Below are 114,586 nucleotides of genomic sequence, written 5' to 3'. Positions count from 1 at the left end.
GGTCGAGCGGCTCGGCGATGTCTTCGGCGGCGTCTTCGGCTGTGTATGACGACCGGGTCACCTTACCGGCGGGCCGACGACGTCAACGTCCGGACGGGGCCGGGTCGGCGGTGGGTGGGGCCGAGGTCACATCGCGTCGTGCAGCGCCCGCAGGCGCAGGGCAATCAGCCCCACGTCCTCCAGACTTCCGGCCGCCACTTCCATGACCAGCTTGTACGCCTCGTCCTGATCGACGTCCAGCAGCTCGGTGCCGTTCAAGTCGAGGAAGACGACCGTGCACATCCACGCCATCCGTTTGTTGCCGTCCACCAGGGGATGGTGCACGGCCAGCGAATGGAGCAGCGCTGCGGCCTTCTCGAAGAGGTCCGTGTACGCCTCGACCCCGAACATCCGCGACTGGGGACGGTGGACAGCCGAGCTGAGCAGACCCAGGTCACGCACGGCGATCTGGGTCTGCTCCCCGCACGCCAGCTCCGCCAGGTCCAGCACCTCCTGGACCCTGAGGTACTTCATCTACTCCCCCAGCCTCCGCAGCAGGTCGGCGTGGCCCGCCGCATACTTGGCCCCGAGCCGGCGAACCGTGGCCCGGTCGGCCTCCTGCTCCAGATACCGGTCGATCGCCTGAAGCACTATGGCGTGCATGCTGCGCCCCTCTTCCTCGGCACGCAGCTTGAGCGCTTCCTGCTGGTCGTCACGCAGACGAAGGTTCATAGCCATACCACGACGGTACCACTACTGGGGCCACAGTGGTACCGAGGTCAGGCATACGTCCGCACCCGCGTAGTCACCCACGCCCCCACCAACGCCACCCCCGCCATCGGCAGGAACACCACGGCGAACGCGGCCGGATGCGAGCCGGACGCCTCCGTCGCCGTATGGCTCACCGTGCCGCCGCCCAGCGCCGCGAAGGCCGCACCCCCTGCCGCCAGCAGGACGGCGTTGGCGAGGCCGTCGGAGATCTGGAGGGAGGCGGAGTTGGTGCCGGCCTCCTCGGGGGCGGAGAGATGCAGCAGAAGCACACTGGTCGAGGAGATCACCAGCCCCATCCCAAAGCAGCCGAAGCCCCAGGCCACGGCGACGATCCACACGGGCACGGAGTGGATCAGCACACTCGGCGCGGCGGCGATCGCGGCCGCGACCAGCACCATCCCCCCGGTCATCAGCCGTTCCCGGTACGGCTCCACCCGCGCCCGTGACTGCACCCACGACCCCAGCGCCCACGTCCCCCCGCCCGCCGCGAGCGAGAACCCGGCCAGCGTCGGCGACAGCCCCCGCTGGGTGACCAGCATCAACGGCACGAAGGACTCGGCGGCGACGAAGGACCCCGCGGCGACCCCGCGCAACAGCACGACGGAGGGCAGCCCGCGCGCCGCCCGGTACGTCCCGCGCGGGAGCAGCCCGAGCACGGCCGGCACGAGCAGGGCGATGCCCGCGAGGCCGGGAAGCAGGGAGAGGGGACGCAGATCCTGGGCGGCGTACTGCAGGAGCCCGGCGCCCAGCGAGATCCCGAGGGCGAGCCGGATGCGGCGGCGGTCGATGCCGCCGGGGGCTCCTCCGTCCACCGGTCCGGCCGCCCGCCGCCGTATCTGCGGCAGGGCGAGCACCAGCGGAAAGACCACCAGGACCGGAATCCCGACGAACACCCACCGCCACCCGAGGTGCTCGGTTACGGCCCCGGCCGCGAGCGGCCCCACGATCGAGGGCACGACCCAGCCCGCCGCGAACGCCGCCATGATCGCGGGCCGCAGCCGCTCCGGGTAGGCCCGCCCGACGACGACGTACAGCGCCACGATGACCAGCCCGCCCCCGAACCCCTGCACGGCCCGCCCGAGAATGAACAGCCACATCGCGCCGGCGGTCCCGGACAACAACAACCCGGCTCCGAACCCGGCGATCCCGGCCGTCAACGCCCCGAGCGGCCCCCGCCGATCCGCCCACTGCCCGGCCAGCACCATCCCGAACAGGCTGGTGGTGAAGTACCCGGAGAACGCGAACGCGTAGAGCGCGACCCCGTCCAACTCCCGCGCGGCAACCGGCATGGCGGTCCCGACCGCCGTGGCCTCGAAGGCGATGAGCAGCACGACGGACACGATGCCGATACTCAGCGCCCGGTACGAACGCCCCAGCACCCCCTCCGCCACCTCATCGACGGACAGGACCTCAGGGTCATCGGTGACACCGGCGTCACGCGGTTCCAGGACAGCCATGCCCGCCAGAGTAAGGGCCACAGCCCCCGTTGACCCCTGTCGAAAGCCCGCCTCACCCTGAGACCTTGGTCGTACGACCACCGCCCCTTCCGTTCATGAACGGCGTATGGCAGTCGCGTTGCGGCCCCCACGGCTCCCTTGAACCACTCCCCACAGCCCCATACGGTCAAGTCACCGAGTTACCCCGGCCGTGTGCCCGAGTGGTTCAGGGACTCGCCTGCGCTGCATCCATCAGCGAGCTCCGCTCGCGGGGAGTTACGCAGGTTCGATTCCCGTCACGGCAGGGGGACACGATGGAACTCGGTGATGGCCGTGTGCCCGAGTGGTTCAGGGACTCGCCTGCAAAGCGAGTTACGCGGGTTCGATTCCCGCCACGGCCTCCGTGGGAGTAGGGGCGGCATCCTCAAGGTGCCGCCCCTTCCGCTGTTCCGCGGCCTACGCTTGCGGTCGGTAGTGGCCGTCAGTGAGGAGTGCGGGCGTGGTCGAGAGTGTGGCGGAGCCTCCCTTTTCCGATGCCCTGGGGGCGGAGCAGGCGCCTGCTCCTCATCCGTTGCTCGAGCCCGTGCTCGGGTTTCTGGGGGTGTGGCGCGGTCGGGGGCTGGGTGGGTATCCGACGCTCGACGGTGACTTCGTGTACGCGCAGGAAGTCCGCTTCAGTCATGACGGTCGGCCCTTTCTCCGGTACGAGGCCCGGGCCTGGCTGCTCGACGGGGACGGGGCGCCGTTGCGGCCCGCGGCCCGGGAGAGCGGGTGGTGGCGGCTTCAGCCGGAGGGCCGGGTGGAGGCGCTGGTAACCCAGCCCACCGGCATCACCGAGATCCTGGTCGGGCATGGGGGACGGGGCGCGGTCGATCTCTCCACGCACACGGTGGCGCTGACCCCGACCGCCAAGGAAGTGACCGCCACCCGTCGCCGCTACACCCTCGCCGACGCCGGCACTCTTGACTTCGTCCACGACCTCGCCGCGGTCGGGCAGCCCCTGCAGCACCACCTCTCGGCGACCCTGCACCGCGCGGTCGGTCAGAGCACCCCGCCCGCCTCGTCCTGGAACAGCTCCGTCCAGTAGTGCCAGTCCGCGTCCGTCGTCGTGCCCGTGGGGTCGATGGTGGACAGGGCCCGGATCATCGTCTTGGCGACCTGGACGTACAGCGTGTTCGTCAGCTCGTGGGCGAGTGACTCGTCTATACGGCGCTCCCGGTGCAGGAGCCAGAGGGTGAAGGCGAGGGTGGAGATGTCGGTGTTCAGGGGGTGGAGCGTTCCCTCGCGCTCGCTCCAGTTCAGGACTCCGCCCGTCTCGCCGTCGACGACCAGGGTGTTGTCCTCGATCAGGTGACCGAGGACGATCAGGTGGTCGGCGCGGGGCGGGAGGGGGACCAAGTCGTCGGGCCGGTGCTCCGCGAGGGTCGGGAGCGGGGCGTCGGGGTCGGTGTGGAAGAGGACGCCGTCCTCGGGCAGGCCCGTCTCCGCCAGGAAACGGCGGGTCGGGGCGTGCGTGAGCGTGGACGGGAAGTCGATGTCCTCGAAGCGGACGACATGGCTGCGGCCGAACTCCTGGTCCAGGAGCCGCGGCGGGAGGTCCACGGCCAGGCCGGAGCCCGTGCCGGGGCCCGCCACCAGGGCCAGGGGGCGGATCAGGGCCGCGATCTTCCAGAACGTCGGCACATCGCCGCCCGTGCCCTCCTCGAACACCGTCAGCAGCTGGCGCGTCGCGTCCTCCACGGCCGTAGGACCGAAGCGGCCGGCGTAGGCGGCGAACTGGCCGCGCACCTCCGTCAGCTCGTCCGTGGCCGCCGCGAAGCGGACCAGGGTGGGGAGCGAGGGGGCCAGAGGGATGCGGCCCATCAGGTCGGGGCGGGCGTGGAAGAACGCCGTCGTCGAGACCTCGCCCGTGACCCCGTCGAGCAGGACCGACTCCGTCTCCCTGCCGTGCAGGTCCGTGAGTCCGCCTATCACCAGCTGGCCGCGCAGCTCCTCGCTGAGCCGTCCTCCCGCGTCGGCCGTCGCGTCCGCCACCGTCCGCAGGCCCTCCCTGCGCAGCTCCTCGAAGGTGAAAAGGTCGCTGTCGCCCGGGAGTCCGGGGCCGCTGAGCCAGCGGCGGGTCGACACATGTGAGATGTACGGCTGCAGTTCGTCCTCGGTCAGTCTGATCGCCGCTACGGCGGCATCGGTCGTGCTCATGGCTTCCCCCGTGTGCTTCGTACGCAGTCCCCCGGCCGGGCACGGCACGGCGAACCCGTCGGGGCTGCGCTCGTCCCCCACTGCTCGAAACACTACGCGTCACCACTGACAACGCCCCCGTACCAGGGAGACGTCAGAGCACCCGCGCGCGTTCCCGCCCCGCGAGAATCGCGTCCACCGTCTGTGCCGGGGTCAGCCGGGAGGTGTCCAGCCACAGGCCGACCGGCGGCGTCGACGCCCGCAGCGCCTCGTCCAGCGCGGGGATCGTCCAGACCTCGTCGTCGTAGCCCGTCTTGGCCCGGCCCGCCTCCCGAGCGGCCACCGTCCCTGCGTCCGGGGCCAGGACGACGACGTACAGCGGCCGGGTCCGGACCAGACCGGCGTACGCCGTCAGATCCTCGCCCAGCACCACGTCCTGGACGACGGCCGTGAACCCGGCCTCGGCGTACGCGTCCGCCGTCGCGGCCGACAGCCGGTACCGCAGACGGAGTTGAGCGGAGGCCTCGCCGGTGGCGCCGGGCACGTACTCCTCGCGTCCGGACACGATCATCCGCCGGAACACATCCCCGCGCACGTGCGCCGCCCTCGGCAACCGCTCCGCCAGCGCCTGCGCGACCGTCGACTTCCCGGCCGCCATGACACCGGTGACCAGTACGACACCCTTCACGCCGACTCCCCTGCGGCGGGCGCCTCCTCGCTCACGCGAAGTACACGCCACCCACCACGACCACGACCGCCGCCACCACGAACAACAGGATCCACAGCGCCAACTTGCCCAGTCCGGGCGGCGGTTCGTACTCGCGCGGTTCCTGTCCCGGAGCGCTCATCGGTCCGTCACCACCGCGGCCTGCGGGCGGATCGGCAGCCGGTTGACGGGGCGGCCCGTCGCGGCCCGTACGGCCGAGGCGACCGCCGCCGGTGACGTGACCACCGGCACCGCGCTGGCCGCCTTCGCGCCGAACGGGGCGACCACGTCCCGCTCCTCGACGAGCTTGACGATCCGGATCTCCGGTGCGTCCAGGGCCGTCGGCAGGGCGTACCCGGTGAGGTCGGGGTGGCGGATCAGCCCGCGCGCGCTGCGCAGGTTCTCCGTGAGCGCTATCCCGACGCCCTGGGTGACGCCCGCTTCGATACGGGCCTCCAGCTGGGCGGGGTTGAGGATCCGGCCCACGTCCTGGGCGAGCGCCAGCTCGACCACGCGGACCGAGCCGAGCTCGATGTCGACATCGACCACCGCGCGGATCGCGCAGAACGCCATCCCGACGAAGGCGTCGCCCTGGCCGATCTCGTTGAGGGGCTCCGTCGGGTGCGGCCGGCACTGGGCCGTCGCCCACAGTTCCTTGCCGTCCATGGCCTCGGTGACGGTCGTCGACAGGACGCCGTCGTACGAGGTGATCTTGCCGTCGGTGATCTGGAGCAGCTCCGTGGACATGCCGAACTTGTGCGCCAGGGGCTGGAGGAGCTGGGTGCGGACCATCTTGGCCGCGCGCTCCACCGCCCCGCCCGAGACCCAGGTGTGGCGGCCGCGGCAGCCCGGGCCCGCCGGGGGCTGGTCGGTGTCGACGGGGGCCACATGGACCTCGTCGATGCCGAGCGTCTCCTGGACGATCTGGCGGGCCAGGGTGGTGAAGCCCTGGCCGGTCTCGACGGCCGCGCAGAGCACGGTGGCGACGCCGTCCTGGACCCGTACGGTCGCCGTGGAGACCTCGTCCGCACCCTCCGCGCCGAGCATGTGCACCATGCCGAGTCCGTAGCCGACGCCCCGGCGGATCGCGCCCGGCTCGCCCGCGCCCTCGGGGCCGCCGGGCAGCAGCCACTCGTCCTCGGGGGTGTCCTTGGGCAGCTCGGGCAGCGGGAAGTCCCGTACCGCCTGGAGCAGTTCGGCGACCGGGGCCGGGCAGGTCACCGTCTGGCCGGTCGGGAGCACGTCACCGGTGGCGAGGGCGTTGCGCAGGCGCAGTTCCGCCGGGTCGACGCCCAGCTTCTTGGCCAGCTTGTCCATCTGCGCCTCGTAGGCGGCGCACACCTGCATCGCGCCCTCGCCGCGGACATGGCCGGAGGGCGGGTTGTTGGTGCGCACGGCCCAGCCCTCGATGAAGGCGTTCGGGACGACGTACGGCCCGCAGGCGAAGCCCACGGCGGCGGCCAGGGCCTCCGAGGAGGTGTCGGCGTAGGCGCCCGCGTCGAGCAGGATCTGCGCCTCGACCTTGACCAGCTTGCCGTCGGCGTCGGCGTGGTGGCGGTAGCGGAGCAGGGTGGGATGCCGGTGCACGTGGCCCAGGAAGGACTCCTCGCGCGTGGCGGTCAGCTTCACCGGGCACTGCGTCTTGAGCGCGAGCAGGCCGAGCGGGAGCTGGAAGCCCTGGTCCTCGCGGTCGGCGGTGGCGCCGGGGACACCGGTGACGACGACCTTGACGCGCTCGGGTTCGAGGCCGAAGCAGGCCGCGGCCGTGTCGCGGTCGGCGTGCGGGTCGGTGGAGGCGAGGTAGAGCTCGACACCGCCGTCGGGGCGGGGCACGGCGAGGCCGGCCTCGGCGCCGATGGGGGCGGGGTCCTGGCGGCCGATGCGGTACTGGCCCTCGACGACGATCTCGCCGGTCGCGGAGGGGTCCCCGTGCTGGAGCGGGATGTGCCGGAACAGGTTGCCGTCGGGGTGCAGCGGTGCGGCCTCGAAGGACTGCTCCGGGTCGGTGACCGGGTCGAGGATCTCGTACTCGACGATGACGGCGGCCGCGGCCATGCGCGCGGTGTCGGGGTGGTCGGCGGCGACGGCCGCGATGGGCTCGCCGTGGTGGCGTACCACCTCGGAGGCGAAGACCGGGCGGTCGGCCCTGCCGCGGCCGTGCACCGGGCTGCCGGGCACGTCCTCGTGGGTGACGACCGCGCGGACTCCGGGCATCTCACGCGCGTGGGAGGTGTCGATGGACACGATGCGCGCGTGCGCGTGCGGGGAGCGCAGGACGGCCGCCCACAGCAGACCTTCGGCCCACAGGTCGGCCGCGTAGGGGAAGGTGCCCTCGGTCTTGGCGCGCGCGTCGGCGAGCGGCAGGGAGACGCCGATGCCGTGCGGAATCGGCTCGGGGGCGGGTGCTGCCTCCGCGGCGGTGGTCGCGGTGGCGGCTTCGTTGCTCACGCCTGGCCTCCGTCCTGTCCCTGTCCGTATGCCTGCTCGTGCGGTCCGGAGGCGTTCGGGAAGCCCGGGGAGTCGAACGCCGACGGGTGGACGCCTCCGGCCCCGGGGCCCGCCTGGTGGGGAATACGTGCCCCGTCGCCGTCCGTCTCACCGTCGCCCGTCGCGTGGGCATCACGCTCGGCGACGACCTCCTTGACGGCATCGACGACGCCCCTGTAGCCGGAGCAGCGGCAGAGGTTGCCGCACAGCGCCTGGCGGGTCTCCAGCTCGGTGGGCGCCGGGTTGCCCTCCAGCAGGTCGTGCACGGTCATCGCCATGCCGGGCACGCAGAACCCGCACTGCACGGCGCCGCACCGGGCGAGCGCCCGCTGCACGTCGGAGGGCCGGCCGTCCTCGGCGAGGCCCTCGACGGTACGGACCTCGCTGCCGGCGGCGGTCACGGCGGGCACCAGGCAGGAGGCGACGAGCCGTCCGTCGACCTGGACGTTGCACGCCCCGCACTCGCCCTGCGAGCAGCCGTCCTTGGCACCGGCGAGTCCGAGCCGCTCGCGCAGCACGTAGAGCAGCGACTCGCCGATCCAGGCGTCGGTGACGGGGCGGTCGACGCCGTTGACGCGCAGGACGTAGGAGGCGAGGGGGTGTTCCTCACCGGAGGGCGCGGGGGCCGGGTCGTCGGGGTTCTCGTCGGAGTCGCTCGCGTGCTCCTCCGCGGCCTCCGGACCCTGTTCGTCGCCGCCGTCGGCCGGGGCATGCTCCGCACCGGACTCGGCGAGGCCGTCAGCGGCTTCCACGGCCTCTTCGGCGCCCTCGGAGAGGCCTCGGGGGGCCGACGCCTCACCGGGGCCGGGAGAGAGCCGTGAGGCGGTTGCGGAGGGGCTGTCTGCGTAGGACTCGGCGGGGTCGTGGGACTGAGCCGTGCCGTGCGGCTCGGCGAGACCGATGCCGTGGCCGTTGCTGTCGGCATGCGGCTCGGCGAGACCGATGCCGTGGCCGTTGGTGTCGGCATGCGGCTCGGCGAGACCGATGCCGTGGCCGTTGGTGTCGGCATGCGGCTGCGCGGAGTCCTGGGCCGCCTCGTGGGCCGCCTCATCGGACTCGGACCGCCGCGTGACGTCATCCGCCGGGTCGCCGTGACCGGCATCGAAGCCGCCGTGTCCGTCGCCGTGCGGCACGTGCGCGTGCTGTTCCCCGGCCGGCCCGCCGTGCTCGGGTCCCGCTCCGAGGCCGTCCTGGGGCTGGTCCCCCCACGGCTGCGCAGGCTGTGTCGCCCAGGGCGCGGACGCGCCGCCCGGCAGGGTCGCCGGAGGGGTGCCGCCCCACTGCTCGACCAGGGACGACGTGGTGAACTCGCCCGATTCGTCCGGGAGGTCGCCGCCGGCCACGGGGATCGACCACTGGCCGGTGACGTCGTGCCCGGGGGTGGGGGCCGCCGGGGTGTCCTCGACCTGCCACTGCTGGGTGGTCGCGGGGTTGTACGTGAACTGCCCGGTGTGGCCCTGCGGCAGGGTGCTCGGGTCGGGCCACTGCGCGCTCTCGGCCGGCATCGCCCAGCCGCTCGTGCCCGCCGGGTCGGTCCCCTCGCCCTGCGTGGCCGTTATCTGCGGCGGCACATAGCCGTGACCGGGCGCGGCGAGCGGGCTGTCGGCGGAGGCCAGGAGGGCGTCGATGCCCCCTTCGGGGAGTTTCACGAAGGCGGTCGCGCCGTCGTCGTAGTCACCCTGGGGCAGCGGGTCCCAGCGGCCTGCGGCCCGGGGCGTGCCCTCTCCGTGCTGGTCGTCGGTCATGACAGTGCCCTCCCCAGTGCTCGTCGGGCCAGCGCGGCGACGGTGCGCCGCAAGTGCAGTACTGCGGGCGGATGCTGCGGCACGGAGCCGTCCGGGGCCGGTGCCGGGTCGGGGATGCAGGCCGCGGACACGTACTCGCCGAAGGCCTCCAGGGCCTCCGGGACGATCGCGCGGTTGTTGTCCCAGTCGATGAGCCGGGCCACCCACTGCTCGGCGTCCAGGGGCCGCAGCGGCATCGGCGCTATGGCACCGACGGCGCACCTGACCCCGCGCCGGGCCGGGTCCAGGACCAGCGCGACGGAGGCCATCGCGCGGCCCGGGCCGGTACGCCCGGTGACCTTGAGGAAGACCTGCGGGGCGTGCAGCAGCGGCACGCGCACGTAGCCGATGAGTTCGCCGGCGCGCAGCATCTCCATGCCGGCCAGCAGGTGCGAGACCGGCATCTCGCGGCGGGCCCCGTCCGGGCCCGCGATGATCAGCGTGGCTTCGAGGGCGGCGAGGACGGGCAGCGCGTCGCCCGTGGGTGCCGCCGAGGCGATGTTGCCGCCCAGGGTGCCCGCGTTGCGGATATGCGGCGGACCGGCGGCGCGGGCGGCGGCCGCGAGGGCGGGGATAAGGGCGGCGAAGTCGGGGCGGCCCATCCGCGCGTGCGTGAGTCCCGCGCCGAGCAGGGCGTGCCCGTCCTGGTACTGCCAGCCGCGGATCTCGCTGATGCGGCCGAGGCCGACGAGAGCGGCGGGTCTGAGCTGCCCGGAGTTGACGGCGGCCATCAGGTCGGTGCCACCGGCGACGGGCACGGCGGCGGGCATGGCGGTGAGGGCTGCCACGGCCTCGTCCAGCGTCGTGGGCAGCGTGACGGCCTGCGCCGCCTGCGGTGTGTGCGTGGTCAAACCGGCTACCCCTTCCCGCTGCCCCACCTGGCCCTGCCGGCCCTGCCTGTGTTCGCCGTACGGTACGTGCTGACAGGGCGGACGTGGCAACTCTGGCACATCTTCGCAACACCCGAAGACAGGGGTCCGCTAGGAGGCGTTCGGCGGCATTCGCCCACCCCGTCAGGGAGATGGTCCGTTTTCGCACGGGATCAACCGCACATGGTGATTGACACTCTTCGGTGACGCTTGGGGCCTTTTTCCGCTACCTGTTCGGGGGCGTTCCCTCAAGGGGCCGGCCGAGCACACCGGGCCGTTTCTGCCACGGCAGCGGTCCCGTGGGCGGCCGGTAGCCGACGCCCAGGGCGTCGAGCACTCCGTAGTGCTCGGCCATCCGCCGCTCGAAGTCGGCGAAATCCCGTTCCCCGGGGGCGGGAAGAGCACTCCAGGCCACCTCGGCGAGGGCCACGAGCCGCGGGAACGCCTGGTAGTCCACGCGCGCGTGATCCTCCATCACCTCGGTCCACAGGTTGGCCTGCGTGCCCAGGACGTGCGCGGTCTCCTCGGGCGTCAACTCCGGTGGAACGGGCTCGAACCGATAGACGTCCTCCAGGGTGCGGACGTAGGCGATGGGGACCGGCTCGTCCGCGCCCGCGTCCTGCCGGTAGTCCAGATACACGTACTGCTCGGGGCACATGACGACGTCGTGGCCGGAGCGTGCGGCGGCGATCCCGCCCTCGTAACCGCGCCACGAGGAGACGGCCGCCCCCTCGGCGAGCCCGCCCTCCAGGATCTCGTCCCAGCCGATGAGCCTGCGCCCGCGCGCGGAGAGCCACTTGTCGAAGTGTCCGATGAACCAGGACTGCAACTCGTCCTCGTCCGCGAGCCCGAGTTCCTCGATCCGGGCCTGGACGAGGGGCGACTCCCGCCACTGCTCCTTGGCGCATTCGTCGCCGCCGATGTGAAGGAACTCGCCGGGGAACAGCTCCAGCACTTCCTCGAAGACTCCCTCGTAGAAGCGCAGGGTGTTGTCAGTGGGGGCGAGTACGTTCAAGGAGATGCCCCAGCTGTCCCAGACCGTGAGGGAGGACGTGTCGACGACATCGGTGTTGCCGAGTTCCGGGTACGCGGCGATGGCGGCCTGCGAGTGTCCGGGTACGTCGATCTCGGGGACGACGGTGATGTGCCGTTCGGCCGCGTAGGCGACGATCTCCCGGATGTCGTCCTGGGTGTAGAAGCCCCCGTGCGGCTTCTCCTCCCACAACGGCGAGTCCCCGTGGCCGAATTTGGTACGCGCCCGCCATGAGCCCACCTCGGTGAGCCGGGGGTACCTCTTGATCTCGATCCGCCAGCCCTGGTCGTCCGTCAAGTGGAGGTGGAGGACGTTGAGTTTGTGCGCGGCCATCAGATCCAGGTAGCGCAGCGCGCCGTCCTTGGGCATGAAGTGCCTGGCCACGTCGAGCATGAGGCCGCGCCAGCGGAACCGGGGGGCGTCGCTGATGATGACCGGCGGCACTTCCCAGACGCGCCCGGAGGTGACGGGGGCGCGACGGAAGGCGGCGGGGCCGAGCAGCTGACGGAAGGTCTGGGCGCCGTGGAACAGGCCCTGTGGGCTCGCCCCGTCGATGACGACCGCGTGTTCGTCCACGGTGAGGCGGTACGCCTCGGGGCTGCCGAGTTCGTCGGCGAGGGGCGGCGTGATCCGCAGCACGACGCGGCGCCCGCCTGAGACGTACGGCTCCAGCGGCAGGCCCGTCGCCGCGCCGACCGTCGTGCGCAGCCAGTGGGCCACGCGTCCGGCGCCGGGGCCGGCCTCGATCCCGGTGTGCTCGTCGAGGACGAACACCGGCCCGCCGTGGCTGACGACGCTCGACGGCGCCGGAATCACTGAGCTCACATCAGTCCTTGACCGCTCCGCCCGGCCCCGGGGCCGGGCGTCGCTGTACGAGTACCGGCGTCGGCTGCGAAGTGTCGCCGACGAAGAACGACACGCAAAGGCCCCCGGGCCGCACAGAGCGCGCCCCGGGGGCCTCGCGAAGCTCAGCCGAGCGGCGGCCCTGCGGACGTCCTACTTGTCGCCGCCCTTGTCGTCGTCCCCGGAACCCATGGACTCGTAGATCTCCTTGCACATGGGGCACACGGGGTACTTCTTGGGATCGCGGCCGGGTACCCACACCTTGCCGCACAGCGCCACGACGGGAGTCCCGTCGAGGGCGCTCGCCATGATCTTGTCCTTCTGGACGTAATGGGCGAAGCGCTCGTGGTCGCCGTCGCCGTGGGAAGTCTGCGGCGTGGGCTCGACGAGGGTCCCCGTACCAGTCCCGCGCTCGGGCTCGAGAGTGCTCATACGCCCAAGAGTACTGAAGCTCACATGGATCAGTTGAGCGAAGGGTCGTCCGGATATGTGGCCACCATCGCGAGTTCGTTGCGCTGGCGGCGCAGGACCTCGCGCCAGAGTCGCTCCGGGGCCGGGCAGGAGACATCGCCGGGTTCCGACTCGACGACGTACCAGGCGCCCTCGACCAGCTCGTCCTCCAGCTGGCCGGGCCCCCAGCCTGCGTAACCGGCGAAGATGCGCAGGCTGCCGAGGGCCGAGGCGAGCAGCTCGGGCGGGGCCTCCAGGTCGACCAGTCCGATCGCGCCGTGCACTCTGCGCCAGCCCAGCGGTGCCCCGTCGACGGCGCCGCCGCCGGGGATGACGGCGACCCCCAGGGCCGAGTCCAGGGAGACCGGTCCGCCCTGGAAGACGACGCCGGGTTCGCCGGCGAGGTCGGCCCAGCCCTCCAGGATGTCGCCGACGTCCACCGGGGTGGGCCTGTTGAGGACGACACCGAGGGAGCCCTCCTCGTCGTGGTCGAGAAGGAGCACCACCGCACGGTCGAAGTTCGGGTCCGCCAGGGCGGGCGTTGCCACGAGCAACCGCCCTGTGAGCGAGGACACCTCGGTCATGCCAGACATGATCCCGCATCTTCCCGTGAAGTGGGGCGGCAATGCCGTTACCGCAGGGGATGCAGCTCAGAGCACAACCATGCGCCGTAAGCGCACGCCAGGCGCCCGTGACGGCATGTGCCCGCGGGCTAGCGGTTCGTGTTGTGACAGAGCTATGACGTGACTGGGCGGTACTTGGGCTTACAGAAGGGGGGTGGGCGGCGATTACCCTTTCCCTTCTGGCCCCTGCCCGACTCATCGGAACGCGAGATACATGACCGTCAACGGCTCTGACGATGTACTGCTTGTCCACGGCGGAACCCCGCTGGAGGGCGAGATCCGGGTCCGCGGTGCGAAGAACCTCGTACCGAAGGCCATGGTCGCCGCCCTGCTGGGCAGCGAGCCGAGTCGACTGCGCAACGTTCCGGACATCCGTGACGTGCGGGTCGTACGCGGCCTCCTGCAATTGCACGGGGTGACGGTCCGTCCGGGTGAGGAACCGGGCGAGCTGGTGATGGATCCGACGCACGTCGAGAGCGCCAACGTCGCTGACATCGATGCCCATGCGGGTTCCTCGCGGATCCCGATCCTCCTGTGCGGTCCCCTGCTGCACCGCCTGGGACACGCCTTCATCCCCGGTCTCGGCGGCTGCGACATCGGCGGCCGGCCGATCGACTTCCACTTCGAGGTGTTGCGGCAGTTCGGCGCGACGATCGAGAAGCGTGCGGACGGGCAGTACCTGGAGGCGCCGCGGCGGCTCCGGGGTACGAAGATCACGCTGCCGTACCCGTCCGTGGGCGCGACCGAGCAGGTGCTGCTGACGGCGGTCCTCGCCGAGGGTGTCACCGAGCTCTCGAACGCCGCGGTGGAGCCGGAGATCGAGGACCTCATCTGCGTCCTGCAGAAGATGGGCGCCATCATCGCGATGGACACCGACCGGACCATCCGCGTCACGGGTGTGGACCGGCTCGGCGGCTACAACCACCGCGCCCTGCCGGACCGCCTGGAGGCCGCCTCCTGGGCGTCCGCGGCGCTGGCGACCGAGGGCAACATCTACGTCAAGGGCGCCCAGCAGCGCTCGATGATGACGTTCCTGAACACCTACCGGAAGGTGGGCGGTGCCTTCGAGATCGACGACGAGGGCATCCGGTTCTGGCACCCCGGCGGGCAGCTGAAGTCCATCGCGCTGGAGACGGACGTGCACCCGGGCTTCCAGACGGACTGGCAGCAGCCGCTGGTGGTCGCCCTCACGCAGGCCACCGGCCTGTCGATCATCCACGAGACGGTCTACGAGTCCCGCCTCGGCTTCACCTCCGCACTCAACCAGATGGGTGCACACATCCAGCTCTACCGCGAGTGCCTGGGCGGCTCGAACTGCCGCTTCGGCCAGCGCAACTTCCTGCACTCGGCGGTCGTCTCCGGCCCCACCCGGCTGCAGGGCGCCGACCTGGTCATCCCCGACCTCCGCGGCGGCTTCTCGTACCTGATCGCGGCGCTGGCGGCCCAGGGCACGTCCCGGGTGCACGGCATCGACCTCATCAACCGTGGCTACGAGAACTTCATGGAGAAGCTCGTGGAGCTGGGCGCGAAGGTCGAACTCCCGGGCAAAGCCCTCGGCTGACCGCTGCCCCAACACGGCATGGAGAAGCTGGTCGAGCTCGGCCCCGAGGTGGAGTTGCCGGGCAAAGCCCTCGGCTGACCCCGCCGCCTGATTCCGGCCCGGGAGCAGCCGCTTCCGGCCTGGGGTCCGGGGCTGCCCCGGCCAGCCACAGCATGCAGAAACTCGTCGAACCGGGCGCCGAGGCGGAGCCGCCCGGCCCGGCCGGGACCCCGGGGCTGTCCCCGGGGTCGGACACAGCGCGGCAGCGGTCGTACGTACGCCGATGGGGCGGTCACCCGGACTCGGGTGACCGCCCCATCGGCGTTGTGCTGAGCGTCCTCAAGGGGCGCGGGGAACTGCGCGGCCGGCCACGGACGTCCCGACAGCCGAAGGACGGCCCGCAGTCACCCGGCGCTCGAAGCGGAGCGCTTACTTGCCCTTGGCGGCTTCCTTGAGCTTGGAGCCCGCCGAAACCTTGACGCTGTAGCCGGCCGGGATCTGGATCGGGTCACCGGTCTGCGGGTTGCGCGCGGTGCGAGCGGCACGGTGGGTGCGCTCGAAGGTCAGGAAGCCGGGGATGGTGACCTTCTCGTCGCCCTTGGCGACGATCTCGCCGACGGTCTCGGCGAACGCGGCCAGAACGGCGTCGGCGTCCTTGCGGGTCACCTCGGCGCGGTCGGCCAGCGCGGCCACCAGCTCACTGCGGTTCATGTTGTTACTCCCGTGTTCTTCTTGCCGTTGGGGTGTGCCACGCGGCGGGGCCGCACACGAGGCACAGCGAAGCCGATGCGCTCGCGCCCAGAGACGCATCCTGCCCCTACCTGCTGCGGGAAAGCCAATCCGGCACCCGTAGGACTCGTATGACCACCCTAGGGAGTCACACGAACAGAGGCCTGGGCGTGGCGCCACCCTAGAGGGTGGCGCGAAGCGCCCGGTTTCGCGACGCGCCGGGCCGGAGGACCGCCGTGGCAATCCTCACAGCCGAACAAACATACGACGTCCACTGACGTCCACTGTAGACGCGGGGCTGTGAGACCGGACGCGGGCCCTATGCCGTCGCCCCGGCGGCCTTCGCCGCGTCCCGCACCGCACCGGCAACCGCGCCCGCGACCTTGTCGTTGAAGACGCTCGGGATGATGTAGTTCGGGTTCAGCTCGTCCGGGGTGACGACGTCCGCGAGAGCCTTCGCGGCCGCAAGCATCATCTCCGTGTTGACCGTGCGGGACTGGGCGTCCAGCAGGCCGCGGAAGACACCCGGGAAGACCAGCACGTTGTTGATCTGGTTCGGGAAGTCGGAACGGCCGGTGGCCACGACGGCCGCCGTCTGACGGGCGATCGCCGGCTCGACCTCGGGGTCGGGGTTCGCGAGCGCGAACACGATCGCACCCTCGGCCATGGCGGCCACGTCGGTGCCGTCCAGGACGTTGGGGGCCGAGACACCGATGAAGACGTCGGCGCCGCGGACGGCCTCCTTCAGGGTCCCGGTCAGGTTCTCGAGGTTGGTGTTGTCGGCGATCCAGCGCAGCGCCGAGCCCGGAGCGGCGTCCACGAGGTCCTCGCGGCCGGCGTGCACCACGCCGTGGATGTCGGCGACGACGGCGTTCTTGACGCCCGCGGCGATGAGCAGCTTGAGGATGGCCGTACCGGCCGCGCCGGCGCCGGACATGACGACCCGGATGTTCTCGATCGCCTTGCCGGTGACGCGCAGTGCGTTCGTCAGGGCGGCGAGCACGACGATCGCGGTGCCGTGCTGGTCGTCGTGGAAGACGGGGATGTCGAGGGCCTCGCGCAGCCGGGCCTCGATCTCGAAGCAGCGGGGGGCGGAGATGTCCTCGAGGTTGATGCCCGCGAAGCCGGGGGCGATCGCCTTGACGATCGCGACGATCTCGTCGGTGTCCTGGGTGTCCAGGCACAGCGGCCAGGCGTCGATGCCGGCGAACCGCTTGAAGAGGGCCGCCTTGCCCTCCATGACCGGGAGGGCGGCCTTGGGGCCGATGTTGCCCAGGCCCAGCACGGCCGAGCCGTCCGTCACGACCGCAACGGAGTTGCGCTTGATGGTGAGGCGGCGGGCGTCCTCGGGGTTCTCGGCGATCGCCATGCACACGCGGGCGACACCCGGGGTGTAGATCATCGAGAGGTCGTCGCGGTTGCGGATGGGGTGCTTGGACTGCATCTCGATCTTGCCGCCGAGGTGCATCAGGAACGTACGGTCGGAGACCTTGCCGAGCGTGACGCCCTCGATGCCGCGCAGCTGCTGGACGATCTCGTCGGCGTGCGCGGTGGAGGAGGCGGCGATGGTGACGTCGATGCGGAGCTTCTCGTGGCCGGACGCGGTCACGTCGAGGCCGGTCACCGAGCCTCCGTGGGACTCCACGGCCGTGGTGATCTGGGATACCGCGGTTCCGCTCGCGGGCACCTCCAGCCGGACCGTAATCGAGTAGGAGACGCTGGGCGCCGTTGCCATGGCCGACTTCCTCTGCTTTCACCTGTGACGCTGCTGCCGTCCGATGGTCGCACCTACTGATGAGTAGGCGTTAGCCGCGCCGGATTGCGGACTTTGTGTTCACGGAGCCGTCCAGAAGTCGTCCAGGAATCGCCCACGGGCCGTTCACGCGAAAGAGGCCCACGTCACATGGACGTGGGCCTCTCACCAGGTCAGTGACACCGACCCGCCATGCTCGCCTCGCGGCAAGTGGTCGCTCGTAGCGACGAAGGTTGGGCCCGGGGGCTTGGATCGGGCCGGTGTCTCGTCCAGGCTAACAAACGGATCCCGAAAGACCATTCCCCTCCGGAGAGTTCAATCTCTCAGCAGATCCGGCACGCCTTCCGCGTTTGGCTGGTCGCGCTCCGCGGACACGATCGTCAGCTGCTGGGTCGCCCTGGTCAGGGCGACGTAGAGCACCCGCAGTCCGGCGGGAGATTCGTCGGCGATCTCGGCCGGGGAGACGACCACCGTCGCGTCGTACTCCAGACCCTTGGCCTCCAGGCTGCCGAGCGCCACGACCCGGTCACCGAGGCCGGTGAGCCAGCGGGCCGCCTCTTCCCGGCGGTTCATGGCGACGACGACGCCGACGGTGCCGTCGACGAGGCCGAGGAGCCGCGCGGCCTCCTCGCGGACGGTCTCGCCCAGCGACTTGTGTACGACGCTGAAGCGGGGCTGGACGCCGGTGGACCGTACCGCCGACGGGGAGGTGGCGCCGGGCATGGCGAGGGCCAGCACCCGGGCCGCGAGGTCGGCGATCTCGGAGGGGTTGCGGTAGTTGACGGTGAGCTGGAAGCGGCGGCGGGGACGGGTCCCGAGGGCCTCGTCGCGCGCCTCGGCGGCCTCGTCGGGGTCGGACCAGGAGGACTGGGCGGGGTCTCCCACGACCGTCCAGGTGGCGTGCCGGCCGCGGCGGCCGACCATGCGCCACTGCATGGGCGTGAGGTCCTGGGCCTCGTCGACGATGACGTGGGCGTACTCGACCCGCTCCTGGGCGAGCCGCTCGGCCCGCTCGCGCTGGGTCTCCTCGCGGACCGGCATCAGCTCCTCCAGGCCGGTGAGCTGGTCGAGCGCGTCCAGCTCGCGCCGCTTCCTGGGGCGGGCGGGGGCGCCGAGGAGCGCCTGGAGCTCGTCGAGCATGGCGATGTCGTGCACGGACAGGCCGTCCCGTCTCAGCGAGCGGGCGACCCTGCGGACCTCGCCGGGGTTGAGGATGCGGCGGGCCCAGCGTCCCAGGCGCCGCTCGTCGGCCATGGCGGCGAGGACGGTCTTCGGGGTGAGCTCGGGCCACCAGGCGTCGAGGAACTCGATGAAGCTGTCCTCGGAGGTGATGTCCTCGTCGAAGGACGACCGCAGCTCGGCGGCCAGCTGCGGGTCGGTGTGCCGGGCCCCGGAGCCGGACCGCGCCCACAGCGCGTCCAGCAGCAGCTTGCGCGCCCTGGGCCGCAGCAGGTTGACGGGCGCGGTGCCGCCGAGGGCGTTGTGGCGGATACGTTCCAGCTCGCCCGCCTCCAGCTCCAGCCGCCGCCCGAAGGCGACGACGCGCAGGCGGGCGGGGGGTCCGGCGGCGGGCTGCGGGGATACGGCGGTGGCGGCGCCGTTCCCGTCCCCGGCACCGTCGTCGGGGCCGGCGAAGTCCCCGAAGGAGAGCTGCCCGGAGTCGGAGCGGCCGGAACGGGCCGCCCTGCCGTGCGCGGAGCCCTCCCCGGCGGCCGTACCGCCGACGCCGAGTTCCAGCACCCCGCGTGCCGCCTTCCGCAGCACCTTCAGCATCCGGTACGAGCCCTTGGCGCGGGCCACCGCCGGGGAGTCGTACAGGGTGGCCTCGACGCCGTCGACCAGGGAGCCGATCGCGCGGATGGCGACCTGGCCCTCCTCGCCGAGGGAGGGCAGGACGCCCTCGGTGTACGCGACCAGCAGGGGGGTGGGCGAGACGATGAGGATGCCGCCCGAGTAGCGGCGGCGGTCCTGGTAGAGGAGGTAGGCGGCGCGGTGCAGGGCCACGGCGGTCTTGCCGGTGCCGGGCCCGCCCTCGACGTAGGTCACGGACGCGGCGGGGGCGCGGATGACCATGTCCTGCTCGGCCTGGATGGAGGCGACGATGTCCCGCATGGTGTGGCTGCGGGCCTGTCCGAGCGCGGCCATCAGGGCGCCGTCGCCGATGACGGGCAGCTCGTGGCCGTCGAGGAAGGCCTTGAGCTCGGGGCGCATGAGGTCGTCCTCGACGCCGAGGACCTTGCGGCCCTTGGAGCGGATGACCCGGCGGCGTACGACACGCCCGGGATCCACCGGAGTGGACCTGTAGAAGGGCGCGGCGGCCGGGGCCCGCCAGTCGATGACGAGCGGCGCGTAGTCGGAGTCCAGGACCCCGATCCGGCCGATGTGCAGGGTCTCCGCGATGTCGGCGGTGTTGTCCTCGCGGACCGCGCCCTCGGCGGGTTCCACGGCGGTGTAGGCGCCGTCGGGCCCCTTCTTGCCGTCCTTGCCGGGGAGCAGGTCGATGCGGCCGAAGAGGAAGTCCTCGAACTCGTTGTTGAGCCGGTTGAGGTGCACTCCGGCCCTGAAGACCTGGGCGTCCCGCTCGGCGAGTGCGCCGGGCGTGCCGACCTGGCCGCGCTTGGCCGCGTCGTTCATCAGGAACTCCGCCTCGTGGATCTTCTCCTCGAGGCGCCGGTAGACCCGGTCCAGATGTTCCTGTTCGACGCTGATCTCACGGTCCCGGATCGAGTCCTGAACCGAGCCGACCGCAGTTGGTTGAGCCTGAGCGGCCACCGGGCCCCCTTCTGACGTGCTGGGCAGCCGTCAACCGTACGCGAAGGGGGCCCCGGCGGGAAGTTACGCGTTGACCTGGACGAGCTTGTTGCCGTCGGAGTCGACGACCTCGAAGTGGTCGATGTCGTTCTGGGCCGGTGCGACCGCACCGCCGATGTAGAGCGGCTGCTTGGACTCCGCGGTCTTGCCGTCCGGGAGGCCGTAGCCCCACTTGCCGACGGACCAGGTGGAGGCCGTCCAGCGCTCGCCGTTGGTGCCGACCGCGATCAGGGAGCACTTGAGCGGTCCCTTGACGCCCTTGAGCTCCAGGCCGAGCGAGGTGCCCCAGTTCTTCCCCTGCATGGCGACGGTCGCGCTGACGCCGGTCGAGGAGTCGGTGGCGGACACCTTGTCGCTCATGGACTCGAAGAGTTCCTTCGGGGTGGCCGCGAGGACCTGGTTCTGCTTGGCCCCACCGCCCGAGTCGCCGCCGCTCGCCGCCATCGCGACGAACGGACCGCCGATGATCAGCGCGCCCGCGGCCGCCACCATGTAGAAGCTGCGGCGCCGCTTCTGCGCACGGCGCTCGGCGACCTCGTCCACGAGCTTGTTCACGATCCGCGGACTGGGCTTGGCGGACAGCGACTCCCCGATCGCGGGGGTGCCGGAGCCCGGCAGGTCCGCGAGGGCGGCGAGCATCGGCTCCATGCCGGCGAGCTCGTCGAGCTGTTGCGCGCACCATTCGCAGGTCGCGAGGTGGGCCTCGAAGGCGGTCGCCTCGGCGTCGTCGAGGATCCCGAGCGCGTAGGCGCCGACGGTCTCGTGCTCGTTCGGCACCGGAGATCCCATCATGGAGCCAGACATACCCGAACCACCTGTGCCGAATCCCTGGTTACCCCCGTAAACACCCATCACGCTGTCACCCCCCGCTCCTCCAGTGCGAGCTTCATCGACCGCAGGGCGTAGAAGACCCGTGAGCGGACGGTTCCGCTGGGTATGCCCAGTGTCTCGGCCGCCTCGTTGACGGTACGCCCCTTGAAGTACGTCTCGACGAGCACCTCCCGGTGGGCGGGGGTCAGGTCGTCGAGCGCGTCCGACAGCGTCATCAACCACAGCGCCTTGTCGATCTCGTCCTCCGCGGGGATGACCTCCAGCGGCGACGGATCGACCTCCTGCGGCCGGGCCTGCCGGCTGCGGTGGCCGTCGATGACGATGCGCCGGGCGACCGTCACCAGCCAGGGGCGTACCGATCCGGTCGCTCGATTGAGCTGTCCGGCGTTCTTCCAGGCACGGATGAGCGTCTCCTGCACCACGTCCTCGGCTCTCTGGCGGTCACCCGCAACCAACCGGAGGACATACGCAAGGAGAGGCCCGGCGTGCTCCCTGTAAAGGGCACGCATCAGCTCCTCATCAGGTTCCGAGGGCTGGGACATGCGATGTCGGGCCCTCGATCCACGTTCATTGGCCACGACGGAATCCTTGCGCACGCCCACCTCCGATGTCCCGGGTTCCCCCAGTCGGTCGCTCGACCACGGGTACGGACAGGAGGGGTTGGGTGTTCAAAGTGCGACGACAGTTTTCTTCTGAGTGACGTGACGAGACAGGACATGCGCGCACATTCCCACCGCGCGATCTTTACATTTCCACCACACAGGCAAGATCACGACTACCGCCCGTAAGGTTGAGCGAGTAAACGACATGTAATCGAAATCACTTCGACTGCCGCTCCACAGAAGGGACATAACGACCAGTCAGCTCTGTGAGAGGGCCGCGCGGCGACGATGCCGGGCCACCCTTTCGCGGTTTCCGCACACCTCACTGGAGCACCAGCGCCTCCTGCGCCCCCGTGACGTATCGAGGTACACGATGGGGCAGTTGTCCCCTTCGCACTCTCTGATCCCGGCCCGCGCGACCGGGTCCGTCAGCAGCCCTACGGCGTCCCTGGCGATGGCCCCGAGAAGCGCCGCGCAGTCGGGCGGACCGTCCAACTCGCGCACCAGCGCGCCGTTTGTGTCCGGGACGGCGCGCGGGGCGGGAGGCGCGGCGCGGGCGGCCTCGTTGACGTGGGCGAGCGCGAGGTCGTAGCCGTGTCCGGGTGTGCCTCGCACCAAGTGTCCGATGCGGCCACGCAGTTCCCGGAAGCCGACGAGCCAGGAGGGGTCCATGTGCGTCAGGTCCGTCCCCCGCGGCACCAGTCCGGAACCGACGATCCAGGCGCCGAGCACCTCCGTGGAGTCGAGGCGTTCCTCGGGGTGGGTGGTCGCGAGGAGGTCGAGACAGATGCGCCCGGCGTCGAACCGCAGCTCGTACGCGACCGTGGCCGTACCCAGTGCCATGTGCCTGTCACCGCCTAGGGTGCCCCGGCCGTAAGGGGTCGGTGAGGTGCTCGCGGCTGTTCCGGGGCTCCCTCTTACAGTGCCCTCCCGTCCTCGCTGCCGGAACCCCTCGAACCGGGAGCGGTGCCTGGACGCACACGTATGCGGCGGCGCGTCTCGGCCATGTCGGAGCGCCGGGCGGGTCCCTTGACTGGAGACATGACACAGAGCAGCAGGAGCAACAGCCTTGTCCCGGACCGGTTCGTACTGGGCCGGTTCGTACTGGGCGCGGCCACCGTCGCCACGGGCCTGATCGCCGGGGCCTTCTACGTCTTCGCGTGTGCCGTCATGCCGGCCCTGGCGCGCAGCGACGACCGCGTCTACGTCGAGGTGATGCGCGACATCAACGAGGTCATCCAGAACCCGGTGTTCTTCCTCGGCTTCCTGGGCGCCCCGCTGCTCACGGCGGTGGCGGCCTGGCAGGCGCGGGGCACGGGCGGACGGGGGTGGGTGTGGGCGGCCCTGGCCCTCTCCGCCCTGGCCTTCCTGGTGACGGTCGTCGTCAACGTCCCCCTCAACGACGCCCTCGCGCGCGACGGCGATCCCGGCGCCCTGCGCGAGGAGTTCGAGGACCCGTGGGTGGCGTGGAACGTGGTGCGGGCGGTGTTGCTGACGGTGGCGCTGGGGCTGCTGGTGAAGGCGACCGGCAGCCGTGCGACCAGGGTCGACTCCTAGACGTCCGTCCGGGCCGGCTTCGGGACGCCGATGAAGGGCGACAGGCAGACGTGCCGCCCAGGTCGGCCGGGCGGTCGGCTAGGCGTCCGAGTACTTCGCGTCCGCCGCCGGGTCCAGCGCCAGCCGGTACCCCCGCTTCACCACCGTCTGGATCAGCTTGGGCGCGCCGAGGGCCGTACGCAGGCGGGCCATCGCCGTCTCCACCGCGTGCTCATCCCGTCCGGCGCCCGGCAGCGCCCGCAGGAGCTCCGCCCGGGACACCACCCAGCCGGGCCGCCGGGACAGCGTCCGCAGCAGCGACATCCCCGCCGGGGGCACCGGCCGCAGCGTCCCGTCGACCAGGACGGCGTGCCCCCGGATCTCCACCCGGTGGCCGGCGATGGGCAAGGTCCGGGCCCGCCCGGGAAGCTCCTGGCACAGCAACTGCACGAGCGGTCCGAGCCGGAAGCGCTCGGGCGACACCGTGTCCACGCCCCGCGCCTGCAACGGCAGCGCGGTCACCGGCCCGACACACGCCGGCAGCACGTCATGGTTGAGCGCGGCGAGCAGCTCAGGCAGCAGACCGCGGTCCTCGGCCCGGGACAGCAGCGAGGCCGCGGCGGGAGCGCTGGTGAAGGTGAGCGCGTCGAGACCGCGGGAGACCGCCGCGTCCAGCAGCCGGTCCACCGGCCCGATGTCCTCCGGCGGCATCCACCGGTACACCGGCACCCCCACGACCTCCGCTCCCCCGGCCCGCAGCGCCTCCACGAACCCGGGCAACGGCTCCCCGTGCAGCTGAATGGCGACCCGGCGTCCCTCGACGCCCTCCTCCAGCAGCCGGTCCAGCACCTCGGCCATGGACTCCGACGACGGCGACCAGTCCTCCGTCAGCCCGGCGGCCCGTACGGCCCCCTTGACCTTGGGCCCGCGCGCGAGCAGTTCCACCTCGCGCAGCCGGTCGATGAGCGCCTCACCGAGCCCCCACCCGTCTGCGGCCTCGACCCATCCCCGGAAGCCGATGGCGGTGGTGGCCACCACCACGTCCGGTGCCTGGTCGATCAGGTTTTTCGTCGCCGCCAGCAGCTCGCTGTCGTCGGAGAGGGGCACGATCCGCAGGGCGGGCGCGTGCAGGACCGCGGCCCCGCGGCGCTGGAGCAGCGCACCGAGTTCGTCCGCCCGGCGCGCGGCCGTGACTCCCACGGTGAACCCCGCGAGGGGGCCGTGTTGCTCTGCTGCCTGCTGTTCGTCGTACATGGCTGTCGTCCCACAGTCTGTCGTCTGACCTACATGCCGACCGAGCCTGTCAACGGCTCGTGACAGGCTCGGTTCCGGTTCATGTCGCCAGTGTTACGTCACACCTCGGCGTAGTTGAGCTGCGGCTTCGCCTCTGTGGCGGTCGTGGCCGGGCCCTGGGCGGCCGTACGGCGAAGGTATACGGCCCAGGTGACCAGGAAGCAGGCCGCGTAGAAGGCGAGGAAGGCGACGAACGCGCCGGTTCCGGAGCCGTAGGAGAGGAAGGACTGGCGGAAGGCGAGGTTGATGCCGACGCCGCCGAGCGCGCCGACCGCGCCGATCAGACCCATGGAGGCACCGGAGAGGCGACGCCCGTAGGCAGCGGCCGCTTCGCCCTCCAGCCCCTTGGCGAGGGCCTTCGTGTGGAAGATGCCGGGGATCATCTTGAACGTCGAGCCGTTGCCGAGGCCGCTGAGGACGAAGAGCACCACGAAGGCGACGGTGAACAGTCCGAGCGACTTCTGCATGCTGGCGGCGATCAGGACCGCGGTCGCCACGCCCATGCCGACGTAGTTGTACAGCGTGATCTTCGCGCCGCCGTACTTGTCGGCCAGCGCGCCGCCGACCGGACGGATCAGCGAGCCGAGCAGCGGGCCGATGAAGGTGACGTACGCGGCCTCCAGCGGGGTCCGGCCGAACTGGTTGGTCAGCACCTGGCCGAAGGCGAAGCTGTAGCCGATGAACGAGCCGAACGTGCCGATGTAGAGGAAGGACATGATCCAGGTGTGCGCGTCCTTCGCGGCGTCCTTGGCGGCGCCGGTGTCGTTCTTCACGTTCTCGATGTTGTCCATGAAGAGCGCGGAGAGGACGGCGGCGACGAGGATCAGCGGGATGTAGATCCCGAGCAGCACCCGGGGTCCGCCGCTGGCGCCGATGATCGCGAGGGCGATCAGCTGGATGACCGGGACGCCGATGTTGCCGCCGCCGGCGTTGAGCCCGAGGGCCCACCCCTTCTTGCGGAGGGGGAAGAACGCGTTGATGTTCGTCATGGAGGAGGCGAAGTTGCCGCCGCCGATGCCGGCCAGCAGGCCGACCAGCAGGAAGGTGTTGAACGAGGTCCCCGGCTTCATCACGGTGAAGGCGGCGATGGTGGGGACGAGGAGCAGGCTGGCCGAGATGATCGTCCAGTTCCGCCCGCCGAAGATCGCCACGGCGAAGGTGTAGGGGACGCGGACGACGGCACCGACGAGCGTGACCATCGACGTGAGCAGGAACTTGTCGGCCGGAGTGAGCCCGTACTCCGGGCCCATGAAGAGCACCAGCACGGACCACATGGTCCAGACCGAGAACCCGATGTGCTCGGAGAGAACGGAGAAGAGCAGGTTCCGCTTGGCGATCTTCTCGCCGGTCTCCTTCCAGAAGGTCTCGTCCTCCGGATCCCACTGCTGGATCCAGCGACCGCCCCTGCTCGGGGGTGCGGGGGCTGTACTAGGGGCTGTCATGACGCCTCCACGGTGCGACGGGGCTCGGTCCTGCTTCGAGTGGCTGATCCCGAAGGTAGGGACGACGCGTTTCCTGCCTGTGGCACAGGGTGACCGGAAAGGAACGTTGCTCTCACCCCGGCGCAGGGCGGGATGAGAGGTCGTGGGGGCTTTGTGTTACGAACAGCTCCGCGCCGGGAGGCGGCGGCGTGAGAGCCGGCGGACTGCGTCAGCCGTCGGCGTCCTCGGGATCGTCGTAGTCCTCGGCCAGCCGGAGCCCCAGGTCGGACTCCCACTCCAGCACCCATCGTCGCAGCTCAGCGATGCCTTCCGGGCTGAGCCCGTAGGCCGCGAACTCCTCATCACTCACCCATACGACACTTTCCAGACGGTCGCGCAGTTCGCACAGGTCGAACTGACCCAGCTGCTCGAGCTCGATCACGGAGTAGTACGGACAGGCGGCGTGGACGTCGATCAGGTCCTGGGGCAGGCCGCGGTCGATGAGGGCACGCATGGCCATGGAGACCGTGCTCCCACTGCCGTCCGCAGGGAGCGGGGCGGCATCCGTCACCGACCTCGGATCCCTCAATCTCGCCTCCCGCGTGCCCTGTGTTACGGCGATCAGGTCGCCCGCGATCGAACACCGGCGCCCCCTCCCACCTCGAACCACAACAGCTTCCCCGCCCCCCGATCGAGCAGACCGCTCCCGAGGGACCAGCCGCCCCAGGAGTCGGCGAACTCCTGGACGAGGAACAACCCGCGCCCACCGACAGCACCCACCGAGCCGGGCGGAACGCGGTCACCGGGCGGTTCGGCGAAGGGTGCCGGGATGCAGGGATGACTGTCCCAGACCCCGACCCGCAGCCGCCCCTCACCGAGGGCGGTCAGCCTCAACGAGGCCGGCCCCTTGGTGTGCAGGTAGGCGTTGGTGACGAGTTCGGACGTCAACAGCTCCACGGGGTCGAGGACATGGGCCATGCCGTGCCCCTTCAGCGCGGCCCGCACGGTCGTACGTGCGACACGTGCGGCTCTGGGGTCATGCGGCAGGCGAAGGGCGTACACCCAGGTGTCGGGCAGGGCTACGGTGACCATCGGATACCTCCGGCGGAAGAGAAGGGGATCTTCGACGACTACTCGCTCAACGGCCGCGCCGGGCGGTGGCTGTGCCTGGGTGGGTGCGCTTCCGGCTTATGGGCGGGGGGAGTTGGGCGACAAGAAGTACAGTAGGGGCACACGGGAGATACATCTTCCGAATTGGAGAGATGCACCCGTTATTACTTCGTGTGGGTTACACGACCGCCGTGCCACAGCCCGGAAGGACGCGCTTTGCCACCCACCAGCAACCCCACCCTGCGCCAGCGCCGACTCGGGGCCGAACTGCGCAAACTCCGCGAGCAGGCCGGCTTCACCACGACCGGCGCCGCCTCGATGTTCGGCGTCAACCAAGGGCGCATCAGCATGATCGAGACCGGCCGCAGCGCCCTCAGCGCCGACCGCGTCCGAGCCATGGCGTCCGCCTACGCCTGTTCCGACGAAGCTTTGATCGACGCCCTGGCCGACATGACGGGGAGGCGGACCCTCGACTGGTGGGAGACGTATCGCGATCACCTACCGGCGGCGCTGGTCGACCTGGCCGAACTGGAGCACCACGCGACGGGGTTGCGGGTAGCCCTCGTGATTCACATCCCCGCTCTGCTGCAGACGACGGACCACGCCCGATCCCTCTTCCGGGCGGTCGTACCGCCCATGCGGCAGTACGAGATCGAACACCGCCTCACCCACCGCATGAAGCGCCAGGGCATCCTGCACCGGCAAAAGCCGCCCACGTATTCGGCGTTCATCCACGAGACAGCCCTGCGCATGGGCTTCGGCGGCCCCGCTGTCGTACGCGGCCAGCTCAAACATCTGTTGGACATGAGCGAACTGGCCCACGTCACCGTCCGCGTGATCCCCTTCGGCACGGAGTTCTTCCCGAGCACGGGCCAGTCCTTCGACTACGTCGAGGGTGCGGTCCCCCAACTCGCTACGGTCCAACTGGACACACACCACGGGGGCTGCGGCTTCCTCGACACGGAGGCATGGTTGAGCAAGTACCGTGCCGTGCTTGATCACATGGAAACCTGCGCACTCGGCACCGCCGAGTCACGGGACTTCATCCACCGTCTCATCAAGGACACGTGAAAGGGCCGTACTGTGCAGAATCCCCACTGGCAGAAGTCCAGCTACAGCGGTGACAGTTCGAACTGCGTCGAGATAGCCGCCACCCTCACCGCCATCCACGTCCGCGACTCAAAGGACGCAGAAGGCCCCCACCTCGCCTTCCCGGTCGCCGCTTGGACTCAGTTCCTTTCCCAGGCGACCCGCCCCACGTCGCCGGGACCTACCTACTGCTCCACATGACGCTTCCCTCGGCAAAGACGCCTGGATCTGGTTCCGCTTGGCTGGGTGAGCCGATCGACACTCGCCCGCTGTTCGGGCCAGAGCTGACCTCGCTCCTCGATGCGCTGCGCGATCTGCGGCCCGGTGAGTGGGGCAGGATCGCGGTCCCGGGCTGGACTGTGCGCGATCTTGCCGCCCACATCCTCGGTGACTACCACGGCCGTCTCGGTTGGAGTACAGGGAGCCACCACCGCGCCATGGCGGCCGGAGAGACGCTGGAAGCGTTCATCCACCGGATCAACCAGGAGTGGATCGACCTCCACGCCGATCACAGCCCCGCCGAGCTCATCGAGGCCCTGGAACTGGCCGGGCCCCGGGTCGCCAGCCGATTCGAGGGCACTGACCTCGACGCAACGGGCCTGGGAGTGTCCTGGGCAGGTGCAGACCCGGCACCGCAGTGGCTCGATGTCGCGCGGGAGTTCACCGAGTACTGGACCCACCGCCAACAGATCCGCCATGCCATCGGCCAGGACACCGACCCGGAGCCCAACGCTCTGTCCGCGGTCCTGGACACCTTCATGAGGGCCTTGCCCCACACACTGCGTCACACGCCCGCGCCCGCCGGGACACAAGTCCAGGTGGCCACCGACGAGCCGGCCGTCGGCACCTGGACCGCGACCGCAACCGAGGACCACTGGTCACTGGCCGAAGCCCCCACCGGCCGGCCCGCCGCATCAGTCAGGCTGGACCCGGAGACCGCCTGGCGACTCTGCACCCGCGGCATCGATCCTGTTACCGCCTTCGCCCGAGCCCGCATCAGCGGGGAGCGCCGGCTCGCCGAAGCCGTCTGCCGGATTGTGTCCATCGTCTATTGAGGAACCCTGTTGCGTCGGAGGCCATTGCCCCTACCTGGGGGTGAGATCGCCCCGCAGCCCCATCAGACCCCGTGCCCGGCAGGCGTCGTCTGCTTCGCGCGCCCCCGCTTCACCCCGTTCGGCCACAACCTCGGCCTCCGCTTCGCCGCCAGGTCCTCGATCCACCCGAACGCCAGGATCGCGAGCCCGATCAACGGCCACACCAGGAAGAACATCCACAGCATGTCCGTCGCGTCGAGCGCCGCGACCGCGCGGTCGCTCTGCATAAAGGGGAGGCGGTAGGCCAGGTCGATGATCGGGACCGTGGCCATGATCAGCATGTTGTGCCAGAGGTAGATCGTGACGGCACGGTTGTTGGAGAGGGTCACCAGCTTGTCCCAGCGGGCCAGGCGGCCGGGCAGCTCCTGCCAGGACGGTGAGTACTGGAGCAGGATCACCACGAAACCGAAGGACCAGGCCGCCTGGGCGAGGGGGATGTCGTTCAGGTCCCAGCCCTCGGGGCCCAGGTGGCCGGAGGCCCACCACAGGGCGAAGGCCATCACCATGACCGAGCCGGAGACGGCGAGGTAGCGCGGGACCTTCGCGAGTACGCCCTCGTGGTGTGCGAAACCGAGGATCCAGCAGCTGCCGTAGACCGCGAAGTCGGTGACGGCGTTGCCGAGTTCGCCGGGAATGGTCACCAGGCCCGTGCCCACCACGGCCGTCAGGGCCAGCGGTGCCAGGAGGGTCGCCCACGGCACCCTGCGGAACGCCCACAGCAGCAGCGGTGAGGCCAGCACGAACCACAGATAGGCGCGGAGGTACCACAGCGGGCCCACCGCCTGATCGGCCCACGTGCTCTCCAGCAGGTCGGAGGGGAAGCCGACCTCCCAGGGGTACGGCGGCGCCCCGATCGGGACGACGTAGTTGACCAGCTCCAGCAGGCCCCAGGTGCCGCTGTGGTCCGGGTCCTCGGAGAACCTCCAGCCGCCTGCGAACATCAGCGGCAGCACCACCGCGCTGAACGCCCAGAGGGGCGGCAGGAGTCGGCGGATCCGGCCCCTGATCACGCTCAGCGTCGGCCTGTTCAGCGAGCGGGCCATCAGCGAACCCGCCAGCGCGAACATCACGCCCATCGACGGGAACAGGACCGTCAGCCAGGCCCAGCCGAACAGGTGATAGAGGACCACGCGGACCAGCGCCAGGGAGCGCAGCAGGTCCAGATAGCGGTCCCGGCCGGGGGCCTTGGGCGGCGCGGCGACCGTCCCGTGTCGCCCCGCTGTGTACTCCTGCGTCATCCGACCGGCCTCCGCTCGTCACTGCCACTGCGCCGCTGCTGCCGGGGCACCGGTCCGCCCGGTGCCTCGACGACTCCCGTACGGCGCAGCTTCTGCCAGCGCAGGCGGCCTCCGGTGAGGGCCGTGATCCAGGACTGGAGCAGCACGACGTACATGAGCTGGCGGTAGAGGATCTGCTGCAACGGCAGCGAGATCAGGTGGGTCATGCGCTCCCGGTCGAGCCGGAACGCGTAGGCGGCGCACACCAGTTGGATCGCGAGGACGCCCAGCCAGGCCACGATCGTCTTCTCGGTCGGGCCGAACACGACGCCGTAGAGCAGGAATACGTCGATCAGCGGGGCCAGCAGGGGCGCCACCACCATGAACAGCGAGACCAGGGGCAGGCCGACACGACCGAAGCGGCCCGACGGGCCCCGTTCCACCAGTGCCTTCCGGTGCTTCCAGATCGCCTGCATGGTGCCGTACGACCACCGGTAGCGCTGGGACCAGAGCTGCTGGACCGTCTCCGGTGCCTCCGTCCAGGCGCGCGCTTTCTCGGCGTAGACCACGCGCCAGCCGTCCCGGTGCAAGGCCATGGTGATGTCGGTGTCCTCGGCGAGCGTGTCGTCGCTCATGCCGCCGACGCGTTCCAGGGCGGACCGGCGGAAGGCTCCCACCGCGCCCGGAATCGTCGGCATGCAGCGCAGGACGTCGTACATCCGGCGGTCGAGGTTGAAGCCCATCACGTACTCGATGTGCTGCCAGGCGCCGATCATCGAGTCGCGGTTGCCGACCTTCGCGTTGCCGGCGACGGCTCCCACGCGCGGGTCGCCGAAGGGCTGCACCAGCTCGCGGACCGTGGACGGTTCGAAGACGGTGTCGCCGTCCATCATCACGATGATGTCGTGACGGGCGTTCGCCAGACCGCGGTTGAGGGCGGCCGGCTTGCCCGCGTTGAGCTGGCGTACGACCCGGACGTTCGGCAGGCCCATCGCCTCGACGATCCGGGCGGTGCCGTCACTCGAACCGTCGTCGATGACGAGCACCTCGATGGGGTGCTCGCTCGCCATCAGTGAACGGACGGTGTTCTCGATGCACTTGGCCTCGTTGTAGGCCGGGACCAGCACCGACACCGGCTGGGTGACCGGCTCTCCCCAGCGGAAGTCCTTGCGGCGCACGCGGCGGGCGTGGATGCCGGAGAGCAGCAGCATGAGGAGGAAGCGGCCGATGACCAGGGAACCGATGATCGAGAGCCCGACGACGAGGGCGTCGGTGATGTGCTCGGAGGCCTGGACCAGGAAGATCCACGCCTTGCCCTTCCACAGTTCGGGTCCGGCGACGGCGGTGTGCGCGGTGGGCGCGTCGAGGGCCTCGGTGAGGTTGTCGAACTCGTAGCCCTTGTCCTTCATGTCGGGCAGGAAGCGGTCGAGGGCCTGGACCGTCTGGTGGCGGTCGCCGCCGGAGTCGTGCATCAGCACGATCGCGCCCTTGCCGTTCTTCGGCGTGGCGTTGCGGATGATCTGGCGTACGCCGGGCTTCTGCCAGTCCTCGCTGTCGGTGTTGTTGACGACGGTGATGTAGCCGCGGGTGCCGATGTACTCCGTGACCGGCCAGGACTTGTTGTCCATGGCGTCGGCGAAGGAGGAGTACGGCGGGCGGAACAGCGAGGTGCGGATACCGGCCGCGCCGGCGAGGGCGAGCTGGTTCTGGGAGAGCTCCCAGTCGATGCGCTTCTTCGACTGGAAGGACAGGTCGGGGTGGTTGAAGGTGTGCAGCCCGATCTCGTGGCCCTCGTCGACCATGCGCTCGACCAGGTCCGGGTAGCGGGAGGCCATGGTGCCGGTGACGAAGAAGACCGCGTGCGCGTGGTGCTTCTTCAGGACGTCCAGGACCTTGGGGGTCCAGGTCGGGTCGGGTCCGTCGTCGAAGGTGAGGACGAGCCGGCGGTCGGGCATCTTCAGGCTGGTGGCGCGGCCGCTGCGGGTGTCGATCACGGGGCCGCCGTCGAGGATCTTCTCGGGCACCTTGTCGGTGGAGGCCTCGGACCGGATGCGGTGGTCCGCGAGGATCTCGCTGTGGACGTAGCCGCGCAGCATCAGCATCGCCATGAGCGCGACGAGGACGAGCACGGGCAGCAGCAGGCGCATGGGCAGGCGACGGCGCCTGGAGCCGGCGGGGGCTCCAGGCGCGGCCCCCGGGCGGCGGGTGCGGGATGCCATCAGAGGGTGTACTCCGGGGACGGGGAGGGGAGCGGGGCGTCGGAGGGCACGGGAGCGGGAGCGGAGGTGCCGCTGCCGGTGCCCCAGGTCTCCGACGCGATGGGAAGGGCGGCGGAGGTCTCCGGGGCGACAGGCGAGGTACCGGAGGTCGCCGACGCGACAGGCGAGGTACCGGAGGTCGCCAACGCGACAGGCGAGGTACCGGAGGTCGCCAACGCCACGGGCGAGGAAGCGCGGGCCTCCGACGTGACCGACGAGCAGGCGCACGCTCCCCACGCCACGGACGAGGTGCCGTAGACCTCGGACGCGGCGAACGAACAGGCGCACGCCCCCGACGCCACGGACGAAGAAGCGCAGGCCTCCGACGCGCTGTGGGGAGAGGCGGTCGGGCCGGTGGAGGCTGAGGCTCCGGGCGCGAGCCCCCGGCGGCGGGTACGGGATGCCATCAGAGGATGTGCTCCGGGGACGGGGAGGAGACCGGGGCGTCGGCAGGCACGGCGGGAGCCGAGGTGCCGGGTGCCGAGGTCGGGGACGTCTCCGAGGCGATGGGTGAGGGGGCGGCCGGGCCGTCGGCGACCGTGCCGGGGCCGGCGCTGTCGCCGCCCGTGGTCTGGGTCGGGGCGACCGAGGGCTCGGGGCTGGTGGTGACGGGCGGGGTGACCGACGCGCTGGGCGGCGCGGTGACCGACGGCGTCGGCTGCGTCGACGGATCGGCGCTGACCGACGGGTTGCCGCCCGGCTGGGTGGCGGTGGCCGACGGATCGGCGGACGTCCCCGGCCTGCCCGGGCTCACGGTGGCACCGGGCGCGGTCCCGCTGACTCCGGGAACCGGCGTGGCTCCGCCGCTGACCGTCGGGGTGGTCCCCGGGATCACCCCCGCGGCGGCGGAGGGCTCGGCGGACTCGGCCGGCATCGGGCTGGTGTCGACCTTGCCGGCCGGGGCGTCGTCCTTCGGGCCGGTCATGGGGAGCCAGGGCGCGTTGGAGTTGCCGGACAGCAGGGTGGCGACGATGACGACGGCGTAGACCGCGCAGGCCAGGCCGACGGCGATGCCGATCCGGCGAAAGCGTCGGCTGCGCCGGCCCGACTCGTCGACGAAGACCGGGCCGTCGGAGCCCTCGGATCCGCCGTCGCCTCCGGAGCGGCCCTCGATACGGCCGTCGTCGTCCCCGCTGACCGCGTCGAGCTGGACGGTCACCTCGTGCGGGTCGTGGGTGCCGTCGGCACCGCTGCCGGACTCGCCCCAGGGGTCGCGTACGACGGCTCTGCGGCCGGGCGGCTCGGGGAGGTCCCGGCCGCGGTCCGCTCTCGGGGCCCCCGGGAAGTCACCCATCCTCTTCCCGGCGAAGTCACCCTTCCCGGCCTCAACTCGGGCTCCGGTCGCCCCGGTTCCTCCGGCGTCCTCGGTTTCCCTGATTTCTCCGGTTTCCGGAAAAGCCTGGGTGGCTCCCCCGGTCGTCACGGTGCCCTGGGTGCCTGATGCAACCTCGGGCCATTCCGGTTGGGCGTCTTCTCGCCACTTTTTCACGCGCACGCACATCCCCCACGGGCTGATCTGGGCGCGCTGTCGACCTTGAGCACACGTCGGCCGAACCGGGCCCCCACCCGGTCCGAGCGCCCCCTTTACCACACCGTGCTCAGGCCACGAATGTAGCGCACACGGGGGAGGGGTGTTCACCATGTGTCATTTGTGGATGTTCATCTGGGCCTCATCGGTGGCTGGAACCCATCCATCGGAGGGCCGACGAAGCCAGTCAAGTTCGACGGAAAGTTCGATTGCGGCGCGTCGGAGGGCATCGAACGCGGGGTGGTCCAGACCTCTGCGCCACACCAGCGACACGGGCGACAGCGGGACCGGGTCGACCAGCGGACGCAGCACGGTGCCAGGCATGGCCGGAAAATCCAGGACCGCGAGAACCGGGTTCCGGGTCTTCGCCATGATCCGCCGGAACTCCTCGTCGCCGACCGCGAGCGGGGCCGGCGGAGCGAGCTGGATGCCTCGCCCTTCGAACAACCGACGAGCGAGATCGGTCCATTCCGGAGTGCGCGGATTTCCGGCTCCCGCGTAGACCGTCTCGCCCTCCAGGGCGGCGAGCGGCACCCGCTCCAGAGAGGCCAGCCGATGGTCCTCGGGCAGGACGACGGCCATGCGCTCGTACCGCACGGGCTGGTGGTCCAGGCCCACCCGCAGCGCCGGGTCCAGACCGGCGAACCGGCCGAAGGACGCGTCGAGACGCCCGGCCAGCAGTTCCCCCGCCGCGCCCGTCAGGCCGCTCTCGTAGCGGGCCATCAGCTCCTGGTCGGGGGCGAGTTCCCGGGCCCGCAGCAGCACGGCGCGGGCGGTGGCCTGGTCGGGGTAGTTCAGGTCCACGAGCAGGGGGCGGGCCTGCGCGAAGGCGGCGAGCAGCGCGTCCTGGGCGTCCAGGGCCCGGCGGGCGTACGGCACCAGCCGCTCGCCGTCGGCGGTCAGGGTCACCTGGCGGGTGGTGCGCACGAACAGCTCCGCGCCCAACTCACGCTCCAAGCGCCGTACATCACGGCTGAGCGCCTGCTGGGCGACGTAGAGCCGGGCCGCCGCGCGCGTGAAGTGGAGCTCGTCGGCGACGGCGAGGAAGGCGCGCAGGAGACGGGGGTCGAGGTGGTGGGAGCGGGGGCCGGGTCTCGGGCTGGGCACGGACATCGGGCGAACTTACAACACAGGTGCGTGAATCGGTACGGAGAAGGTGTTGGACCCCTTGATCGTCTCCAAGCGACGGTGGGTGCATGCCGCAACCGAACCGACCGATGTTCACCACGACCGCGGACGCGCTCGTCATCGTGGACTTCAGCGCGCGAGGAGCGCGAGACCCACGTGCCCGGCGCGCTACTTGCTCGCGGGGCCCCGGCCCCTACCGCCGCCTCCTCGCCACCCCCGGAGCCCGCGCCTTCACCGTCGGGAACCTTCTCGCCCGGCTTCCCATGGGCATGTTCAGCGTCAGCGCGGTCGTGATGATCGCGGGGACGCGTGGGTCGTACGCCCTCGCCGGTGCCGTCACCGCGACAGGTCTCGCGGCCACCGCGGTGGTCGGCCCGTGGACCGCGCGGCTCGTCGACCGACACGGACAGGCCAGGATCGCTGTACCGGCCACGGCACTCGCCGCACTGGGTTCGCTGGCGCTGCTGCTGTGCGTGCGCCTCGGCGCCCCGGCGTGGACGCTCTTCGTGTCGTACGCCGCCACCGCCACGACGCCCAACCTCGGCGGGATGTCCCGCGCCCGCTGGGCCCACCTCCTGCGCGGCGACGAGAGATCGCTGCATGTCGCGAACTCCTTCGAGCAGGTCGTGGACGAGGCGTGCTTCATGGCGGGCCCGGTCCTCGCGGCCCTCCTGTGCACGAGGCTCTTCCCTGAGGCGGGCACGCTGACCGGGGTGGCGCTGCTGGTGACGGGCGTGCTGGTGTTCACGGCACAGCGGTCGACGGAACCGCCGGTGCGCGGGGGCGGCCTCGCGAAGGCGCCGTTCCGCGCCCGCGGCATCCCGTCCCTGCTCGCCGTCTGCCTCGCCATGGGTGCCGTGTTCGGCTCGATGGAGGTGGTCACCATCGCCTTCGCCGACACGCAGGGACACCGCTCGGCGGCCGGGTTCGTGCTCGCGCTCCAGGCGGCGGGTTCGTGTGCGGCGGGGCTCGTGTACGGGGCGAAGCGGCGGGCCGGGTCCGCGGAGGACCGCTATGTGTGGTGCATAGCCGCCATGACGGCCCTGCTGACGCTCCCGCTGCTGGCCGCCTCGCTCACCGGCTCCCTGCTCGCGCTGGCGGCCGCGCTGCTCGTCGCCGGGATGGCGACCGCCCCGACGATGGTCACCGGGATGACCCTGATCCAGCAACGCACCCCGCCCGGCCGCCTCAACGAGGGCATGACCCTCGCCGTGACCGGCCTGCTCGGCGGCATCGCCTGCGGAACCGCGGCCGGCGGCTGGACAGCGGAACACCTGTCACCGACGGCGGCCTACGGCATCCCGGTCACGGCAGCCGCAGCAGCCCTGACGACCGCCCTCACCCGAACAAGACGCTTCAACGAACGGCTCCGGCGAGCAGGCCAGTGACGGCGGAGCAGGCGCTACGGGATCCCGGTCACGGCAGCCGCGCCGGGACAAGACGCCGGCATGAGCGAACGCCGGCGAGCAGACCGGTGACGGCGGGACCGCGCCCTACGGCATCCCGGTCATTGCAACCTCAGCCACCCTGACGACCAACCACGCCCGGACAAGGCGCTTCCTCGAACGACTCCGGCGAGCAGGCCAGTGACGGTGGGGCCGCGACCTACGGCACCCCCCACCGTCGCCGTCCCGCTCCCTAGCACCGCCCGCAGAAGCCGGGCCGACGGCTGGGCAGCGGAACGCATGTCGCCGGCGGCGCGCTACGGCACCCCCGTCACGGCAGCCACAGCGGCCCCGGCGACCGCCCCACCCAGACAAGACGCTTCCGCGAACGACGCCGACCCGCAGGCCCGTCCCGGTGGGCTGCGCCCGGCACCCCCGCCACAGCCCAAGCAGCCCGATGACCACCCTCACCCAGACAAGAGGCTCCGCGAGCGACGCCGGCGAGCAGACCCGTCCCAGTGGCCGCCACGCCCTACGGCACCCCCGCCACAACAGCCCGACAACCACCCTCACCCCAAACAAGTCCCACCAGGGCCGCCCCCACCCACCGCTCCGACGATCACCCCTCCCCCAACCCCATCGTCGAATCGCTTCACCCGATCCTGCACAACCCATTGACGACCTTCGAAGCCCCCACATACGTTCCTTCGTCGAAGCGCTTCGACAGGGGTCGTCGAATCGAGTCGAATCGACGACCCCTGCCCGGTGCGCGGCCCGAAGCACCATCCGACTCCCCGGAGGTACGGGATGTTGACGGCACGAAGGCGTGTGGTGGGAGCGGCGGTGATCCTGAGCGGATCGCTGCTGCTGACAGCCTGCGGGGGCTCGGACAGCGGGCCCTCCGACGGGAAGACACTGCGGCTGTGGCACTACGAGGGTCCGACCAGCGCGATGGGCATCGCCTGGAAGGAGGCGATCAAGGAGTTCGAGGCCACGCACCCCGGCGTGAAGGTGAAGTTCGAGGAGAAGAGCTTCGACCAGATCCAGAAGACCGCCCCGATGGTCCTCAACTCCTCGGACGCGCCCGATCTCATGGAGTACAACAAGGGCAACGCGACCGCGGGCCTGCTCTCCAAGCAGGGCCTGCTCACCGACCTCACGGAAGAGGCGGCCAAGCGCGGCTGGGACAAGAAGCTCAGCCCGAGCGTCCGCACCACCAGCCTCTACGACACCAACGGCGTGATGGGCTCCGGCAAGTGGTACGGCGTCCCCAACTACGCCGAGTACACGCTGGTCTACTACAACAAGGACCTCTTCAAGAAGTACGGCATCGCCGAGCCGAAGACGTTCGCCGAACTGACCGCCGCGATGGACAAGTTCGTGGACGAGGGAGTCACCCCGCTGGCCAACGGCGGCGCCGCCTACCCCGCCCAGCAGTACCTGTACCAACTGGCGCTGTCGAAGGCCGACCGCTCGTGGGTCGACGCCTACCAGCTCTACAAGGGCAAGACCGACTTCCATGACGCCGCCTGGACCTACGGTGCCGAGACCTTCGCCGAGTGGGTCAAGAAGGGCTACTTCAGCAAGAGTTCCAGCGGCCAGAACGATGAGGCCGCCGGTGTCTCCTTCACCTCCGGCAAGGCACCGATCCTGTTCTCCGGCAGCTGGTGGTACGGCCGCTTCAAGACGGACAACAAGTTCGACTGGGGCACCTTCCGCTGGCCCGACTCGAAGCTCACCCTCGGCTCCGGCGGCAACCTCTGGGTCGTACCGAAGGGTTCGAAGAACAAGGACCTCGCCTACGACTTCATCGACATCACCATGTCGAAGAAGATCCAGAACCTGCTCGGCAACTCCGGCGGCGTGCCCGTCGCGGCCGACGCCTCCGCCATCACCGACCCCCAGTCCAAGACCCTGATCGACGACTTCAACACCCTCTCCAGGAACGACGGCCTGGCGTTCTACCCCGACTGGCCGGTCCCCGGCTTCTACGACGTCCTCGTCTCCGGAACCCAGAAGCTGATCACGGGCAGCGAGAAGCCCGACGACTACCTCGGCGATCTCCAGGACGCCTACGACAAGGGCGCGCCGAAGCAATGACGGCGACCGTCGAGCGGACTGCGCGGACGGCCGGCAAGGGCGCCGCCGTACGGCCCCCGCGCCGGCCCCGCGACTCCTACGCGCTCTTCCTCCTGCCCGGTGCCCTCGCCTTCCTTGCGGTCATCGTCCTGCCGTTCGTGATGAACACGTACGTGAGCTTCACGGACTGGCAGGGCGTGGGCTCCCCCGAGTGGTCGGGACTGGCCAACTACCGGGAGCTGCTGGACGATTCCGAGTTCTGGGCGTCCTTCCGGCACAGCCTGTTCATGGTCGTGGCGATGGCGGCGATCCCGACGGCCCTCGGACTGGTCCTCGCCGCGGCCTTGTTCGACTACGTCGGCAAGCACTTCGGGTCCAGAACAGCCGCCGTTCTCCGGGCCTGCTTCTACCTTCCCCAGGTGCTGCCGATCGCGGTCGCCGGCATCGTCTGGAGCTGGATCCTCGCCCCCGACAACGGCTCCCTGAACGCCCTCCTCAAGGCGATCGGCCTCGGCTCCTGGCAGCAGGACTGGCTCGGCGACCCGGACCTCGCCCTCTACAGCGTCATGGGCGTCATGGTCTGGGTCCAACTGGGCTTCCCGCTGGTCATCTTCATGGCCGGCCTGCAACGCGTCGACCCGCAGCTGCACGAGGCGGCCGAGCTGGACGGCGCCGGCTGGTGGCGCCGCTTCCGGCACATCACGCTGCCGCAGATCCGGCCGGAGATCTACGTCGTCCTCACCTGGTGCTCGATCGCCGCGCTCAAGATGTTCGGCGCGGTGTACGTGCTCACGAAGGGCGGACCCGGCGGCGCCACCGACGTGCCCTCCTACTTCTCCTTCACCACGTTCTTCGAGAAGACGCAGGTCGGCTACGGCGCCGCGATCTCCACCGTGCTCACCGTCATCATCCTCGCGCTCTCCCTGATCGGTCTCAGGCTCCAGGAGAGGACCGACGCATGACCACCGCCCTGCGCCGCTACCCGGTGCTGATCGCCCTGGGCATCGCGGCCCTGTTCATGATCGTGCCGTTCCTCATCGTCACGGTGAACGCCTTCAAGTCCCCCACGGAGTACGCCCAGAACGGCCCCCTCAGCCTCCCCGACGGCCTCTACACCCAGGGCATCAAGGACTTCTGGGAGCGCGTCGACTTCGGGCAGAAGCTGGCCAACTCGGTGCTGATCAGCGGCTCGGTGGCCCTGCTGGCCGTGATCCTCTCGGTCCTGAACGCCTACGCGATCGGCATCGGCCGTATCAAGGGCCGCACCTGGGTCCTCGCCTTCTTCGTCCTGGCGAACATGCTTCCGCAGGAGGCGCTGGTCTACCCGGTCTACTACCTGAGCAAGGAAGCCGGCCTCTACGACACCCGGTTGAGCGTGATCATCGTGTTCACGGTGATCCAGGCGGCCTTCGGCACGTATCTGCTCTCCGCGGTCCTCGGCCAGTTCCCGCGCGAGATCCTGGAGGCGGCCCGGATCGACGGCGCGAACAAGTGGCAGGTCCTGTGGCGGATCGTCGTCCCCGTCAGCCGCCCCACCCTCGGTGTGCTGCTGGTCTTCTTCTTCATCTGGACCTGGAACGAGTTCCTGCTCCCCCTGGTCATGCTGATCTCCAACGACAACCAGACGGTGTCGGTGGCCCTCGGCGTCCTCCAGGGCCAGCGCCTGATGGACGCCACGATGACCAACGCGGCCGCCCTGCTCGGGGTGCTCCCCGCGATCGTGTTCTTCCTCGTCTTCCAGCGAACCCTCACCCGCGGTATCGCCGTGGGTGCCGTGAAGTAAGGACCCCCCACAGATGAAGTTCACCGACGGCTACTGGCTGCTGCGCGAGGGCGTCACCGCCGCCCACCCGGCCCAGGTCCACGAGGTCGCCGCGACGGACGGCCGGCTGGACATCCTCGCGCCGACCCAGCCCATCCGCCGCCGCGGCGACCTGTTGAAGGGACCGGTCGTGACGATCAGCGCCCACGCCCCGATACCCGACGTCATCGGCGTCACCTTCACCCATTTCGAGGGGGAGCAGCCGCAGGGCCCCCAGTTCGAGGTGCGGAAGGAGGACGTCACGGCGCACACGGAGTACGACGAGGAGCACGCCACCCTCACCTCCGGCGCGCTGTCGGTCCGGGTGACCCGCACCGGCACCTGGCAGGTCGACTTCCTCGCGGGCGGCCGGCTGCTGACCGGCAGCGGCCCCAAGGGCATGGGGATCATGCGGGACGCCTCGGGCGCCCACTACCTGCGCGAGCAGCTGGGCCTCGGCGTGGGCACCTCGGTGTACGGTCTCGGCGAACGCTTCGGCCCGCTGGTGAAGAACGGCCAGGTCGTCGACATCTGGAACGCCGACGGCGGCACGGCCACCGAACAGGCCTACAAGAACGTCCCGTTCTACCTCACGGACGCGGGCTACGGCGTCTTCGTCGACCACCCGGGCAAGGTCTCCTTCGAGGTCGGCTCGGAAGCGGTCTCCCGGGTGCAGTTCAGCGCTGAAACGCAGGAGTTGACGTACTACGTCATCTACGGCCCGAGTCCGAAGGAGATCATCCGCAAGTACACGGCCCTCACCGGCCGCCCGGCCCTCCCGCCCGCCTGGTCCTTCGGCCTGTGGCTGTCGACGTCCTTCACGACGTCGTACGACGAGGAGACGGTGACGAGCTTCATCGAGGGCATGCGGGAGCGCGAACTCCCGCTGTCCGTCTTCCACTTCGACTGCTTCTGGATGCGCGAGTTCAACTGGTGCGACTTCCAGTGGGACCCGCGGGTCTTCCCCGACCCGGAGGGCATGCTCGCGCGGCTGCACGAGCGGGGCCTACGGGTCTCCGTGTGGATCAATCCGTACATCGCCCAGAGGTCCCCGCTGTTCGCGGAGGGCAAGGCGCTCGGCCATCTCCTCAGGCGCCCCGACGGGAGCGTCTGGCAGTGGGACCTGTGGCAGCCCGGCATGGCCCTGGTCGACTTCACCAGCCCGGCCGCCCGCGACTGGTACGCGTCCAAGCTGGAGGCGCTCCTCGCGCAGGGCGTGGACTGCTTCAAGACCGACTTCGGCGAGCGGGTCCCGCTGGACGTGGAGTGGTCCGACGGCTCCGACCCGGAGCGGATGCACAACTACTACACCTACCTCTACAACCAGACCGTCTTCGACGTGCTGCGCAAGCACCGCGGCGAGGAGGAGGCGGTGGTCTTCGCCCGCTCGGCGACCGCGGGCAGCCAGCAGTTCCCGGTGCACTGGGGCGGTGACTGCGAGGCGACCTACGAGTCGATGGCCGAGTCGCTGCGCGGCGGCCTGTCGCTGGGCCTGTCCGGCTTCGGCTTCTGGAGCCACGACATCGGCGGCTTCGAGGGCACCCCGACCCCGGCGCTGTTCAAGCGCTGGCTGGCCTTCGGACTCCTCTCCTCCCACAGCCGGCTGCACGGCAGTTCCTCCTACCGGGTGCCGTGGCTGTTCGACGAGGAGTCCGTGGACGTCCTGCGGCACTTCACCCGTCTCAAGCTGCAGCTCATGCCCTACCTCTACGAGGCCGCGCGCACCGCCCATGCCGAGGGCGTGCCGGTGATGCGCGCGATGGTCCTGGAGTTCCCGGACGATCCCGGGTGCGCGCACCTGGAACGGCAGTACATGCTCGGCTCCGACCTGCTGGTCGCGCCGGTGTTCAACGACGCGGGCGAGGTCTCCTACTACGTCCCGGAGGGCACCTGGACCCACTTCGTGACCGGCGAGACGGTGACCGGGCCGCGCTGGGTGCGCGAGAAGCACGACTTCCTCAGCGTGCCGCTGCTGGTCAGGCCGGGTGCAGTGGTCCCGGTCGGCGCGGTGGACGACCGGCCCGACTACGACCACGCCGACGGCGTGACCCTGCGGGCGTACGGCCTCGGGCGGGGCGAGCAGGTCACGGTACGGGTCGGCGGGGTCGCCTTCACCGTCGTACGCGAGGGGGACACGCTGCGGGCGTCGTGCTCCGACCCGTCGGCACCCTGGAGTCTGGCGGCCGCGGACAGGACGGCTCGGGCGCAGGCGGGCACCGGCTTCCTCTCGCTGGAGCTGGGCTGATGGTGAAGATCACGGACGTGGCGCGCCGGGCCGGGGTCTCCCCCAGCACCGTCTCCTACGCCCTCAGCGGCAAGCGCCCGATCTCCGAGGAGACCCGGCAGCGGGTCGAGGACGCCGTCCGCGAACTGGGCTACCGCCCGCACGCGGGCGCCCGCGCCCTGGCCGGCCGACGCTCCAACGTGCTCGCACTGGTCGTGCCCCTAAGGACCGGGATCCACGTCCCGACCGTGATGCAGTTCGCGGTGTCGGTGGTGACGACGGCCCGGCGGCACGACCACGACGTACTGCTGCTGACCCAGGAGGAGGGCGAGGACGGCCTGACCCGGGTCGCGGACACGGGGCTGGTCGACGCGCTGATCGTGATGGACGTCCAACTGGACGATCCCCGGCTGCCGTTGCTGCGGTCGCTGGACCTGCCGTCCGTGCTGATCGGCTTCCCGGCCGCCCCGGAGGGTCTGACCTGCGTCGACCTCGACTTCAGGGCGGCGGGCGAGGCGTGCGTGGAGCATCTGGCGCGGCTGGGTCACCGCTCGGTGGCCCTGGTCGGTTCCCCACCGGAGGTCTATGTCCGCCGCACGGCCTTCGCCCAACAGGTGGTGCAGGGCTTCACTGCTGCCGCGGACCGCAGCGGGATGTCGTCGGCCGTCCACCCCTGCGAACCGGGCGGCGCCCGCGCGGTGGCCGAGCAACTCCTGCGGGAACAGCCCGCGTTGACGGGCGTGGTCATCCACAACGAGGCTCTGCTGGAGCCGCTGCTCGACGCCTTCGAGCACCTCGGCCTACGCGTCCCGGCCGACCTGTCCCTCACCGCGATCTGCCCCGACGAACTCGCCGAGTCGGTCCGCGTCCCGATCACCTCGGTGGCCCTGCCGTCGGCGGAGCTGGGCGCGGGGGCGGTGGAGCTCCTGATGAAGAAACTGGCCGGAACGGCCGTCCCGGAGTCGACGTTGCTGTCGCCGCGGATGACGGAGCGGGCGAGTACGGGGTGGCGGACGGTTGCCTGACGCATCGGGAAGCCACACCTCCTCCTCGTACCGCAGTGCCGATCCCAGGGCCGTCAGTCGCCCGTAGTGCTCCGGCATGAGTGTCGCGCCGGACAGCGGTGGGCTCACTCGGTCAAGGCCTGTGCCACGGACCGTGTCGGCCGGTTCCGCGGTGGGGGGCGCCAGCCGCGGCGCATCTGGCCGGCCATCTGTCGCACAGGCCGGTGAGCGTCTCCATCCACCGCGTTCCCGAGCTGACACCGGTACGTCCTCCGGAGAAGAAGGACGGTCCGGCCTGGAATCCGAAGCGCTGCGAAGTCGTATACGCAGATTCCCGCGCCCCTTCGTCCCGCCCCGTTCGCTCTACAGTTCCCGGTCCCCCTGCCAGGTGACGGAGGTCAGTGCCTCCAGACCGCCATGGGCCACGCCCTTGTACGTCACCTTGCGGGCCGGGCCCAGCTCGTGCGCCACCCGGCGCGCAAGATCCGCCCCGACGTGGAACAGCCGCTGCCATACGGCGTCGTACTTGCCGTCCTCCCGGTCCCGCAGATCCCGGTTCATCGTGTCGTCGATGTCCTTCGCCCAGGTGTACAGAGCGGTGACAAGACCGTCGGACAGCGCCAGGCCGGCGGCGGGATCGTCGGGAAAGAAGTCCCCGAACCCCTCGGAGCGCAGGGGTCCGTACTTGAACTCACCCTCGACCGTGATGTCGACCGGGTGGGGCGGTGCGCCGTGGCGGTCGCGCTCCCAGTGCAGCCGGTCACAGCCCCAGCACAGCCACTTCATCGTGCGCTGGTGGGCGTCCCAGTAACGGACCGCCCAGGACGGGCCCAGGTGGCGGGCCAGTCGCCGGGCGACCCTCAGCCCCCGCCCGACATGCTCGCGCATGTCGAAGGGGGAGGCGGAACCCTCGGAAGGAGAGGACAGCGACCATGAACGCAGGTCCTCGGAGAGGTACGCGGGAAGGGCGAGAGCCGGATCCTCCAGTGGGATGTTGACGGAGAACGACGTGGTGTCCTCCTCCCACCAGCCGCCTACGGGCGGCTCGTACAGCGGGGATGGTTCGTGCCGGGCGTGCACGAGCACGTGTCGCGGTTCTTCCTGGGTCATACGGGGTTGGCTCCTACCACGAATCCGTTGTCGCCCACCGTAACCACCAGTCGCTGGGTCTTGCCCTGGAAGACGACCTCGAAGATCGGCCTGCCCTTGTCGGTACCGACCCTCGTGCCCTCGGTCAGGGTGGTCTTCAGCAGGGCCGGGATGTCCTCCACCCGCACTCCCTTGGTGGCGAACTCGCCCGCGTGCCGGAACACGACGTGGATCAGGCCCTTGTTGACGTCCCCCTTCTCCAGCCAGGCGAGGGGGACGCCAGGCTTGGCGTACTCCGCGACCCAGATCGTGTCCGCCCTGCTGAACTTCACGCCGGCGTCGTTGAGCCGCTCCAGCAGCTTGGGGTCGAGGGTGCCACGGGCGATCTTGGCCCGTTCCGCGACGCCGGCCGCAATACGCAGTCCCATGCCGGCCGCGCTGGTGGCGTCGCCGACCTGGAGGGCACCCTTCTCGCCGTAGAGCTTCTTCAGGTCCGCGAGAATCTGAGCGGCGTTCTCACCGGTCTTGATGGCCAACTCGGCACGGGCGGCGAGCTTGGCCGCCTCCGCCAGCTTCGTGGCGACCGATGTCGGCACGAACATGGCGGCGGCCCAGGCACAGCTGGACTTGTCGCCGTGGTAGCAGCGGGCGACGTCACCGAGAACGATCTCGTACAGGACTGCGCCGGCCTTCTCCCCGAAGAGGTTCTGCCAGCCGAGCCGGGTGATGTCGCCGAAGCTGAAGTGATGGGTCCAGTTCTGCGTCTGGTCCTTGAGCGTGTCCGATCCCAGGTAGAGCGTGTCCAGCTCGGGACAGCCGGACTGGGTGGCGGGGACATCGGGGTTGGTGCAGTAGTAGTAGCTGACCGCGAGATCGAGATGCAGCTCGTAGGTCACCGTGCAGCCCTGGGGCACGTAGTCGCACGTGTTGAGCTGCTTGGCCGGTCCCGCCTCGGTGACCTTGTCGACGACGTAGAAGGCACGGTCGACTCCGGTCACGGCGCCCGTCGTGACCTGGTCGTTCGCCTCCTTGCTCGCGGCTTCCTCGGCCGCCTGCTGCGCCGAATCCGCATACTTCTGCGCGTCCTTCGCCGCCTCTTCCGCCGCCGTCGCCTCGGCGTCCGCGCGGTCGGCCGCCGCGCGGGCGTCCTTCGCGGCCTGTTCGGCCTCGGCTGCCGCCGTGCGGGCGGCCTCCGCGTCCAGGGCCGCCTGGTCGGCGGAGGAGCGGGCGTCCACCGCGTAGGTCTCGGCCTGGTCGGCCGCCCGGTCGGCGGCCTCGGCATCCACGGTGGCCTGGCGGTCGTACTCCTTCGCGCGGGCCAGGGAGGCCTGGGCGTCCGCCGCGTACTGGGCTGCCTCGGCGGCGTAACCCAGCGCCTCCTTCGCCGACCTGCGGGCGTCCGCCGCGAACCCGGCGGCCTCCGCGGCCAGCGTGTACGCCGCCTTCGCATCGCCCGTCGCCGCTGCCGCGAGGCTCGCCGCCTGGGCCGCGTTCTTCTGCGCGTTGACCGCGTGCGCCTCGGCGACCGCCCGCTGCTGCTCGGCGATCGTCTTGGACGACTGGCCCGACAGGACGGCGAGGCCCGCCGCCGAGTCGGTGGTGACGTACGGCGCGCCGAGCTGGATCGCGTCGTTGGCGGGGGCGGCGACCTGCTGGGCCGCGTTGCCGGCGTCCTCCGCCGCCTGGGCGGTGGTGTAGGCGTGACCGGCGGCGTCGGCCGCGCCCGCGACCGCCTTGGCGGCCTCGGCCTTCGCCGCGTCGGCCTGCTTCATGGCGTCGGCGGCGTGCTTCTCGGCCTCGTCGGCCAGTTTCACAGCCGTACGAGCGGTTGCGGCGGACGCCTCGGACGCCTTGATGGCGTCGGCGGCCGCGCTGGTCGCCGTACGGACGGCCGCGTCGGCCCGCAGCTTGGCGGCCTGGGCCGCGTCCGCGTCAGAACGGGCCCGTCGGGCGGCGGCCTCCGCGCGGGTGGCGGCGGCGTCCGCGTCGGCCGCGGCCTGGGTCGCCGCGTCCGCCTCGGAGCGGGCCGAGCGTGCGGCCGACTCCGCGTCGTCGGCGGCCTTGTCCGCCTGGTCGGCGGCGGCGCGGGAGTCCGTGGCGTCCGACTCGGAGTCATGGGCCTCGGCGTAGGCGTCCTTGGCGTCGGCCTTGGCGCGGGCCGCGTTGGCCTGGCTCTCGGCGTCCCAGGCGTCGTCCCGCTTGCCCTTGGCCCGGTCCCGCGCGCCCTCGGCGTCCTGCCGCTTGGCACGGGCGGTGGACTCGGCGGTCTCCGCCCGGCCCTTGGCCTCCTGGGCGGGCTGCGCGTACCCCTGCGCGTTCTGCTTGTGCTGGGCGGCCTCGGCCTGCTTGGCGGCGGCGGTCTCCTTCTCCGCCTTCGCCGTCGCCGCCTCGGCCTCCGCCGCGAGCCGCTTGGCGTGCGCGTCGGCGGCCGCCGCCTTCGCGTCTGCCTCGGCCTTCTGCGTCTCGGCGAGCTTCGCCTTCGCGAAATCCCGGGCGGCCTTGGCGGTCTGCGCCTGCAGGGCGGCCGCGTCGGCGGCTGCCTTCGCCTGGGCCCGGGCCTCGTTCGCGGCCGCGGTACGGAAGGCGGCCTTCGACTGCGCGGCCTGCGTCAGCGCGCGGGCGGCGATGGTCGCACTGTCCCCGGCGGCTGCGCGGGTGGCCGAGTAGGCGGTGTCACCGGCCTTGGCGAGCGCGTCCAGCGCGGCCGCCGACGCCTTGGTGACCTGCGCCTTCTGCTGGCCGACGAGCAGGCCGCGGCCGCGCGGGGCACCCGCCTTGTCGGCGATGCCGTACGCCGCCGTCAGCGCGGTGTCCGACGTGGTGGCTGCCGTCTTCGCCGTCGTGGCCTGGGCCTTGAGCAGGTCGACCTGCTTCTTCGCCTCGGTCTGGGCGTCCGTGACGCCCTTCTTCGCCTTGTCGAACTCCGCCTTGGTCGGGTAGCCGAGGCGGTCGGCGCCCTGGTGCCCGGACGGAACGATGTCGAACTTCTGCGGGTCGGTGCCCTTGCAGTCCCACATCCGCGTGTCGCGCCCCTTGTCGTAGGCGGCGAGATCGAGGCAGTTGGCGGTGACCGGGTTGTACAGGCGTGTGGTCCCGTGGGTGTCGTACTGCCACTGCTGCGCGGGGCTGCCGTTGCACGTCCAGATCCTCAACGCGGTGCCGTTCGCGGAGTCGGCTCTGGGCACGTCCAGGCACTTGCCGGAGTTGTCGTGGACCAGGGCGTTGTCGCTGTCGCTGATCCGCCACTTCTGCCCGGCGCTGCCGTTGCAGGTGTAGATCTGGACCGGCGTGCCGTTGTCCGTCTTGTTGTTCCCGACTTCGAGGCACATGTTGGCCGCGCCATGGGCGTGGATGACCATGGGGCTGGCGCCGATCCAGCCGGGTCCGCCAGCCGACCAGTAGTCCTGCCAGCGGACCAGGTGGTCGGCGCGCCACGAGAGGCCGAGGAGTTCGCCGAGTGCCTTGGAGCCGGCGGCGAGGGCCTTGGTGGCGGCCTTGTTGGCGGTCAGGATCTGGTTGCGTGGGGTGGCCTGCGCGGCGATCTCCTGCTGCCACTCGGCGGAGGCCGCGGCGACCTCCTTGCCGAGCACCTTGTTCGGGTCGACCGGGGAGCTCCAGGCGCAGGAGGCGAACCGGCTCTTCAGGTCCTCGACCGCGATGCGGTACTCGACGCTGCCCGGCTCGGGCGCGGAGCGCGGGAAACCGCCGTACGACAGGAAGAGCCGGGCGTCGTCGGCTGCCATCGGCTCCGGGGACCAGTTCAGCAGGCGGTCGTAGGCCTGGTGCAACTCGTACCATTGATTCCAGTCGGGCGTGTTCGGGTCGAGTTCGCCGCCGTACAGCGGATCGCCCAGGTCCTTGACCGCCTTGACGGTGGCCTCGTCGGCCCTCGGGGTCAGGTCGCGGTAGAAGTCGCCCTCGTCCTTCCAGAACTGCTCCCAGATCCACTTGGAGATGCCGGTCTGCTGGAAGAAGTTGGGGCGGTCGTCATTGCTCGTCCCGGGCGGCCACTCGAAGTCGGCGACCGACTTGAAGCCGCCGGGTGTGGGCAGACCGGAGATCTCGAAATCACGGATGTGGTCGAAGAGCGCCGAGCCCTCCTTGTGGCTGGCGTCCCTGTCCTGCTCGTACGCCGTCGCCAGCGGAGTGTCGTTCCAGTACTCCCGGTTCGCCGCGGCGTGCAGTTTGTCCGGCGTCTGGTTCAGTCCGTCCTGGGCGACGCCGAACATGGCCGGGCCGCCCATCCGCAGCACTTCGCCCAGCCGGCACTGGTCCTCCCGGAGCTGTTCGGCGGCCTTGGCGTCGAAGCCGTCGTAGCTGTCGCCGGCGTCGGCCACGGAAGCCATGTCGTCGGCCGCGTACCGGCTGATCAGTTCGGGCTGTACGGCGACTGAGCCGATGAGGCCCACGGCGACCGCGGACGTCAGCAGCGGTGTCAGGAGCCTGGATCGCGTGCGGGCACGCGTGAAGAGCCGATATCTCGGCATGGTGGTTGTCCTCCCCGTGGCGACGGTGTTCCCCCGGTCGCCGGTGTACGCGCCCCATGGCGGAGTGGTCGGCTCCGTCCGGCGCGGCGCTCACCTTAGACACACGTGTCGGGTGCAGGACAAGAGTTTTGTGGGTTACATGTGGGAAACGTGTGAAGCCCGGGATGATCCGGACAGCCCCGTACAGGGCATGACGAAGGCCCCGCAGCCGTGAAGCTGCGGGGCCTTCGCCACTGTATTCAATTACAAACATGGGGTTGTCCCCGGAGGGACGAGTGGAGATGGCGGGAATCGAACCCGCGTCCAACGGTGCAGAACCAGGGCTTCTCCGTGTGCAGTTCGCTGCGATTTTCTCGGCCCCGGCGATCACGCGAACAAGTCGCCGACGGGCCCAGTCACTGTTTGGTTTCCCATCGAACCCCGTGACCGGGCTCGATGGTTTAGTCCCCTAAATTATGCCAGGATCCGGGTCGGGAACACTCCCGGGCTGACACCCGTTAGGGCCTTCGCTCACTGCTTATTAGGCAGCGAGGGCGAAGACGCGGGAATCGCTCTTGGAATTGGCGATTATTGGTTGCGGCATATGGTTTACGAGATCATTGCCGCTTCCTCGACACGCTTCCCCTGCCTCAACAGCCGCTGTCGAAACCGATCATCCCCATGTTGTGTTGTCAATCAGCACACCGACCGCGGCCGGTGTTGACTCCATCGTACGTGACCAACGCACGTCGATGCCACCGTATTCCCGGCGCCTCGGCGTCCCGGGCGCCCGGCCTACTGGCCCCGCTCCTTGCGCTTCACCGCCGCGATCGCGCGGTCCGACTCCCGCCGGTCCTGCTTCTCCCGCAGGGTCTGCCGCTTGTCGTACTCCTTCTTGCCTCGCGCGAGGGCGATCTCGGCCTTGGCCCTGCCGTTGGTGAAGTACAGGGCGAGGGGCACGATCGTGTGACCCGTCTCCTGGGCCTTCGTCTCCAGCTTGTCGATCTCCTCGCGGTGCAGCAGCAGCTTGCGCTTGCGGCGCGCGGAGTGGTTGGTCCAGCTGCCCTGGCTGTACTCGGGGATGTGGGCGTTGTGCAGCCACGCCTCACCGCCGTCGATCTGGACGAACCCGTCGGCCAGCGAGGTCCGCCCCTGGCGCAGCGACTTCACCTCGGTGCCGGTGAGCACGATCCCGGCCTCGTAGGTGTCGATGATCGCGTAGTCGTGCCGGGCCTTCTTGTTCTGGGCGACCAGCTTGCGCTTGCCCCCCTTCTCCCCGTCCTGCGCCTTGCCGCCCCCGCCACCCTGCTTCGGCTGGGACTCCTTCGGTACGTACATTCCCTTGCTCATAGTGCTGACCATTTTCGCACTAGGGAGGGGGGCCGGGGCCAGCCCTTAATCGAGCGGTGCGCAGACCACCCACACCAGGGGCGACCGCCTAGGCGCCCAGCCCCGCGATCACCGTCTCCGCCTGCTGAAGGGCCTGATCGTCCGTCTCCAGGTCAGGTGTGATCCCGCGCCCGTCGACGCCTCGCCCCGACGGAGTCCTGTAGTGCCCCACCGTCAGCTCGGCCACGGACCCGCCCGGCAGCGCGCTGGGCATCTGCACCGACCCCTTGCCGAACGTCCGCGACCCCACGACCACCGCCCGCCCCCGGTCCTGGAGGGCCCCGGTGAGAAGCTCGGCCGCGCTCATCGTCCCGCCGTCGACCAGCGCGACCAACGCCCGGCTCGTGTCCCCGCCGGGCTCGGCGTGCAGCGCCTGCTGCGATCCGTCGACGTCGTAGGTCGCCACCAGTCCCCCGTCGAGGAAGGCGGACGCCGTGGTGACGGCCTCGGTGACCAGCCCGCCGGAGTTCCCGCGCAGGTCGAGAATGATCCCGCCGCCGGCCGGGGCCTGCCGTACGGCGTCCCGGACCTCGTCCCCGACGCCCTTGGTGAACGAGTCGATCCTGATGACGGTGATCCCGCCGGCGAGTTCCCGAACGGCGACCGAGTCCGTGGACAGACGCGCACGCCGGACGGTCTGCGTCCACGCGCGTGTGCCGCGCTCGAGGCCGAGCCGGACCGCCGTACCGGCGGCCGCGTCCGTGGCGTCGCCGCGCAGTAAGGAGACCACCTCGGTGACCGGATGCCCGTCCACCCGCTCCCCGTCGACACTGCGCAGCCGGTCGCCCTCGCGGATCCCTGCGGCGGCCGCGGGCGAGTGGGAGCTCACCCTGGTGACCTCGATACGGCCGTCCCGCTCGCGCCGCGCCCACAGGCCGACGCCGGTGTACCGGCCGTCGAGGGCCTCCTCGAACTCCTCGTACTCGCCCCGGGAGTAGACGGCTCCCCAGCGGTCCCCGCTGCGGCTGACGGCACGCGCGGCGGCCTCCACGGGGGACGTGCCGTCGGCCATGGCCTCCTCGGCCGCCTCGGTCACGTCCTCGTGGTGACCCGCGGGGGCGGCCGAACGGGCCGCGTCCGACGAGGACTTGGCGTCGCCGCCGTCGGCCTCGGGGAAGGAGCCGGTCGCCGCGCCGGCCACCAGCACGCTCGCGAACACCAATGTCAGGGCGGCCCCCCGGCGGATGCGGCGGGGTTGACAGAACAGATCTCGGCCCGACATGCCGGTGAGTCTAGGACAACGCAAGAGGGCCGCACGGCCGGTTGACCGTACGGCCCTCTTGGCATGTGTCACACCTTCAGGTACTTGCGCAGCGCGAAGAACGCGGCCAACGCGGGCATCAGCACGCTCGCGGCGAGGATGAGCGGCAGCTTCGTCAGAACGGCGTCCCAGCCCACGAAGTTGATCAGATTGAGCTTGGAGGCCAGGGCCATGCCGTGATCGACGGTGAAGTACCGGCCGACGACCAGGAAGACACAGGCGAGCCCGCCGCCGATCGCGCCGGCGACGGCGGCCTCCATGATGAACGGCGCCTGGATGTAGAAGCCGGACGCGCCCACGAGCCGCATGATCCCGGTCTCCCGCCGACGGCTGAACGCCGAGACGCGCACCGTGTTGACGATCAGCAGCAGGGCGACGATCAGCATGAGCGCCATGACACCGAGCGCGGCCCGGTTCATCAGGTTCAGCATCGTGAACAGGTTGTCCAGGATGCCCTTCTGGTCCTGCACGGACTGCACGCCGTCCCGGCCGTTGAAGGCGGTCGCGATGACCTGGTACTTCTCCGGGTCCTTCAGCTTGATCCGGTACGACTCCTGCATCTGGTCCGGGGTGAGGGACGCGGCCAGCGGGGAGTCGCCGAACTGCTCCTTGTAGTGCTTGTACGCCTCGTCCTGCGACTCGTGGATGACCGTCTCGACGACCGACATCTTCTTCAGGTCGGAGAGGACGTCCTTCTTCTGGTCCTCGGTCACCGCGCCCTTGGCGCAGTTGGGGTCCGACTCGGCATCGCTCTTGTTGCAGAGGAAGATCGAGACGTTGACCTTGTCGTACCAGTAGCCCTTCATGGCGCCGACCTGGTCGCTCATCAGGAGCGATCCGCCGAACAGGGCGAGCGACAGGGCGACGGAGACGATGACCGCGAACGTCATCGTCAGGTTGCGACGGAGACCGACACCGATCTCGGAGAGTACGAACTGGGCGCGCATGGCGTCTTCTTCAGGCCTTTCCGGGGACTCTTCGAACGGCGGTCAGTGCTGGTAGCCGTAGACGCCGCGTGCCTGGTCGCGGACGAGACGGCCCTTCTCCAGCTCGATGACGCGCTTGCGCATCTGGTCCACGATGTTCTGGTCGTGGGTGGCCATCAGGACGGTCGTGCCGGTCCGGTTGATCCGGTCCAGCAGCTTCATGATGCCGACGGAGGTCTGCGGGTCGAGGTTGCCGGTGGGCTCGTCGGCGATCAGCAGCTTGGGCCGGTTCACGAAGGCCCGGGCGATCGCCACGCGCTGCTGCTCACCACCGGAGAGCTCACCGGGCATCCGCTCCTCCTTGCCGCCGAGCCCGACGAGGTCGAGCACCTGCGGCACGGACTTGCGGATCTCGCCCTTCGACTTGCCGATGACCTCCTGCGCGAAGGCCACGTTCTCGGCGACCGTCTTGTTGGGCAGGAGCCGGAAGTCCTGGAACACCGTCCCCAACTGGCGCCGCATCTGCGGCACCTTCCAGTTGGACAGACGGGCGAGGTCCTTGCCCAGCACGTGCACCTGTCCCTGGCTGCACCGCTCCTCGCGGAGGATCAGCCGCAGGAAGGTGGACTTTCCGGAGCCGGAGGACCCGACGAGGAACACGAACTCGCCCTTCTCCACTTCCAGGGAGACATCCCTGAGTGCGGGGCGGGTCTGCTTGGGGTAGACCTTGGATACGTTGTCGAATCGGATCACGGATGCACCACGGTAGGCCGGGGGTAGATGAGCGTGACCATACGCGAACCGGGTGCGCGAGCGCAGGCGCCGGTTCGGGTTGCGTATCGCTTGGGCGGTTTTGTGCCCACCTGGGAACCCCGGCTCCGGCAGCGCACAGGCGACCCCCACAGGAACCTGGCACAGTAGGGAGGGGAACGTTCTGGGACCCGGAACCGTTCTCCCCGTGGAACACATTCGCAAGAAGGGTGACGCGCATGACGTACGACCGCCTGGTGTGCGCAAACTGCGCGGCACCCGTGAGCGAGGGCCGGTGCCCGGTGTGCCGCGCGAACCGCGACCGGCTGCAGCAGGACAATCCCTTCGCGGGCCTGAACCCGACGGCCCTGATCGCCCTGCTCGCGGTCCTGATCGCGACGGTGGCACTGCTGGCGCACCAGACCGCGTAGACGGCGGTCGAGGACATACGAGCCGAGGACATACGAAGGGCCCGGAGCGGACTCGCTCCGGGCCCTTCGCCGTTCAGCATGCGCACGCTAGGCACGCGTGCGACTACTTGTGGTCACCGTCAGGCGGCAGCGCCACCACGGCCGCCCGCGAGGCGCGGCAGGATGCGGAAGCCGATGCCACCGGCGATCATCGTCGCGGCACCGATCACCAGGAAGGTGGTCTGCGCGGCACCGGTCTCGGCGAGCTCCTGCCCGTTGCCCTGGGCCGACGTGTTGGACGTGGTGTCCGCGCCGGTGTCGGTGAGGGCCGAGGAGCCCTCTTCCTGGACGGAGGTGTTGGAGCCGCCGTCGGGGTCGGTGTTGCTGTTGCCGCCCCCGGCGTTCCCGTTGCCGTTGCCGTTCCCGTTGCCGTTCCCGTTGCCGTTCCCGTTGCCGTTCCCGTTCCCGTTTCCGTTCCCGTTACCCGGGTCGGTCGGGTCCTCGGTGGGCTCGGTGGGCTCCTCGGTCGGGTCCGTGGGCTCGTCGGTGACCGGCGGCGTCACCGGGTCCGTCGGGAGATCGGTCGCCGGGTCGGTCGGGAGTTCGGTGACCGGGTCGGTCGGAATCTCCGTGACCGGGTCGGTCGGGTCGTCGCCGAGGCCGGCGTCGACGTTCACGCCGACCCCGCTGTCGCCCACGCCCACGTTGATCTCCAGCGCGGAAGCCGCGCCGGCAGCAGTCAGCGAGGCACCGGCCGCGATCACGGCACCGGCGGCTATGCGCGCGATCCGGATCCGCGTCTTCTTCGTCATGTGGTTGCTACCCCCAGTAGCTCATCGTCAATGAGGCGGCGCTCGGGGCCGTGATCGACGGGAGAAGGTAGCGGTTGCTCAAGTCCCCCGGTTCACATGCGCCCCAGAGATACGCATGCCACGCTTCACCCTTCCCATTTTTCAAAGCAACGTCAAGGCCGTTGCGGGCGCGATGTCCCGGTAAGGGCCCAATGCCGGGGAAAGCGGTCTGTGAGTGTGATGTAAAACCCAGACATAAAGCAAACTGCCGCCCGGTGGGCGGCAGTTGCAAAACGGTTGTCAAATCGACAAAGTTACTTCTCCTGCTGCTTGCGCCAGCGAATTCCGGCTTCGAGGAAGCCGTCGATCTCGCCGTTGAACACAGCCTCGGGATTGCCGACCTCGAAGTCGGTGCGCAGGTCCTTGACCATCTGGTACGGGTGCAGGACGTACGAACGCATCTGGTTGCCCCAGGAGTTGCCGCCGTCGCCCTTGAGGGCGTCCATCGCGGCCTGCTCCTCCTGGCGGCGCCGCTCCAGCAGCTTGGCCTGGAGGACGTTCATCGCGCTCGCCTTGTTCTGGATCTGCGAGCGCTCGTTCTGACAGGAGACGACGATGCCGGTGGGCAGGTGGGTCAACCGGACCGCGGAGTCGGTGGTGTTGACGCCCTGTCCGCCGGGACCGGACGACCGGTAGACGTCCACGCGCAGTTCGGACTCGTCGATCTCGATGTGGTCGGTCTTCTCGACCACGGGCAGGATCTCGACACCGGCGAAGGAGGTCTGACGGCGCCCCTGGTTGTCGAAGGGCGAGATGCGCACCAGCCGGTGCGTGCCCTGCTCGACGGAGAGCGTGCCGTAGGCGTACGGGATCTGCACGGCGAAGGTGGTCGACTTGATGCCGGCCTCCTCGGCGTACGAGGTCTCGTAGATCTCGGTCTTGTAGCCGTGCTGCTCCGCCCACCGCAGGTACATCCGCTGGAGCTTCTCCGCGAAGTCGGCGGCGTCGACACCACCGGCCTCGGCGCGGATGTTGACCAGCGCCTCGCGGGAGTCGTACTCACCGCTGAGCAGTGTCCGGACTTCCAGTTCGTCCAGTGCCTTCTTGACGGCGACGAGCTCGGACTCGGCCTCCGCGAGGGTGTCCGGGTCGTCCTCCTCCTCGGCCATCTGGAACAGCACGGAGAGGTCGTCGATGCGGCTGCGCAGCGCGTCCGCCTTCCTGACCTCCGCCTGGAGGTGGGACAGCTTGCTGGTGATCTTCTGCGCCTCGTCCGGGTTGTCCCACAGGGACGGCGCGGCCGCCTGCTCCTCGAGCACGGCGATGTCTGCCCTCAGCTTGTCGAGGTCCAGAACGGCCTCGATCGACTCCATGGTCGAGGAGAGGGACTTGAGCTCTTCGGATACATCGACGACTGCCACGCCCTCCAGCCTAACGGCTGTGGCAACCGACGTCGGTCGTCCCCCGGCCCGCCGCCCCCTCAGGGGGAGGCCGGCGCCGAGTTCTTCGTGTCCTGTGGTGACGCTCCCGCGTCGTCGCCCGATGTGGCCGCCCATATCCCGGCGCCCGCCGCCGCGACCAGCACCAGTCCCGCGATCCCCACGACCAGCCTCCGCCGCCGTGTGGTCGCCCGGTGTCGCGCGGATCCCGGCCGCGGCGCCCCGGCGGGCCTCGGCACCCGGGCCGTCCCCAGCGCGCCGCCGGCCAGCTCGTCAGGACCAGGCACCCTCATCGAGGTGTGCGTGTCCCGGTTGGAGTCGGCGGGCTTGGCGCCGGGCACCAGCGGTACGGCTCCCCGCCGCGCCGACCGCCCGGAGGACACCGGCTCCCCGTCGGAGGCCGCCGTCGGCGTCTCCCCGTCCGGCTCCTCCTCCTGCTCCGCGTCCGGTTCGTCCACGTCCAACGGGGGCATGCCGGCCAGCAACGGCAGCAGCTCCCGCAACCGCGTCCCCAGCTCGGACGCCCGCAGGCGAGAGGCCGGCGCCTTGGCCAGGCACTGCACGATCAGCTGCCACAGCTCGTCGGGGATGCCCGGGAGCGGAACCACCGTCTCCGTCACATGTCGCCGCAGCACCGCCCCGGGATGCCCGCCGCCGAACGGTGTGAACCCGGCCAGCAGCTCGTACAGGACGGTCGCCAGGGCGTAGATGTCCACCGACGCCCGCGGCGGCAGCCCCTCGACGATCTCCGGCGCCAGATAGTCCGGCGTCCCGATGATCTTCGTGGCCCGGGTGCGCCGCGGCGAGTCGATGAGCTTGGCCACACCGAAGTCCGTCAGCAGGGCGGGATGCGCGCCCCCGGGGCCCAACGGACCCTGCATGTCGAGCAGGATGTTCTCCGGCTTCACGTCCCGGTGCACGACCCCCTTGGCGTGCGCGGCGGCCAGCCCGTCCGCGACGTCCGCCACGATCGCAACCGCCGCCTCGGGCGCGAGCCGCTTCTCCCGGTCGAGCCGGGTGCGCAGATCGGTGCCGCGGACCAGGTCCATGACGAGCGCGAGGTCGTTGCCGTCGACCACGAGGTCGCGTACGGAGACCACATGGGGGTGCTCCAGGCCGAGCAGAGCCGTGCGCTCCTGGACGAAGCGGCCGACGAGCTCCTGGTCGGACGCGAGATCCTCGCGCAGCAGCTTGACGGCGACGGGACCCTCGGGGCCCTCGCCCAGCCACACCGTGCCGGCGCTGCCCCGCCCCAGGATCTGGTTGGCGGTGTACCGGCTGCCGATCTTCCGTGCCAAGGCTGCTCCTACAGACGCGTGTTGTCGCTAAAACTACGCGCCGGAAGAGCCAACCTTCACCGCGGAGACGGAAATCACCCGCTGGGTGTCGACAAATCCACAGAGTTACTGCTGACCCGAGGAGTTTCCGCCCAGATCCCCGATCCACTTGCTGACGGTGTCGACGATGTCCCCGATCTGCTGCCAGTAGCCCTTGCCGGTGCCGATCCAGTCCTGCAGCGGGCTCAGCTCCCAGATCAGCCAGCTCGCGACGAACAGGATGATGATCGTGAACAGACAGCCCTTGAGGCAGCCCAGACCCGGGATCCGCATCCTGTTGGCACTGCGCTGACGCGGTTGCCGGGGCTCGCGCACGGGGCGCTCGGGCTGCGGCGGGGGCGCGTACCGCTGCGGCTGCTGCTGCGGGGCGTACTGCTGGGGCTGTTGGGGCTGCGGCTGACGGCCGTAACCGCCCTGCGGCGGCCGCTGCGGGGGCCGCTGCTGCCGCTGGGGCGGCTGCTGTTGCTGCGGCCTGGCGACCTGCCGCTGGGGGCGGCGGCGCAGCGGGTCCTCGTTGGGGTCGAGGTACTGCACCTGGGTCTGTTCGTTGCGGTCACGGGCCGCGCGCAGCTGGTTCTGCCAGGGGTGCGGGTCCTCGGGCCCGCCGGGCTGCTGTCCGTGCTGTCCCTGCTGCCCGTACTGGCCCTGTCCCGGCTGTCCGGGCGGCACCGGCGGCATGACGGCCGTCGGATCGGCCGCGCCGCGGTGCGGGAGTACGGCGGTGGGGTCGGCGGCGCCGACGGGGTTCCCGGCACCGGTGTGCGGCAGGAAGCTGGTCGCGGCGTTCGGGTCGTAGGCGCCCGCGCCGTGCGGCAGCACCTGCGTCGGGTCGGCGGCGCCCGGGGTGTCCGGCACGGCGGCCGGGTCGGGGTCGGGCAGCAGCAGCGCGCCGACGTTCTCCGCCGCGGCGATCTGCGCGGAGTTCGCGTGCACGCCGATGCCCTCGGCGACGACGCGCAGCCCGCGCGCGAGGTTCTCGGCGCTGGGGCGGCGCTCCGGGTTCTTGCTCAGACAGCGCTCTATGACCGTCCACAGCGGGTCGGGGACCGTGGAGGGGCGGCGCGGCTCGGCGCTCAGGTGCTGGTGCAGGACTTCGAGTGCGGAACCGCCGGCGAACGGCGGACGGCCGGTGACCAGCTCGTACAGCAGGATGCCGGCGCCGTAGATGTCGACGGCGGAGGTCTGCGGGCGGCCCTCGGCGGACTCGGGCGCGACGTACGCGGGCGTGCCGACGAATTCCTGGGTCCGGGTCAGGCCCGGGGAGTCCGCGAGGCGCGCGATGCCGAAGTCCGTCAGGAGGGGGTGCATCTGACCGCCGTGCTGCCGCAGCAGGACGTTGGCGGGCTTGAGGTCGCGGTGGACCACGCCGTCGGCGTGGCTGGCGGCGAGCGCGTCGGCGATCTGGGCGGTGATCAGGGCGGCGCCGACGGGGCTGAAGGGGCCGTTCTCGCGCAGATAGCGGTGCAGGTCGGGGCCCTCGACGAGGTCCATGACCAGGGCGAGCAGATCGCCTTCGACGACCAGGTCGCGCACCCGCACGATATTGGGATGGGTCAGCCGCAGCAGGACGGAGCGCTCGCGCAGGAACCGCATCACGATGTCCGGGTCGCTCGCGAGCTCCTCCTTGAGGACCTTGATCGCGACGGTCTCGCCGGGCTGTCCCGGTACGGCGGCCTCGGCGCCCGCGGTCTCCCGCTGGCGGGCACGCCACACGGTCCCCGTGGCACCGCGTCCGAGCGGCTCCTCGAGGAAGTACTTGCTGCCTACCGGCCGCACGTCATGCACTCCCTGCTGCTGGCTGTCGTTCCGACCCACTGTAGTGCCGCTCCTCACAGCACTACGTAAGCGCTGCCAAGCACGTTCGAAGGAAAGACGCTCCGTCCGGGTCCCTGGTTGCCGGACGTGGACGTGACCGATCTCAAGTGATCACCGGCGCAGCAGTGGTCAGGCACTTTTGGGGGCAGAGCTGACCAATCAAGATCACTTGCCCTCGGGCGACGGGCGCGTTGTCAGTGTCAGGTGCGAGGATGCGTGCAGTACTGGCCGATGGTGCTCGTGCGGGGGTGGGGATGTCCGCGTCCGAGCAGAAGGGACCGCTGACGGCGATGCAGATCCGGCTGACCGTCGTAGACCCGCTGGGCCCGCCCGACCGGACCCGGGGCCGCGCCGCGAGCCGCGACGTGCTGGTCACCGCTCCCGTCGGCACGGCACTGGCCACGGTGGCCACGGCACTCGCCTCGGCGGTCCCGGGGGACGGCGCCTCCCGCTCGGGCGAGGCCGAGCGCGGCGGCGGTCCGGTCGTGCTCTACGCGGACGGTGAGCGGCTGGACGCCCAGCGCGCCACCCTGGGCGAGCCCCCCTTGATCGACGGCGCCGTGCTGTCCCTGGGCGCCCCGGCGGCCCCCGAGCCCCACCCGGAGCTCGACGACGCCCCCACCCAGCTCCATGTGGTCGCCGGCCCCGACGCCGGCGGCGTCCATCTGCTGCACGGCGGCCAGATCCACATCGGCCGCTCCGCCGACGCCGACGTGCCCCTGGACGACCCCGACGTCTCCCGCCTGCACTGCGCGGTCACGGTCGCGCCCGACGGCCGCGTCTCGGTGGCCGACCTCGACTCCACCAACGGCACGACCCTGGACGGCTCCCGGGTGGGCACCCGCCCGGTCCGGTTCACCCCGGGCGCGCTCCTGAGGATCGGCGAGTCGGTGCTCCGGCTGTCGCCGAGCGGGGGGCGACGGCTCGGGACGGAACCGGACGGCGAGGGACATGTACGCGTGACCCCGGGCGAGGCCGGGCCGGTACCGGGCGGGAGCCGGGCACACGGACCTTCGGGCACGGCCGGTGAAGCGAACGGCAGTGGTCATGGACCGACCGTGAACGGGGCGCGCCCGCCGGGCCCTGCCCAGGGGAGCGGGACGGCAGGAGCTCACGAGGACGGCACAAGTGCGTCCGGCTCGGTCCCCGCACAGGAGGAGCGGTCGCCCCGCGCGCGGGGCAGGGTGTCGGCAGGCATGGGGGAGGGCCGCGACGGCGGCGACTCCTCACCCCGGCCGCCCATCGACCGGACCCGTCACGCCTACGGCTCCGCGAGCTGGGGCGCGTCCGGCGGGGGTCCCGCAACCCCGGGAGCGCAGGGGCACGGCCCCACCGAGCCGCCGGTCGTCGTGCCGGGCCAGGGCGGCGCACCTCGGATCGAGCACCGGGGCGACACCGACGCCAACCCCGGGGACACCCATGGCGGCCGCTCCGGGCTCGGCTCCTTCGAAGTGACGCGCACCACCGCCGTTCCCCCGCCTCCCCCGGCCGACCAGGCAATGCCCTCGGCTCCCGATCCGGCAGACGCCCCCGCGACCGGCCGCCGCAAGGGCACCCCTCTGCGCGGGACCGACGTACCGCAGGGTGTGCGGCGGCGCGGTGGACTGTCCGCGTGGGCCCGGCGACTGGCCGGGGGACGGGGTGAGCAGGAGACGTCCGAGCAGGACGAGGCGTACGGCGAGACGAGCGCGCCCGTCGCCGCGGTGCCCTCGGCCACCGCGTCCCAGCTGCCCGAGGTCTGGCCCGACCCGGCCGCCCTGCTGCTGACCGCACTGGGTCCCGGCGCGCGTCTGTGGGAGCGCGGGCCCGGGCATCCGGAGGCCCTCACCGTGCGGCTCGGCACCGCCGACCGGGCGGCCCCCGACGGCTCGGGGCTGCTGCCGGCCGTTCCGGTCACCGCGGATCTGCGCGAGGTCGGTGCGCTGGGCCTGGCCGGTCCCCGCGCGCGGCTCGCCGGGCTGGCCCGCGCGGTGGTCGCCCAGCTCGCCGCCCTGCACGCGCCCGAGACCCTGGAGATCGTCCTGATCAGCGCGGACCGTTCCCGGCCCGCGCCGGAGCGCACCGCCGAGTGGTCCTGGCTCGGCTGGCTCCCCCATGTCCGCCCGGGGCACGGCCAGGACTGCCGTCTCCTTCTCGCCCACGACCGCGAACAGGCCGCGGCCCGCACCGACGAACTCCTGCGGCGCCTGGACGACCACCTGGCCGACTCCGAGCTCGCCCCGGCCCGCGGGACCGTGCCGCCCGCCCGCTCCGCCACCTCGCAGGACCACCCCCGGAACACCGCCCGACGGCCCTCCTGGGCCCGGGACGACACGGAGGACGGGACGAGCGGCGGCTTCCCGGGGCCGTACACCGTGGTGGTCGTGGACGGCGATCCCGGCGGCGCGGGTCTGCGCAAGGCGGTGGCGCGGCTGGCGGCGGAGGGCCCCCGTGCCGGTATCCACGTCGTGTGCCTGGCCGAGACGGCCCCGGCCTCGCCCGCCTCTCCGGTGACGGACACCTATGAGGCGGCGTGCGCGGCGGCCCCCACGTTCCGCGAGTGCGGGGCGGTCGGCCTGCTCAGCGGGGACGTGGCGACGGCCCTGCGGCTGATGCGGGTGGCCCGAGCAGGGGTCCCCGCGGAGGCGGGCCGTGAGAGCGACGGCACCGGCGCCACTCCCGGCCGCGCCGAGACCGACCGCACCCGCACGCGCACTGGTGCCGAGATCCCCTCCACCGGCCCAGGTCCGCGGACCGACGCCGACACGGTCCACCTCACCGCAGTCCCGACGGCCGGCCCCACCCCGGTCGGCCACGGCACGGTCGCCGCCGTGGACGCCGTCTCCGCGGCCTGGGCCGAGCGGTTCGCGCGGGCGCTGGCACCGCTGCGGACGGACGGCACCACCGGTGCGGGGCACACGCGCGTGTCCTCGCCGTTGCCCCAGTCGGCGCGCCTGCTGGACGAGTTGGGGCTGGCCCGGGCCACCCCGCCGTCGCTGATGACCCGCTGGGCGGACGCGGCCGACGACCCGGAGTCGCTCGGCGGCCGGGCGTGGGCGGTGCTGGGGGCCGGGCCGCGCGGTCCGGTCTGCGCCGACCTCGTGGCCGAGGGCCCGCACCTGCTGATCGAGGGCCCCGCGGGCAGCGGCCGTACGGAACTGCTGCGGGCGGCCGTCGCCTCGCTGGCCGCGGCCGAGCGCCCCGACCGCCTCAGCATCGTCCTGATGGACGGCCGGGACACCGTGGGCGCCGGCGGCCACGGCGAGGGCCTGCGCGTGTGCACCGACGTACCGCATGTGACCACCCACCTCATCGCCAACGACCCGGTCCGTATGCGGGAGTTCGCCCAGTCCCTGAGCGCCGAGCTGAAGCGGCGCGCGGAGTTGCTGGGCCGCTCCGACTTCGCGGAGTGGCACACCGGCCGGGAGCTGTCGGGCCGTATGGTCGCCCAGCGCACGGCGTCCCCCCGCAGCGCGACAGGCGCCGCGGGTGCGCCCGGCGACCCGGCCGCCGCCGACCTCGACTCGCCGCCCAGCTCCACGATCCGCCTGCGTCCGGCGGCGGCCCGGCGCCGGACGGAGACGGCACCCCCGCTGCCCCGTCTGGTCGTGATCGTGGACGACCTGGACGCCCTGGTCTCCCCGCCCCTCGGCTCCCCGGGCAGGCCGGCCGCCGGCTCGGTCATACGCGCGCTGGAGGCGGTGTCCCGTGAGGGCGAGCGCCTGGGCGTCCACCTGGTGGCCGCGACCGGCCCGGGCGGCCGTACGGCGGAGTCGGAAGCGGCCCGCCGGGCCACCCTCCGCGTCACCCTGGACACCCCGGCCACCGGCCCGGACGAACCGGCCCCCGGCCGTGGCCGGTTGACCCGGTCCGACGGCCGGGTCACGGCGTTCCAGGCCGGCCGGGTCACCGGCCGCATCCCCCGCACGGCGACCCTGCGCCCCACGGTCGTCCCCCTGGAGTGGGAACACATGGGTGACCCTCCGGCCCGCCGCCCGGTCCGGGAACTGGGCAACGGCCCGACGGATCTTGCCCTGCTGGCGAGTGCATTGGAACGCGCGGCGAGGGAAGTGGCAGCAGCAGAGGTCCCGTCACTGCTCTAGGCATCAAGGGGTCCGGGGGCCCCGCCCCGGGTGACGCGTGCCCGGACGCACCGGCACTGGTCACGACGGCATCACGATCACCCGCTTGACAGTGGACGCCCACTTGCCGACCTCGGCGCCCCGGCGTAGACCAGATCGCACGGGACAGCCCTCGAACGTTCGACGAGGAACGAAGAACGGGGTCGTGATGCGCAGCACGAGCAGCACACAGCGGAAGCACAGGTCAGCGAACAGGGCTGCCAAGTCGGCGGCCGCCGCCCTCGCGGCGGCCCTCGCCCTCTCGCTCACCGCATGCAGCGGAGATGACGACAAGAGCAGTGACACGGGCGCGACAGGCGGCAAGGAGACCGGCACGACGGTCACCCTGCCCAAACTGAACGGCCAGAGCCTGGAGGTCGCCGCCGTCTGGAGCGGCGCCGAACAGACGAACTTCAAGAAGGTCCTCGCGGAGTTCGAGAAGCGCACCGGCGCCAAGGTGACCTTCGTGCCCGCCCAGGACCCGATCGTCAACTTCCTGGGTTCGAAGGTCGCGGGCGGCCAGCCGCCGGACATCGCGATGCTCCCGCAGCCGGGTGCCATCAAGCAGGCCGTGGACAAGAAGTGGGCCAAGCCCCTGGGAGCGGAGGCCAAGGCGGAGCTCGCCAAGAACTACTCGCAGGGCTGGCAGGACATCGGCAAGGTCGGCGGCACCCAGTACGGCGTGTACTACAAGGCCGCCAACAAGTCGCTGATCTGGTACAACGCCAAGGTCTTCGAGAACGCGGGCGCCACCGAGCCGAAGACCTGGGACGAGCTCCTCACCACCGCGCAGACGGTCTACGACTCGGGCGTGACCCCGTTCTCCGTGGGCGGCGCCGAGGGCTGGACCCTGACGGACTGGTTCGAGAACATCTACCTCTCCCAGGCGGGCCCGGAGAAGTACGACCAGTTGGCCAAGCACGAGATCAAGTGGACGGACCCGTCCGTGAAGGACGCGCTGACCACGCTGGCCCAGGTCTGGGGCAAGAAGGACTATGTCGCCGGCGGCGCCAAGGGCGCGCTGCAGACCGACTTCCCGGCTTCGGTGACCCAGACCTTCACCGGCGGCGACCAGCCCAAGGCGGCCATGGTCTACGAGGGCGATTTCGCGCAGGTCAACATCCAGACGGCCAAGGCGAAGGTGGGCACGGACGCGAAGGTGTTCCCGTTCCCGAAGGTCGGTGACACCGCCCCCGTGGTCTCCGGCGGCGACGCGGCCGTGATCCTGAAGGACTCCAAGGCGGCGCAGGCGCTGGCGACCTTCCTGGCCTCCCCGGACGCGGCGACGATCCAGGCCAAACTGGGCGGTTATCTCTCGCCGAACAAGAGCGTGGACGTCTCCTCGTATCCGAACCCGGTGCAGCAGAAGATCGCCAAGGCGCTGATCGACTCGGGTGACGACTTCCGCTTCGACATGTCCGACCAGGCCCCGCAGGCCTTCGGCGGAACGCCCGGCAAGGGTGAGTGGAAGGCGCTCCAGGACTTCCTGACGAACCCGAAGAACGTCGCGGGCACCCAGGCCAAGCTGGAGGCCGACGCGGCGGCCGCCTACGGGAACTGACGCGATGACGTCCGTCACCGAGGCAGGGGTCCCACCGGCCCCTGCCTCCCCCAAGTCGCGCAAGAGCGTGACCGGCACGCGCAGGTCCGTGGCAGTGCTGTTCCTGCTGCCCGCCCTGGTGCTGCTGGGCGCGCTCGTGGTCTACCCGATCGGGTACTCGATCGCTCGCAGCTTCTACGACCAGTCCGGTGACGGTTTCGCCGGAATCGACAACTACAAGGCCCTGTTCACCGACGACGGCATCCGCACGGCTCTGAAGAACAACATCATCTGGGTGGTGTTCGCGCCGACGATCTCCACAGCACTCGGTCTGATCTTCGCGGTGCTGACCGAGCGGGTCAGCTGGGGAACGGCGTTCAAGCTGGTCGTCTTCATGCCGATGGCGATCTCGATGCTGGCGGCGGGCATCATCTTCCGGCTCGTCTACGACCAGGACCCGGACAAGGGGTTCGCGAACGCGGTGTGGGTGGGCGTGCACGACACGTTCGCGCAGTCCTCGGCGTTCCCGAAGGCCCATCCGGGCCGCAACTCGCCGCTGGTGGCCCAGGGCGGCGGTTTCATCACCAAGACCGCGGTCCACACCGGCGGGACGGTCACCCTGCCCCTGGTGGGCGTCGCCCCCGACCAGATGCCCGGTGACGCGAAGAAGGCCGTGGCGCCGCAGGCGGACCCGGGCCGGATCACCGGGACCACCTGGCAGGACTTCACGCGCGGCAAGGGCGTCGGCACGCTCGGCGGGGTCGACCCGACCGAACTCGGCTACCCCGGCATGAAGATCGAGGCGGTCAAGGACGGCAAGGTCGTCGAGACGGCGAAGGCCGGCGACGACGGCACGTTCTCCTTCTCGGAGAAGGCCGACGGGGCCCAACTGCGGCTTCCGGCGAGCAACTTCAAGGAGGCCTACAACGGGATCGACTGGCTCGGCCCGTCGCTGGTGACACCGGCGATCATCGGGTCGTACATCTGGATGTGGGCCGGTTTCGCGATGGTGCTGATCGCGGCCGGGCTCGCGGGCATCCCCCGCGAACTCCTGGAGGCGGCCCGGGTCGACGGCGCGAGCGAGTGGCAGGTCTTCCGCAGGGTCACGGTCCCCCTGCTGGCACCCGTGCTCGCGGTCGTCACCGTGACCCTGATGATCAACGTCCTGAAGATCTTCGACCTGGTCTTCATCATCCCCCCGGGCTCCTCGCAGGACGACGCGAACGTCCTCGCGCTGGAGCTGTACCGCAAGGGCTTCGCCGAGGACCAGCCCGGCATCGCGAGCGCCATCTCGGTGTTCCTGCTGCTGCTGGTGATCCCGGTGATGTGGTTCAACATTCGTCGGCTCAGGCGGGAGGTACGGCGATGACCACTCAGGCCGAAAGGCTCCCCGAGACGGCAGCGGCCGACGGGGTGAAGGCGAAGCAGTCGCTCGGCTCACGGCTCGTCGAGCGCGTCAGCGGCGGCCTGATCAGCGTCTTCCTCGTCGTCGTCGGCCTGTTCTGGCTGGTGCCGACGATCGGGCTGCTGATCTCCTCGCTGCGCAGCCCGGCCGACCTGGCGGCGACCGGCTGGTGGAAGGTCTTCACCGAGCCCTCCCAACTCACCCTCGACAGCTACGACAAGCTCCTCCAGAACGGCGACATCACCGGCTCCATCGTCAACACCGTGCTGATCACGGTCCCGGCGACGCTGCTCGTGATCGTCATCGGCGCGCTCGCGGGTTACGCGTTCGCGTGGATGGAGTTCCCGGGCCGCGACTGGTGGTTCATGGGCGTGGTCGGCCTGCTGGTCGTGCCGGTGCAGGTGGCGCTGATCCCGATCGCCGAACTCTTCGGCAAGCTGGGCCTGTTCGGCAACATCTTCGGGGTGATCCTCTTCCACACGGGCTTCGGCCTGCCCTTCGCGGTGTTCCTGCTGCGGAACTTCTTCGCGGAGATCCCCCGCGAACTCCTGGAGGCGGCACGGCTGGACGGCGCGGGCGAACTGCGCCTGTTCACACGGGTGGTGATGCCGCTCGGCGGGCCCGCGATCGCGAGCCTGGGCATCTTCCAGTTCCTGTGGGTGTGGAACGACATGCTGATCGCGCTGGTGTTCACGGACGCCGACAGCCAGCCGATCACCGTCGCCCTCCAGACCCAGATGCGCGCCTTCGCCGACAACGTCGACGTCCTGGCACCGGGAGCGTTCATCTCGATGGTGATCCCGCTGATCGTGTTCTTCGCGTTCCAGCGGCAGTTCGTCTCCGGCGTGATGGCGGGCGCGGTCAAGTAACCCGTACGACAGCGGAGTTGGAGGGGCGGGCCGGAACCGGTCCGCCCCTTCGCGTTAGCCCGAATGCTGTACGGACCGTAACCCCGTGCCGTCGTGGGGCGTTCCCGGGCAGAACTCCCGTGCCGACTCTTGGATGTGCCGTGCCCAGGTTCAGTGTCATCGTCCCCGCGTACAAGGTTCAGGCGTATCTGCCCGCATGCCTGGAATCGGTGCTGTCACAGTCGTACGAGGATCTGGAGCTGATCGCGGTCGACGACCGCTCGCCGGACGCGTGCGGCGAGCTCATCGACGAGTACGCGGCCCGTGACCCCCGGGTCAAGGCGGTCCACCTGGCACGGAACTCGGGGCTCGGGCCGGCCCGCGAGGCCGGGAAGGCCGTGGCGAGCGGCGACTACCTGCTGTTCCTCGACGGCGACGACACCCTCACCCCGCACGCGCTGCGGGCGATCGCCGACCGGCTGAAGGAGACGGGCGAGCCGGACGTCCTGATCCACGGCCACGCGCTCGCCCACTGGTCGGACGGGACGGTCCCCGACGCCTCCGCGGGCCGGCTGACCGAGCGGGGCCCGGCACCCTTCCGTCTGGAGGACCGCCCGGGGCTGCTGCGGGTGCCGCCGGTGGCCTGGAACAAGGCCTACCGCAGGGAGTTCGTCGAGCGCGAGGGCTTCGCCTTCCCGCCCGGTCACCACACGGACCTGCCCTGGACCTACCCCGTCCTGATGGCCGCGGAGTCGATCGCCACCCTGGACCGGGTCTGCGTCCACCACCGCAGGCGCCGCGGAGGCGAACCCCGCGACCCCGCCGACCACTTCGACGTCTTCGAGCAGTACGACAGGGTCTTCGCGTACGTCGACTCGCGCCCCGAACTCGCCCAGTGGCGGGCGGTGTTGTTCCGCCGCATGGTGGACCACCTCTCGGCGGTGTTCACCGACCGGGAGCGCCTCCCGCGCTCCAGCCGCCACGCGTTCCTGCGGCGGGCCCGCGACCACTACCGCGCCCACCGCACCCCGGGCCACCCGGTCCCGGCGCGCTCCCGGCTGCGGCACGCCGTGATCCGCCTGGGCCTGTACCGCAGCCAGCGGTTCGCGGAACTGGCCCGCAGGTCCGGCCGAGGGACCGCCCGCCCGCTCGTACGCCTCGCCACGTCCCTGCACGCGGCGGCCCTGCGGCTCCACTACCGCGTCCAGCTCCGCCTCCCGCTGCGCGCGGACCGTGCCGTCTTCGCCGCCTACGGGGGCCGCGGCCACGGCTGCAACCCGGGCGCCCTCGAGGAGGCGTTCCGCACCTTCGCCCCGCACATCCGCACCGCGTGGATCGCCCGCCCCGAGCACCACCACACGATCCCGACCGCGACCCGCAGGCTGCGCCCCGGCACGGCCGCCTACTGGACGGCGCTGGCCCGCTCCAAGTACCTCGTGAACAACACCGACTTCGACCGCCGTCTGGTCAAGCGCCCCGGCCAGGTCCTCGTCCAGACCCAACACGGCACACCGCTCAAGCACATGGGCCTGGACCTCAAGGAACGCCCGGCGGCGTCAGGGGACTTGGACTTCGACGCGATGCTGCGCGACGTCGACCAGTGGGACTACCTCCTGCCCCCCAACCGCCACACCACCCTGACCTGGGAACGCGTCTACCCCGGGGGCTACACCCCGCTCCCCTACGGCTATCCGCGCAACGACGTGTTCCAGCGGGCGACTTCGGAGGACGTACGGCGGCTGCGCGAGTCCCTCGGCATCCCCGCGGGCTCGGTCGCGATCCTGTACGCGCCGACCTACCGCGACTACCGCCGCACCCAGCACACCACCCTCGACCTGGACCGCCTCCTGCGCCGCCTGGGCCCCCGCTTCGTCGTCCTGGCCCGCGCGCACCACCGCCACGGCGGCCCGCTCGTCTCCCCCGCGGCCGGCCGGGTCATCGACGTCACCGACCACCCGAGCGTGGAGTCCCTGTGCCTCGCCTCGGACGCCCTGGTCACCGACTACTCGTCCCTGATGTTCGACTACGCGGGCCTGGACCGCCCGATCGTGATCCACGCCGACGACCGGGAGGCGTACGAGGCCACCCGCGGCACCTACTTCGACCTGCGGTCCTTCGCTCCGGGCGCGATCGCGCGCAGCGAGGACGAACTGATCGACATCTTCGCCACCGGCCACTGGCGCGGCTCCCGTTCCACCCAGCTGCGCTCGGCGTTCCGCGAGCGCTTCTGCCCGTACGACGACGGCCGCGCCGCCGAACGGGTCGTACGCCATGTCGTCCTGGGCGAGACCGGTTGCCGCCGGTGATCCCGCTCGCCGACCGGCATCCGGTGCCGTCGGCGGCGGCCGCGCTCGACCGCTCCCCGCTGGCCACCGTGTCCGGCCCCGCGACGGACACTCCCGTCGCCGAGACCCGCTAGGAGGGGCCCGTGCCGTCGAGTCCGTCCCGTCCCACCCCGACCCGCCCGTCCACCTGGCGACCGGCGGGGCGGCCGGGGCGCCGGTCGCCGCGTGGCCCGGGCGGGCCGCCGTCGCCCGCCGCTATCCCCGGGCCGCCTGCGGATGCAGCCGCACCCATCCCTCCCACGCCGACGTGATCATGTCCTGGACGTCGTGCTTGGCCTTCCAGCCGAGTTCCGTGGCCGCCAGTTCGGCGGAGGCGACGACCCGCGCGGGGTCTCCGGGGCGGCGGGGGGTGACCGTCGGCGGGCGGTCGTAGCCGGTGATGGCGTTGATGTGGTCGATCATCTCGCGCACGGAGACGCCCTCGCCGCGGCCGATGTTGACGGTGAGGTCGCGCCCGGGGGCCGACTGCAGGGTGCGGGCCGCGGCCACGTGGGCCTCGGCCAGGTCGGCGACGTGGATGTAGTCGCGGACGCAGGTGCCGTCGGGGGTGTCGTAGTCGTCGCCGAAGATGCGCGGGGACGCATCCTCGGTGAGCCTCTCGAAGACCATCGGGACGATGTTGAAGACACCCGTGTCGGCCAGCTCGGGGCTCGCCGCGCCCGCCACGTTGAAGTAGCGCAGACAGGCCGTGGACAGGCCGGTCGCGCGGCCCGTGGCGCGGACCAGCCACTCCCCCGCCAGCTTGGTCTCGCCGTACGGGGACATCGGCGCGCAGGGGGTCTCCTCGGTCACCAGCGGGACGTCCGGCATGCCGTACACCGCCGCTGAGGACGAGAAGACGAAGGAGGGGACCTGGGCCGTCGTCACGGCCTCCAGGAGCACGCGCAGGCCCTCGACGTTCTGCCGGTAGTAGTGCAGCGGCAGGTCCACCGACTCGCCGACCTGCTTCTTCGCCGCGAGGTGGACCACACCGGTGACCTCGTGGTCCGCCAGGGTGTGCGCGACCCGCTCGGCGTCCAGCGTGGAACCCACCACCAGCGGCACGTCGGCCGGCACGCGCTCGGCGACACCGGTGGACAGGTCGTCGTACACGACCGCCTGCTCGCCCGCCTCGGTCATCGCCCTCACGACGTGCGCCCCGATGTAACCGGCGCCGCCGGTGATCAGCCAGGTCATGTACGGCCGTCCCCTCTTCGCTCGACCCGTGTCCGCGTATCAGTGAACCAGGCGGTCGGGGCCGACGGGGGCCACTGCGGTGACTGTCAGTCCTCGTCGGGCAGCTCGGCGTGCACGGCCGCGTCCAGTGACGAGGTGAGCTGGTCGAGGCGGGCTCGCAGGTCGCGGATCTCGTCCACGTCGAAGCTGGTCGCCGCGACGATCCGGCGGGGCACCCGCACCGCGCGCTCGCGCAGGGCGACGCCCTCCTCGGTGAGCCGCACCTCCACCGAGCGCTCGTCACGGGTACTGCGTTCGCGCCGGACCAGGCCGGCCGCCTCGAGGCGCTTGAGGAGCGGGGAGAGCGTGCCCGAGTCGAGCCGCAGGTGCTCGCCGAGCTTCTTGACGGGCAGGTCGCCGTGCTCCCACAGCACGAGCATCACCAGGTATTGCGGGTAGGTGATCCCCAGATCCTTGAGGATCACGCGGTAGACGCTGCCGAAGGCGCGGGAAGCCGCGTTCAGGGAGAAGCAGATCTGTTGGTCGAGGCGGAGCCAGTCGGTGGCGGTCGGTGGCGTGGTCATGCCTCCAGGATAGCGCTTGTGAGCCATTTAGTTGTGCACAACTAAATGGTGTGCTCTACTAACGGTCGTGAGGGCGGCCGCCAGAAGAGCCGCCCGGAACAGACTTCGAGAGGGATGGTCTTTCATGGACGCGCTCTACACCGCTGTCGCCACCGCCACCCACGGCCGTGACGGCCGGGCCTACACGAACGACGGCAAGATCGACGTCGCGCTGGCCCCGCCGGTGGAGCTCGGCGGCAACGGACAGGGCACCAACCCGGAGCAGCTGTTCGCCGCCGGCTACGCCGCCTGCTTCGGCAGCGCCCTCGGTCTCGTCGGCCGCCAGGCCAAGGTGGACGTCAGCGACGCCGCCGTCACCGCCGAGGTCGGCATAGGCAAGCAGGGCGAGGGCTTCGGCCTCAAGGTCGCCCTCCGCGTCGAACTCCCCGACACCGTGGACGCGGAGACCGGCCGCAAGCTCGTCGAGCAGGCCCACCAGGTCTGCCCCTACTCCAACGCCACCCGCGGCAACATCGAGGTGGACCTCGTCATCGAGTAGGTCCGGAAGCGGACTTCGGGGACGGGGGTGCGGGGCCGCGGGGGCGGGGGCGGATGCGCCGGGGTAGGGATTGCCTGGACGGGCCGCGGGCGGCTCCGCGATTGACCCGCGCGGGTTGCCCACGACGCTAAGGCTTACCGGCGCTTGCCGAGGGCGGACACCCCGAGCCTGGCCTGCCCTGACGGGCCACCAACGGCTCGGGGGCGGCCCGCGCGGGTGGCCGTAACCGCCGCGGGTCGGCCCGCCTGGCTGGCCGTAACCGCTCATGGCTAGCCTGCGCTGATGGTCGTCAGCGTGGAGCGCGCCCTGGGCGCTGTCATCGGTTCCGCCGTGGGGGATGCGCTGGGCGCTCCCTTCGAGTTCGGGCCGGAGGGCGCTTTCTCGGACCGCTTTCCGGAGCCGGGGCACGGCGGCGAGATGTGCGGGGGCGGCGGCTGGGACCCGGGTGAGGCGACCGACGACACGCAGATGGCGGTCCTGGTCGCCGAGTCGCTGGTGGAGTGCGGCGGGCTCGAACTCCCGGACGTCTTCCGGCGGTTCCAGCGGTGGGCGGCGGCGCAGCCGAAGGACATCGGCCTCCAGACCGAGGCCGTGCTCAGCAGCGGCGACCCCTGGGACATCGCGGCCGCTCTCCACTTCCAGGTGAACCAACGGGCGGCGGGAAACGGCGCCCTGATGCGGGCGGCCCCCTCCGCCGTGCACTTCGCCCGCCACGGCCGCGAGGCCACCATGGCCGCCGCCCGCCGCCTGGCCGCCCTCACCCACGGCGACCGTGCGGCCTGGGAGGGCACGGCCGTCTTCCACGAACTGATTCGAGTGGCCCTCGCCGGTGACGATCCGCTGGACGCCGTGGCAGCCACCCTCGACACGGTCCACCCGGACCACCGCCGGCGCTACGCCACCGTCCTGGCCCCCGACTGGCACCCGGACCAGGCCACCGAGTTCAACGGCGCCGTATGGCCCTGCCTGGGCTCGGCGGTCTGGGCGCTGCGCACGACGACCTCGTACGAGACTGCCGTACGCGCCGCGATCGACCTGGGCGGCGACACGGACACGGTGGCAGCGGTGACGGGCGGCCTGGCCGGAGCGGTGTACGGCGTCACGGCCGTCCCGGAGCGCTGGACGGCCGCCCTGCACGTGCCGCTGCCGGGCTTCGCCGACCGGGTGCTGAGGACGGCCGACTTGGCGGACCTCACTCATCGCCTCACCAGGTGACAGGAGCGGCCTCTGATACGGATGCGCCTCCAGAATCTCCTTGCGGCGGGCGGGCGGGCGAGCCGGGTGCCGCCACGACACAGCCCGCGAAGAACCGGCGGCCCCGCGGCCACCGCGTCAGAGCGCTTTCAGCGCCTCCGTCGTCACCCTGGCCAGCGCCGCGAGGTACCCCTTCGGCAGCTTGGGGCTGCGGATCACCACGGAACGCCAGTACAGCGGGCCCGAGATCAGATCGAGCGCCAGCTCGTCGTTGAAGCCCCTGCGGAGCTCCCCGCGCTGCTCCGCCGCCGTGACGATCTTGCTGGCGACGCCCTCCTGCCCCTTCTGCAACGCGTTCTGCAGGGCCTCGGCGATCTCCGGGTTGCGAGCCGCCTCGGCCTGGAGGTCCGGGATGATCTGCGAGGCCACCGGGTGCCGCAGCGCCCTGGACGTCACCTCGTACAGCATCCGCAGGTCGTCCTCCAGCGAGCCCGTGTCCGGCACCGGCAGGCCCATCACCGCGATCTCCGACACGACGTCGAGGACCAGGTGCTGCTTGGAACGCCAGCGGCGGTAGACCGCGGTCTTGCCGACGCCCGCGCGGCGCGCGATGCCCTCGATCGACATCCGCGCGTATCCGGCGGCCGCGAGCTCCTCGAAGACGGCTGCCCGAATGGCTTCCGTCACATCCTCACGGAGGACGGCGGCCCCTGCCGGGGCACGGCGGCGCGTACGGGTCTGCGGCGCGTCGGCGTTGGTCGTCATGCGGAACAGCATAGGGCGTAGCGACGAAACGGTCCCGTTCCGACGCGATCCGTCACGACGAAACGGTTGCGTTCCGACGCTCACTCGTCCTACGCTCACGTTGCGACGATACGGTCCCGTCCCGACGTAAGAAAACGTGAAGAGTCACGTAAGGAAACGCCGAATGACGGGCGTGCCGACCGCACGCGCACCACCCCCACCCCCCGAGCGAAAGCAGCGGATGTGAGCCAGGTCCTCGACACACCGCCCCCGACAGCGCCCCCGGCCGGCGACGACCTCTCGGCCCTGGCCGCCCGGTACGGCCTCACGGTCAGCGGCGCCCGTCCGTCCCTGCCCGACTACGTCCGTCAGCTGTGGGCACGGCGTCACTTCATCACCGCGTTCTCGACCGCCAAGCTCACCGCGCAGTACAGCCAGGCCAAGCTCGGCCAGGTCTGGCAGGTGATGACCCCGCTGTTGAACGCGGCGGTCTACTACTTCATCTTCGGCGTGCTGCTGGGCACCAAGAGGAACGTGCCGGACTATGTCCCGTTCCTGGTCACGGGCGTGTTCATCTGGACGTTCACCCAGAGCTCGATCATGGCGGGCACCCGCGCGATCTCCGGCAACCTCGGCCTCGTGCGCGCCCTGCACTTCCCGCGGGCCGCGCTGCCGATCTCGTTCGCCCTGCAGCAGCTGCAGCAGCTGCTCTTCTCGATGGCCGCCCTGGTCGTGATCCTGCTCTGCTTCGGTGTCCCGCTCGCCGCGTCCTGGCTGCTGGCGATCCCGGCGCTGGTCCTGCAGTCCACGTTCAACGCGGGCGTCTCGATGATCATGGCGCGGATGGGCGCCAAGACGCCGGACATCGCGCAGCTGATGCCGTTCGTCCTGCGCACCTGGATGTACGTCTCCGGCGTCATGTGGAGCATCGACAAGCTGGCGAAGGGCCACCACGACTGGCCGTCCTGGGTGGTCCCCGTCCTCCAGGCCAACCCGGCCGCCGTCTACATCGACCTGATGCGCTACGCCCTGATCGACAGTTTCCACGCGAGCCAGCTGCCGCACCACGTGTGGGCGCTCGCGGTGGGCTGGGCGCTGGTCGCCGGCGTCGGCGGCTTCATCTACTTCTGGAAGGCTGAGGAGACGTACGGCCGTGGCTGACATCGAGAACATCGAGAACATCGAGAACGACAAGATCCCCACCGTCGTCGTGGACGGCGTCGACATCGTCTACCGCGTCAACGGCACCGGCGCGGGCAAGGGCTCCGCCACCGCCGCCCTCAACCGCATGCTGCGCCGGGGCCAGGTCGAGAAGGCATCGGGCGTGCGCAAGGTGCACGCCGTCAAGAACGTGTCCTTCGTCGCCTACAAGGGCGAGGCGATCGGGCTGATCGGCACCAACGGTTCCGGCAAGTCGACCCTGCTCAAGGCGGTCGCGGGCCTGCTCCCGGTGGAGAACGGCCGTATCCACACCGACGGCCAGCCCTCCCTCCTCGGCGTCAACGCGGCTCTGATGAACGACCTCACCGGCGAGCGCAACGTCCACCTCGGCGGGCTCGCCATGGGCATGTCCCGCGAGCAGGTCAGGGAGCGCTACCAGGAGATCGTCGACTTCTCCGGCATCAACGAGAAGGGCGACTTCATCACCCTCCCGATGCGCACCTACTCCTCCGGCATGGCGGCCCGTCTGCGCTTCTCCATCGCCGCCGCCAAGGACCACGACGTCCTCCTCATCGACGAGGCCCTCGCCACCGGCGACCGTTCCTTCCAGAAGCGCTCCGAGGCCCGCATCCGCGAGCTTCGCCAGACCGCGGGCACGGTGTTCCTGGTCAGCCACAGCAACAAGTCGATCCGCGACACCTGCGACCGGGTGCTGTGGCTGGAACGCGGCGAACTGCGCATGGACGGCCCCACCGACGAGGTCCTGGCGGCCTACGAGGACTTCACGGGCGGCCCGGACAAGGCGAAGCCGCAGCCGAAGGTCGCGGCCTGACCCACGGCTCTCCCGCCACGACGACGAGGGCGCCCGGAACCGGTGAAGTTCCGGGCGCCCTCGTCGTCGTATCGCTGTCCTGTCGCCGGCGCGTCGCTGCCGTAGCGCCTACGAGTGCTGCCGCAGCAGTGTCCGCATCGTGCGCATCGCCACCGACAGGTTGGCCAGGTCGAACGCGTCCGAGCTCTGGATCTCGTCCAGGGTGGTGCGCGCCCGGCTCAGGATCGGGGCGTTCTTCTCCTCCCAGGCCTTGAAGCGCTCCTCGGGAGTGGACGCGCCGTTGCCCACGGCCAGGACGTCGGCCGTCAGCGCCGAGTGGGCCGCGTAGAGGTCCTCGCGGATGGAGGCGCGGGCCATGGACTGCCAGCGGTCGGCGCGGGGCAGCTCGATGATGCGGTCCATGAGCTGGGTGATGTGGAGACGGTCGGCGAGGTCGTAGTACACCTCGGCGACGTCCATCGGGTCCCGGCCCATCCGGTCGGCCACCGAGACGATGTCCAGCGTCGGGAAGGCCGAGGAGAACCCGGCCACGCGCGTGGCGAGTTCGTCCGGGACTCCGGCGCCGCTCAGCTCGTCGTAGATCTTCTGGTACCACTCCAGGTCGGCGCCCCGCAGCAGCTTCGGCAGCTGCGACCACACCTGTTCGACGCGGTCGCCGAAGAACTCGACGGTCTCGGCGAGCTGGAGCGGCTGCGGCCGGTTGTTGAGCAGCCAGCGTGTGCCGCGCTCGACCAGTCGGCGCGAGTGCAGCCGGATCCGGGTCTGTACGGCGGCCTCGACCTGGTTGTCGAGGGCCTCGACCCCGTCCCACACCACGCCGGAGCGGAAGATCGCGCGGGCCACGGTCTGCGCCCGGACGATCTCCTCGAGCGAGGCGCCGGTCTCCTCGCGCAGTCGGTGCAGGTAGGTCGTACCACCGGTGTTGACCGTGTCGTTGACCAGGACGGTCGTGGTGATCTCGCGGTGCAGCGGGTGGTGGTCGATGTGCTCGGCGAACTTCTCGCGCAGCGCGGCCGGGAAGTACGTGTGCAGCAGGCCGTGCAGATACGGGTCGTCGGGGAGCGAGGTGTGCAGCAGCTCCTCGGCGACCGTGATCTTCGTGTACGCCAGCAGGACGGCCGTCTCCGGGCTGGTCAGGCCCTGTGCGGCGCCGAGGCGTTCGCGGATCTGGCGGTCGGTGGGCAGGAACTCCAGGGCCCGGTCGAGGTGGCCCTCGCGCACCAGGTGGCGCATGAAGCGCTGCTGGGCGTGGAGCATGTCCTTGGACTGGGCGAGCGCGTTGGCGATGGCGGTGTTCTGCGCGTAGTTGTTGCGCAGGACCAGGCGGCCGACCTCGTCGGTCATCTCGGCGAGCAGCTTGTTGCGCTGCTTGACCGTCATGTCTCCCTCGGCGACCAGGCCGTTGAGCAGGATCTTGATGTTCACCTCGTGGTCGGAGGTGTCCACACCCGCGCTGTTGTCGATGGCGTCGGTGTTGATCTTGCCGCCGTGCAGCGCGAACTCGATCCGGCCGAGCTGGGTCAGCCCCAGGTTGCCGCCCTCGCCGACGACCCGCACGCGCAGGTCGGCGCCGTCGACGCGGATCGGGTCGTTGGCCTTGTCGCCGACGTCCGCGTGGGTCTCGGTCGAGGCCTTCACGTACGTGCCGATGCCGCCGTTCCACAGCAGGTCCACCGGCGCCTTGAGGATCGCCTTCATCAGGTCGGCCGGGGTCATCTTGGCGACCTTGTCCTCGATGCCGAGGGCCTCGCGGACGTGGGCGTTGACAGGGATGGACTTGGCGGTGCGGGGGAAGATGCCGCCGCCCGCGGAGATCAGCTCGGTGTTGTAGTCGGCCCAGCTGGAGCGCGGGAGTTCGAAGATGCGGCGGCGCTCGGCGTAGGAGGTGGCCGCGTCCGGCTTCGGGTCGATGAAGATGTGCCGGTGGTCGAAGGCGGCGACCAGGCGGATGTGCTCGGACAGCAGCATGCCGTTGCCGAACACGTCACCGGACATGTCGCCGATGCCGACGACGGTGAAGTCCTCGGACTGGGTGTCGAGGGCCAGTTCGCGGAAGTGCCGCTTGACGGACTCCCAGGCGCCGCGGGCGGTGATGCCCATGCCCTTGTGGTCGTAGCCGGCCGAGCCGCCGGAGGCGAAGGCGTCACCGAGCCAGAAGTTGTACGACTCCGCGACCCCGTTGGCGATGTCGGAGAACGTGGCCGTGCCCTTGTCGGCCGCGACCACCAGGTAGGTGTCGTCCTCGTCGTGCCTCACGACGTCCGCCGGGGGCACGACTTCGCCGGCCACCATGTTGTCGGTGATGTCGAGCAGCGCCGAGATGAACATCTTGTAGCTGGCGATGCCCTCGGCCAGCCACGCGTCCCGGTCGACGGACGGGTCGGGCAGCTGCTTGGCGACGAAGCCGCCCTTGGCGCCGACCGGCACGATGACGGTGTTCTTCACCATCTGCGCCTTGACCAGGCCGAGGATCTCGGTGCGGAAGTCCTCACGCCGGTCGGACCAGCGCAGCCCGCCGCGCGCGACCTTGCCGAAGCGCAGGTGCACGCCCTCGACGCGCGGCGAGTAGACCCAGATCTCGAACGCCGGGCGCGGGGCCGGGAGGTCGGGGATGGCCTGCGGGTCGAACTTCATGGAGACGTAGTCGTGCGGCTTGCCGCCCGCGGCCTCCTGGAAGAAGTTGGTGCGCAGAGTCGCCTTGATGACGGTCAGGAAGGAGCGCAGGATCCTGTCCTCGTCCAGCGAGGCCACCTGGTCGAGGGCCGCGTCGAGCTCCTCCAGGAGGGCGTCCACGAGTTCGTGGCCGGCGCGCTGGCGGTCCGGCGACATCCGCGCCTCGAACAGGGAGACGAGCAGCCGGGTGGTGTGGACGTTGTTGCGGAGGGTGTCCTCCATGTAGTCCTGGCTGAACGTCGAGCCCGCCTGGCGCAGGTACTTGGCGTACGCCCGCAGCACCATCGCCTGACGCCAGCCCAGGCCGGCGCTCAGCACCAGGGCGTTGAAGCCGTCGTTCTCCGCCTTGCCGGTCCAGGTGGCGGCGAAGGCCTCCTGGAAGCGCTCGCGGCCGTCGTCGCCGAGGTAGTCGCCGGTGCCGTTCTGCGACTTGGGCATGCGCAGGCCGAAGTCGTAGATCCAGGCGATGCTGCGGTCGGAGCAGCGCAGTTCGTAGGGCCGCTCGTCCGTCACCTCGACGCCGAGCCGACTGAGGACCGGCAGCACGGCGGACAGGGAGATGGCGTCGCCCTTGCGGTAGATCTTGAAGCGGCGCTCCTCGGGGGCGGCGCCCACCGGCTCGTAGAGGCTGAGCGCGAAGTCGTTCTCCTCGCCGAGCCGCTCGATGTGGACGAGGTCGGCGACCGCCGAGCGCGGGGTGTGGTCGGCCTTGTAGCCCTCGGGGAAGGCGTTGCCGTAGCGGCGCGTCAGTTCGGCGGCGCGCTCCTCGCCGAGTTCGGCGTTGAGCGCCTCGGCGAAACCGTCGGCCCAGGAGCGGGCGGCCTCGACCAGGCGGGCCTCGATGTGCTCCTTGTCGCTGTCGCTGAGCTGCGGCAGCTCGGTGCCCTGCGGCACGCGCACCACGAAGTGCAGCCGGGACAGGATCGACTCGGTGTTCCAGGCGGTGAAGTCGACGCTGATGCCGCCGAGCTCCTCCTTCAGGATGTCGATGATCCTCAGGCGGACGCCGGTGGTGTAGCGGTCGCGGGGCAGGTAGACGAGGGCCGAGTAGTAGCGGCCGTACTCGTCCTGGCGCAGGTACAGGCGCAGCCGCCGCCGCTCCTGGAGGTACAGGACGGAGGTGGCGATGGACTCCAGCTCGTCGGCCGGGGTCTGGAAGAGCTCGTCGCGCGGGTAGGTCTCCAGGATCTGGAGCAGGTCGCGGCCGTCGTGGCTGTTGGGCGAGAAACCGGCCCTTTCGAGCACCTCGTCCACCTTGCGCCGAATGACCGGAACCCGGCGCACCGACTCGGTGTAGGCGGCGGAGGAGAACAGCCCGAGGAATCGCCGCTCGCCGACGACGTTGCCGTCCGCGTCGAACTTCTTGACCCCGATGTAGTCGAGGTACGACGGCCGGTGCACCGTCGCCCGGCTGTTGGCCTTGGTCAGCACCAGCAGCTTGTGCTCGCGGGCCTTGGCGCGGGCGTCGGCGGGCAGCCGTTCGAAGGACGGGCTGACCGGGTGGCCCTCTTCGCCCGCGTGGTGCGGGTCGGAACGCAGGATGCCGAGGCCGGTACCGGGCACGGCCGCGAGGGAGTCGTCCGGCCTGAGCTGGTACTCGCGGTAGCCGAGGAAGGTGAAGTGGTCATCGGCCAGCCAGCGCAGCAGCTCGCGGGCCTCGTCGATCTCCATGCCGCGCAGATCGGTGGCGACGGGCTCGGCGGGCAGTTCGTCGGCCATGCGCAGGGCCGTGTCCCGCATCTTCTCCCAGTCCTCGACGGCCTCCCGGACGTCGGACAGGACACGCAGCAGGTCGGCGGTGATCTGCTTCAGGTCGCCGCGGTCGGTCTCGCGGTCGATCTCGACGTGGATCCAGGACTCGGTGTGCGCGTCGTGCGGGAGGTCACCGGTGGAGGGCGGGACGGTGAGGATCTCGATCAGCTTGCCGGTGAGGTCACGGCGGACGACGACCTGGGGGTGGATCACGACATGGATGCCGCGCCCCTGCCGGGTGAGCTCATTGGTGACGGAGTCGACGAGGAAGGGCATGTCGTCGGTGACGACCTCGACGACCGAGTGGGTGCACGTCCAGCCGTTCTCCTCCACCGTGGGCGTGTGCACCCGCACGTTGGCCGTGCCCTGCGGGCGCGTCTCGCCCAGCCGGAAGTGGGAGAGAGCGGCTCCGTAGACGTCGATCGGGTCGCGGTCGGTGAGGTCTTCCGGTGCCGTGTGCAGGTAGTAGCGCTGGAGGAACGCGAGCACGGTCTCGCTGTCCGGGGTGTCCGGGGTGCGGGAGGTGTCGTCGTCCGTCGTCCCAGTCGGTAGGTGCCCCCCGGCCGGGCTGTTCTCAGCTACCCGTGCGGCCCTCTCGAGCAGCTCGGCCTTGGCTTCGTCCAGCTTGGTCTGCATTGTCCTCTGACTCCTGTCGCGCGCCGTTGCGTGACGTAGGCGGAAGTACGGTCTCTTCCCCTGCGGCTCGACGCCACGGCCCGGGGTCTCCGGTCTGCTCCGACGCTATGCCGCACGGTGAGATGAGCGGGGGTATATCGGCCATTGTCGACACGCCCGCCAGGTGTGACGCTGCTCTCTGCCGCGCCAATGACGAGGGTGTACTCGGCGTCATGAGGGCCCCTACGGCCCCGTCCCGCCCGCGAGGATCAGCGGCTGCCGCCCGGCCACGGAGGTGTTCCGTGCACGCCGGGCGCGGGGCGGGGGCCACAGCGCCCCCGCGAACTATCGCGCTGATCACGCCACCTAGGCTATCGCTCCCCACAGGGGGGCCGTCATGAGCCGTATGTGTACAAAACCGGGGGTGGAACTTTGACACTCTGCACAGTGCCCACGTCGCCTCCAAGCCATGATCTTCTCCCTCCCCTTCGCGCGCCCTCTTGGCAAGCACGCCCCGCCGGTGCACTTTGCCGACATGACCGCAAAAATCCTCATCGTCACCGGTGACGCAGCAGAGTCACTGGAGGTCCTGTACCCCTACCAGCGCCTGCGCGAGGAGGGCTACGACGTCCATGTCGCGGCCCCCACCCGCAAGACGCTCCGCTTCGTCGTCCACGACTTCGAACCCGGCTTCGACACCTACACCGAGAAGCCCGGCTACACCTGGCCCGCCGACCTGTCCTTCGCGGAGGTCGACGCCGGTCAGTACGCCGCTCTCGTCATCCCCGGCGGCCGCGCCCCCGAGTACCTGCGCAACGACCCCGAGCTCCGCAAGATCCTCAAGTCCTTCTTCGACGCGGACAAGCCGGTCGCCCAGATCTGCCACGGTCCGCTGCTCACCGCCGCGATCGACGGCCTGCGCGGCCGCCGCGTCACGGCCTATCCGGCTCTGGAACCCGACATGCAGTCCGCCGGCGCGGCTTTCCAGGACGCCGAGGTGGTGGTCGACGGCACCCTGGTCTCCTCCCGCGCCTGGCCGGACCACTCGGCCTGGATGCGGGAGTTCTTGACGGTGCTCAGGGCGAAGGCGCCGGTCACCTGACCGACGGGGTGCCGCATGCCACCGTGGTCGCGGAACTGACGCGGACCGTCACGCCGCTATTCGCTCAGCCTCCGCGACCGCCTCCGCCAGGGTGTCCACCACAGGCACCCCGACGCCCTCGAGACTGGCCCGGCTGTGCGACCCCCCGGTGTACAGCACAGCCCTCGCCCCCACCCGCATCGCGGCCACCGCGTCGTCCGCGGCGTCCCCGATCACCACGGTCCGAGCCGCCTCCACTCCCGCCAGCGCGGCGAGATGCCGCTCCATGTGCTCCGCCTTGCTCCCCCCGGACGGTCCCGTCCGCCCGTCCACCCGCAGGAAGTGCGCCTCGATCCCGAACCCGCGCACCAACGGCACCAGCTCGTCATGCACGTACATGCTGAGAATCGACTGGCTTCGCCCGGCCGACCGCCACCCCGTCAGCAGCTCCACCGCCCCGTCGGTGAGCCCGCACCCCACCCGGTGCTCCGCGTAGTACCGGTGGAAGGTCTCGTCCATGAGCTCCCACTCCGCGTCCGTGGGCAGCCGGCCGAGCAGCCGCTCGTAGAACTTCGGCACCGGCACGCAGTACAGCGCCCGGTACTGCTCCATCGTGATCGGCGCGAGCCCCAACTCGCCGAACGCCGCGTTCGTCGCCCCGATGATCGCTTCGTTGTCGTGGAACAGCGTGCCGTTCCAGTCCCAGACGATGTGCGCCCCTGTCAGCTTCCCCATGCCAAAAACGTACCCGCCCCCACTGACAATCAAGAGATCAGCAGGTCAAAACGGGTAAAGCCGCGACTCGGCAGGGCGGAGACCGGGCTCAGCCGCCCAGCCCCACCAGGTTCGGGATCTCCTGCGTCGCGTACCACAGCAGCTCGTGGTCCTCGGCCCCGTCCACGACGAACTGCGCGTCGTCGTCCCCGGCGTCCGCCGCCTCCAGCGCGTCCACGGCGGCGGTGACGTCCTGCACCGCGTCGTCCGAGTCGACGTGCACCGCGGCCGCCTTGGCCAGCTTCACCGTCCCGGCGACCCGCACCTCACCGAGGGCCGCGGGATCCAGCGCCCGGTCGGGATCGGCGACCGCCGCCCCGTCGGCCACGTCGACGGCCACCACGACCCGGCGCCGCACGGCCCCGGCGTCCGCGGCGAGCAGCCGCAGGGAGGCCAGCGCGGCCCGGTTCAGCGCCGCGTACTCCAGCTCCTCGATGTCGTCGGAGAGGTACCACTCGCGCAGGGCGGGGGTGACGGCGTAGGCGAGGAGCGGTCCGGCCCCCAGCTCACCCGTCTTGTACGCCTCGGCGAGACCGGAGAGGGTCAGGGGGACGTAGACGCGCATGGCTGGCCGCTTTCGTGGTCGGAGAACATCGTCGGAGGGGCTCCGCTAAGGCCTTCAGGATACGTGCGGGCGTCCCCTTTCGAGTCCCTGCCCAGACCCCGGCAGGCGTCCACCCCGGGCCCGGAATTCACCCGCCTCACCCCCGAGTTCAGGGGCTTTCCCGCTCTCCCCTCACCCTGATAGGTGAACATTCCGGCCGCGCGACCCGGCCCGCGGCTTCCTTGCGGCCGCGGTCCACGGCCCCGTACAAGATCCCCACCAGAAGTTACTGCCCGGTACTTTCCGGGCCCGCCGAAACGGGGATCCCATGAACAAGGTCATGACCAGGGCCCAGCACCACCCCGGCAGCCGCCCGCCGGCCCGCCGCGACTCCCGCCGCCCGGGCGGCACGCCGCCCCGCACACCCGGCGGCAGCACACCTCGCACGGCCCCGGGCGACGGCCGCCCACCTAGCTCCGCCGGCAACGGCCCCCGCGCCCGCACGGGCCCCGCGGACAGCCGCCCGCAGGGCACCCCGGTTCCGAACGAGACGCCGACCGGCACCGCACGACGCGGCGCTACGGCCGGCTCTACGACGGTCGGCACCCGCGGCACCACCACCGGTCCGGCGACCGCCGGCATGCACGGCACAAGGGCCGACACGACGAGCTCTGACACCCGTAACGGCGCCGCCGCCCCGACGCCCCCGGGAACCGCGCGACGCAGCGCTACGGCCGGCTCAACGACCGCCGGCGCGAGCACCACCGTCACCGACTCGACGACCCCAGGAGCCGTACGACGCAGGACCACGGCTGGCACGAGCAGCATCCCCACCGCAGCGCACGCCACCGCCACCGCCACCGCCACCGCCACGCTTCACGCCCCCGCCGCCTCGGTCCGCGGCACAGCCACCCGGTCGCAGCCCACCCCCGCAGCCAACCCGGCGACCGTCCCGGCCCAGACCCCGCGGCGCCCGGTGGTCCCCCAGCCCCGCCCCACCGACCTCTTCGCCGACCTCCTCCTCGCCGTTCTGAGCGGCCAGCGCCCGGTCCACTCGATGCTCCGGCACACCGCGGGCCGCGCCTACGACGAGCTGGTCCGGCTCGCCGAGCGCGGCCCCCTGCGCGCCCGCGGCACCCGCCCCGTCGTCCGGGACATCGGCTACTACGTCCCCCGTGAGGGCGCGGTGGAGGCCTTCGCCCGTATCGGCGCCGGTGACCAGCTGCGCGCCATGGCCTTCCGTCTGGAACAGGGCCAGGACCTCCGCTGGCGCTGCACCGCGGTCGAACTGGGCGGCCCCCGGGCTCCCCGACCGGACGGCGACTGACAGGCCCGGAGCAGCCCCCGAGTCCCTCACACGCGGAAGGGCCGGCCACCCGCAGGTGACCGGCCCTTCCCACCACAGGACGACTACTTCTTGCGCCGCCCCCGACCACGGGACTGCTTGCGCCGCTCCGCGCGCGTGAGGCCGTCGGCCTCGGAGCGCACGGGCTCGTCGTCGTCGGCGAACTCGCCCTCGATGACACCACCCTCGCCGTCCACGGTCGGCGCGGAGAAGTGCAGGTCCCGGCGCTGCGGGGCGTCGAGTCCCTTCGCGCGGATCTCGGGACGCGAGCCGGCCTGCGCCGGAACGGAGTCCTGCTTGGCGAGGGACGGCGTCTCGTCCTCGACCGGAACCTCCTCGACCTGCTGCTCGACCTGGACCTCCAGGTTGAACAGGTAGCCGACGGACTCCTCCTTGATGCCGTCCATCATGGCGGTGAACATGTCGAAGCCCTCGCGCTGGTACTCGACCAGCGGGTCCTTCTGGGCCATCGCGCGCAGGCCGATGCCCTCCTGGAGGTAGTCCATCTCGTAGAGGTGCTCGCGCCACTTGCGGTCCAGGACCGACAGCACGACCCGGCGCTCCAGCTCACGCATGATCTCGGAGCCGAGCTGCGCCTCGCGCGCCTCGTACTGCTCGTGGATGTCGTCCTTGATGGACTCGGCGATGTACTCGGCGGTCAGACCCGCGCGGTCGCCGGCCGCCTCCTCCAGCTCCTCGACGGTGATCCTCACCGGGTAGAGCTGCTTGAACGCGCCCCACAGCCGGTCGAGGTCCCAGTCCTCCGCGAAGCCCTCGGCGGTCTCCGCCGCGACGTACGCGTCGATCGTGTCGTCCATGAAGTGCACGACCTGCTCCTGCAGGTCCTCGCCCTCCAGGACGCGGCGCCGCTCGCCGTAGATGACCTCACGCTGGCGGTTGAGGACCTCGTCGTACTTCAGGACGTTCTTACGGGTCTCGAAGTTCTGCTGCTCGACCTGCGACTGCGCGGACGCGATCGCGCGCGTGACCATCTTGTTCTCGATCGGGACGTCGTCCGGGACGTTCGCCATCGACATCACGCGCTCGACCATCTGGGCCTTGAACAGCCGCATCAGGTCGTCGCCGAGGGAGAGGTAGAAGCGGGACTCACCGGGGTCGCCCTGACGGCCGGAACGACCGCGCAGCTGGTTGTCGATACGGCGCGACTCGTGCCGCTCGGTACCGAGGACGTAGAGCCCGCCGAGCTCCTTTACCTCCTCGAACTCCGCCTTGACCGCCTTCTCCGCCTTCTCCAGGGCGGCCGGCAGAGCGGCGGCCCACTCCTCGATGTGCTCCTCGGGGTCGAGGCCGCGCTGGCGCAGCTCCGCCTCGGCGAGGTCCTCGGGGTTGCCGCCGAGCTTGATGTCGGTACCACGGCCGGCCATGTTGGTGGCGACGGTGACGGCGCCCTTGCGGCCGGCCTGGGCGACGATCGTCGCCTCACGGTCGTGCTGCTTGGCGTTCAGCACCTCGTGCTGGACGCCGCGCTTGCTGAGCTGCTGCGAGAGGTACTCGGACTTCTCGACCGACGTCGTACCGACGAGGATCGGCTGGCCCTTCTCGTGCTTCTCGACGATGTCGTCGACGACCGCCTCGAACTTGGCGACCTCAGTGCGGTAGATCAGGTCCGACTGGTCCTTGCGGACCATGGGCCGGTTGGTCGGGATCGGGACGACACCGAGCTTGTAGATCTGGTGGAACTCGGCGGCCTCGGTCATCGCCGTACCGGTCATGCCGCAGAGGCCCGGCTGTTCCTTGCCGTTGTGGTCGTGGCGCTTGTAGAGGCGGAAGAAGTTCTGGAGGGTGATCGTGGCGAGGGTCTGGTTCTCGTCCTTGATGTCCACCCCTTCCTTCGCCTCGATCGCCTGGTGCATGCCCTCGTTGTAACGGCGGCCGGCGAGGATACGGCCGGTGTGCTCGTCGACGATCATGACTTCGCCGTCCATGACGACGTAGTCCTTGTCCTTCTTGAAGAGCTCCTTCGCCTTGATGGCGTTGTTCAGGTAGCCCACCAGAGGGGTGTTCACCGACTCGTAGAGGTTGTCGATGCCCAGCCAGTCCTCGACCTTGGCGACACCGGACTCGTGGATCGCCACCGTGCGCTTCTTCTCGTCGACCTCGTAGTCGCCGGTCTCCTCGATGCCCTTGAGCGGGTTGCCGGCCTCACCCTTCTTCAGGCGGGTGACCAGCTTGGCGAAGTCGCCGTACCACTTGGTCGCCTGGTCGGCCGGACCGGAGATGATCAGCGGCGTACGGGCCTCGTCGACCAGGATGGAGTCGACCTCGTCGACGATGGCGAAGTTGTGGCCGCGCTGGACGAGTTCGTCCTTGGACCACGCCATGTTGTCGCGCAGGTAGTCGAAGCCGAACTCGTTGTTCGTGCCGTACGTGATGTCACACGCGTACTGCTCGCGGCGCTGGGCCGGTGTCATGTTGGCAAGGATGCAACCGACGTTCAGGCCCAGGAACTTGTGGACGCGGCCCATCATCTCGGAGTCGCGCTCGGCCAGGTAGTCGTTGACCGTGATCAGGTGGACGCCCTTGCCGGACAGCGCGTTCAGGTACGCGGGCAGGGTGCCGACGAGCGTCTTGCCCTCACCGGTCTTCATCTCGGCCACATAGCCGAGGTGGAGGGCGGCGCCGCCCATGATCTGCACGTCGTAGTGGCGCTGGCCCAGCGCGCGCTTGGCGGCCTCGCGCACGGTGGCGAACGCCTCGGGGAGCAGATCGTCCAGGCTCTCACCGTCGGCGTAGCGCTGCTTGTACTCCTCGGTGAGGGCCCGCAGCTCGGCGTCGGAGAGGTCGATGAAGTCCTCTTCGATGGAGTTGACCTGGTCCGCGATGCGGTGCAGCTTGCGCAGGATCTTGCCTTCGCCTGCACGCATGATCTTCGAGAGGACGGACACGGGGGTTGGTCTCCTTGCCGGTCGGGCCTGGGACGGTCGGTTTCCATTTCACTTACTGAGCAACGGCCATCGTATGCGAGGACCCCGCCGCGTCGGGAGGCCTGCCGTGTAGGCCGACTGTCAGCTCTTTCAAATCTGCTTCAAAGGGGACAACGGACGGGCCGGGTCGATGGTGCCGCGCCCCGCTCACGAATTGCGCGAATTGTGATCACCCGCTCACGCACCGCAAAGCGGTGGCGCCATCACCGAACACTTGAGCAGAATCGGCCGATGGAACCCGTCACGCTGACCACGGACCGTCTCGTGCTGCGCCCGCCCGGCCCGCAGGACACCGAGGCCGTCCTCGCGGCCGCGCAGGACCCCGACATCCTGCGCTGGACCACGATTCCTTCGCCCTACCTGGTGGAGCACGCCCAGAGCTTCACGGAGCAGCTGGCCCCGACGGGCTGGGCGAACGACACCATGTTCACCTGGGGCCTCTTCCTCCCCGAAGGGGAGGACCTGGTAGGCATGCTGGGTCTGACCATGCGCTCGCCGGGCACGGCCGAGATCGGTTACTGGGCCACCAAGGAACACCGCGGCAACGGCTATGTCACCGAGGCCGTCCTCGCCGCCTCGCGTTGGGCCTTCACCGAGCTGACGGTCGACCGCGTGGAGTGGCGCGCGGAAGTGGGCAACGAGCCCTCCCGCGCGGTGGCGGAGCGGGCCGGTTTCGTCATCGAGGGCGTACTGCGCTCGGCCCTGGCCCACCAGGGCGTGCGCCGGGACTGCTGGGTGGGCGCGCTGCTGCCCTCGGACCTGGGCCTGCCGTCGACGGTGCAGTACCTCCCCGCGCCCGGGTAGATCCGCAGATCACCTCCCATTGTCAGTGCCGGGCCCTATCTTCGGACCCATGACGACCCCGCCTCCCACCACCGACCTCTCGGCCGACGAGGCCCGCCGCATCGCCCTGCGGGCACAGGGTTTCCTCGGCACCCCCGACCGCCGGGCCGGAGTCCGCGGCGTCCTCCGTCACCTCGGCGCGGTCCAGCTCGACACCATCTCGGTCCTCGCCCGCTCCCACGAGCTGATCCCGTACGCCCGTCTCGGCGCGGTGGGCCGCAAGACGGTGGAGAGCGCCTACTGGACGACTTCTCCCCTCGGCACGTCTCCGGCACGGCCTCATGCTTTTGAGTACTGGTCGCACGCGGCGTGCATCCTCCCCATCGAGGAATGGCCCCACTTCGCCTTCCGCCGCCGCGCCTACCGCAGCCGCCCGCACTGGAACCACCAGCTCCCGGACGGCACCTACGACCAGGTCATCAAGCAGCTGCGCACCGAAGGCCCCCTCACCGCCACCGAGTTGGGCGGCGCGAAGAAGACCAGCGAGTGGTGGGACTGGTCCAGCACCAAGGTCGCCGTCGAGCGCGCCTTGATGTACGGCGAGGTGGTCTGCGTGGAGCGCCGCGGCTGGAAGCGTGTGTACGACCTCGCCGAGCGCGCCGTCCCCGCCGACCTGCTCCACGACGAGCTGGACGACGCCGAGTGCCTGCGCCGCCTGGTCCGTCTCGCCGGCCAGTCGCTGGGCGTCGGCACCCGCGCGGACATCGCCGACTACCACCGCCTCAAGGGCGAACAGGTGGACGCGGTGATCGCCGACTCGGGCCTGGTGCCGGTCACGGTCGAGGGCTGGGGCAAGCCTGCCTGGGCCGATCCCGCGGCCCTGCAGACACCCCCGCGCGGCCGCCACCGCACCACTTTGCTGTCCCCGTTCGACTCCCTGATCTGGGAACGGGCGCGTACGGAGCGGATCTTCGGCTTCACCCACCGCCTGGAGGCCTACGTCCCCAAGCCCAAGCGGGTCTACGGCTATTTCGCGATGCCGGTGCTGGCCGGTGGCCGTCTCGTCGGCCGCGTGGACCCGGCCCGGGAGGGGAGCACGCTGGTCGCCAGGCAGGTCACGGTGGACGGCCCGAAGGCGGTCCCGGCGGTGGCCCAGGCCCTGGCCGAGGCGGCGAGCTGGGTGGACTGCACGGACATCCGCGTCGAGCGGGTGGACGCGCCGGATCTGCGCGAGCCGCTCGTAAGGGCACTAGCGGATCTCTAGGATCTTCTCCCGCATCGCGTAGACCACCGCCTCCATCCTGGAGTGCAGCTGCAGCTTCTCCAGGATGTTGCGCACATGGTTCTTCACGGTGTTCTCGGAGATGAACAACTGCTTCGCGATATCGCGGTTGTTCATCCCGGTGGCGACGAGCTTGAGGACTTCCAGCTCACGGTCGGTCAGTCGCGGGGCCGGCACGAGGCGGCGCTCGTCCGTCCGCTGGATCATCGACTTGAACTCGGTGAGCAGCTTCGACGCCATGGAAGGGCTGATCTGCGACTGCCCGTCGGCCACGGCGCGAATGGCGGTGGCCACCTCGTCCGTCGAGATCTCCTTGAGGAGATATCCGGTCGCGCCCGCCTTGATCGCGTCGTAGAGGTCGGCTTCCTCATCGCTGATCGTCAACATGATGATCTTGGCGCTGGGTGCCACTTCCTTGATGGAGGTGCAGGCCTCGATACCGCCCCGCTTGGGCATCCGCACGTCCATCAGAATGATGTCGGGCAGCAGGTCGGCGGCCTTGTCGACGGCCTCGGCGCCGTCGCCCGCCTCGCCCACGACCTGGATGTCCTCCTCGGCCGCGAGCACGATCTCCAGTCCGCGCCGGAAGAGTGCGTGGTCGTCCACGACAAGGACCCTGATCGGCTCCTTGCGTGTTGAGCCCGTGTCCGCGCTCATGCCGACGGCGCCGTCGCCGGCGTCCTGGCCGTGCAGCGGTCCGAAGCTGTCCGCCATCGTTCCTCCCCCTGAAGGCTGTGGCTGGTCCTGTGCCATCGCCAACCCAAGGCAACGACCCACCGGTTGGGCCGATGGGCCCATGATTTCATGCCCAGACGTCAGTGGGATGACAGAGCGGGGCGCGAAGTGGTCGCACGCGGGTGCCCCTGGGGGCGCACATGCGCTCCAGGGGCACCGGCTCAGCTGTCATCCGGGAGGGTCAGCTACCCGTCGTGTCGCCGGCCGCGGGAGAGTGCGCCCGGGCGACCATCGGGTCCGTGCTCAGGTGGATGACGCCGTAGTCATAGGCGTGCCGCCGGTAGACGACACTGGGTTCCTTCGTCTCGGAGTCGACGAACAGATAGAAGTCGTGCCCGACCAGCTCCATCTCGTAGAGCGCCTGGTCGAGGGTCATCGGGGAGGCGACATGGGTCTTCTCACGGACGACGAGGGGGCCTTCACCCTTGATCTCCAGCGAGCCGATCTTCTTGGTGGGCACACCGTCCGGCTCTTCCTCGTGAACGGGGTGGCCTTCGCCGTCGAGCGTCGCCGCGTCCGGGACGTGGTCGGCGACCTCGGCCGCCGTGAGCCGCCGTGCGCCCCTGCGTGTGTGGCGCTTGTCGTGCTCCTTGCGCAGCCGGGCGTCCAGCTTCTCCGCCGCCAGGTCGAGTGCCGCGTACGGGTCACTGGCTGCCGCTTCCGCCCGGATCACCGGACCGCGGGAGCGGAGCGTGATCTCCACTCGGTCACAACGGTCGGCCTGTCGGGGGTTCGGCTCCTTGGACACCTCGACGTCGAGGCTGATCACCTTGCCATCGAGCTTCTGGATCTTCTCCAGCTTCAGCTTCTCGGCCACGTGCTTGCGGAACCGCTCGGGCACCTCGGTCTTGCGGCCCTTGACGACGATGTCCACGCAGAACTCCGTTCCCGGATCGCTCCGCCTCGATGCGGAGCATCTCCCTTTTGCACCAGGCTCCGGTGAGCCCCGGAACCTCGGACTCGGTGACGTGCACCTCCTCCCCCGCGGGCAAGATCTCCATTCCACCGTCACGGGTGATGGCGGAAATCCCGCGGGCACGGCATTCGGATTTGCGAGGTGTGGCCTGCGCCTTTCTCACACAACCGAACATATCTCGCCTGGACGGATGTCGTCACCCTCTACTGCGGCGTACCTCCGTTCAGGTGAATTTACCTTCTCGTAACCAGCAACGATGCAACTACGCAGTCAGTTCCGGTTTATTTCGAAAGAACCCGGCGAAGCCGCGACCACAGCCGCGCAGACGACGTCACGGACGGTCCCCGCGCCCGCCGTTGCCGCCGAGCAGCGCTCCCGGCCCGAGTCCTCCTCCGTCACTGTGACCATCCGTTCCCCCATGCCTTCCCGAGTTGTGGCGGTGTACACGAGGCCCGCCGGATCATCACCGCATCCGGCCACCTCTCGCCCCCCACGACACCCGCTCCCGTCGAGCGGCGGCCCAGGACAACCGCCCTCTCGTCCGCCCTGTTGCCGATGATCACGATGCCCGGCGGTCATCCGTTCACCGCGGTACGCGATGCGCTCCCGAGCGCTCGTCGGCCGGTGCTCCCGACCCCTCGCCTCTCGGACGGCCCGCGCTGCCTCGGCCAGGGACGCGCCCGTCGTCATCAGGTCGTCGACCAGCACGACCAGCCCCTCGGTCAGGAGCCGCCCGCCACCGGGAACCACGGTCAGTGCGCCCGTGAGATTGTCCAGCCGCTGCCGGGAGTTGAGCCCCGACTGGTCGGCCACGCCTCGTCGCTGCCGCAGTACGGCCACCACCCGTGCCGGCATCCCCGCCCGCCGCAGTTCACCAGCCGCCGCCAGCGCGATCCGCCGAGCCGGATCATGCCCCCGAGCCCGAACCGCCCGCCGCGCGGACGGCACGGGAACGAGCAGCACGGGCACACGGAGCCCCTCCCCCACCCGTCCACCACCGACGAACGCATCGGTGTGCGGGCCCCCGGCCCCGGCCAGGCCCTGACCACCTGACACACCACCTGCGGCCAGAGCCTCTGCACCGAGCACGCCGTTGCCGCCGTTCAAGGCGTCTACACCTGCCGCGCGGCCGCCCCTTCCCCAGACTTCCGCATCCAACGCTCCACCGCCCCTGGCCAAGACCCCCGCGCCTGAGACGTCTCGCCCCCGCCGCAGATCCTCCACGCCTGAAGCGCCCCCGCCCGTGCCCCGGACGTCCGCACCTGACGCACCACCGCCTCTGGCCAAGACCTCGGCACCCGGCACATCTCCACCCCCACGCAAGCCCTCTACTCCCGGCACACCCCCGCCCCAGGCCAAAGCTGCCTCTGCCTCACCCATCCTGCCGACCGCCCACAACCACCCGGCCTCACCGGCAGAGCCCCCAGACGCCCCCGTCCCACCAGCCCGCCCCCCGCCAAAACCCCCCGCCACCCGCCCGGAAGGCCCACCACTCTGCAACTCCCCACCGGGCCGGCCCAAAGCCCCGCAACCCCCCTCCCAGGCCCCCCGAGGCCGCCCCGACGCAAACCCCTCACCCCCCGGCTCGCACACCTCCCGCACAGCCGCCCACACAGCGCCCGCCAGGGCCGTACCGAGTGGCCCCGCGAGGCCCAGCACCCCCCTCTCCTTGTGGGCCAGCAATGCCGCCCGTACCGAGTCCGCATACCGAGCCGCCGCATGCACGACCGGCAGTCCGGACGGCTCCGGAACCGGTCGCACCCGGCTCGGCGCGACCCCATTCAGGGCGGCACGGCACTCCGGACAGAGCACCGTGCGCGGCTTCCCGCAGCCTCCGCACCCGGCCGGCAGCACCAGATCGGTGAGGTCCTGCCACCACCCCCGCATGCCCACCACTGTGCCAACGCCGAAGCAGACCGGCCACCCCTGTGGATAACTCCCTGTGGAAAACCGCGCCCGGCACGAGCAACAGGCACGAACAACAGTCCCCCTTATAAATTCCGGCCCCATACAACTAACCGGCCGGCCGAACACGACCCTCGATTCGGTCCCCCCGCGACGTTTACGCCCCACCCCACTCAGCGAATCCGCCCCGCCCGCCCGACCGCGAATCCCCACCCACCACAGAACAAAAAGCGGCCACCCTCACCAAGGCCTCACCCCGGCAAAAGTGGCCGCTCCCGACGGCGCGGTCCCGTCACTTCACCCCGGATAGACCGGCGCCGTCCCGTCCACGTCCACCTTCTGCCACTGCGCCCCGGCCGGCAGGCGTACGATCCCGTCCTCCGAGTAGGCCACCAAGGGCATCTCGTCGTCCTCGGACGCCGCGATCTCCTTCACACCCGTGAGCGCGGCAGGCGGCGGCCCCTCCGGAGTGGAGCCGTCGACCTGGACGTACCGCGTCTGCTGCACGCCGCCCTGTTCGCGTCCGACCACCACGAGCCTGCTGTCGCCGGCCCAGGACATGGTCGTGACCTCCTCCAGATCTGGTGTCGCGGAGCGCAGTTCCCGCACCGAGACGCTCCGCGGGTCCCCGATCCTGCCTTCCCGCTCGATCCGCCCGATGAACAGCGACTGCTTGCCGCCCTTCTCCACGACGAGCGCGATCCGCACCCCGTCGGCGGCCACCCGCAGGTCCTTGATACGCCCGTCCAGCCCGGGAGTCTCCACCTCCAGCGGCTTGCCCGCGCCCTCCTTGAAGAGCAGCAGTCGCGGATCGGCGGGATTCCGGTCGGCCACCCACAGGTCGCCCTCGGTGTCCCAGCTCGGCGTGGTCAGCCGGTCATCGGCCGTCTTGCCGTTGCTGAGCAGCACCGCTTCCCCGAGCGACCCGCCCGACACCAGCGACCCGACGTACAGCGCCTTGCCATCGATCCCGACACCGGCCGCGGTGTGCTCGTCACGCGAGACCGCCACCGACCGCAGGTCCTTGTCGCCGTCGCCCAGCGCTCCGGGCACCGCAACCGGCTCGGCCCTCGTACCGCTGCCGCCCGACTCGGCCGAAACCCGCACCAGCCGGTGCTCGCCGTTGACGAAGTACAGGAACTCGGGACGCTCGACCGAGCCGCGCGTGGCATCCCCATCGGCGTCGCTCTCCGTGGCGGAGCACAACTGCTTGCCGCCCGCCCGCAGTTCGACGTCGTCCACGGCAGGGGTGAGGTTCTGCAGGGTGAACAGCAGCTGGGCCGCCATCGCCTTGCACTGGTCCGAGCCGACGTTGCTGGCCTTGTCGTTGAGCGGCACCGTCAGCGTGCTCCGGTCGTCGGGAGTCAGCGAGGAGACGCCGCTCCTGAGGGCCGTGCCGGTGGGAAAACTCGTCCTGACGACGGGGTCGAGCCAACTGGTCGGCCCCTTGAGCAGGGATCGCACCAGCTGTGTCATGGGGTCCACGCGCTCACGCACATACACGGGGTCGGCCACCGCCACGGTCTGTGGAGCCGTCGCCGACCTGGTTTGCGAAGCGAAGTAGTACTTATTGACGGACACGTAGTTCCGCTGGAAGTCCGACCTGCCCATGACGACTCCGCGCGGAGGGCTGTCGATCCGCCACTGCTTGGTCTTCTTGTCCTTCACGAGGTGCACGGTCTCCCGGTACTCACCCGAGGCCGGCGCGTACGACTGCTGCGCGTCCACCACGGCCACCTTGGTGCCGACCAGCGTGAACGACTTGTCCTGGGACTGCTCTTGGTCCACGGGCGGCACGACGTCGGCACCGGGCCCGTCGTCGAGCACCGTGGTGGACAGCCCCGGCTGCCACTGCTTCGCCGCGCTCTTGGTCAAGTACTTGCGGGCCGTCTCGTAATTCGGATCGTCGCTGGTCAGCGCCTCGAGGAAGCCCTGCACGATGTCCGTGGGCTCGGCGTCCTCCTGCGGCGGCATGGCGAAGACCCGCACCTGCGTGTCCTGGCGCGGTGTGGAGTCCACCCCGCGCAGATCCCCGCTGTCCGGCATGGACGCGCACCCCGCCAGCAGTACGACTCCACAGGCGACGTACACCGTCGCGCGCCCCGGCGTGCGCCGGCCGCCCCCCTCGCGGTCAGCGCCCACGGAATGCCTCCCCCTGCTCTTCGTACGACTCCTGCGCCCCGGCGTCCGGGCGGCCCGCGGTCCCACCGCCGGGGGCGTCCCCGGCGGGCGCACCGTCCGGCCGTCGCCCACTCGATGTCGGTCGGGACACCACGCGCGCGCCGCTGCCGGGCAACGCCGTCGGATCGGCCGTGGGGGTCACCGAGCCCGCCCGGGGCGTGATCGGGTCCCGCGCGGTCCCCTGGTCGCTCTTCGGCTGGACCGGCACGGTGGCCGCCTTGTCGGCGCCGCCGCGCGGCAGGCCGGCGTCATCGAGTCCGCGGTTGCGCCGCGAATCCTTGGGCTCGAGCGGTATCGGCGAGCCCCGCAGCGGCTCGTCGGCCGTCCTGGGAAGCGTCAGCCGGAACTGCGAGCCACCGCCCGGCTCACCCCACGCCTGGAGCCAGCCGCCGTGCAGCCGCGCGTCCTCCAGGGCGATCGACAGGCCGAGACCCGTACCGCCGGTGGTACGCGCGCGTGCCGGGTCGGCTCGCCAGAAGCGGCTGAACACGCGCGTGGCCTCGCCCGGCTTGAGCCCGACCCCGTAGTCGCGCACCGCGATCGCGACCGCCCCGCCCGCCGAGGCCAGCTTGACCACGACGTCCTTGCCCTCACCGTGCTCCACGGCGTTGACGACGAGATTGCGCAGCACCCGCTCCACCCGGCGGGCGTCGGCCTCGGCGACGACGGGCTGCTGGTCCCCCTCGATCCGGACCGTCGTGCCCTTGCGCTCGGCGAGCGGCTCGGCCCCGCTGACGACCCGCCGCACGACCTCCCTGAGGTCGATCGGCTCGGCCTCCAGCGCCGCCGCACCCGCGTCGAACCGGCTGATCTCCAGCAGGTCCGCGAGCAAGGTCTCGAACCGGTCCAGCTGGTCGGCGAGCAGTTCGGCCGACCGCGCGGTCATCGGATCGAAGTCCTCGCGCGCGTCATGGATGACATCCGCGGCCATCCGTACGGTCGTCAGCGGCGTCCGCAGCTCGTGCGACACGTCCGACACGAACCGCCGCTGCATCCGCGAGAGGTCCTCCAGCTGCTGGATCTTCAGCTGGAGATTCTGCGCCATCTTGTTGAAGGCCTCGCCGAGCCGCGCGATGTCGTCCTCGCCGGTGACCTTCATCCGCTCCTGCAGCCGCCCGGCGGACAGCCGCTCGGCGATCCCGGCCGCCATCCTCACCGGCGTGACGACCTGCCGCACCACGAGCCAGGCGATGGCTCCGAGGAGTACGACGACGAAGAGCCCGGCGGTCGCCAGGGTGCCCTTGACCAGGCTGAGCGACTTCTCCTCCTGGGTGAGCGGGAAGAGGTAGTACAGCTGGTACGGGTCGCCGTTGGGGTCGTTGACCTGCTTGCCGATGACGAGGGCAGGCTGCGACTCCTCGTCGGCGTCGTAGACGATGCGGGTGTAGCTCTGCGCGGCGGCCGTACTGTCGTCGACCTTCTCGCGCAGCGCCTCGGGAACGCTGGCCGTCGGATCGACGTCGCCGGAGGCGCGCGGTCCGCGCCCGCTCCCGCTGTCGCCGCCCACGGGCAGGGTCACCACGTCGAAGGCACCCTGACCGCCGCTGGAGAGCGAGTAGACGAGGTTGCTCATCCACTCGATGACGAACTGGTCGGACTGACCGTCCGCCGCAGCCGTGTCATCGGTCCCGGCGTCCGCCTCCTCCGCCTTCTGCTTGGCCACCGCGAATCCGCCGGTGGCCTGGCTCTGCGATGCCTTCACCTTGGCGTCGAGGAGCCCGTTGCGCACCTGCCCGATGACGACGAAGCCCAGCAGGAGGACCACGCCGAGCGACATCAGCAGGGTCGTGACGACGACCTTGAGCTGGATGTTGCGCCGCCACAGCCGCATCACGGGAAGCAGCGGCCGGCGCACCCAGCGCATGAAGAGCCGCACGACCGGGCTTCCCTGGACTCCGCCCTGGAGCAGCCCGTCCTCGATGAACCGCCCCCAGCGGGAGCGGGCTTTCGTCCGCCCGACAGACCGTCCCGCGCTCACCCCGGCCGGCCCGGGCGACGAAGCGGCACTGTCCCCGGACATGTCAGCTTGGCCCTGCCTTGTAACCCACACCACGGACGGTCACCACGATCTCGGGCCGCTCCGGGTCCTTCTCGACCTTGGAACGCAGCCGCTGCACATGCACGTTGACGAGCCGGGTGTCGGCGGCGTGGCGGTAACCCCACACCTGCTCGAGCAGCACCTCACGCGTGAACACCTGCCACGGCTTGCGCGCAAGCGCGACCAGCAGGTCGAACTCCAGCGGCGTCAGCGCGATCGACTGCCCTTCCCGCTTCACGGAGTGGCCGGCCACGTCGATGACCAGGTCACCAATGGCGAGCTGCTCGGGAGCCGGCTCCTCCGACCTCCGAAGCCGCGCCCGGATCCGGGCCACGAGCTCCTTCGGCTTGAACGGCTTCACGATGTAGTCGTCGGCACCGGACTCCAGGCCCACGACGACATCCACCGTGTCGCTCTTGGCCGTCAGCATCACGATCGGCACGCCGGACTCCGCCCTGATCAGACGGCACACCTCGATGCCGTCCCGCCCGGGCAGCATCAGATCCAGCAGCACCAGATCCGGCTTGGCCTCACGGAACGCGGCCAGCGCCTTGTCACCGTCGGCTACGAAAGACGGCTCAAAACCTTCACCACGCAGCACAATGCCCAGCATCTCGGCAAGTGCGGTGTCGTCGTCGACGACAAGGACTCGTCCCTTCATAAACGACATCATCCCATTCTCGTAACATTGGTGAAGGCAGAGGTGAGACAGCTCACCGACCAGTGACCTTAGTCGTACTGGAGCGTCACTGTCTGCCCACGTCCGCTGCTGTTGATGTCAGCCATGGATGTCAGCTCCCGTGGGCGATCGGGTTCCTGTCGGCCTTGATCGCGGGTTCCAGCCGTACCCGGATGACAGGCGGATCCCCTGCGCCTGCGGTCATGCTCGGGCGCTGAGGGATCGTCCAGTGCACCTGGTGGACGCGGTACTCCTTGGCATACTCCAGGACCGTGCCGTCCGGATCCTCGCTTTCCGTGATCCACAGGACGTCTTCGCCTACTCGCGGTATCGCCGGCAGCTCTATCTGAGCGTTACGGCCGGTGCCCCCGAACTCGAACCAGACCTGCATGCCGTCCCTCTCTGTAGATCGCCAATACGGAGCGTGAGCTACCCACTCCCTCATCCCACCACCCTCCCTAGCTTCCATCCCGTCTGCCGTCGGCCCACACACCGTGGAGCGGGCGTGGTTCATGGCGTCCAGGTGGAGCGCGCCACTGTACGAACGACCTGGACGCCATGGGCCGCGTCTGCTCGGCTCTGCCTGGGTCGATGGCAGGCGGGATGGAAGCACCCCACGCACGCCCCTTCTCGGCCGGCACCCGCGTACGGCGCCCCCGCCATCTCGGAGCCTGAGCGCCCCCGCCGGAGGCTTGTTCTCGCCCTGAGCTGCTGTGGCCCGCAGGCTCCGACGAAGCCCCCAGCCGTCGCGCACCTGCTTTTGGATCAAAGCGTCTGTTGGTCCGTGCCTGCACCGTGCATGCGGACCTGTGGGCCCATGTCGTCTTCCCCAAGGTCAGGGCATGGCGGTGTGGGGGCCATGGTCGGGATCAGGCTCGGTCCGGTGCGTCGGCCCTTGGCGGGGCCAGAGCGAAAAGCGTGATCATCCCGGGACATCGTCAGGTGGCGCGGGGCCGGGGGCCGGGGCGGCGCGGGCCGAAGGCGGAGCGAAGCCCCGAGCCCCCGAGCCGCGCGCCGGCCCGCAGTGCGGGCCGGTGGTGTGTGATCAACGCAGTGGCGGCCGGAAAGCCGGATGGGACACAGCAACCGGATGGCCGAAGGCCAAGAGCCCCCACCCTGGACCGTGATCCGCTGAAGGACCGGTGGCCAAAGGGATGGAGGCTCAAGCCCTGAGGGGCTGTGAAGCATGGGGAAGCTGAGGAACCTTACGGTTGCTGTCGAGTCCTGTTATCCCAAGTGCGCGACGGCTGGGGGCTTCGTCGGAGCCTGCGGGCTGCGGTGGCGGCACCACCCCTCCCCGCCGGAACGGCGGGGCTTGATGAGGTAGAGAAACCTGTAACAACATCAACTAGCCGACCGCGCTCCGCTCTGCCAGATCGCGCAGGGCTTCGGGGACACGTGCGCCTGAGAGCTGGATCAGGTCACGCATGACCTCGCGGGCCAAGTGGTGATCGTGAATCTGCTCGGGCGCAAGGGCCTCGGCCTCCAGGAGCGCGGCTGTGGCCTCGCCGACGTGTCGCCGCTGCGCGTGTGCTCGCGCCACGTCAAGCAGGAAACGGGCCTGCCGCTCAGACGAAAGCCCAGAGGCGTCAACTCGCTGAGCCACCTCCAGGGCAAGGCCGGCATCCCCCAACTCAACCGCCGTGCTCATGGCATGGATCTCGACGTTCGTCGGCCCGAACTCCGTGTCGAAGTCGTTCCGGTCCTCGCCCAACCTTGCCGCGATCTCGCGTGCCCGATCGATGTGTTCATGAGTGCGGGCACGGTTGCCCTCCCGCGCGTTGATCACTGCGAGAACCAAGTTCATGGCGCCGACTAGCGACAGTTCTTCCGGCGGGCATGCTGGCGCTGCCGCCCGGGGGTCCAAGACGGCAACGGCGGAACTCGCTGCTTGCTCGGCCTGCTCCATGTGCTGCTGCCGCATGAACGCGTGGGCCATGCGGAAGAGACTTGCGACCACTTCAAGCGGTTGCCCTGCGAGTTCAGCCGCCTGTAGCGCACGGTCTGCCGCGATCCAGGCAGCATCCGCCTGGTCCTGCCGAGTGAAGCTCGATGCGGCGGCCTGGTACGCCTTGGCGCGAAGAGCATGAAGCTCCCCACGCTCAGCAGCCGGCGCACGGCGTACGGCGGCCTCAATGCTCGGCAACAGTCTGGCGAGGTGATCGCTCAGAGCTGCGTAGCTCGACGCGTGGGTCAGTGTCCACGCTTCCTCTACGCTCCTCCGGAAGTCAGCAAGAGACGGCGTGGGCTCAGCCGGCGGCTGCTCGAACAAACTGCTGAGCGCCGGGTGGCCGGTGAGAGCCACGCGCAGCCCGTCAAGATCGTTGCTTGCAGTCTGTTCCTCGGGCTCGGCCTCCTCGGCGGGAGCGGCCTCGGGACGTACCTCTCGCACGGACACCTTGAGCGCATCAGCAAGGGCCTGGAGCACCGACAGGCGTTCTACGGGCTGCACGCCTCGTTCAACCTGGGACACCCAACTCTCTGAGCGCCCCATGGCTGCGGCAAGGTCGCTCTGCGACATACCTGCCTCGCGGCGCAGTTCCTTGATCCTCTGGCCGAAGGGCTTGGTGTCGGCGCTCGTCACTTCTGGATCCCGCTGGGGTACTTGCCGGCGTACGGCTGGAGCCGGTCCACCTCGGTCTTCTCGACGTACTTGGCGCGCTCCGCCAGGAAGTGGCGCGTGTGGGGCTGGCGCTCGTGCTCCTCGAACGCGTCGTGGTCGGCGTAGATCTCGAAGAAGATCCGCTCATTGGGTGCGCCCTCGACCTTGTGGCACGCATAGACCAGCGTGCCGGGCTCGTGCGCCCGGATGCCCGCGGTCGTCTCTTCCATCAGTGCGTCGAACGCCTCGCCCGCGCCATCGCGCAAGGTGAAACGCACAAAAAGACCGAACTGGTTCATATCTTCCTCCTTGACGTCGCACCCAGTCTCGCAGAGTCGAAGAAGTACTACTAGTCGCAGATTTTCTGTTGACTCGCAGTTTTTCTGCGAGTAGCTTCGATCGTGTCGGAAGAAACAAGCAGCCCCGGACTGCGTGCATCCGCCAAGATCACAACGCAGCCCGGGGCCTACCCCAAAGGGGAAAGCCAAGTATGCCGTCCTTCAAGATCGACACTTCGACCGCTCTCGTGTTCGTGGCTACGGCGCCGGAACCGAAGCTGGCCAACAGGAAGACCGGTGAGATCGCGATCGACGTGGCCACGGAGAAGCCGCTGTACGTGGTGGGCCTGCTGGTCACGGACGAGGGCGAGGGCAACCTGTACAAGGTGGCCGTGCCGGAGACGGGTCTCCCGGAGGGGCTCGCGCCGGGTATGCCGGTGCGGGTGGTCGGCCTGAAGGCCAAGGACTGGGAGAACGAGTTCAACGGCAAGAAGATGCACGGCATCTCGTTCCGCGCGGTCGCGATCACCTCGGCGGCCTGATCATGACCGACCTCGCCACCTACTTCGAGCTGGCTGGAGCTGCGGCCGGCGCTGGTTCTCTCGGTGTGGCCAAGTACCGTGCGCCGCGCTTGTACTGGTCGCTGGTCGGGATGCCGGTCACGTGGGGCCGGTTCACCTGGAACTACAACTCGACGATGGACGTGTGTGGGCTGACCGTGCAGCCGTCCGGCTTCCGGGCCTTCGTCAAGCGCAACGTGGCCCGCAGCGAGGTGCGGCCGGTGCCGCCGAAGATCCGCCGTGTCCGCCCGACCTCGACCGGTCTGCGTATCACCCTGCGCCTGCCCGCCGGCCTGGAGCCTGCCGACATCACCGCCTCGTGCGAGCGACTGCGGCACGCGTTCGGGGTGCGGTCGGTGACCGTGATGGAGACCAAGCCGGGCTATGTCGAGCTGCGCATGACCGGCTGGGACGTCCTCAACCGCGTCATGCTTCCGCGCAAGGCGCAGCCTCGTGACCTGGTGGTTCCGGTCGCGATGCGGGAGGACGGCACGGTCTTCGAGCGGGACTACCGCAAAGTGCCGCACGCCCTGACGCTGGGTGCGAACCAGTCCGGCAAGTCGATGTATCAGCGCATCCTCATCAAGGGCCTGGCACAGTTGCCGGTCGGTCTGATCGGGATCGACTGCAAGCGCGGTGTCGAGCAGAACCGGTACGCCTCACGCCTGTCGGCGCTGGTGACCAGCCCGGAGGACGCCGGACGCCTGATCGACGCACTGATCACGGAAATGGAAGAGCGCTTCGATCTGCTCGCTCTCTACGGCGTCTCCGACCTGTGGGAACTGCCCGAAAGCGTGCGGCCGGTGCCGCTGGTGGTCCTGGTCGACGAGATCGCAGAGCTGTTCTTCGTCACCTCGAAGAAGGATGAACCGGCCCGCGACAAGACGGTCATGCAACTGGTCCGTCTGGGCCAGATGGCGCGTGCAGTCGGCATCTATCTGGAGGTGTGCGGGCAGCGCTTCGGCTCCGACCTCGGCCGCGGTGCGACCGCCCTGCGTGCCCAGCTAACGGGCCGTGTGGTGCATCGCGTCAACGACAAGCAGACCGCCGAAATGGGCCTGGGTGACATCGCCCCGGACGCCGTGGCCGCGGTCACCGTGATCGCCCCGGACCGTCCCGGTGTCGCGGTGGCCGGTGACACCTCCGGCGGCTGGTCCCGCATCCGCACCCCCGAGACCACTCCCGACGAAGCCGCCGCGGTCTGCCGCGAGTTCGCCCACCTGGTCCCGGAGCTGCCGTTCCTGGCTCCGTTCCGGCCGGTCGGCCAGATCACCGTGCCGCCGATGCCGTCCGCTCCGCCGGTGGTCCGGCCGCGCCCGGTCACGGAGTAATCCCCCGCTTTCCCGGTCGGCGTGACCGCTTCACGCCAGGTCCCTACCCGAGCCATGCCGAAAACCGAACGGAGATCGCTCATGGCACGCAAGACCACCAAGCCGAAGACCAAGCCCTGTCCGACCTGCAAGGGCACCGGTGAGGTCTCCCGCACCGTCCGCGTCGGCCGCAAGCAGCAAGTGGCCGGAGCGCAGACCGGGATCTGCCTGGCCTGCCTGGGTGCCTGCGAGATCCCCGCCGACGACTGAACTGCCGGGGCCGGGCGGCCGGACCTGCTCCCCGCCCCGCCCCCGGCCTGATCCCCGCGAAGGAGGTGAAGACCGTGCCCCGCAAGATCCACGTGGACGCTGTACTCATTCAGGCCGTGATCGCCGGTGCGTTGTCCTTCGCCCACCTGCACGACCTCGCCGCCGCTGCCGGACAGAGCGGATGGAAGGCATGGGCCTACCCGGTCTCCGTCGATCTGCTCCTGGTCGCGGTGTGGCGCCGGCTGCGTACCGAGCGCTCGAAGCTGGCCTGGTTCTGGTTCCTGGTCGCCCTGGTCGCCTCGCTTGGCGCGAACATCGCCACTGCCGGGCTGCTCGACCTCGACCACGTCCCGGCCTGGCTGCGCATCCTTGTCGCCGGCTGGCCTGCCCTGGCCTTCCTCGGCGGCACCCTGCTCGCCCACCAACCCCCCACTCCCGCAACGGAGTTGGCTCCTGAGCCGGTCTCCCGCCCAGCGCCGGTGATCGACCTCGACCGTCCCGAGGTATCCGCCCCGGCCCTCCCGGAAGCTCCGGCCCCGGCAGTGCCCCCGGCCCTGGTCGATCACGCCCGGAAGGTCGCCACAGAGCACCGGGCCCGCACCGGTGCCGAGATCGACACCGCCACCCTGCGCGCCCGGCTCGGCATCCCCGAAGACCTCGCCGGCGCCATCGCCGCCCAACTCGCCTGACTGACAAGGAGGTTCACCCGTGCGACCGAACCGCTTCTACGACCTGATCCGCATCGGCCCCGTCCGGGTCGGCACATTCAACAACGGCCGCGGCCAGACTCGCCACACCGCCGCCTGCACCGCCCCGAACTGCGGCTTCTCCACCGAGCACCGCGACCGCTCGGCCGCCGAACTCGCCGCCCGCACGCACCGCTGCACCGGCTGACCGGGAGGGCTGAGCGATGCAGTTACCCGAAGACCAGCTCCGCGCCGGGCACATCCCCAGCGAGATCTACCAGCGCATCCCGCCTGGCTCCGACCTGCGCAAGGTCGTGATCGTGCAGGAAGCCCCCCGCTCCTACAAGGGCCCGATCGTCCTGACCCTGGTCGTCGCCACGTCCGCCGTGGTCGTGCTGCTGGTGATCGCGTTCGTGGCGCAGATCGTCGCCGGTGCGGCCGTCGCGGTCCTGTCGGCCACCGGAGGCCTGAGCTACACGATCAACCGGGCCTCGAAGAAACGGGAGTTATCCCGCGCGGGCTCCCGGCGGCGCTCCCGCGCGCCGCGCAAGCCGGTTCGTTCCCGGCCGGTCCGCTCGAAGCACCGCTACCGCAAGTAGCACCCCCCGGGGCGGCCTCAACCGCCAAGTATCCGCCGCCCCGGACGGCTCGACCTCTTCCAGACCACTGATCCGAAAGGGCTCCACACATCATGCCTGTCCGCCTCACGAACCGCCCGGTCTGCCACCACTGCGACGACTTTCCCGTCGTCTCGATCACGACCGGCGCCCGCCACCCCGACGGCTCCCGCGTCCTGCTCCGCGTCGTCTGCCCCGCCTGCCAGGGCACCGGCCGCCCGCTGCCCGCCCCGCTCGCACACGTGGGGAAGTGATCGCGTGACCGACACCGCCACCGTGGCGGGCCTGGACCCGGCCACCCTCGCCGACGTGCTGAGGCTGGCCGGGTCTGACGGCTTCGACCGCATCCAAGACCAGATCCGCCGTACCGGCGGCTGCTCCGACCCGATCCACCTTCAGGGCTCGACGGTCACCCGCGACGCGGTCTCCGGACAGGTCCTGCACACCTACTCGACCGACACCGAGCCCGGCGGACGGCTCCGCATCGCGTGCGGCAACCGCCGCGCTTCCCGCTGCCCGGCCTGCGCCTGGACCTACGCCGGGGACACCTACCACCTCATCCGCGCCGGACTCGTAGGCGACCCGGCCAAGGGCACCCCGCCCACCGTCCGCGATCACCCGCGCGTCTTCGCCACCCTCACCGCCCCGAGCTTCGGCCCCGTCCACAACCGGCCCGGAAACCGGCCCTGCCGGTGCGGCATCCGGCATGGCGAGGACGCCCCCGAGCTGGGCACCCCGCTGGACCCGGTGACCTACGACTACGCGGGCGCGGTGTTGTGGAACAACCACGCCTCCGAGCTGTGGCGCTACTTCACGATCTACCTCCGCCGCGAGATCGCACGCCGGGCCGGACTGACCCAGAAGGCTGCTCGGGAACAGTCCCGGGTCTCCTTCGGCAAGGTGGCTGAGTACCAGAAGCGCGGGGCCGTGCACTTCCATGCCGTGATCCGCTTCGACGGACCGGACGGGCCCGATTCCCCGCCTCCGGCCTGGGCCACCCTCGGCCTGCTCACCGACGCGATCGGTGCTGCCGCGGCCCGCGTCGCGGTCGATGTGCCCCCGGCCCGGTACCAGCCGGACCCGAAGCAACCGGCGATCACACAACCGGCCCGCACGCTGCGCTGGGGCACTCAGCTCGACGTGCAGCCGATCGGCGCCTTCGGTCACGGCGAGGAAATCACCGAAGCGGCAGTGGCCTCCTACGTCGCCAAGTACGCCACCAAAGCAGCCGAGACCACCGGCACGGTTGATCGCCGCGTCGGCAACAAGGAAGCCCTCGTTCTCCTCGGCGTCCCAGACCATCCCCGCCGGTTGATCGAAGCCTGCCTGGATCTCCACGCGCTCTACCCGGACCGGAAACTGCGGGACTGGGCCCACATGCTCGGCTTCCGCGGCCACTTCTCCACCAAGTCCCGCCGCTACTCCACCACCCTCGGCGCCCTCCGGCAGGTCCGCGCCGACTACCGCGCCACCCAGCAACGCGAAGCCCTCGGCCTGCCCGACCACGACGACACGGAGGCAACCACGCTCACCCTCGCGCACTGGTCCTACGCCGGCCACGGCCACACCCCCGGTGAATCCTGGCTCGCTGCCAACATCCGCCGCGACATCCAGCACAACCGCGAGATCGCCCGCGAAGAACTACCCGCCCTGCTCGAACTGGAAGGAGCTGCCGCATGACAACTGCTCCCGCTGAGCTCCTGACGGTGGATCAGGTCATGGCGCGGCTCAAGTACGGACGGAGCAAGGTCTACGACCTGATCCGCTCGAAGCGGCTCGCCTCCTTCACCGAGGGGCGGTGCCGACGCATCCCGGAGAGCGCTCTTCAGGACTACATCCGTACCCAGCTTGAGGAGGCAGCCTGATGCCTCCACGCAAGCGGAACCCCAATGGCGCAGGAACGGTCACGAAGCGGGCTGACGGCCGCTACCAGGCAGCCGTGTACGTCCCCCAGCCGGACGGCACCACGAAGCGGAAGTACGCGTACGGCAAAACCTTCGAGGAGTGCGACCGGAAGCGCCGCGAGCTGATCGACCGCGCGAACGGCGGCATCCCGACGCCCACGAGGGACATGACCCTTGGACAGTGGTTCGACTACTGGCTTGAGATCATCGTCAAACCCAATCTCGCCTCAAACAGCTACCGGGCGTACGAGACCGCGGTTCGTCATCACCTGCACCCGCGTCTGGGTTCCAAGGTCATGTTGAAGCTTGGCGTCAGGGAGCTGCGAGGGGCCATGCAGTCGCTTGCAGAGGATCAGGGTGCCAAGACTGCCAAGCGGGCGCTACGGGTCCTCTCAGCGGCGCTCACGGCCGCCATGGTGGAAGACATCGGCCTTACCCGGAACGTCGCGAAGCTCGTACACGTCCGCGCGACCACCGACAGCGGCAAGAGCTGGGACGCCGTGACCGTGCTCCGCTTCCTGGCTGCGGCTCGTCGGCTCACCCCGTACTACCCGGCCTTCCTCCTGCTCTGCCTCCTGGGCCTGCGCCGAGCTGAGGTGTGCGGGCTGCGCTGGGAGAACATCGACCTGGACAACCGGGTCGTCTGGGTGGAACAACAACGGCAGCGCAGCACGACGGGCACGATCGACGACGCCGATCTCAAGACCGAGACCTCTAAGGCGCCTCTGCCGCTGCCCGCTCAGTGCATCGCGCCCCTGCGTTGGACCCGGATGCGTACGGCCTGGCTTCGCGAGCGAGCGGCCGCCAGGGGGCGCCCCTGGTTCGAGGACCCCGACGCACACGTCTTCGTGACCCGAACCGGCCGCCCGCTCAGCCCAATACACCTCTACCTCGTCCTACAACGGATCATCGAGAAGGAAGGGCTCAGCAAGATGAACCCGAAGGGGCTGCGCAAGTCGTGCGGCACGCTGCTGGTCCACCTCCGGGTGCACCCGAGGATCGTCAAGGCGATCCTTCGGCACAGTCGGATCTCGACGACCCTGGACATCTACGCTGAGGCTCTGGACCCGGACGTCATCGAGGCAGTGGGCCAGCTTGACCGGCTGCTCCGGCAACCGGCCCGGCTCCGGGAACTGGAGGCTGCTTCGGCCCTGGAAACCGCCGCTTGATGTAGCCGTTGGATGTCACGGCCCCTCGCCTCGCGCATCGTCGCAGGTGGAGGGGCCGTTGGCGTTGATCAGGGCGAGAGCATCCCATTCTCATAACAGTGGTGAAGGCAGTGGTGAGACAGCTCACCGACCAGTGACCTTAGTCGTACCCGACCGTCACTGTCTGCCTCGGCCGCCGCCGTGGGTACGAGCCGCGGATGTCGGGCGGATGCGTGGTGACTGCATCCGGGTCAGCTGATCGTCACCTCCCGGGACCTCGCACACAGCTCGGCAAGGGCCTCAGCCGTCACCGGCGACACCACGCCCTCCTCCGTCACGATCGCCGTCACCAGCTCCGGCGGCGTCACATCGAAGGCCGGGTTGTACGCCTGCGTCCCCAGCGGCGCCACCGGAATCCCGCCGCCCGCCTCGGCCCCCGCCACCGGCACCTGGGGCGCCACGATCTCGGTCACCTCGTGACCGGCACGCTGCTCCACCTCGATCGACGCCCCGTCCGGCGTGTCCAGATCCACGGTGGTCACCGGCGCCACCACGATGAACGGCACATGGTGATACCGCGCGAGCACCGCCAGGGGATAGCTCCCCACCTTGTTCGCCACCGAGCCGTCGGCCGCGATCCGGTCGGCCCCGATCAGCACCGCGTCCACCTCCCCCGCCGCGAACAGCGAGCCCGCCGCGTTGTCGGTCAGCAGGGTGTACGCCATCCCGCTGCGCGCCGCCTCGTACGCCGTCAGCCGGGCACCCTGGAACAAGGGACGCGTCTCGTCCACCCACAGCCGCCGCAACTGCCCCGCGCGGTGGGCCGCGAGGGCCACCGCGAACGCCGTCCCCTCACCGCCCGACACCAGCGATCCGGTGTTGCAGTGGGTCAGGATCCGGTGCCCGCCGCCCGGCAGCAATTCGCCCAGCAGCGCCAGCCCGCGCTCGGCCATGGCGACACTGGCCGCCGCGTCCTCCTCGTGCAGCCTGCGCGCCGCCGCCAGCGCCGCCCCGGCCGCCAGTTCCTCGTCACCGCTCTTGCCGAGCTCGGCCCGGTAGGCGGCCTCGGCTCTGCGTACCCCGACAGCGAGGTTCACCGCGGTCGGACGCGCGGCCGCCAACACGGCCGCCGCCTCGTCCACGTCGAATCCGCGCGCGGCGGCGAGCGCGACCCCGTACGCCCCCGCGATGCCGAGCAACGGCGCCCCGCGCACGGCGAGCGAACGGATCGCCTCCACCAGCGCGGACGCATCCGTACAGACGAGTTCGACCTCCTCGGCCGGCAGCCTCGTCTGGTCGAGAAGCACCAGCACGGGGCCTTCGGGTGGCTCCTCCCAGCGGATCGCCGGAATGTCGGTGGGCTTGCTGTCCTCGCCGGATTGCACGTACTGATCAGCCATGCGATCAGTCTGCCCCTTGTCCGCCGGAGTATTGAAGGTGTGCAGCGCATACCGCGGCTGGTCCTTCGCCGACCACCCCATGGCACGATGGCTGCCAACCTGCCGCCGCGACCGCGGACGGGCACCGTGAAGGAGCGACGATGAACGACACTCCGGGCTGGGCCTCGCCCGGATCCGCCCCGTCCGACGGGCACGAGCCCGGCGCGTCCGGTCCCGCCGAGCCCGCCGCCCGGCCCGACACCGCGAAGCCCGCGCAGCAGCCGGAGGACAACCCGCAGGACGCCGGCTCGAAGTGGTCCCAGGAGCAGCCGCCACCAGGTCAGTGGTCCGCCCCCACCGGCCCCGCCGCTCCCGGCCAGAGCCCCCCGCCCCCGCCGCCCGGCCCGGGCTGGGGCACGCAGCCCCCCGCCGGCCCGCCCGGAGGCTACAGCCCTCCCCCGGGCTGGGGCGGCGGCCACAACGGCTGGGGCGGCCCCCCGCCCGCGGCCAAGCCCGGCGTGATCCCCCTGCGCCCGCTCGGCGTGGGCGAGATCCTCGACGGCGCGGTCTCCACCATGCGCACCTACTGGCGCACGGTCCTCGGCATCTCGCTGACCGTCGCCGTCGTGACCGAGGTCCTCGTCATCCTGCTCCAGGGCTTGGTCCTGAACGACAGCGCGGGGACCGAGGCCCTCAACGACCCCAGCGCCAGCGCCGACGAGCTGACCCGCGCCCTGGGCGAGACCATGCTCGGCTCCACCGTCGTCTTCCTGATCTCCCTGATCGGCACGGTCGCCGCGACCGCACTGCTGACGACCGTCACCAGCCGGGCCGTGCTCGGCAGGCCGGTCACCACCGGTGAGGCCTGGCGCGACGCCCGCCCGCAGGTACCCAGGCTGTTCGGCCTGATCTTCCTGCTGCTGCTCATCACCTTCGGTTTGCTGGCCGTCGGAGCGCTGCCCGGCATCCTCGTGGCCGCAGCGGGCTCCAACGGCGGCGGTATCGCTCTTGCGATCCTGGGCCTCCTCGGCGCCGGCGTCGTCGCCCTGTGGCTGATGATCCGCTTCTCCCTCGCCTCGCCCGCGCTGATGCTGGAGAAGCAGAGCATCGTGAGGTCGATGAACCGCTCCACGAAACTGGTCCGCGGCTCCTGGTGGCGGGTCCTCGGCATCCAGCTGCTGGCCGGACTCATCGCCAACATCGTGGCGGCGATCGTCGTCATCCCCTTCACCTTCCTCGCCGCAGCGCTCAGCGGTGAAGGTGTCGGCGGCTTCGTCAACGGCACCAGCGACCTCGGCTGGACGTTCCTCATCATCAGCGGCATCGGCTCGGTGATCGGCTCCATGATCACCTTCCCGATCTCGGCCGGCGTCACCGTGCTCCTCTACATCGACCAGCGCATCCGCCGCGAGGCCCTCGACCTCGAACTGGCCCGCGCGGCCGGCGTCCAGGACTACGGCACCGGCCCCACTCCCGGGAGCTGATGCGGTGAACCTGCCGGGGGGAGTGCTCACCACGCTGCGCGCCGTCGACACCTCCGTGCTGTCACCGGCACGGTCCGCCGACGAACCGCCGCTGACAATCCCGCGCGACCCCGCGCGGGAGGCAGCCCGCCGCGAGCTGTCCAAGCGCATGTACCACGAGAACGACCCCAGTTGGTTCCAGCGCGCCCTCAACGCGTTCTGGGAATGGGTCGACAAGCTGTTCAACGCCGCCTCGTCAGCGGCACCGGGCGGACCACTCGGCCTGGTTGTCGTCATCGCCGTGATCGCCCTGGTCGTCGGCGCACTGTGGTGGCGCCTGGGCACCCCGCGCCGGGGACCCGCCTCCGCCACCGCCCTGTTCGACGATCGCCCCCGCAGCGCCGCCGACCACCGCGCGGCCGCCGAGGCACACGCGGCCCAGGGCCACTGGAACCAGGCCGTACAGGAGCGCATGCGCGCGATCGTCCGCGCCCTGGAGGAGCGTGCCCTGCTCGATCTCCGTCCCGGCCGCACTGCGGACGAGGCCGCCGCGGAAGCGGGCCGCGCCCTGCCCGCCCACACGGACCGGCTGCGTTCCGCCGCCCGGGACTTCGACGACGTCACGTACGGCGGCCGGGCGGCAACCGAGCAGTCGTACCACCGCATCGCCGAACTCGACCGCGACCTGGAACGCACCAAGCCGGTACTGGCCAACAGCACGAGCAGCAGCCACAGCGCGGACCACAACGCCCGCCAGGGAGCCGCCGAATGACCACCGAGGCCACGCTCCCGACCACTTCGGCCTCGCCCACCGCCCGCCAGGTGTGGACCCGCGCGCGAGGAGTCATACTCGCCCTCGTGCTGCTCCTCGTCGCGGCCGTGGCGATCGCGGCGATCCGCTCGACCGAGCGCCACGGCAGCCTCGACCCGCGCTCCGCAGACCCCTACGGCAGCCGCGCCGTCGCCGAACTCCTCGCCGACCGGGGCGTCGACACCCGCGTGGTCACCACCCTGGACCAGGCACGCGCCGCGGCCGGCCCCGACACCACGCTCCTGGTCGCCGTCCCCGACCTCCTGACGCACCGCCAGCAGAGCCGACTGCGCTCCGCGACCGCCGACTCCGACGGCCGCACCGTCCTCGTCGCCCCCGGCGGCTGGTCCGTCGAACGGCTGGCCCCCGGTGTCGTCGCGGACCCCGCCACCAGCCTGGACTCGACGCTCTCCCCCGACTGCCGCCTGCCCGCGGCCCGGCGCGCGGGGACCGCCGACACCGGTGGCATCCGCTACACCGTCACCGACCCAGGCAACGACGAGTGCTACCCCAGCGAGCGCCTGCCCACTCTGGTACGCCTCCCGGCGGCTTCCGGGGACGGCGACACCATCGTGCTCGGCGCGCCCGACATCCTCTACAACGACACCCTCGACGAGCAGGGCAACGCCTCGCTCGCCCTCCAACTCCTCGGTTCCCGCCCCCATCTGGTCTGGTACCTCCCCTCGCTCTCCGACTCCTCCACCGCCGACCCCGGCGAGGAGAAGGACTTCCTCGACCTGCTCCCCTCGGGCTGGCTCTGGGGCACACTTCAGCTCTTCTTCGCGGCAGCACTCGCCGCTCTCTGGAGGGCACGTCGACTGGGCCCGCTCGTGCCCGAGAAACTTCCCGTGGCGATCCGCGCCTCCGAGACCGTCGAAGGCCGCGCCCGCCTCTACCGCAAGGCCAACGCCCGTGACCGCGCGGCTACCGCTCTTCGCTCCACCACCCGCACCCGCCTCGCCCCCCTCGTAGGCGTCCCCGTCACCCAGGCGCACGCGCCCGAAGCCCTGCTCCCCGCCCTGCCCGGCCATCTGCACCGCGACGGAGACGGACAGTCCCTGCACTCCCTGCTCTTCGGCCCGCCGCCCGGCGACGACGCAGCCCTCATCTCCCTCGCCGACCAACTCGACGCCCTCGAAAGAGAGGTACGCCGTTCATGATGGACCCGACCACTGACAACGCCGGGACCACCGGGGACCCGGACACCGCCCGGGCCTCCCTGGAAGCCCTGCGCGCCGAGATCGCCAAAGCCGTGGTCGGCCAGGACCCCGCCGTGACCGGTCTCGTCGTCGCCCTCCTCTGCCGCGGACACGTGCTACTGGAAGGAGTCCCTGGGGTCGCCAAAACGTTGCTCGTCCGCGCCCTCGCATCCGCACTGGAACTCGACACCAAGCGCGTCCAGTTCACCCCCGACCTCATGCCCAGCGATGTGACGGGCTCTCTGGTCTACGACACCCGCAGTGCCGAGTTCTCCTTCCAGCCCGGCCCGGTCTTCACCAACCTCCTCCTCGCGGACGAGATCAACCGCACCCCGCCCAAGACCCAGTCCTCCCTCCTGGAGGCCATGGAGGAGCGGCAGGTCACGGTCGACGGCACCCCACGCCTCCTCCCCGACCCGTTCCTGGTCGCCGCGACCCAGAACCCGGTGGAGTACGAGGGCACCTATCCCCTCCCCGAAGCCCAGCTGGACCGTTTCCTCCTCAAGCTGACGATCCCGCTCCCCTCCCGACAGGACGAGATCGATGTCCTCACCCGCCACGCCGAGGGCTTCAACCCCCGCGACCTCAAGGCCGCCGGCCTACGCCCCGTAGCAGGCCCGGCCGACCTCGAAGCCGCCCGCGCGGCCGTCGCCAAGACCACGGTCTCCCCCGAGATCACCGCCTACGTCGTCGACGTGTGCCGCGCCACCCGCGAGTCCCCGTCCCTCACCCTCGGCGTCTCCCCGCGCGGCGCCACCGCCCTCCTGGCCACCTCGCGCGCGTGGGCGTGGCTCACCGGCCGCGACTACGTCATCCCCGACGACGTCAAGGCCCTGGCCCTCCCCACCCTGCGCCATCGCGTACAACTGCGCCCGGAGGCCGAGATGGAGGGCGTGACGGCCGACTCCGTCATCAACGCGATCCTCGCCCACGTCCCGGTCCCCCGCTGATGGCCCTCACCGGACGCGCCGCACTCCTCGCAGCCCTGGCTTCCCTCCCCGTCGGCATCTGGGAACCCAGCTGGACGGGCATCCTCGCGGTCAACGCCCCCCTGGCAGTGGCCTGCGCCTGCGACTTCGCCCTGGCGGCACCCGTACGACGGCTCGGCCTGACCCGGTCCGGCGACACCTCCGCCCGCCTGGGCGAGACGGCTGATGTCACCCTCACGGTCACCAACCCGTCCGGCCGCCCGCTCCGCGCCCACCTCCGCGACGCCTGGCCCCCGAGCAGCTGGCAGCCCGGCACGGAGGTGGAAGCCTCCCGCCACCAACTGACGGTCCCGGCCGGCGAACGCCGACGCCTCACCACCCGCCTACGCCCCACCCGCCGCGGTGACCGCCAGGCCGACCGAGTAACGATTCGTTCCTACGGCCCCCTCCGGCTCTTCTCCCGCCAGGGCAGCCACAAGGTCCCCTGGACGGTCCGCGTGCTGCCCCCGTTCACCAGCCGCAAGCACCTGCCCTCCAAGCTCGCACGCCTGCGTGAACTCGACGGCCGCACCAGCGTCCTCACCCGCGGCGAGGGCACGGAATTCGACAGCCTGCGCGAGTACGTTCCCGGCGACGACACCCGTTCCATCGACTGGCGTGCCACCGCCCGCCAGACATCCGTCGCCGTACGCACCTGGCGCCCCGAACGCGACCGCCACATCCTCGTGGTCCTCGACACCGGCCGCACCTCAGCGGGACGCGTGGGTGACGCCCCACGCCTGGACGCCTCCATGGACGCGGCCCTGCTCCTGGCCGCCCTCGCCTCCCGCGCCGGCGACCGCGTGGACCTTCTCGCATACGACCGTGGAGTACGCGCCCTGGTCCAGGGCCGAACAGCCAGCGACTTGCTCCCCTCGCTGGTCAACGCAATGGCCGCCCTCGAGCCCGAACTCGTCGAAACGAACGCTCGTGGTCTCACCGCCACAGCCCTGCGTACGGCCCCTCGACGCTCCCTGATCGTGCTGCTCACCAGCCTCGACGCCGCGCCCATCGAGGAAGGGCTGCTGCCCGTACTTCCTCAGCTCACCCAACGGCACACGGTCCTTCTGGCCTCGGTGGCGGATCCCCATATCGCCCGCATGGCCACGGCCCGCGGCGACACCGATGCGATCTACGAGGCCGCGGCCGCCGCTCAGGCGCAAACGGAACGCGATCGCACGGCGGAACAACTCCGCCGGCACGGAGTGACTGTCGTCGATGCGACACCGGACGACCTGGCTCCCGCCCTGGCCGACGCATACCTCGCACTCAAAGCAGCCGGACGCCTGTAAATAGAAGAAGGGGGCGCAAGGCGCCCCCTTGAGGAAAAGAACCTGAAACGCAGAAAACCCCCGTGCCGAATGGCACGGGGGTTTTCCCAAAAATTGTTCGGCGGTGTCCTACTCTCCCACAGGGTCCCCCCTGCAGTACC

The 114,586-nt window shown here is 70.5% G+C and carries 94 protein-coding genes, 2 tRNA genes, 1 other RNA gene and 1 pseudogene; 44 read left to right on the top strand and 54 right to left on the bottom strand.

Annotation, left to right across the window (positions count from 1 at the left end):
- Nucleotides 1–126: 126 nt before the first annotated feature.
- Genes ACZ39I_RS35760 through ACZ39I_RS35750 form a run of 3 tightly spaced genes read right to left on the bottom strand, consistent with a single transcriptional unit; the run spans nucleotide 127 to nucleotide 2,207 of the window.
- The gene (locus ACZ39I_RS35760; protein ID WP_467249060.1) at nucleotides 127–513 is read right to left on the bottom strand and encodes a type II toxin-antitoxin system death-on-curing family toxin; all 387 of its coding nucleotides are present in this window, start codon (nucleotides 511–513) and stop codon (nucleotides 127–129) included.
- Nucleotides 514–711: an Arc family DNA-binding protein gene (locus tag ACZ39I_RS35755; RefSeq protein WP_013003224.1), complete on the bottom strand. Its 198-nt coding sequence runs from the start codon at nucleotides 709–711 to the stop codon at nucleotides 514–516.
- 47 nt (nucleotides 712–758) lie between these two features.
- On the bottom strand, nucleotides 759–2,207 hold the full coding sequence (locus ACZ39I_RS35750; RefSeq protein WP_467249059.1) for an MFS transporter: 1,449 nt from the start codon (nucleotides 2,205–2,207) through the stop codon (nucleotides 759–761).
- Nucleotides 2,208–2,392: 185 nt separating this feature from the next.
- Between ACZ39I_RS35750 and ACZ39I_RS35745 the strand changes: the two genes are divergently transcribed.
- The 3 genes from ACZ39I_RS35745 to ACZ39I_RS35735 all read left to right on the top strand — a co-directional run bounded on the left by ACZ39I_RS35745 (nucleotide 2,393) and on the right by ACZ39I_RS35735 (nucleotide 3,273).
- Nucleotides 2,393–2,491: transfer RNA gene (locus ACZ39I_RS35745), tRNA-OTHER, on the top strand.
- 24 nt (nucleotides 2,492–2,515) lie between these two features.
- A tRNA-Cys gene (locus tag ACZ39I_RS35740) sits at nucleotides 2,516–2,587 on the top strand.
- Between the two features lie 98 nt (nucleotides 2,588–2,685).
- Nucleotides 2,686–3,273, top strand: a complete 588-nt coding sequence (locus ACZ39I_RS35735) for a heme-binding beta-barrel domain-containing protein (protein WP_467249057.1) — start codon at nucleotides 2,686–2,688, stop codon at nucleotides 3,271–3,273.
- Here the strand turns inward: ACZ39I_RS35735 and ACZ39I_RS35730 are convergent.
- The 9 genes from ACZ39I_RS35730 to ACZ39I_RS35690 form a co-directional block, all read right to left on the bottom strand.
- Entirely contained in the window at nucleotides 3,228–4,385 is a 1,158-nt protein-coding gene (locus ACZ39I_RS35730) for an SUKH-4 family immunity protein (RefSeq protein ID WP_467249055.1), read from the bottom strand. The two genes, ACZ39I_RS35735 and ACZ39I_RS35730, sit on opposite strands and share 46 nt — an antisense overlap.
- 133 nt (nucleotides 4,386–4,518) lie before the next feature.
- Nucleotides 4,519–5,052 (bottom strand): AAA family ATPase, encoded by a 534-nt coding sequence (locus ACZ39I_RS35725; protein ID WP_467249053.1) that lies wholly within the window; start codon nucleotides 5,050–5,052, stop codon nucleotides 4,519–4,521.
- Nucleotides 5,053–5,083: 31 nt separating this feature from the next.
- Nucleotides 5,084–5,212 carry a hypothetical protein gene (locus ACZ39I_RS35720; RefSeq protein WP_330326124.1) on the bottom strand — a complete coding sequence of 43 codons (129 nt, stop codon included), beginning with the start codon at nucleotides 5,210–5,212 and terminating at the stop codon, nucleotides 5,084–5,086.
- Complete coding sequence (locus tag ACZ39I_RS35715) at nucleotides 5,209–7,518, bottom strand: xanthine dehydrogenase family protein molybdopterin-binding subunit (RefSeq protein WP_467249051.1); 2,310 nt, start codon at nucleotides 7,516–7,518, stop codon at nucleotides 5,209–5,211. The genes ACZ39I_RS35720 and ACZ39I_RS35715 overlap by 4 nt, the downstream gene beginning before the upstream one ends.
- The gene (locus tag ACZ39I_RS35710) at nucleotides 7,515–9,302 is read right to left on the bottom strand and encodes a (2Fe-2S)-binding protein (RefSeq protein WP_467249049.1); all 1,788 of its coding nucleotides are present in this window, start codon (nucleotides 9,300–9,302) and stop codon (nucleotides 7,515–7,517) included. The genes ACZ39I_RS35715 and ACZ39I_RS35710 overlap by 4 nt, the downstream gene beginning before the upstream one ends.
- A complete protein-coding gene (locus ACZ39I_RS35705) occupies nucleotides 9,299–10,192 on the bottom strand; it encodes an FAD binding domain-containing protein (protein WP_352391146.1) in 894 nt (297 codons plus the stop codon). Before ACZ39I_RS35705 ends, ACZ39I_RS35710 begins: the two co-directional genes overlap by 4 nt.
- 244 nt (nucleotides 10,193–10,436) lie before the next feature.
- On the bottom strand, nucleotides 10,437–12,068 hold the full coding sequence (locus ACZ39I_RS35700; RefSeq protein ID WP_467249047.1) for a beta-N-acetylhexosaminidase: 1,632 nt from the start codon (nucleotides 12,066–12,068) through the stop codon (nucleotides 10,437–10,439).
- Between the two features lie 171 nt (nucleotides 12,069–12,239).
- Nucleotides 12,240–12,518 (bottom strand): DUF3039 domain-containing protein, encoded by a 279-nt coding sequence (locus tag ACZ39I_RS35695; protein WP_123761082.1) that lies wholly within the window; start codon nucleotides 12,516–12,518, stop codon nucleotides 12,240–12,242.
- Between the two features lie 29 nt (nucleotides 12,519–12,547).
- Nucleotides 12,548–13,120, bottom strand: coding sequence for a YqgE/AlgH family protein (locus ACZ39I_RS35690; RefSeq protein ID WP_352391144.1), 573 nt, complete (start codon nucleotides 13,118–13,120; stop codon nucleotides 12,548–12,550).
- A 253-nt stretch (nucleotides 13,121–13,373) separates the two neighbouring features.
- Between ACZ39I_RS35690 and murA the strand changes: the two genes are divergently transcribed.
- On the top strand, nucleotides 13,374–14,720 hold the full coding sequence (gene murA / locus ACZ39I_RS35685; RefSeq protein ID WP_352391143.1) for a UDP-N-acetylglucosamine 1-carboxyvinyltransferase: 1,347 nt from the start codon (nucleotides 13,374–13,376) through the stop codon (nucleotides 14,718–14,720).
- Between the two features lie 408 nt (nucleotides 14,721–15,128).
- On the opposite strand, the gene ACZ39I_RS35680 is transcribed toward murA, so the two are convergent.
- From ACZ39I_RS35680 to ACZ39I_RS35655, 6 genes are all read right to left on the bottom strand, one after another.
- Nucleotides 15,129–15,410 (bottom strand): HU family DNA-binding protein, encoded by a 282-nt coding sequence (locus ACZ39I_RS35680; RefSeq protein WP_007382399.1) that lies wholly within the window; start codon nucleotides 15,408–15,410, stop codon nucleotides 15,129–15,131.
- 337 nt (nucleotides 15,411–15,747) lie between these two features.
- A complete protein-coding gene (locus ACZ39I_RS35675; RefSeq protein ID WP_451477913.1) occupies nucleotides 15,748–17,163 on the bottom strand; it encodes an NAD-dependent malic enzyme in 1,416 nt (471 codons plus the stop codon).
- Nucleotides 17,164–17,496: 333 nt separating this feature from the next.
- A complete protein-coding gene (locus ACZ39I_RS35670) occupies nucleotides 17,497–19,953 on the bottom strand; it encodes a HelD family protein (RefSeq protein WP_467249046.1) in 2,457 nt (818 codons plus the stop codon).
- Between the two features lie 63 nt (nucleotides 19,954–20,016).
- Entirely contained in the window at nucleotides 20,017–20,784 is a 768-nt protein-coding gene (locus ACZ39I_RS35665; protein WP_467249045.1) for an anti-sigma factor family protein, read from the bottom strand.
- Between the two features lie 59 nt (nucleotides 20,785–20,843).
- Nucleotides 20,844–21,365, bottom strand: a complete 522-nt coding sequence (locus tag ACZ39I_RS35660; protein WP_010039908.1) for a sigma-70 family RNA polymerase sigma factor — start codon at nucleotides 21,363–21,365, stop codon at nucleotides 20,844–20,846.
- 318 nt (nucleotides 21,366–21,683) lie between these two features.
- The gene (locus tag ACZ39I_RS35655; RefSeq protein ID WP_467249044.1) at nucleotides 21,684–22,268 is read right to left on the bottom strand and encodes a CGNR zinc finger domain-containing protein; all 585 of its coding nucleotides are present in this window, start codon (nucleotides 22,266–22,268) and stop codon (nucleotides 21,684–21,686) included.
- A 198-nt stretch (nucleotides 22,269–22,466) separates the two neighbouring features.
- Here ACZ39I_RS35655 and ACZ39I_RS35650 point away from each other — a divergent pair, with 198 nt between their 5' ends.
- Nucleotides 22,467–22,982: an anthrone oxygenase family protein gene (locus tag ACZ39I_RS35650; protein ID WP_467249043.1), complete on the top strand. Its 516-nt coding sequence runs from the start codon at nucleotides 22,467–22,469 to the stop codon at nucleotides 22,980–22,982.
- A 78-nt stretch (nucleotides 22,983–23,060) separates the two neighbouring features.
- Here the strand turns inward: ACZ39I_RS35650 and ACZ39I_RS35645 are convergent, their stop codons facing one another.
- The 4 genes from ACZ39I_RS35645 to ACZ39I_RS35630 all read right to left on the bottom strand — a co-directional run bounded on the left by ACZ39I_RS35645 (nucleotide 23,061) and on the right by ACZ39I_RS35630 (nucleotide 26,767).
- Nucleotides 23,061–24,215, bottom strand: coding sequence for a uroporphyrinogen-III synthase (locus ACZ39I_RS35645; protein ID WP_467249042.1), 1,155 nt, complete (start codon nucleotides 24,213–24,215; stop codon nucleotides 23,061–23,063).
- Nucleotides 24,216–24,313: 98 nt separating this feature from the next.
- Entirely contained in the window at nucleotides 24,314–25,696 is a 1,383-nt protein-coding gene (locus ACZ39I_RS35640; RefSeq protein WP_467249041.1) for a nitrate/nitrite transporter, read from the bottom strand.
- 208 nt (nucleotides 25,697–25,904) lie between these two features.
- Nucleotides 25,905–26,195: a hypothetical protein gene (locus tag ACZ39I_RS35635; protein ID WP_467249040.1), complete on the bottom strand. Its 291-nt coding sequence runs from the start codon at nucleotides 26,193–26,195 to the stop codon at nucleotides 25,905–25,907.
- 101 nt (nucleotides 26,196–26,296) lie between these two features.
- Nucleotides 26,297–26,767, bottom strand: a complete 471-nt coding sequence (locus ACZ39I_RS35630; protein WP_393600162.1) for an ATP-binding protein — start codon at nucleotides 26,765–26,767, stop codon at nucleotides 26,297–26,299.
- 234 nt (nucleotides 26,768–27,001) lie between these two features.
- Between ACZ39I_RS35630 and ACZ39I_RS35625 the strand changes: the two genes are divergently transcribed.
- Genes ACZ39I_RS35625 through ACZ39I_RS35615 form a run of 3 tightly spaced genes read left to right on the top strand, consistent with a single transcriptional unit; the run spans nucleotide 27,002 to nucleotide 28,929 of the window.
- Nucleotides 27,002–27,856 carry a helix-turn-helix domain-containing protein gene (locus tag ACZ39I_RS35625; protein WP_467249039.1) on the top strand — a complete coding sequence of 285 codons (855 nt, stop codon included), beginning with the start codon at nucleotides 27,002–27,004 and terminating at the stop codon, nucleotides 27,854–27,856.
- 12 nt (nucleotides 27,857–27,868) lie between these two features.
- A complete protein-coding gene (locus ACZ39I_RS35620) occupies nucleotides 27,869–28,075 on the top strand; it encodes a DUF397 domain-containing protein (RefSeq protein ID WP_467249038.1) in 207 nt (68 codons plus the stop codon).
- On the top strand, nucleotides 28,072–28,929 hold the full coding sequence (locus ACZ39I_RS35615; RefSeq protein ID WP_467249037.1) for a maleylpyruvate isomerase family mycothiol-dependent enzyme: 858 nt from the start codon (nucleotides 28,072–28,074) through the stop codon (nucleotides 28,927–28,929). The genes ACZ39I_RS35620 and ACZ39I_RS35615 overlap by 4 nt, the downstream gene beginning before the upstream one ends.
- Before the next feature lie 62 nt (nucleotides 28,930–28,991).
- Here the strand turns inward: ACZ39I_RS35615 and ACZ39I_RS35610 are convergent, their stop codons facing one another.
- Together ACZ39I_RS35610 and ACZ39I_RS35605 are read right to left on the bottom strand one after the other, a co-directional pair.
- Nucleotides 28,992–30,206, bottom strand: a complete 1,215-nt coding sequence (locus tag ACZ39I_RS35610) for an acyltransferase family protein (RefSeq protein WP_467249036.1) — start codon at nucleotides 30,204–30,206, stop codon at nucleotides 28,992–28,994.
- Nucleotides 30,203–32,404 carry a polysaccharide deacetylase family protein gene (locus ACZ39I_RS35605; protein WP_467249035.1) on the bottom strand — a complete coding sequence of 734 codons (2,202 nt, stop codon included), beginning with the start codon at nucleotides 32,402–32,404 and terminating at the stop codon, nucleotides 30,203–30,205. Before ACZ39I_RS35605 ends, ACZ39I_RS35610 begins: the two co-directional genes overlap by 4 nt.
- Nucleotides 32,405–32,410: 6 nt before the next feature.
- Between ACZ39I_RS35605 and ACZ39I_RS35600 the strand changes: the two genes are divergently transcribed.
- The gene (locus tag ACZ39I_RS35600) at nucleotides 32,411–32,701 is read left to right on the top strand and encodes a hypothetical protein (protein ID WP_467249034.1); all 291 of its coding nucleotides are present in this window, start codon (nucleotides 32,411–32,413) and stop codon (nucleotides 32,699–32,701) included.
- Nucleotides 32,702–32,849: 148 nt separating this feature from the next.
- On the opposite strand, the gene ACZ39I_RS35595 is transcribed toward ACZ39I_RS35600, so the two are convergent.
- Together ACZ39I_RS35595 and ACZ39I_RS35590 are read right to left on the bottom strand one after the other, a co-directional pair.
- A complete protein-coding gene (locus ACZ39I_RS35595) occupies nucleotides 32,850–33,737 on the bottom strand; it encodes a hypothetical protein (RefSeq protein ID WP_467249033.1) in 888 nt (295 codons plus the stop codon).
- A gap of 351 nt (nucleotides 33,738–34,088) precedes the next feature.
- Nucleotides 34,089–35,084, bottom strand: a complete 996-nt coding sequence (locus ACZ39I_RS35590; RefSeq protein ID WP_467249032.1) for a LysR family transcriptional regulator — start codon at nucleotides 35,082–35,084, stop codon at nucleotides 34,089–34,091.
- An 83-nt stretch (nucleotides 35,085–35,167) separates the two neighbouring features.
- Between ACZ39I_RS35590 and ACZ39I_RS35585 the strand changes: the two genes are divergently transcribed.
- From ACZ39I_RS35585 to ACZ39I_RS35560, 6 genes are all read left to right on the top strand, one after another.
- On the top strand, nucleotides 35,168–36,487 hold the full coding sequence (locus ACZ39I_RS35585; protein WP_467249031.1) for an MFS transporter: 1,320 nt from the start codon (nucleotides 35,168–35,170) through the stop codon (nucleotides 36,485–36,487).
- A gap of 804 nt (nucleotides 36,488–37,291) precedes the next feature.
- Nucleotides 37,292–38,584: an ABC transporter substrate-binding protein gene (locus ACZ39I_RS35580; protein WP_467249030.1), complete on the top strand. Its 1,293-nt coding sequence runs from the start codon at nucleotides 37,292–37,294 to the stop codon at nucleotides 38,582–38,584.
- On the top strand, nucleotides 38,581–39,525 hold the full coding sequence (locus ACZ39I_RS35575) for a carbohydrate ABC transporter permease (RefSeq protein ID WP_467249029.1): 945 nt from the start codon (nucleotides 38,581–38,583) through the stop codon (nucleotides 39,523–39,525). Before ACZ39I_RS35580 ends, ACZ39I_RS35575 begins: the two co-directional genes overlap by 4 nt.
- A complete protein-coding gene (locus tag ACZ39I_RS35570; RefSeq protein ID WP_467249028.1) occupies nucleotides 39,522–40,346 on the top strand; it encodes a carbohydrate ABC transporter permease in 825 nt (274 codons plus the stop codon). Before ACZ39I_RS35575 ends, ACZ39I_RS35570 begins: the two co-directional genes overlap by 4 nt.
- Nucleotides 40,347–40,359: 13 nt before the next feature.
- On the top strand, nucleotides 40,360–42,609 hold the full coding sequence (yicI, locus tag ACZ39I_RS35565) for an alpha-xylosidase (RefSeq protein WP_467249027.1): 2,250 nt from the start codon (nucleotides 40,360–40,362) through the stop codon (nucleotides 42,607–42,609).
- Entirely contained in the window at nucleotides 42,609–43,613 is a 1,005-nt protein-coding gene (locus ACZ39I_RS35560) for a LacI family DNA-binding transcriptional regulator (RefSeq protein ID WP_467249026.1), read from the top strand. Before yicI ends, ACZ39I_RS35560 begins: the two co-directional genes overlap by 1 nt.
- Before the next feature lie 342 nt (nucleotides 43,614–43,955).
- On the opposite strand, the gene ACZ39I_RS35555 is transcribed toward ACZ39I_RS35560, so the two are convergent.
- The 7 genes from ACZ39I_RS35555 to ftsE form a co-directional block, all read right to left on the bottom strand.
- Nucleotides 43,956–44,702, bottom strand: coding sequence for a hypothetical protein (locus ACZ39I_RS35555; protein ID WP_467249025.1), 747 nt, complete (start codon nucleotides 44,700–44,702; stop codon nucleotides 43,956–43,958).
- Complete coding sequence (locus ACZ39I_RS35550; protein WP_467249024.1) at nucleotides 44,699–49,168, bottom strand: ricin-type beta-trefoil lectin domain protein; 4,470 nt, start codon at nucleotides 49,166–49,168, stop codon at nucleotides 44,699–44,701. Before ACZ39I_RS35550 ends, ACZ39I_RS35555 begins: the two co-directional genes overlap by 4 nt.
- A gap of 273 nt (nucleotides 49,169–49,441) precedes the next feature.
- Nucleotides 49,442–49,828: a transfer-messenger RNA gene (gene ssrA, locus ACZ39I_RS35545) on the bottom strand.
- A gap of 114 nt (nucleotides 49,829–49,942) precedes the next feature.
- Complete coding sequence (gene smpB / locus ACZ39I_RS35540; RefSeq protein WP_352391203.1) at nucleotides 49,943–50,485, bottom strand: SsrA-binding protein SmpB; 543 nt, start codon at nucleotides 50,483–50,485, stop codon at nucleotides 49,943–49,945.
- Nucleotides 50,486–50,585: 100 nt separating this feature from the next.
- Nucleotides 50,586–51,758 (bottom strand): S41 family peptidase, encoded by a 1,173-nt coding sequence (locus ACZ39I_RS35535; protein WP_467249023.1) that lies wholly within the window; start codon nucleotides 51,756–51,758, stop codon nucleotides 50,586–50,588.
- Nucleotides 51,759–51,826: 68 nt separating this feature from the next.
- Entirely contained in the window at nucleotides 51,827–52,744 is a 918-nt protein-coding gene (gene ftsX, locus ACZ39I_RS35530; protein ID WP_359433363.1) for a permease-like cell division protein FtsX, read from the bottom strand.
- Nucleotides 52,745–52,786: 42 nt separating this feature from the next.
- Entirely contained in the window at nucleotides 52,787–53,476 is a 690-nt protein-coding gene (gene ftsE, locus ACZ39I_RS35525) for a cell division ATP-binding protein FtsE (RefSeq protein ID WP_352391116.1), read from the bottom strand.
- A gap of 236 nt (nucleotides 53,477–53,712) precedes the next feature.
- Here ftsE and ACZ39I_RS35520 point away from each other — a divergent pair, with 236 nt between their 5' ends.
- Entirely contained in the window at nucleotides 53,713–53,904 is a 192-nt protein-coding gene (locus tag ACZ39I_RS35520; RefSeq protein ID WP_352391115.1) for a hypothetical protein, read from the top strand.
- 119 nt (nucleotides 53,905–54,023) lie between these two features.
- Here the strand turns inward: ACZ39I_RS35520 and ACZ39I_RS35515 are convergent, their stop codons facing one another.
- The 4 genes from ACZ39I_RS35515 to ACZ39I_RS35500 all read right to left on the bottom strand — a co-directional run bounded on the left by ACZ39I_RS35515 (nucleotide 54,024) and on the right by ACZ39I_RS35500 (nucleotide 59,226).
- Nucleotides 54,024–54,695: a hypothetical protein gene (locus ACZ39I_RS35515; protein WP_467249022.1), complete on the bottom strand. Its 672-nt coding sequence runs from the start codon at nucleotides 54,693–54,695 to the stop codon at nucleotides 54,024–54,026.
- A gap of 293 nt (nucleotides 54,696–54,988) precedes the next feature.
- The gene (prfB, locus tag ACZ39I_RS35510) at nucleotides 54,989–56,095 is read right to left on the bottom strand and encodes a peptide chain release factor 2 (protein WP_352391113.1); all 1,107 of its coding nucleotides are present in this window, start codon (nucleotides 56,093–56,095) and stop codon (nucleotides 54,989–54,991) included.
- A gap of 59 nt (nucleotides 56,096–56,154) precedes the next feature.
- Nucleotides 56,155–57,411, bottom strand: coding sequence for a serine/threonine-protein kinase (locus tag ACZ39I_RS35505; RefSeq protein WP_467249021.1), 1,257 nt, complete (start codon nucleotides 57,409–57,411; stop codon nucleotides 56,155–56,157).
- A gap of 105 nt (nucleotides 57,412–57,516) precedes the next feature.
- Entirely contained in the window at nucleotides 57,517–59,226 is a 1,710-nt protein-coding gene (locus ACZ39I_RS35500; RefSeq protein ID WP_467249289.1) for a serine/threonine-protein kinase, read from the bottom strand.
- Between the two features lie 329 nt (nucleotides 59,227–59,555).
- On the opposite strand from ACZ39I_RS35500, the gene ACZ39I_RS35495 reads away from it, so the two are divergent.
- From ACZ39I_RS35495 to ACZ39I_RS35475, 5 genes and pseudogenes are all read left to right on the top strand, one after another.
- Complete coding sequence (locus ACZ39I_RS35495) at nucleotides 59,556–63,347, top strand: FHA domain-containing protein (RefSeq protein WP_467249287.1); 3,792 nt, start codon at nucleotides 59,556–59,558, stop codon at nucleotides 63,345–63,347.
- 187 nt (nucleotides 63,348–63,534) lie between these two features.
- The gene (locus ACZ39I_RS35490) at nucleotides 63,535–64,926 is read left to right on the top strand and encodes an ABC transporter substrate-binding protein (protein ID WP_467249020.1); all 1,392 of its coding nucleotides are present in this window, start codon (nucleotides 63,535–63,537) and stop codon (nucleotides 64,924–64,926) included.
- Between the two features lie 4 nt (nucleotides 64,927–64,930).
- On the top strand, nucleotides 64,931–66,274 hold the full coding sequence (locus ACZ39I_RS35485) for a carbohydrate ABC transporter permease (RefSeq protein WP_467249019.1): 1,344 nt from the start codon (nucleotides 64,931–64,933) through the stop codon (nucleotides 66,272–66,274).
- Nucleotides 66,271–67,179 carry a carbohydrate ABC transporter permease gene (locus ACZ39I_RS35480; protein WP_467249018.1) on the top strand — a complete coding sequence of 303 codons (909 nt, stop codon included), beginning with the start codon at nucleotides 66,271–66,273 and terminating at the stop codon, nucleotides 67,177–67,179. Before ACZ39I_RS35485 ends, ACZ39I_RS35480 begins: the two co-directional genes overlap by 4 nt.
- A 140-nt stretch (nucleotides 67,180–67,319) precedes the next feature.
- Nucleotides 67,320–69,577, top strand: a pseudogene (locus ACZ39I_RS35475) (bifunctional glycosyltransferase/CDP-glycerol:glycerophosphate glycerophosphotransferase).
- Nucleotides 69,578–69,698: 121 nt separating this feature from the next.
- Here the strand turns inward: ACZ39I_RS35475 and galE are convergent.
- Complete coding sequence (gene galE, locus ACZ39I_RS35470) at nucleotides 69,699–70,679, bottom strand: UDP-glucose 4-epimerase GalE (protein ID WP_467249017.1); 981 nt, start codon at nucleotides 70,677–70,679, stop codon at nucleotides 69,699–69,701.
- An 86-nt stretch (nucleotides 70,680–70,765) separates the two neighbouring features.
- Nucleotides 70,766–71,242, bottom strand: coding sequence for a MarR family winged helix-turn-helix transcriptional regulator (locus ACZ39I_RS35465; RefSeq protein ID WP_467249016.1), 477 nt, complete (start codon nucleotides 71,240–71,242; stop codon nucleotides 70,766–70,768).
- A 124-nt stretch (nucleotides 71,243–71,366) separates the two neighbouring features.
- Here ACZ39I_RS35465 and ACZ39I_RS35460 point away from each other — a divergent pair, with 124 nt between their 5' ends.
- Together ACZ39I_RS35460 and ACZ39I_RS35455 are read left to right on the top strand one after the other, a co-directional pair.
- Nucleotides 71,367–71,780, top strand: coding sequence for an organic hydroperoxide resistance protein (locus ACZ39I_RS35460; protein WP_125192855.1), 414 nt, complete (start codon nucleotides 71,367–71,369; stop codon nucleotides 71,778–71,780).
- Between the two features lie 282 nt (nucleotides 71,781–72,062).
- The gene (locus tag ACZ39I_RS35455) at nucleotides 72,063–72,995 is read left to right on the top strand and encodes an ADP-ribosylglycohydrolase family protein (RefSeq protein ID WP_467249015.1); all 933 of its coding nucleotides are present in this window, start codon (nucleotides 72,063–72,065) and stop codon (nucleotides 72,993–72,995) included.
- Nucleotides 72,996–73,112: 117 nt separating this feature from the next.
- Here ACZ39I_RS35455 and ACZ39I_RS35450 read toward each other — a convergent pair whose 3' ends face one another.
- Nucleotides 73,113–73,751: a TetR/AcrR family transcriptional regulator gene (locus ACZ39I_RS35450; RefSeq protein WP_352391105.1), complete on the bottom strand. Its 639-nt coding sequence runs from the start codon at nucleotides 73,749–73,751 to the stop codon at nucleotides 73,113–73,115.
- Between the two features lie 210 nt (nucleotides 73,752–73,961).
- Between ACZ39I_RS35450 and ACZ39I_RS35445 the strand changes: the two genes are divergently transcribed.
- Nucleotides 73,962–74,879, top strand: a complete 918-nt coding sequence (locus ACZ39I_RS35445; RefSeq protein WP_467249014.1) for an ABC transporter permease — start codon at nucleotides 73,962–73,964, stop codon at nucleotides 74,877–74,879.
- Nucleotides 74,880–74,889: 10 nt separating this feature from the next.
- Nucleotides 74,890–75,711 (top strand): ABC transporter ATP-binding protein, encoded by an 822-nt coding sequence (locus tag ACZ39I_RS35440; RefSeq protein ID WP_467249285.1) that lies wholly within the window; start codon nucleotides 74,890–74,892, stop codon nucleotides 75,709–75,711.
- 108 nt (nucleotides 75,712–75,819) lie between these two features.
- On the opposite strand, the gene ACZ39I_RS35435 is transcribed toward ACZ39I_RS35440, so the two are convergent.
- Entirely contained in the window at nucleotides 75,820–80,772 is a 4,953-nt protein-coding gene (locus ACZ39I_RS35435) for an NAD-glutamate dehydrogenase (RefSeq protein ID WP_467249013.1), read from the bottom strand.
- A 514-nt stretch (nucleotides 80,773–81,286) separates the two neighbouring features.
- Between ACZ39I_RS35435 and ACZ39I_RS35430 the strand changes: the two genes are divergently transcribed.
- Entirely contained in the window at nucleotides 81,287–81,853 is a 567-nt protein-coding gene (locus ACZ39I_RS35430; protein WP_352391102.1) for a DJ-1/PfpI family protein, read from the top strand.
- A 48-nt stretch (nucleotides 81,854–81,901) separates the two neighbouring features.
- Here ACZ39I_RS35430 and ACZ39I_RS35425 read toward each other — a convergent pair whose 3' ends face one another.
- Together ACZ39I_RS35425 and ACZ39I_RS35420 are read right to left on the bottom strand one after the other, a co-directional pair.
- Nucleotides 81,902–82,567, bottom strand: a complete 666-nt coding sequence (locus ACZ39I_RS35425; RefSeq protein ID WP_467249012.1) for an HAD family hydrolase — start codon at nucleotides 82,565–82,567, stop codon at nucleotides 81,902–81,904.
- Nucleotides 82,568–82,655: 88 nt separating this feature from the next.
- Entirely contained in the window at nucleotides 82,656–83,171 is a 516-nt protein-coding gene (locus ACZ39I_RS35420; RefSeq protein ID WP_467249011.1) for a DUF6912 family protein, read from the bottom strand.
- A gap of 619 nt (nucleotides 83,172–83,790) precedes the next feature.
- Here ACZ39I_RS35420 and ACZ39I_RS35415 point away from each other — a divergent pair.
- Entirely contained in the window at nucleotides 83,791–84,477 is a 687-nt protein-coding gene (locus tag ACZ39I_RS35415) for an Rv3235 family protein (RefSeq protein WP_467249010.1), read from the top strand.
- Between the two features lie 83 nt (nucleotides 84,478–84,560).
- On the opposite strand, the gene secA is transcribed toward ACZ39I_RS35415, so the two are convergent.
- Nucleotides 84,561–87,401, bottom strand: coding sequence for a preprotein translocase subunit SecA (gene secA, locus ACZ39I_RS35410; RefSeq protein WP_467249009.1), 2,841 nt, complete (start codon nucleotides 87,399–87,401; stop codon nucleotides 84,561–84,563).
- Between the two features lie 270 nt (nucleotides 87,402–87,671).
- Here secA and ACZ39I_RS35405 point away from each other — a divergent pair, with 270 nt between their 5' ends.
- On the top strand, nucleotides 87,672–88,244 hold the full coding sequence (locus tag ACZ39I_RS35405) for a GNAT family N-acetyltransferase (RefSeq protein ID WP_467249008.1): 573 nt from the start codon (nucleotides 87,672–87,674) through the stop codon (nucleotides 88,242–88,244).
- A gap of 49 nt (nucleotides 88,245–88,293) precedes the next feature.
- A complete protein-coding gene (locus ACZ39I_RS35400; RefSeq protein WP_467249007.1) occupies nucleotides 88,294–89,487 on the top strand; it encodes a winged helix-turn-helix domain-containing protein in 1,194 nt (397 codons plus the stop codon).
- Here the strand turns inward: ACZ39I_RS35400 and ACZ39I_RS35395 are convergent.
- The 9 genes from ACZ39I_RS35395 to ACZ39I_RS35355 all read right to left on the bottom strand — a co-directional run bounded on the left by ACZ39I_RS35395 (nucleotide 89,473) and on the right by ACZ39I_RS35355 (nucleotide 100,860).
- A complete protein-coding gene (locus ACZ39I_RS35395) occupies nucleotides 89,473–90,219 on the bottom strand; it encodes a response regulator (RefSeq protein WP_467249006.1) in 747 nt (248 codons plus the stop codon). The genes ACZ39I_RS35400 and ACZ39I_RS35395 overlap by 15 nt on opposite strands.
- 202 nt (nucleotides 90,220–90,421) lie before the next feature.
- Complete coding sequence (gene hpf, locus ACZ39I_RS35390; protein WP_467249005.1) at nucleotides 90,422–91,114, bottom strand: ribosome hibernation-promoting factor, HPF/YfiA family; 693 nt, start codon at nucleotides 91,112–91,114, stop codon at nucleotides 90,422–90,424.
- Nucleotides 91,115–91,426: 312 nt separating this feature from the next.
- Nucleotides 91,427–92,245 carry a ComF family protein gene (locus ACZ39I_RS35385; protein WP_467249283.1) on the bottom strand — a complete coding sequence of 273 codons (819 nt, stop codon included), beginning with the start codon at nucleotides 92,243–92,245 and terminating at the stop codon, nucleotides 91,427–91,429.
- Between the two features lie 1,113 nt (nucleotides 92,246–93,358).
- Nucleotides 93,359–95,203 carry an LpqB family beta-propeller domain-containing protein gene (locus tag ACZ39I_RS35380; RefSeq protein WP_467249004.1) on the bottom strand — a complete coding sequence of 615 codons (1,845 nt, stop codon included), beginning with the start codon at nucleotides 95,201–95,203 and terminating at the stop codon, nucleotides 93,359–93,361.
- On the bottom strand, nucleotides 95,193–97,262 hold the full coding sequence (mtrB, locus tag ACZ39I_RS35375; protein WP_467249003.1) for an MtrAB system histidine kinase MtrB: 2,070 nt from the start codon (nucleotides 97,260–97,262) through the stop codon (nucleotides 95,193–95,195). The genes ACZ39I_RS35380 and mtrB overlap by 11 nt, the downstream gene beginning before the upstream one ends.
- Before the next feature lies 1 nt (nucleotide 97,263).
- Nucleotides 97,264–97,953 (bottom strand): two-component system response regulator MtrA, encoded by a 690-nt coding sequence (mtrA, locus tag ACZ39I_RS35370; protein ID WP_187281934.1) that lies wholly within the window; start codon nucleotides 97,951–97,953, stop codon nucleotides 97,264–97,266.
- Between the two features lie 118 nt (nucleotides 97,954–98,071).
- Nucleotides 98,072–98,350, bottom strand: a complete 279-nt coding sequence (locus ACZ39I_RS35365) for a hypothetical protein (protein WP_467249002.1) — start codon at nucleotides 98,348–98,350, stop codon at nucleotides 98,072–98,074.
- Nucleotides 98,351–99,307: 957 nt separating this feature from the next.
- Nucleotides 99,308–100,543, bottom strand: coding sequence for a helix-turn-helix domain-containing protein (locus ACZ39I_RS35360; RefSeq protein WP_467249001.1), 1,236 nt, complete (start codon nucleotides 100,541–100,543; stop codon nucleotides 99,308–99,310).
- Nucleotides 100,540–100,860 (bottom strand): putative quinol monooxygenase, encoded by a 321-nt coding sequence (locus tag ACZ39I_RS35355; protein WP_467249000.1) that lies wholly within the window; start codon nucleotides 100,858–100,860, stop codon nucleotides 100,540–100,542. Before ACZ39I_RS35355 ends, ACZ39I_RS35360 begins: the two co-directional genes overlap by 4 nt.
- 191 nt (nucleotides 100,861–101,051) lie before the next feature.
- Between ACZ39I_RS35355 and ACZ39I_RS35350 the strand changes: the two genes are divergently transcribed.
- From ACZ39I_RS35350 to ACZ39I_RS35305, 10 genes are all read left to right on the top strand, one after another.
- Nucleotides 101,052–101,381, top strand: coding sequence for an SCO3933 family regulatory protein (locus ACZ39I_RS35350; protein WP_069765687.1), 330 nt, complete (start codon nucleotides 101,052–101,054; stop codon nucleotides 101,379–101,381).
- A 2-nt stretch (nucleotides 101,382–101,383) separates the two neighbouring features.
- Nucleotides 101,384–102,730: an FtsK/SpoIIIE domain-containing protein gene (locus ACZ39I_RS35345; protein ID WP_467248999.1), complete on the top strand. Its 1,347-nt coding sequence runs from the start codon at nucleotides 101,384–101,386 to the stop codon at nucleotides 102,728–102,730.
- An 81-nt stretch (nucleotides 102,731–102,811) separates the two neighbouring features.
- Complete coding sequence (locus tag ACZ39I_RS35340) at nucleotides 102,812–102,979, top strand: hypothetical protein (protein ID WP_467248998.1); 168 nt, start codon at nucleotides 102,812–102,814, stop codon at nucleotides 102,977–102,979.
- 74 nt (nucleotides 102,980–103,053) lie between these two features.
- Complete coding sequence (locus ACZ39I_RS35335; RefSeq protein WP_467248997.1) at nucleotides 103,054–103,668, top strand: DUF2637 domain-containing protein; 615 nt, start codon at nucleotides 103,054–103,056, stop codon at nucleotides 103,666–103,668.
- A gap of 19 nt (nucleotides 103,669–103,687) precedes the next feature.
- Nucleotides 103,688–103,873: a mobile element transfer protein gene (locus ACZ39I_RS35330; RefSeq protein ID WP_329441926.1), complete on the top strand. Its 186-nt coding sequence runs from the start codon at nucleotides 103,688–103,690 to the stop codon at nucleotides 103,871–103,873.
- 16 nt (nucleotides 103,874–103,889) lie between these two features.
- On the top strand, nucleotides 103,890–104,264 hold the full coding sequence (locus tag ACZ39I_RS35325; RefSeq protein ID WP_467248996.1) for a hypothetical protein: 375 nt from the start codon (nucleotides 103,890–103,892) through the stop codon (nucleotides 104,262–104,264).
- Between the two features lie 92 nt (nucleotides 104,265–104,356).
- Complete coding sequence (locus tag ACZ39I_RS35320) at nucleotides 104,357–104,536, top strand: hypothetical protein (RefSeq protein WP_467248995.1); 180 nt, start codon at nucleotides 104,357–104,359, stop codon at nucleotides 104,534–104,536.
- Between the two features lie 4 nt (nucleotides 104,537–104,540).
- Nucleotides 104,541–105,962 carry a replication initiator protein RepSA gene (gene repSA, locus ACZ39I_RS35315; RefSeq protein ID WP_467248994.1) on the top strand — a complete coding sequence of 474 codons (1,422 nt, stop codon included), beginning with the start codon at nucleotides 104,541–104,543 and terminating at the stop codon, nucleotides 105,960–105,962.
- On the top strand, nucleotides 105,959–106,147 hold the full coding sequence (locus tag ACZ39I_RS35310; RefSeq protein ID WP_280858053.1) for a helix-turn-helix domain-containing protein: 189 nt from the start codon (nucleotides 105,959–105,961) through the stop codon (nucleotides 106,145–106,147). Before repSA ends, ACZ39I_RS35310 begins: the two co-directional genes overlap by 4 nt.
- Nucleotides 106,147–107,355, top strand: coding sequence for a tyrosine-type recombinase/integrase (locus tag ACZ39I_RS35305; protein ID WP_467248993.1), 1,209 nt, complete (start codon nucleotides 106,147–106,149; stop codon nucleotides 107,353–107,355). The genes ACZ39I_RS35310 and ACZ39I_RS35305 overlap by 1 nt, the downstream gene beginning before the upstream one ends.
- A 230-nt stretch (nucleotides 107,356–107,585) precedes the next feature.
- On the opposite strand, the gene mtnA is transcribed toward ACZ39I_RS35305, so the two are convergent.
- Nucleotides 107,586–108,734 (bottom strand): S-methyl-5-thioribose-1-phosphate isomerase, encoded by a 1,149-nt coding sequence (gene mtnA, locus ACZ39I_RS35300; RefSeq protein ID WP_467248992.1) that lies wholly within the window; start codon nucleotides 108,732–108,734, stop codon nucleotides 107,586–107,588.
- Between the two features lie 140 nt (nucleotides 108,735–108,874).
- On the opposite strand from mtnA, the gene ACZ39I_RS35295 reads away from it, so the two are divergent.
- The 5 genes from ACZ39I_RS35295 to ACZ39I_RS35275 are packed head-to-tail and all read left to right on the top strand — an operon-like array spanning nucleotide 108,875 to nucleotide 114,446.
- Nucleotides 108,875–110,197 carry a DUF7847 domain-containing protein gene (locus ACZ39I_RS35295; RefSeq protein ID WP_467248991.1) on the top strand — a complete coding sequence of 441 codons (1,323 nt, stop codon included), beginning with the start codon at nucleotides 108,875–108,877 and terminating at the stop codon, nucleotides 110,195–110,197.
- A gap of 4 nt (nucleotides 110,198–110,201) precedes the next feature.
- The gene (locus tag ACZ39I_RS35290) at nucleotides 110,202–110,948 is read left to right on the top strand and encodes a DUF4129 domain-containing protein (protein WP_467248990.1); all 747 of its coding nucleotides are present in this window, start codon (nucleotides 110,202–110,204) and stop codon (nucleotides 110,946–110,948) included.
- A complete protein-coding gene (locus ACZ39I_RS35285) occupies nucleotides 110,945–112,147 on the top strand; it encodes a DUF4350 domain-containing protein (RefSeq protein ID WP_467248989.1) in 1,203 nt (400 codons plus the stop codon). Before ACZ39I_RS35290 ends, ACZ39I_RS35285 begins: the two co-directional genes overlap by 4 nt.
- Nucleotides 112,147–113,136 (top strand): AAA family ATPase, encoded by a 990-nt coding sequence (locus ACZ39I_RS35280; RefSeq protein ID WP_352391088.1) that lies wholly within the window; start codon nucleotides 112,147–112,149, stop codon nucleotides 113,134–113,136. The genes ACZ39I_RS35285 and ACZ39I_RS35280 overlap by 1 nt, the downstream gene beginning before the upstream one ends.
- Complete coding sequence (locus ACZ39I_RS35275; RefSeq protein WP_467248988.1) at nucleotides 113,136–114,446, top strand: DUF58 domain-containing protein; 1,311 nt, start codon at nucleotides 113,136–113,138, stop codon at nucleotides 114,444–114,446. Before ACZ39I_RS35280 ends, ACZ39I_RS35275 begins: the two co-directional genes overlap by 1 nt.
- Nucleotides 114,447–114,586 lie beyond the last annotated feature (140 nt).

It is taken from the genome of Streptomyces sp. NPDC024687, from assembly GCF_055559055.1.
Note: the sequence above shows the minus strand (reverse complement) of the source record. Positions and strands in the feature narration are given on the sequence as shown.

Excerpts from the sequence above, each read along its gene's own strand:
- ACZ39I_RS35760 (WP_467249060.1), bottom strand. The coding sequence starts at position 513 with ATGAAGTACCTCAGGGTCCAGGAGGTGCTGGACCTGGCGGAGCTGGCG.
- ACZ39I_RS35755 (WP_013003224.1), bottom strand. The coding sequence starts at position 711 with ATGAACCTTCGTCTGCGTGACGACCAGCAGGAAGCGCTCAAGCTGCGT.
- ACZ39I_RS35750 (WP_467249059.1), bottom strand. The coding sequence starts at position 2,207 with ATGGCTGTCCTGGAACCGCGTGACGCCGGTGTCACCGATGACCCTGAG.
- ACZ39I_RS35730 (WP_467249055.1), bottom strand. The coding sequence starts at position 4,385 with ATGAGCACGACCGATGCCGCCGTAGCGGCGATCAGACTGACCGAGGAC.
- ACZ39I_RS35720 (WP_330326124.1), bottom strand. The coding sequence starts at position 5,212 with ATGAGCGCTCCGGGACAGGAACCGCGCGAGTACGAACCGCCGCCCGGA.
- ACZ39I_RS35710 (WP_467249049.1), bottom strand. The coding sequence starts at position 9,302 with ATGACCGACGACCAGCACGGAGAGGGCACGCCCCGGGCCGCAGGCCGC.
- ACZ39I_RS35695 (WP_123761082.1), bottom strand. The coding sequence starts at position 12,518 with ATGAGCACTCTCGAGCCCGAGCGCGGGACTGGTACGGGGACCCTCGTC.
- ACZ39I_RS35690 (WP_352391144.1), bottom strand. The coding sequence starts at position 13,120 with ATGACCGAGGTGTCCTCGCTCACAGGGCGGTTGCTCGTGGCAACGCCC.
- murA (WP_352391143.1), top strand. The coding sequence starts at position 13,374 with ATGACCGTCAACGGCTCTGACGATGTACTGCTTGTCCACGGCGGAACC.
- ACZ39I_RS35680 (WP_007382399.1), bottom strand. The coding sequence starts at position 15,410 with ATGAACCGCAGTGAGCTGGTGGCCGCGCTGGCCGACCGCGCCGAGGTG.
- ACZ39I_RS35675 (WP_451477913.1), bottom strand. The coding sequence starts at position 17,163 with ATGGCAACGGCGCCCAGCGTCTCCTACTCGATTACGGTCCGGCTGGAG.
- ACZ39I_RS35665 (WP_467249045.1), bottom strand. The coding sequence starts at position 20,784 with ATGATGGGATCTCCGGTGCCGAACGAGCACGAGACCGTCGGCGCCTAC.
- ACZ39I_RS35660 (WP_010039908.1), bottom strand. The coding sequence starts at position 21,365 with ATGTCCCAGCCCTCGGAACCTGATGAGGAGCTGATGCGTGCCCTTTAC.
- ACZ39I_RS35655 (WP_467249044.1), bottom strand. The coding sequence starts at position 22,268 with ATGGCACTGGGTACGGCCACGGTCGCGTACGAGCTGCGGTTCGACGCC.
- ACZ39I_RS35650 (WP_467249043.1), top strand. The coding sequence starts at position 22,467 with ATGACACAGAGCAGCAGGAGCAACAGCCTTGTCCCGGACCGGTTCGTA.
- ACZ39I_RS35645 (WP_467249042.1), bottom strand. The coding sequence starts at position 24,215 with ATGTACGACGAACAGCAGGCAGCAGAGCAACACGGCCCCCTCGCGGGG.
- ACZ39I_RS35640 (WP_467249041.1), bottom strand. The coding sequence starts at position 25,696 with ATGACAGCCCCTAGTACAGCCCCCGCACCCCCGAGCAGGGGCGGTCGC.
- ACZ39I_RS35635 (WP_467249040.1), bottom strand. The coding sequence starts at position 26,195 with ATGGCCATGCGTGCCCTCATCGACCGCGGCCTGCCCCAGGACCTGATC.
- ACZ39I_RS35630 (WP_393600162.1), bottom strand. The coding sequence starts at position 26,767 with ATGGTCACCGTAGCCCTGCCCGACACCTGGGTGTACGCCCTTCGCCTG.
- ACZ39I_RS35615 (WP_467249037.1), top strand. The coding sequence starts at position 28,072 with ATGACGCTTCCCTCGGCAAAGACGCCTGGATCTGGTTCCGCTTGGCTG.
- ACZ39I_RS35610 (WP_467249036.1), bottom strand. The coding sequence starts at position 30,206 with ATGACGCAGGAGTACACAGCGGGGCGACACGGGACGGTCGCCGCGCCG.
- ACZ39I_RS35605 (WP_467249035.1), bottom strand. The coding sequence starts at position 32,404 with ATGGCATCCCGCACCCGCCGCCCGGGGGCCGCGCCTGGAGCCCCCGCC.
- ACZ39I_RS35595 (WP_467249033.1), bottom strand. The coding sequence starts at position 33,737 with ATGGGTGACTTCCCGGGGGCCCCGAGAGCGGACCGCGGCCGGGACCTC.
- ACZ39I_RS35590 (WP_467249032.1), bottom strand. The coding sequence starts at position 35,084 with ATGTCCGTGCCCAGCCCGAGACCCGGCCCCCGCTCCCACCACCTCGAC.
- ACZ39I_RS35585 (WP_467249031.1), top strand. The coding sequence starts at position 35,168 with ATGCCGCAACCGAACCGACCGATGTTCACCACGACCGCGGACGCGCTC.
- ACZ39I_RS35580 (WP_467249030.1), top strand. The coding sequence starts at position 37,292 with ATGTTGACGGCACGAAGGCGTGTGGTGGGAGCGGCGGTGATCCTGAGC.
- ACZ39I_RS35575 (WP_467249029.1), top strand. The coding sequence starts at position 38,581 with ATGACGGCGACCGTCGAGCGGACTGCGCGGACGGCCGGCAAGGGCGCC.
- ACZ39I_RS35570 (WP_467249028.1), top strand. The coding sequence starts at position 39,522 with ATGACCACCGCCCTGCGCCGCTACCCGGTGCTGATCGCCCTGGGCATC.
- yicI (WP_467249027.1), top strand. The coding sequence starts at position 40,360 with ATGAAGTTCACCGACGGCTACTGGCTGCTGCGCGAGGGCGTCACCGCC.
- ACZ39I_RS35560 (WP_467249026.1), top strand. The coding sequence starts at position 42,609 with ATGGTGAAGATCACGGACGTGGCGCGCCGGGCCGGGGTCTCCCCCAGC.
- ACZ39I_RS35555 (WP_467249025.1), bottom strand. The coding sequence starts at position 44,702 with ATGACCCAGGAAGAACCGCGACACGTGCTCGTGCACGCCCGGCACGAA.
- ACZ39I_RS35550 (WP_467249024.1), bottom strand. The coding sequence starts at position 49,168 with ATGCCGAGATATCGGCTCTTCACGCGTGCCCGCACGCGATCCAGGCTC.
- smpB (WP_352391203.1), bottom strand. The coding sequence starts at position 50,485 with ATGTACGTACCGAAGGAGTCCCAGCCGAAGCAGGGTGGCGGGGGCGGC.
- ACZ39I_RS35535 (WP_467249023.1), bottom strand. The coding sequence starts at position 51,758 with ATGTCGGGCCGAGATCTGTTCTGTCAACCCCGCCGCATCCGCCGGGGG.
- ftsX (WP_359433363.1), bottom strand. The coding sequence starts at position 52,744 with ATGCGCGCCCAGTTCGTACTCTCCGAGATCGGTGTCGGTCTCCGTCGC.
- ACZ39I_RS35520 (WP_352391115.1), top strand. The coding sequence starts at position 53,713 with ATGACGTACGACCGCCTGGTGTGCGCAAACTGCGCGGCACCCGTGAGC.
- ACZ39I_RS35515 (WP_467249022.1), bottom strand. The coding sequence starts at position 54,695 with ATGACGAAGAAGACGCGGATCCGGATCGCGCGCATAGCCGCCGGTGCC.
- ACZ39I_RS35495 (WP_467249287.1), top strand. The coding sequence starts at position 59,556 with ATGCAGATCCGGCTGACCGTCGTAGACCCGCTGGGCCCGCCCGACCGG.
- ACZ39I_RS35490 (WP_467249020.1), top strand. The coding sequence starts at position 63,535 with ATGCGCAGCACGAGCAGCACACAGCGGAAGCACAGGTCAGCGAACAGG.
- ACZ39I_RS35485 (WP_467249019.1), top strand. The coding sequence starts at position 64,931 with ATGACGTCCGTCACCGAGGCAGGGGTCCCACCGGCCCCTGCCTCCCCC.
- ACZ39I_RS35480 (WP_467249018.1), top strand. The coding sequence starts at position 66,271 with ATGACCACTCAGGCCGAAAGGCTCCCCGAGACGGCAGCGGCCGACGGG.
- galE (WP_467249017.1), bottom strand. The coding sequence starts at position 70,679 with ATGACCTGGCTGATCACCGGCGGCGCCGGTTACATCGGGGCGCACGTC.
- ACZ39I_RS35465 (WP_467249016.1), bottom strand. The coding sequence starts at position 71,242 with ATGACCACGCCACCGACCGCCACCGACTGGCTCCGCCTCGACCAACAG.
- ACZ39I_RS35460 (WP_125192855.1), top strand. The coding sequence starts at position 71,367 with ATGGACGCGCTCTACACCGCTGTCGCCACCGCCACCCACGGCCGTGAC.
- ACZ39I_RS35455 (WP_467249015.1), top strand. The coding sequence starts at position 72,063 with ATGGTCGTCAGCGTGGAGCGCGCCCTGGGCGCTGTCATCGGTTCCGCC.
- ACZ39I_RS35450 (WP_352391105.1), bottom strand. The coding sequence starts at position 73,751 with ATGCTGTTCCGCATGACGACCAACGCCGACGCGCCGCAGACCCGTACG.
- ACZ39I_RS35435 (WP_467249013.1), bottom strand. The coding sequence starts at position 80,772 with ATGCAGACCAAGCTGGACGAAGCCAAGGCCGAGCTGCTCGAGAGGGCC.
- ACZ39I_RS35430 (WP_352391102.1), top strand. The coding sequence starts at position 81,287 with ATGACCGCAAAAATCCTCATCGTCACCGGTGACGCAGCAGAGTCACTG.
- ACZ39I_RS35425 (WP_467249012.1), bottom strand. The coding sequence starts at position 82,567 with ATGGGGAAGCTGACAGGGGCGCACATCGTCTGGGACTGGAACGGCACG.
- ACZ39I_RS35420 (WP_467249011.1), bottom strand. The coding sequence starts at position 83,171 with ATGCGCGTCTACGTCCCCCTGACCCTCTCCGGTCTCGCCGAGGCGTAC.
- ACZ39I_RS35415 (WP_467249010.1), top strand. The coding sequence starts at position 83,791 with ATGCACGGCACAAGGGCCGACACGACGAGCTCTGACACCCGTAACGGC.
- ACZ39I_RS35405 (WP_467249008.1), top strand. The coding sequence starts at position 87,672 with ATGGAACCCGTCACGCTGACCACGGACCGTCTCGTGCTGCGCCCGCCC.
- ACZ39I_RS35400 (WP_467249007.1), top strand. The coding sequence starts at position 88,294 with ATGACGACCCCGCCTCCCACCACCGACCTCTCGGCCGACGAGGCCCGC.
- ACZ39I_RS35395 (WP_467249006.1), bottom strand. The coding sequence starts at position 90,219 with ATGGCGGACAGCTTCGGACCGCTGCACGGCCAGGACGCCGGCGACGGC.
- mtrB (WP_467249003.1), bottom strand. The coding sequence starts at position 97,262 with ATGTCCGGGGACAGTGCCGCTTCGTCGCCCGGGCCGGCCGGGGTGAGC.
- mtrA (WP_187281934.1), bottom strand. The coding sequence starts at position 97,953 with ATGATGTCGTTTATGAAGGGACGAGTCCTTGTCGTCGACGACGACACC.
- ACZ39I_RS35365 (WP_467249002.1), bottom strand. The coding sequence starts at position 98,350 with ATGCAGGTCTGGTTCGAGTTCGGGGGCACCGGCCGTAACGCTCAGATA.
- ACZ39I_RS35355 (WP_467249000.1), bottom strand. The coding sequence starts at position 100,860 with ATGAACCAGTTCGGTCTTTTTGTGCGTTTCACCTTGCGCGATGGCGCG.
- ACZ39I_RS35350 (WP_069765687.1), top strand. The coding sequence starts at position 101,052 with ATGCCGTCCTTCAAGATCGACACTTCGACCGCTCTCGTGTTCGTGGCT.
- ACZ39I_RS35345 (WP_467248999.1), top strand. The coding sequence starts at position 101,384 with ATGACCGACCTCGCCACCTACTTCGAGCTGGCTGGAGCTGCGGCCGGC.
- ACZ39I_RS35340 (WP_467248998.1), top strand. The coding sequence starts at position 102,812 with ATGGCACGCAAGACCACCAAGCCGAAGACCAAGCCCTGTCCGACCTGC.
- ACZ39I_RS35325 (WP_467248996.1), top strand. The coding sequence starts at position 103,890 with ATGCAGTTACCCGAAGACCAGCTCCGCGCCGGGCACATCCCCAGCGAG.
- ACZ39I_RS35320 (WP_467248995.1), top strand. The coding sequence starts at position 104,357 with ATGCCTGTCCGCCTCACGAACCGCCCGGTCTGCCACCACTGCGACGAC.
- ACZ39I_RS35310 (WP_280858053.1), top strand. The coding sequence starts at position 105,959 with ATGACAACTGCTCCCGCTGAGCTCCTGACGGTGGATCAGGTCATGGCG.
- ACZ39I_RS35305 (WP_467248993.1), top strand. The coding sequence starts at position 106,147 with ATGCCTCCACGCAAGCGGAACCCCAATGGCGCAGGAACGGTCACGAAG.
- mtnA (WP_467248992.1), bottom strand. The coding sequence starts at position 108,734 with ATGGCTGATCAGTACGTGCAATCCGGCGAGGACAGCAAGCCCACCGAC.
- ACZ39I_RS35295 (WP_467248991.1), top strand. The coding sequence starts at position 108,875 with ATGAACGACACTCCGGGCTGGGCCTCGCCCGGATCCGCCCCGTCCGAC.
- ACZ39I_RS35285 (WP_467248989.1), top strand. The coding sequence starts at position 110,945 with ATGACCACCGAGGCCACGCTCCCGACCACTTCGGCCTCGCCCACCGCC.
- ACZ39I_RS35280 (WP_352391088.1), top strand. The coding sequence starts at position 112,147 with ATGGACCCGACCACTGACAACGCCGGGACCACCGGGGACCCGGACACC.
- ACZ39I_RS35275 (WP_467248988.1), top strand. The coding sequence starts at position 113,136 with ATGGCCCTCACCGGACGCGCCGCACTCCTCGCAGCCCTGGCTTCCCTC.